Genomic DNA, 115,343 nt, shown 5'->3' with positions numbered 1-115,343 from the left:
TTGGAGCTTCAGGAGTTTTTGGTTCCTCTTCTTTCTTAGCCTCTACCGGCTCCTTAGGCGCCTCAGCTTTTGGAGTTTCTTTTGGCTGCTCAACCTCTGCAGGTTTTTCTTCAGGCTTCTTATCCAGGTCTATCTTACCAACCTGCTTAGGGCCTTCAAGTTTTGTTCTGGCACTTATGACATCCTGCTGCTTCTGCTCTGCTTTCTTCTTGTCTTCCAACTCCCTCTCACGGGCCATACGTAACTCCTCCTTCTCCTTACGCTTCTCCTCTCCAACTTCCTTGGAAGCCACCTTTTTGCTTTTATCTGTTTGAAATTCATCAAAAAGCACCTGGTAAACCTCTTCAGAAATTTTTGTGGTAGGACGCGCTTCAATATCGTGACCTTGAGAATTTAAAAATTCCACAGCACGATCTAGTGAAATATTGAATTCACGTAGTACCTTGTTTAATCGCATTGTTTTTGCTTCAGCCATAAATTGCCTCTAAATTACCTCTTAAATTATTATTCCTGTTTAAATAAATAAACAAATTTTATTCTTCAAATTCTTCACGCAATACCTGTATCACATCACGTATTGTTTCCTCCTCAAGATCTGTACGACGCACAAGGTCATCCACATCCTGTTCCAAAATACTCTTGGCGGTATCCAATCCTATTTTAGCAAACTCTGCAATTACCCAATCCTCGATCTCATCTGCAAATTCCCTAAGCTCTACATCTTCTTCTCCACCGTCTCTAAAGACATCTATCTCATATCCCGTAAGCTGGCCGGCAAGGCGTATGTTGTGCCCTCCACGTCCAATAGCCTTGGAAACCTCTTCAGGCTTAAGCATTACCTCTGCCCGCTTATTTTCTTCATCCAGCTTGATCGAAACGATCTTTGCCGGGCTCAAGGCACGGGTAATAAATAATTGATCATTATTGGTATAATTGATAACATCAATGTTCTCATTGCCCAATTCCCGCACAATACTGTGTATCCTTGACCCTTTCATCCCCACACAAGCCCCTACAGGATCTATCCTGTCATCATAAGAATCTACAGCCACCTTGGCTTTTTCACCCGGGATGCGCACAACTTTCTTCACAGTAATAAGGCCGTCAAAAACCTCCGGGATTTCCTGTTCAAATAATTTTTCCAGGAAAATTGGGGAGGTACGGGACATAAGTATTTGAGGTTTGCTTCCTTTAAGCTCCACACTCTCTATGATCCCTCTCACGTTCTCACCTTTCCTGAAAAAATCTGAAGGGATTTGCCTGTCTTTTGGCAGGATGATCTCATTCCCTTCATCATCAAGAAGTATGATTGCGCGGTGACGTATGTGATGAACCTCTGCTGTATATATCTCTCCTTCAAGATCCTTGAAGTGCTTGTAGATATTAGTATTATCGTGTTCATGTATCTTTGCGATAAGGTTTTGCCTTAAGGCAAGTATGGAACGCCTTCCAAGATCGATCAATTTCACTTCTTCAGATACATCTTCACCCACTTCAAAATCTGGCTCGATCTTTCTTGCTTCACTAAGTGATATCTCCTGGTTTGGATCTTCCACTTCCCCATCTGCCACAACAACCCTGTTTCTCCAAATCTCAAGATCCCCTTTATCAGGGTTTACAATGATGTCAAAATTATCATCTTCCCCATACTTCTTTTTCAAAGCGCTTCTAAACACATCCTCTAAGATCGCCATTAAGGTAACCCGATCTATTAATTTGTCGTCTTTAAATTCAGAAAAAGACTCAATCAAGGCGATATTTTCCATATCAATAAATTATTAAAATGTTATTACAACCACAGCCTTTTCAATATCCTGAAAAGCTATTTTTGCTTCTTTATCTACAGTTACTTTCCCTTTGCCAACGGGCTTGGGCTCTCTTGCCTGCCATTGAAGGGTGATACCCTCCTCATCTACAGCAATTAAATTTCCTTCAAATTTATTGGAATTTGTCCGGACTTCAAGTTTTCTACCAATATTTTTCCTGAATTGTCGTGGGAATTTTAATGGCTCTGATACTCCTGCCGATGTCACCTCCAGGGAAAAATCCAGTTCATCCCGGTCCAGGTCATTCTCGATCTTGCGGCTTACCGCTATACAATCGTTTACAGCCACTCCTTCATCCCCGTCTATCACTACAAGGATATGATTTTGATCACTGATATTAAGGGAAATTAAAAATAAGGAATCATTCTCTTCAAAGGCTTCCTTCAGCAAATTCTCTACTCGCTCCTGCAACATATATTTTATAAAAAGAGGGGACTTTCTGTCCCCTCGCTGTATTTTTTTCGTTTCAACGCTGCAAAGATAACAAAATTTTCCCAAATTTAAAACCGGCAGGAGAATGAAATTTTATTCGTAAATTTAATAAAGCAATCAATTCCAAGAAGTTATTAAGGAATGAGCATACGGGCAAATATGAACAGAGAAATGTGGAGATATGCAAATTGCATATGAGCTTTGAAAACAAAAAATATCTACATATGAAAAAGATCCTGGTTCCTACCGATTTTTCTGAGCAGGCAGAATATGCCTTAAAAGTAGCTGCCCAACTTGCCAGGAAATATGATGGCGAGATTTTTTTGCTGCACATGCTCGAGTTGCCAATGCATTTGGTTGGAGGCGCCGCCGCAAGCGGAAGTGGAGTTGGTGGAGGTGGAAGCCAAAATCTGCCTGAAGCTCTTTACTTTATGAAACTTGCAAAAAAGCGTTTTGGCGAAATAAGACAGGAACCTTATTTAAAGGACATTAAATTAACCGAAACAGTTGAGTTCCACCAGGCTTTTGACGGTATTATGGAAATAAGCGAAAAGCACAACTGTGACCTTATCGTTATGGGATCCCACGGAGCTACCGGTTTTAAGGAGATGTTCATTGGCTCTAATACAGAGAAAGTAGTAAGGAACTCCACTATTCCTGTGCTGGTCATTAAAAATGATCACGAGATATTTGATATAAAAGATTTTGTTTTTGCCACAGATTGTGATCTTGAGAACAAACACACCCTGCAACAGGCAAAACGCTTTGCAGGCAAACTTGGTGCCCGCCTGCACCTTGTTTACATAAATACAGCCAACAATTTCATGACACATAATGATGCACAACAATGCTTAGATGATTTTGTTGAAGGTGAGGATGACAAGGATTACACCCTGAATATTTACAATGATGTAACCGTGGAGAATGGGATACTTAATTTCGCCAGGAGCATTGACGCAGGACTTATTGGAATAAGCACCCATGGAAGAAAAGGCATAGCCCATTTCTTTAATGGTAGCATTAGCGAAGACCTTGTAAACCACGCACAGCAGCCTGTAGTTACTTTTAAGATATGACCTGCTTACAAAAAGGTCTTTATAGAACCTTCTCTAATTAATAACCAAAAGAAATTCCAGACAGATTTTGTCTTATCTCTTTCAACATTAATATCCTCCTGGGAAACATCTTCATTTACCACATCATTTTTAAGGATAAGATTTACCAGGCCAGAGAGAAATGATTTCTCCTCTTTTTCTCCATCCTTTAGCAGCGAAATTTTAAAATCCCTGTAAGAAAGTTTCATGTCTCCGCTGGCCTCATGTCTATTCCCATAGAAATTGTAGAACAATGATTCAATATGACCTTCGGTCTCTACATTCATCACTGGCCTCATAAAGGGATTTATTTCTTCAGCATCAATACCTGCAAAACTCCCGTTTATTTGAAATTCATCCTGGAGGTTTCTTATATCAAATTCCCAATTGAGCGTAACCCTGGATTGGCCCATAAAGTTTGCACGGGCTTCAATAGAAGTGAGAGGAAAATCATCTGAGTCCATATTAACGTTCACTATATTCTTTATAGTAGCTTCGACATTCCCAAAATTTATTGCGCCGGCAGGATTTTCTTCCCGGGTCCTTTCTTCATAAACGATATTAGATTCACGAATGTTAACGGAGTCAAGTTTAACTTTTATCCCCAGCTCCCGTATCATTTCGCTATACATAGGCTTGACCCGTGGATCGTCTGGCAGGAGCTTATTCCTATAGATTTGAGCATCGGCGCCACTTATTTCCACCCCGGGACTGGAAATATAAAGACTGTCATTTTTATGTTCCCATTCTGGTTGTTTGAATATGACCGAATTAATACTAACACTGGCCCGGTCCTTTTCATATGGTATGGCCCGGTCATGGTCTGCTTTAGAATATTTAGGGCGTATGTTAAGATCTTCAAGGCGCAATTGGCCATCATCAAGGAGGATATTCTTAATTCCCAGGCTGTGCTCACTATTGAGGTCGTAAAAAAGAGAATCTGCCTCCAACCTCAATTCTTCATGTTCAAAAGGTATCTTTGATTGAGTGGTCGATCTATTGATCTGGATCCCGGCAAGCTTCAAAGATAAGATGGAGAGATAAAGTTCATTATCTGCTTCCGGGTTATCCTTCATCTCCAGCCTCCCTTTGACGATTGTGAGTTTACCTATCCTAATGTCCTCCTGCATTTCTTTTCCATTCGACTCTTCTTCTTCTTCAATATTATCATATAAGACAATTCCTGGGTTAAGAAGGAAAAGCTCATCCACCTCGATAATATCATTGGAAAGATAGTTCCATATATTAAAATTCTTTAGCTGAATGTCTTCAGCCTCAAAGAGAAATTTTTCGCTTTCCCATACAGGACGGCTCAGGGAAGCGTTTTGAGTGAGGAGATTAACTGAAAGGTCTTCGTAACTAAAATTTTCTGAATACTCATTTTTGTCAAGTTCAGCTCTTATTTCTTTTTTGAGGTACCAGTTACCAAATAGAACTCCAAGAATTATAAGGAGCACCAGAATTCCCAGGCTTATTAAAATTATTTTTATTTTTTTCAAGTGATTTCAATTTCTGGCATAATTTACGATACACCACTGTTATATGGAGAAGGTTTAAGACCTTTTAACGTTCGCTGAACCTTTGAGAATCAGCATAAGTTAAATTATCGTCAATTTGTAAGGCATTATGAAATTTGTGCACTATTCAATATATCTTTACCACTTATAAACCTGTTATGTTATTTAAATTCGGCTTAAAAATAGCAATTCTTGCACTGGAGATCTTCCTTGCCATTTACAGTATTGTCCTATCAGACAGTTTACTGGTAAAATTCCTGTTTTTTGCTTTTTCTGCCGGGATCATAGCTTTTCTTGTCACCAGGTTGACGAGTAAGTTATTACCATCAGACAAAGATTATATTTCTGGTGAACAGGAACAGGATTTCCGTTAGGAAAAATTAATTGCAGCTTTACTGCTCCAAATTATTATCCGGTGACTAAGATTACCGGATTTTTAATTTAAATTGAGTTCATATGAAGGTCATTTGCATAGCCGATACTCATAACAAGCAAGAAGACATAATAGTTCCTCCCGGCGATGTGATCATTCATGCCGGAGATTTTTCAGAAGCCGGCACAAAAAAGGAAACCCAGGAGTTTCTTGAATGGTTCGCCTCCCTGCCGCATAAACATAAACTGTTGGTCCCGGGAAACCACGATTTTTATCTTGAAAAACATCTGACTTCCCTTGATAAAATAATCCCTGCGGGAATTCACTGCCTTATAAATACAGGATTGGTTATCAATAATGTGAAATTCTGGGGCTCCCCCTTTACCCCTGGAGATTCTAACTGGGCTTTTACCAAACCCCGGGGAAGGGAAATGAGAGAATGCTGGGATCTAATCCCTGAAGATGTAGAACTGTTAATTACCCACACTCCCCCATATGGCATTCTGGACCAGCTGGATAATAAAAAACATCTGGGATGTGAACAATTAACTTCCCGATTAAAGGAAGTCAAACCTTCATACCATATTTTTGGTCATATACATCATGAATACGGGATTGTAAAAATAAAGGAAACTGTCTTTGTTAATGCCGCATTACTGGACGACCGCTACCGGCTTATTAATTCCCCCCTCACAATTCACCATTTCCCATCTTAACAGAATCCTAATTTTTGTTTACCAAAGTTAATTTACTATTAATCCCCCTCTCCTTATGTTTTTATTAACACACTCGCATGTATCTTAGCATAGCGAAATAAAACGAGTAGAATAATAATGTAAATGAGATTGACCATGAGTAACTTTACCCCCGAATTAATTATAGACGACTTAAAAAATTTAATTTCCTATAGCATCGACAATCAGGAACAGGAAAAACAAAAGTTTGAGAACCTGCACTGTGCCATTTTGGAAAAGTATTTTGATGCCAGGGATATAAAGATCAATTACCTTGCTAAGACAATTGACCTTAAGTTACCTATGTCAAATAGTAATTATACTGCTATTACCTTTGAATGTCTTGATCTTAATAATTTTTTACAGGCCTGCTTAAAGAATGACAAGGAAAGCCTTCATTTCTACCAGGCATTGCTTAACAATTACAACACAGTTGTTGCTGCTTAATATAAATACTTTTGTTTCCAAAAACATATAAGAGCTCTATAGGGGCTCTTTTTTTTACTCCTAATTCTCTTTAAATTAATTTTATTTGAAGCCACGGGAACAAGCTTTTTTTCCATTCACTCCACCGCCTCTTAGAGTTGTTGATTGTTTTTGTAAATTAGCCATTGTAGATTTGTACGGTTAATACTTTCCTTATAGCTTTATTGAATGTTTGAAAAAAATGAAAACCTTTTTAATGTCCTTTTCGAAGCAGCATCAGAGGGCATAATTGTCGTGGATGAAAAACAAATAATTGTTGCCAGCAATACCGCTGCGGCTCATATGTTTGGATATAGCAAGGAAGAACTCCAGGACCAGCCTTTGAACATTTTAATTCCCAGCAGGTATAGGTCCAGTCACCCGCAACACTTCAAAGGTTTTCTTGATGACAGTGAAAAACGCCAGATGGGACACGGCAGGGATCTTTTTGGTGTTAAGAAGAATGGGGAGCAATTTCCTGTGGAAGCAGGCCTGAATCCCTTTGAAGTCGATGGAAAAAGATATGTAATGTCGCTCATAATTGATATTACCATTCGAAAGGAAACACAGCGTCAAATAAAGGAACTCAACAGTGAACTGGAAGGTAAGATCAAGGTTCGCACCAGGGAACTTGAGGAAAGTGTTGAGAAACTCCAAAATTTAAACCTTAGCCTGGAACAGGAGATCACAAAAAGAAAAGAGGCAGAGAATCGCATTAAAGTGGCTTTACAAAAAGAAAAGGAACTCAACGAATTAAAAACAAAGTTTCTTTCTCTGGTGTCCCACGAATTCAAGACTCCTTTAAGCGGCATACTAACTTCTGTGATGCTGGCCGGGAAATATAAACTCGAAGAACAACAGGATAAAAGGGAAAAACACCTTAACACTATTAAGAACAAGGTCCACTACCTTGATAACATTCTTAATGATTTTCTCTCTATTGAACGCCTGGAATCTGGAAAGGTAAATTATAAGTTCAACACCTTTAATCTTAGTAAACTTGTTAACGAGGTTGTATATAATGCCAATGTGACCTTAAAAAGCGGGCAGGAGATCGAATATCCCACCAATATTGAAAATATAACTTTACACCAGGATGAAAAGATTCTCGAATTGGTTTTATCCAATTTATTGGGTAATGCAATAAAATACTCTCCTGAAAATACCCTCATAAAATTTGAAATAAAGATACAGGGAGAGATGATTATCTTTATTGTGACAGATGAGGGCATGGGTATACCCGAGAAGGACCAGAAGCATATTTTTGAAAGATACTTCAGGGCAGAGAATGCACTGCTCAATCAGGGAACCGGGATAGGTCTCAACATAGCCAAGGTACACCTGGAAAACCTGGGTGGTTCTATTAATTTTACAAGCCGGGAAAACGTAGGAACAAAATTTATTGTAGAATTACCCATACTAAGGGAAAATAGTTAAATCATAAAATTATTTATTTTTGGCTTTAAATTCATTTAAAGAACAAGGCTAAAGAAAACCGAACAGAATGAAAAAGATCTTATTCATAGAAGATGATATCGTTGTACGTGAGAACACCGCAGAGCTTCTGGAACTGGCAGAGTATAATGTTGTGACCGCATCAAATGGCAGGATTGGAGTTGAACTTGCACGCCAGGAATTACCAGATATCATTGTGTGTGATATCATGATGCCTGAAATGGACGGCTACGGGGTACTGGAATCCCTATCCAAAGATGAAGCTACCAACCATATTCCATTCATCTTTCTTTCAGCAAAAACAGAACATAAAGATATAAGAAGAGGGATGGACCTGGGTGCAGATGATTATCTCACTAAGCCATTTGAGGAAGAAGAGTTGATAAGCGCTATTGAAAGCCGGCTTGCCAAGGTTGCGATCCTAAAGAAGATCAAAACCAATGAGGAAAATAAGAACGAAAAACCCCAGCTTAACAGTCTTAACGATCTTAGAGAGCTGGTAAAGAATTATGAGCTACAAACTTATAAGGCAGGAGAAACCATTTATGAAGAAGGGAAACAAGGGCTTTTCTTTTTCTTTGTAGACCGCGGTGTGGTAAAAAGCCATAAAATGGATCAATATGGCAAGGAATTGATCACCTCTTTATATAAAGAAGGCGATTTTTTTGGAAATACTTCCTTTGGGAAACTTGATTCCTACCAGGAGCACGCCACTGCTATGGAAGATACCCGGGTGTATGCGGTTTCCAAGGAGGAGTTAAAAGAGATCCTTTCTCAAAATAATAAAATAGCCTTTGATCTTATAGATGCCATGGGAGAAAATATCACCGGCATTAAAGAACAACTTTTAGAAATGGCCTATGGCTCTGTGCGTAAAAAAACGGCACGAACCATCTTGTTGTTCTCCCAAAAGATTCGCAGGCATCCTACCCAAAGCATAAGGATCTCCAGGAGTGACCTGGCCAGTGTGGCAGGGATGGCTTCTGAAACTCTTATAAGGACCCTTTCAGATTTTAAGAAAGAGGGGCTGCTGGAAATTGAAGGCCGTAATATCAAATTACTGGACGTTGAAGCCCTTAAAAAAATAGGCTAATCCTTAAAATATCCCTTTTTTTCAATAACTGATCATAATCATTTTTTGCACTTCAGTTCCACGCTATTTTTGCGTGGTATAAGAGATGTAAAAAATGATGAACATTCTATTGCCGACAGATTTCTCTGAAAACTCCAGGAATGCAGCAGCCTATGCTTTGCAATTCTTTGGAGCGATACCGTGCAACTTTCACTTGCTGCATGCGGTACCAGCTTCAGGCATGGCAATAGGAGCAAGCCCAAATATTATTCCTGCACATATTCAAGGCAAGTTTGAGGACATGCTTAACTGGCTGGAAGGGATCAAACAAAACCCTGAACATAAATTTCATATTTCCTTTAAAGTTAATTACCTTATCGAAGCAGTAAGGCAGCAGGTGGCTGAAAAGAATATCGATCTCATCCTTATGGGCACTAAAGGGGCCACTAATAAAAAGGGTGCCATTATTGGAAAGAATACATCAGATATTATGATGAAGGTGAAATGCCCTGCAATGGCCATTTCAGAAAAAGCAGTATACAAAACATATAAAGAAATCCTATTCCCAACAGATTATAAGATACATTACAATCCTAAAATGCTGGATACTTTAATGGTGCTTAAGAATTTTTCAAAAGCATCTGTCAAGATCCTTGAACTCTTCAATTCTGACACAGAACCTTCAGAAGAACAGGAGACCAACAAATCATATTTATATAAAAGCTTTTCACCCGAAATTCCGCAGGTGCAAACTTTTTATTCCTCACAGAGTTCAGACACTACCAGCCTATTTGAGACAAACCCCAATGTGGATATGATCGTAATGGCAGCAAAGAACCTCAACCTTTGCCAGCGGTTATTACGCAACAATTCCCAAACCCAGATCCCTTTTATTAAGCAATTGCCATTGCTTGTACTTCACGGGTAAAATAAAAAAACTTCTTATCTCCTTAACCTTGTAAGCACGTCCCCTTCGAGTTGTTTAAGAAAAAAAAATGCGGTCTTAAAAACCTATATGACCCAACTCATAAACAGAGATTTACCTTTTCCTCAATTTTGTTGAAGTTATAAATCAAAAATCTTTGCGTTATGAATAATCTTCAAACTAGAACGGTAGCCGAGCTGGTAACCGAAAATATCAAAGCCGCACATGTTTTCAAGAAATATGGAATTGACTTTTGTTGTGGTGGTGGTGTAACTATTGACAAAGCTTGTGAAAAAGCCAATGTGAATGTGGCAGAACTTGAAAGGGACCTCCTGGACCTCGATAAAATTGTAGACCGCGCTTCAAATTATAATAGCTGGAAACTGGATTTTCTAACAGATCATATTATAAATGTTCACCATACTTATGTTGCAGAAAATATCCCTTTACTTCTTCAATATTCTCAACGCGTTCTTCACGTCCACGGGCATCATTATACAGAATTGAAGGAAATACACGAATTGCTTACAACAGTAGCAGGAGAACTTAGTGCTCATATGAAGAAGGAGGAATTGATACTTTTCCCATTTGTAAAAAAACTTGTTAAGGCAGAGAGTGAAGGCACCCCTGTACCAGAGACTCATTTTGGACCGGTAGATAATCCCATTAAAATGATGGAGGCGGAACACGAGGAGGCTGGAGATCTTCTACGAGCAATTGCAAAATTAAGCAATAACTACACACCTCCCCCGGGAGCCTGTAACACCTATAGAGCCTTTTATGCCAAACTTGATGAATTTGAGCAGGACCTGCACCAGCATATCCACCTGGAAAATAATATCCTGTTCCCAAAAACCCTTAAACTTGAAAAAGAATTACGCAACAGGTAACTCTATTATCTACATTAAGTTTCACATACATATTTTTCAATAATTTATAAATCTATAAAGGGTAAGGCATATTTAGCCTTACCCTTTTTTTAATTTCTTTCACCCGGCCGCTTTTTATTACTTTTATTCCATGATCAATTTAAAAAAGCACTCCAACATTGCTCTTGGTTATTTTCTGCTGGTTGGCTTACTTGGACTCTTCCTTCGGCTATTCTTTGTAACTCCTGTTGCAGCCAATTTTAGATATGTGGTTCACGCACATTCGCATATAGCATTATTGGGCTGGGTTTATATTGGGCTCATAACCCTATTTTATAGAATGTATTTTAAAGATTCTCAGATTACCGGGACCTACAGAAAAATATTCTGGTTTACTAACATTACTTTGGTGGGGATGCTTCTCACATTTCCCTTTCAGGGTTATGCCCTGTTTTCTATCATCTTTTCAACTCTCTTTTTAATTGCATCTTATTGGCTGGCATGGTTCTTTATTAAAAAGGTTCCAAAAAAATACAGGGAAAGGTCTTCCTGGAAATGCGTTAAAGCTTCTCTTATATATATGATAATTTCAAGCATTGGTCCCTGGGCGATAGGAGGAGTCATGGCAACCCTGGGCAATACCTCCATTTGGTATAAACTTTCCATATATTTCTACCTTCACTTTCAATATAATGCCTGGTTTATCCTGGCACTTTTAGGCGTTTTATTTTTCCTCGTGGAACACCTAAACATTAGGATTGATAAAAAAGCCTTCAATAGTTTCTTCATCCTACTTAATGCAGCCTTAATTCTTAGTCTTTTTCTCTCTGCCCTGTGGGTGGAACCACCTGCTGTTTTCTTCATTCTTGCTGCGGCCGGAGCTATCTTCCAGGCATGGGCTTTTATACAATTTTTTAGGATCATACGGCCTGTGTGGAAAGAACTGGCTGCCCACATTTCTTTGTTCACTGCTACCCTCCTTAAGATAACCGCTCTTTTTCTGGCGGTAAAAATCCTGATGCAGCTGCTTACGGCATTTCCATATTTTGCCGGGCTCTCTTACCTATACCCTGATTTTGTAATCGGGTATTTGCACCTTGTATTCCTCGGGATAATAAGCATTGCCCTGTTTGCTTTTCTCAATTTCTTTAACCTGTTAAAAATATCCCGAAAGATCTTCTGGATCTATCTAGCCGGTTTTCTTCTTTCTGAAGCACTTATCTTCTATAAAGGCGCAGCTATTTGGCTGGGATTACCTTTTTTTACCGAATATTTTCTCATCCTGCTCATAATAAGTGCTTTGATGCCCCTGGCCATAGCCATCCTCCTAGCAAAGAATCTTAAATCCTCGATAGTAAATGACTCAGGGCGTTAAAGTCCTATAAAAATTTTCTTATTTATAATTGCCTTAACTGCTTATTTCAGGTACATCATCTACCTTAATTGTATGATCCTTAAAACATTTCTCAAAATCAGGAGGAAATTAGGTATTACAAACTGAATCCAAAAATTAAACCTTATAAGCGGCTATGTATAATTTTTGATGAAGGCAATTATGTAGAAAAACGGAATGATGTCTTAAAATGCTGCTTGTAAACAAAAATAATTACTATGAAAACCAATGGAATATTTTATTTAGTCGTTACTACTATCGTCCTGGTAGCCCTCACCTTTATGGTGTTTTACAATGTTCCCTTTAGTATAATATTTTATACCACTGTAGGCGGGCAACTCTTATTGATCTTTACCATCTATAAAATCCTTACAGATGATTACAGTACCAAAAAAACATTTGATGACTGGTATGAGGATTATCCCATCGGTAAAGAAGAGAAGTAGTTTGATGTATTTCCCGGAACCAGGTGTGGCAGGGTAAGATTTAAGAACCTGTTCCTTCCCGGGAACCACAGACCGATGTATCCTTTTCAGCAAATTTTTTTTATCGGACTGATCTTTATCATATTTTTTACTTCTTTCATTTTCAACCTTTGCGGCTTATAAAAGAGATAAATGAAGGACCTTACCTGCTATCATTGTGGAGATCCCATACTGGAAGATATAAATTTTGATGAAAGATCGTTTTGCTGCGAAGGCTGCAAAACCGTGTATGAGATATTTTCCAGCAATGACCTTTCCTCTTATTATGAAATGCAAACTGCTCCCGGGGCAACTCCAAAGGTTAGCGAAGGGAAGTATGACTACCTTTCCAATGATTCTATCATTGAGAAGCTCCTGGAATTTAAAGATGGCAAAACTTCTATAGTAAATCTCTACATCCCTCATATTCATTGCAGCTCCTGCATTTGGATTTTGGAGAACCTCAATAAATTACAGCCTGCAATAAATTCTTCCCAGGTAGATTTTCCCAAGAAGTCTGTTAGGATCACCTTTAATTCAGATAACATTAGCCTGCAGGAAATAGTGAAATTTTTAAGTATCATAGGCTATGAACCCTATATAAGCCTTAATGATACAGAAACAGGCAAGAAAAAGATAAACAGGAGCCTTACCTATAAGCTCGGGGTTTCGGGATTTGCGTTTGGAAATGTAATGTTCCTTTCCTTTCCTGAATATTTTGAGGTTTCAGAATTTTGGCTGGACCAATACAAGCATGTATTCCGCTGGTTGATGTTTACATTCTCCCTCCCGGTGGTATTTTATGTTTCCAGGGATTACTTTATTTCAGCCTATAAAGGAATTAAGGCCGGTTTACTGAATATAGATGTCCCTCTTGCCCTGGGGATATTTGTACTTTTTGTGAGAAGCACTATGGAGATAACTTTTGACTGGGGTACCGGTTTCTTCGACAGCTTAACGGGACTTGTTTTCTTCCTTACCCTTGGGAAACTTTTTCAGCAAAAAACATATAACTTCCTCTCCTTTGAAAGGGATTATAAATCCTATTTTCCCATTGGGGTAACCCGTATTTCTTCAGAAGGAAAGGAAGAAAGCGTACACGTAAATGACATTAAAAAAGGAGACCGCCTCCTTATAAGGAATGAGGAACTCATTCCCGTTGATTGTACCCTTGTAAAAGGAAAAGGCATGATTGACTATAGTTTTGTTACAGGTGAAGCAGAGGCTGTAGTAAAGGAGGAAGGTGAAAAATTATTTGCCGGGGGAAAACAGGTATCGGGAATAATTGAGATTGAAACCCTAAAGAGTGTATCCCAAAGCTATCTTACAAGATTGTGGAGCAATAACGTATTTCATACCAACAAGGAACTTGCCTTTACCAGGTTGATCGATCATATAAGCCAGTACTTCACTGTTGTACTGCTTCTTATAGCTACTACCGCTGCAGGTTACTGGATGTTCTATGATATGGCTATAGCAATAAATGTTTTTACTGCCGTATTGATCATCGCCTGCCCCTGTGCCCTGGCCATGTCCACACCTTTCACACTTGGAAATATCCTCAGGATCTTTGGCAATAAAAAATTCTATCTAAAAAATGCAGGTGTGATCGAGCAACTTGCGAAGGCCAATGCCGTAATATTTGACAAGACGGGGACTATCACCTCCAACAGGAAAAGCAGGATAAATTATGAGGGGATTATGTTAACTGTTGAAGAAGAAGCCCTTCTTAAAAACACGCTTCGCGCATCCAATCATCCTCTAAGCCGTACTTTGTACTCTATGCTGCAGGAGTATGACATCGTACCTCTTGATGAATACACCGAGACTGTGGGGAAAGGAATGGAAGCCAGGCATAGTGCCAACAGGTTAAAAGTTGGGTCGGCAGAGTTTGTTGGCAACACCGCAACTGCTACCACTATGAACACATCTGTTCATATAAGTTCAAATGACGAATATAGAGGTAGGTTTATTTTTCATAATGAATACAGGGAGGGGGTTGATAGGGTTTTCGATGACCTTGGGAAAGAATTTCATTTGACCATTCTCTCAGGCGACAATGAAGGTGAAAAGGAGCGTTTACAAGAAATTTTACCGGCAAAGACTCAATTTTACTTCAACCGCAAGCCTGAAGATAAATTAAACTACATAAAAAACCTGCAGGAACAGGGTTACAAAACGATCATGGTTGGAGATGGTTTGAATGATGCGGGTGCTCTTGCCCAAAGCGAAGTTGGGATCGCTGTTTCTGAAAATGTAAACGTATTCTCCCCGGCCTGCGATGCCATTCTTGATGCATCGGCTTTTGACAAACTTTACCAATTCATTAAAGCTGCCAGGGCTTCAGTAAATATTATTAAAGTAAGTATTACTCTATCCTTCCTTTACAATGTAGTAGGGTTGTATTTTGCGGTTACAGGACAACTTTCCCCTGTTATCGCAGCCATACTTATGCCCTTAAGTTCTATAAGTATTATTGTCTTCGCGACGGCCACGACGAATATTATAGGTAGAAGTATCAAATAAGGGACTAAAACTCTCTTTTATTCTCTGCTTTGCCTTTACGGTAGTTTCTTATCTTTCTTATAAGGAACCAGGATCCAAAAAGAACAACCAGGACCTGTAGCCCCATTAGAAGATATAATAAGATCATGGTCTTTGTTTAGTTATTTATAAGAGAATAATTTTTCAAAATTAACAAAAACATCACTTTTCGTTTAACGTTTTTCACATTATTAAGAAAATAAATAACACAATTTTAAAAGTAAAAGGAATCTAAGTTTATAACTTTCTAATTAAATTTTAAGAAAGTAATTTATCATGAAAATAGCTGTAAAGGCTTTACCTGTAGATGATATTATAAATGATCTTGCCAATCAATGGGATTTGCAGATCAAAAATGATAGTGAAGAATTAACAATCGAGCTCCCACCACGCCTGGGCGATGGATATATAAGAGGTAAGAGTTTTGATTCCGGAGTTGGGATTATCGAATATTTTTGCACTTTTAAATCAAATTATGATATAGTTTTTTCCATAAGGGATACACACCCGTTAAAATTTATCTTTTGTTCTGAAGGGATTGCGCACCACACTTTTGAGGAAGATGATGACACCCATATCATCAATCCTTACCAGAATGTAATTGTTTCCAGCAGTGGTGAAAATGGTCACGTTCTAAGTTTTAAAGCGGGGGAGAAAACCCGTGTGACCAGCATAGAAATTGACCGGGAACGATTTAGTAAACGCAATAATCATCATTATGAGGGTCTCGAACCTGTATTGAAAGAACTTTTTAAAGATTCTGTGGCCGAAAAGAAATTCTACTATCACGGAAACTACAGCCTAAAAGCTGCAGATATTGTAGAGGATATCGTCAATAAAGAATTTTCTGGTTTCCTAAGATCCATTTTCCTTGAGGGAAAAATACTGGATATGCTCGTCCTTCAAATTAACCAGTACCAGGATGATCAAAGTGATGAAAACCCACAGATCCTGCGAAAAAGTGATGCTGAAAAAGTAAAACACGCACAGGAGCTAATACAAAAGAATCTGGCAACCAATTACTCTGTAGAAGTTCTTGCCCGTGAAGTAGGTACCAATATCAATAAGTTGCAGGAAGGGTTTAAGACTATGTACGGGCTCACGGTAAATAAATATATGCAACAGATCAAGTTGGATAAAGCGAAGGAATTACTCACCACTTCTGAGCATAATATCTCAGAAATTGTCAACCTTATTGGACTTAATAACAGAAGTTATTTCTCCAAGGTATTCAAAGAAAAATATGGGGTGAGCCCTAATTATTTTTTAAGCGCGAGAAAAGAAAATAGTTCCGGGAGCAGGGATGATGAAAACTAGGCTTCACACCTCGCCAATTCCACAATAAACTCACTGCCTTTCCCTTTGCCTTCACTATTGGCATACACCTTTCCGCGATGGGCATCAACAAGTTGTTTTACTATGGAAAGTCCTAAACCCGTAGAAGTTTCACCTCCTGTAGGCTGGGCACTTAAAGATGTGAATTTCCTAAATAGATTTTTCATATCATCGACGGTTAGACCTGGCCCAAAATCTTTTACACAAATTGTTATTGTCTCGGGACCCTCCTCCAGCTTAACGTGGATTTCCTTCCCGGTTGGGGAATATTTTATGGCATTATTAACCAAATTATCCAAAACCTCTGTCAGCTTTAATGGATCTCCAAAGACCATCCCTTCATCTGGTAAAAATGTTTTTATTACCTGGTTTTTGCTTCTCGCCATAGTCTTATTTGAACGAATAACCTTTTTTACCACAGGCACCAGGTCCATTGGTTTAAGCCTTAATTGAACTCTTCCTGTTTCCTCCCTTGCGGTTTCAAGCAGCCCGTTAACAATACGGTTCATGCGCTTTCCTGCGCTCTTTAATTGCCTTGCTATTTCTTCGATCGCCTTTGGATTGGCTTTATTCATAAGGATCATATCTGCCAGCAAAGGCATAACAGATATAGGGTTTTTAAGGTCGTGAGCAGTTATATGAAGGATTTGATGCTGATGTTTTACAGCGTTTTTCATTTCTCTTTTAAGAGAAAAATGCTGCACTGCCAATTCTCCAAATTCTCTTAGAATAGTTTGTTGTTGCCTATTTAGGCTGCGGGGTTTTTTATCTATAATGCTTAAGGTGCCCAAATTGTGGCCATTCCTGTCCCTTAATGCTATTGCAGAATAAAATCTAAGACCAAAATCTCCTTTTACAAGGGGATGGTTCTTAGTGCGCATATCCAGGGCTGCATTCTCGACCTGGTAGAGGCTCTCGCCTAAAATTGCTGAAGGGAACCACCCGGGATTTTTTTCAATTTCCTGCACCTCAAGGCCATAAGTGCTTTCAAACCAAACCTTATCACCTTCAATTAAAGATATGATCGCTATGGGCACCTCTAGTATTTGAGCTGCCATACGAGTGATATTATCCAGGTTATTATCCTGCAAAACATCAGCTACTTCAGGGTTTTTTAAAGTTTTTAACTTTTTCACCCTTTGTGATGATTCTATTTTCCTGACTACCTGCATAATTTTAAGATAAATGCCTATTAAAGATAATAATTTCTTAAAATTATGCAAAAAAAGTACCAAAGCTATTTATGATTTTTTGTTATAAAAGCTTGATATAATATATTTTACAGACTTGCCGCCTTAAAACCAGGGAGTTTTAAACAGGTTTTATTAAAATTATTTCACCACCTCTTCCTTAATTGATGCGATGGTTTCTTCATTGTCCACCCCAGGCCTTCCTGTTGATGTACCATTACTCCCTGCTTATCAAACACACTTATAATATTAGAGTGGGAAAAATCAATGGGAGTGATCTTTTTATAACTTACCGCGAGTACGGCGGCAAATTCCCGGGTATCTTCAGGAGTGCCACGAAGGAACATCCAGTGAGGCTCTTCCATAAGATTCTCTGCTGCAAATTTCTTTAGGTTACCTGGCGTATCGGTTTCAGGGTCTATACTTACCATAATAAACTGGACCTTATCCAAATCCTTTTTAGGCATCTGTTTTTCGATATTTCGCATATCGGCCACCAGTCTGGGACAGGCTGCCTTACACGAGGTGTAGATCATCACCATTACCAAAACCTTCCCCTGGAGATCTTTCAATTCAATGTCCTTATTATCCTGGGTTGTCCAGGTTGCAGGCAAATTAAAAACAGACATTTCTGGTACTTCCTTGTTTATTTCTGCAGGTTCATTTTCAGCCAGTCGATCTACAAGGCCATCATCTGTTTTGTTACACCCAATGAGTAGTAAACTAAATATCGAAATGAATATGGTTCTTTTCATCGTACGTATTTTTATAAATTATTGGTATCTACATCCTGTACACACCTAAAACCGAGATTTTTTATTGAATATCTTGCTTTTACACTTCCCCGAAAGGCATAGCGCATAAATGCCGCATAGTTCATAAGATCTGTTGCTCCTACAGCCGCGGCCCCGCAAAACAAATTGTTATCACCGGTTGCACCTTTCCTGGATTCACCAGAGAGGAGTACAGAGTTGAAATCCAGTGTCCACTCCCAAACAAGGCCGTGAAGGTCATACACCCCGTAATAGTTCTTAAAGGTGGAGCCTATTTCTTTTTTAAAGGTATGGGGAGTTTCATACCAGCTAAGGATAAATTTGTTATAGCTTTCCTCTTCCCTGGCATCGGGTAATTTTTCATTTGCCATTGCAGCAAATTCCCATTCATCTACAGTGGGCAACCTTTTTCCCTGGCATTCACAATAATTTTTGGCAGCGTACCAGGAGATATGGGTAACCGGGGAATTTGGTTTCTGGTCCGGGGAGAGGGTTTCATCATCTACCCAGTCCAACAGGTAGCTCTCATCTGTAAACAACTTTTTTGCCTGGGATCTTTTCCATTGAGGATTCTTCTTTACAAATTCCAGGAATTGTGCATTTGTCACCGGGTGCACATCCATGAGGAAGTCATCTACTCTTACTTCCTCTTTTGTACCATATAGAGGCTTAAATTCCCCCCCGGTAATCTTCACCATGGATCCAGATTGGCAAAAAGCTGTGCCAGGGATCAAAATTGCAATGCCAATTACCAGTCTGAATAAAGTTTCCATGTTGATTTCTTTTAATTCTTATTTTACTTCTTTAACCATGTCTGGTGTCACTTCTGTCTTATTGTTGCCCCAGTTGTTATAGATATAGGTCATTACATTGGCAACATCTTCATCTGTAAGGTTTTGGGGTGGCATTACACTGTTATATTTTGTACCATTAACTGTAATTTCCCCGGTAAGTCCAAATTTTACAGCTCCAATCGCCCGGTGTACATCTTCATTAAGATAATCTGAATCTGCCAGGGGAGGGAAAACAGAAGGGATTCCAGATCCTGTAGCCTGGTGGCAGGCAAGACAGCTTTGGGCGTAAATTGCTTTTCCGCGTTCCATTTTATCTGATGTGGATGCAGTGGCTTCAACCGGGATTGCACCACCGGTAGTTTCACCGTCAATTGGGGCCTTAGCTCCCGGGTTATAAGGTTTTTCTTCAACTTTTCCACTAAAGATCCTCTTGTTCTCTTTCCCTTCTACTTTTAGGATACCCAAAGCTCCTTTATTAAATGCCCTGAAGATAGAGTGGTCTACCAGTACAAGTTCCCCGGGTACATCTACCTTAAATTCTACGATAGCCGATCCTCCTGCAGGGATAAGAGTTGTTTGCACATTTTCATTCACCTGGCTTCCACCTTCTACATAAACCTTATCAAAGATCTCCCCTATGACGTGGAAGGACGATACCAGATTTGGCCCTCCATTTCCTACGAAAAGGCGTACAGTTTCACCAACCTCGGCGTGAATTGCTTTATCCCCTGTAAGTGCTCCTACACTTCCGTTAAACACCACATAATCTGGCTTCTCGTCAATTGCCTTTTGCATATCAAAGGCCTGCAATCCTCTGTCCCCGTGATTACCTTCAGTATAGAAATCTCCCTGCATGATATAATATTCCTTATCTACAGGAGGAAGGCCACCTGCAGGCTCAATGAGAATAAGGCCATACATCCCGTTCGCAACGTGCATTCCCACAGGAGCTGTAGCACAGTGGTAGACATACAAACCGGGATTGAGCGCTTTGAAATTAAATACTGCTTCACGGCCGGGAGCTACAAAGGAAGACTCTGCCCCTCCCCCGGGCCCTGTTACAGCATGTAGATCAATGTTATGAGGAAGTTTACTGTCCGGGTGGTTCTTTAAATGGAATTCAATTTCATCTCCTTCTCTTGCCCTTATAAATGTACCTGGAACAGTTCCATCAAAGGTCCAGTAGACATAGCTTACGCCATTGGCCATTTCCATTTCCTTCTCTATCACTTCCATATTCACTATTAATTTTGTTGGAGCCCTGTTGCCAACCGGCCTTGGAACCATTGGAGGATGTGTAAGGGTAGCTTCCATCTCCCCAAATACTTTCATTTGTTCGGGATTTTCTTTTGCCGCAGCTACTTTTTCACATGAAGTAAAAAGTCCGGCCATTAAGGCGGCGATAAAGAAAAAAGTGACATACCAGCCAGTGTGTTTTCTATTATTGTTTTTCATAACCAGAAAGATTTAACGTTTAATTATTTCTCTTCAAATTTCTAAAACACTATTCGCTTAGAACATGAGGCTAATCATAAACCTGCTTTTTTTCAGGATTTTACGATTAATTCAAAACCTGATCAAAATCATATTTCAGGAGAGGCTGTCCTATTAGTTTTGTTGCCGAAACTGAAAAGCCATGAGCGTTATATACGTATTACTTACCATTAGCATTATAGTCGCGATCATATTCTTTATCGCATTTATAGTGGCCGTAAGAAGCGGGCAGTTTGATGATGATTATACGCCCTCTGTGCGCATATTGTTTGAAGACGAACTTGTAAAAGACAATAAATCCAAATCACTAAACAATTAATAATTAACAAATTAAATCAAGTATGGAATTGCAGCAGTTCTATTACGATAATAAGATCGTAAAAAACTTCATCTACGCCACGATCTTCTGGGGAGTCGTGGGGATGAGCGTGGGGCTTTTATTAGCTTTTTTGTTTTTGTTTCCTAACCTTACAGATGGGATCTCCTGGTTAAGCTTTGGAAGATTAAGGCCATTGCACACCAACGCCGTGATCTTCGCCTTTGTAGGAAACGCCATTTTTGCCGGGGTTTATTACTCAACTCAAAGGCTTTTAAAAGCCCGTATGTACAGTGATACACTTAGTAAAATTAACTTCTGGGGATGGCAGGCTATCATTGTGGCAGCAGCGATCACACTTCCTATGGGACTTACCAGTTCAAAGGAATATGCTGAACTTGAATGGCCTCTGGATATAGCTATTGCCGTGGTTTGGGTGGTATTTGGCTGGAACCTCATTGCGACAATCTTTAAACGAAGACAGCGCCACCTGTATGTTGCTATCTGGTTTTACCTGGCTACTTTCGTTACTGTTGCAGTGCTGCATATTTTTAACAGCCTTGCCTTACCGGTGGGACTTTTTAAAAGCTACTCTGCCTATGCCGGGGTGCAGGATGCTCTTGTACAATGGTGGTATGGCCATAACGCCGTGGCCTTTTTCCTTACTACACCATTCCTTGGGCTTATGTATTATTTCGTCCCAAAGGCAGCAAACAGGCCGGTATATTCATATAAATTATCCATAATCCACTTCTGGTCCCTTATATTTATTTACATATGGGCCGGGCCTCACCATTTATTGTATTCAGCCCTGCCAGACTGGGCACAAAATCTTGGGGTTGCATTCTCTGTAATGCTGCTTATGCCATCCTGGGGGGTATGATAAATGGATTATTGACCCTTCGCGGGGCGTGGGATAAAGTGAAAGCAGATCCTGTACTTAAGTTTTTCGTGGTTGCCATCACCGGTTATGGTATGGCGACATTTGAGGGGCCTATGCTGTCTCTTAAAAATGTGAATGCCATTGCGCATTTTAGCGACTGGGTTATTGCTCACGTTCACGTGGGAGCCCTTGCCTGGAACGGGTTCCTAACCTTCGGGATGATCTACTGGTTGATCCCAAGGATGTTTAAAACAAAATTATATTCTGTTAAGCTTGCCAATATGCATTTCTGGTCCGGTACCCTGGGTATCATTATCTACGCAATGCCAATGTACGTTGCAGGATTTGTACAGGCTTCTATGTGGAAGCAGTTCAACCCGGACGGAACGCTCACTTATGGAAATTTCCTTGAAACCGTAACCGAAATTATTCCAATGTACTGGATGAGGGCGATTGGAGGAAGTTTATTTATCCTGGGCATGTTCATCCTTGTTTATAACATATATAAGACGATAAGACAAGGGTCTGAGGTTAAAGATGAACTTGCAGAGGCGGCACCTCTTCAAAAATTAACAGGAAAAAGAATGGCTGGAGAAGCATTCCACACCTGGTTGGAGCGCAAGCCGGTGCAGTTGACTATTCTTGCTACAATAGCAATTCTCATTGGAGGGATCATTCAAATTGTACCCACGATCCTGGTGAAATCCAATATTCCCACTATTTCAAGTGTAAAACCATATACCCCACTGGAACTGGAAGGCCGGGATATTTATATAAGAGAGAGCTGTGTATCATGCCACTCCCAAATGGTACGTCCATTTAGAAGTGAGGTGGAGCGATACGGGGAATATTCCAAAGCAGGGGAATATGTTTATGACCACCCGTTCCTGTGGGGAAGTAAAAGAACCGGACCGGATCTTATGAGAATTGGAGGAAAATATTCAGATAACTGGCACTTCAACCATATGTATGATCCTCAAAGCACCTCAGCGGGATCCATTATGCCTGGTTATAAATGGTTGATCACAGATGAGCATGACCGTTCCAAAACCCGGCAAAAAATGGAAGTTATGGTAAAGCTTGGGGTACCATACACCCAGGAAGAAATTGAGAACGCTTATGCATCTATGGATGCCCAGGCTTTGCAAATAGAGAAAAACCTTTACAACGATCCAGATTTTGTAAAAACCTATGAAGCAGACAAGAAATATGCGGAGGAAAATGGTTTGGATTTCGTGGAAATGAGAAACAGGGAGATCATTGCTTTAATTGCATATATGCAAAGACTTGGTACAGACATCAAGGTGAAGGATCCTGAAGTAACAACTGTAAAATAACTAGCTATGTTCAAATTTGTAAAAGGCCATATGGAGACCATTGCGGGAGTTGAGATCTTCCCTATAATCTCCCTGCTCATCTTCTTTTTATTCTTTGTAGGACTTTTCTGGTGGGTTTTTACTGCCAAAAAAGATTACATAAAAAACATGGAGGAAATCCCTCTTGAATCTGAAAAAGACCAATTATTATGAGACATTTAATTCCTGCCTGGTTAAGAGTTACTGTGATCTTCCTGGCCATCGTCTGGCTGGCAGAATATTTTATCGAGACTGAAGGTGGATGGGCTATAGTGGAATATCCCCTCCTCCAACTGGCACTGCTGGTTGCCCTGCTATTCCTCATCTCTGCTGAAGTTATTTTAAGCGCTATTGAGAATACTCTATTTAAAACACTTAATGCTGAAGCTAAGGAGCGTTATATGCGCGCCAGGGAAGAGCGTATCAAAAAATATGACCCGGGAGCCTGGATGAAGAGAATGTTTGGATCCAGGCCTGCGAAGGAAGAACAGGCACTGGAGCTGGATCACAATTATGACGGCATTAAGGAACTGGACAATAAACTCCCTACCTGGTGGCTCTATTCTTTCTATGCCTCTATCATCTTTGGTGCCGGCTATATGGTTTATTATCATGTGCTGGACGGGGTGGATCAACAGGGGGAGTATGAAATGGAAATGGCAGAGGCACGTGCCCAGATAGAAGAATATAAAAGAACAGCTACAGACCTTATCGATGCAAACACCGTACAGCTCCTCACAGGAGAACAAGATGTTGATGCAGGAAAAAGCCTGTACGCTGCAAATTGTGCTGCCTGCCACAAGGTGGATGGCGGTGGGGGAATTGGCCCCAACCTTACAGATGATTACTGGATCCTGGGAGGAGGAATTAAAAATATCTTCAACACTATTTCTGAAGGTGGACGTTCCGGGAAAGGAATGATAGGCTGGAAAACAGATCTAAGTCCTCTTGAGATGGCACAGGTGGCCAGTTATATTATAAGCCTGCATGGTGCAAATCCCGTAGATGCCAAAGAACCTGAAGGAGAGATATGGCTTGATGAGGACGCAATGGTGGATGATGTGAATGTGAGAGTTATTGATTCAACAGAAATGGAGATCATTATTGAGGATGACCCGGTTGATATGGATCTAAGCACCCATTAGGGATTAATCAAAAATAATTTAAAAAGCATAATCAATTGCTTAAAAAGAGGAAAGCCAGGTGAAGCCCTTAGAGAAAGAAGATTTCAGAGACAGGATTGCCACGGCCAATGAGGAAGGGAAAAGGGCATGGGTATATCCAAAAAAACCGGAAGGCTGGTTTTATAAGCAACGCACCCGGTTAACATACCTGCTACTTATTTTTCTTATAGCCAGCCCGTTTATCCATATCAATGGAAACCAGTTCATGATGTTCAACTTTCTGGAAAGGGAGTTTACCATTTTTGGACTCCCTTTCTGGCCACAGGATTTTTACATCGGGGTGACTGCAATGATCATTGCAGTTATATTTGTAACCCTCTTTACAGTTGCCTTTGGCCGTATATTCTGTGGCTGGATTTGCCCACAAACCATTTTTATGGAAATGGTCTTCAGGAAGATCGAATATTGGATCGAAGGTGACCGGGGAGCCCAAATGAGATTGGATAAGCAGGAGTGGAATTCAGAAAAAATAAGAAAAAAGGGGTTTAAGTGGTTTTTATTTTTCCTTATCTCCTTTCTTATTGCCAATGTGTTCCTGGCCTACCTCATTGGCAGTAAAAAATTGCTGATGTATGTGGAGACAGGTCCCCTGGAAAACCTCAGCACATTTGTGGCACTGCTCATTTTCACAGGGGTTTTCTATTTTATTTTTGCCTGGTTCCGGGAACAGGTTTGTACCATAGCCTGCCCTTACGGTAGACTGCAAGGAGTACTGCTTGACAAGAGCTCTGTAGTAGTGGCATATAACAATAAGCGGGGGGAGCGCGAACTGGGAAGGTCCAGGTTCAGGAAAAATGAGAACCGGCTGGAACTGGGAAAAGGGGATTGTATTGACTGTTTCCAGTGCGTGAATGTATGTCCCACCGGGATCGATATACGCAATGGCACCCAACTGGAATGTATCAACTGTACGGCATGTATAGATGCCTGTGATGCGATTATGGAGAAGGTTGACCTTCCTAAGGGTCTTATTGGTTTTTATTCTGAAGAAAATATTGAAAAGCAGGAAAAATTCCGTTTTACTCCCAGGATGAAAGGCTTTGCTGCCATTTTAGTTGTGCTGGTAGGCCTGCTCTCAGGGATGTTATTCCTAAGGAATGATGTGGAAGCCACCATCCTGAGACTGCCGGGGAATTTATACGAGCAGCAGGAAAATAATATGATACGCAACGTGTACACCTTCAAAATAATTAACAAGACCACCGGTTCCTTTGAAGACGTTCATTTTAAATTATTATCCCATAAAGGAACAATAGAATCTGTTACCCACGGGAATATCCTGATCCCGGAAAAAGGCTTAGCTGAAGGATCTCTTTTCATTAACCTTGACCTGGCCTCTTTAAAAGGCGAAAAAGAACAAATAGAGATAGGGGTGTACAGCGGGGAGAAATTGATTGAGACTACAAAAACGAATTTTATGGGGCCCAGAAGCTTCAGATAATAACAAACTTATAAATAAAAAAATGAAAATTAACTGGGGTACATCTATCGTTATAGCCATTATGAGCTTTATGGCCTTTATTCTTTACCTGGTGATAACCATGACAACGAATCAGGAATTTAACCACGACCTGGTTACAGAGGAATATTACAAACAGGAATTGACCTTCCAGGACCAGCTGGACAGGGAAACAAATGCTAAGAATCTCACAACCAACATTGGGGTTGAAAACACAGATGAAGGTATAATCATAAATTTTCCTCAGGATCTGGATCTTAATGACATTAAAGGCAATATCAATTTATACCGGCCTTCCAATAAGGAACAGGATTTCACGATCCCTGTAGATCTCAAAGCACACAAGGTATTAATTCCAGCACGTCACCTCGAAACCGGTCGCTGGAATATTGAAATTAACTGGACCTACGGCAGTGAATCTTATTACTTCAAAAAAGAATTGACATTCTAATGTTTTACACCGCCCTCCTTTTAGGTTTACTTGGAAGTTTTCACTGCGTGGGCATGTGCGGGCCTATTGCTTTTATGTTACCTGTTTCCAGGGACAATAAGCTTAAAAAGATATTTCAAATTTCTTTATATCATGCCGGCAGGCTGCTGGCATACAGTATTATTGGACTCGCTTTTGGAATGGTGGGGAAAAGCCTTAACCTGTTTGGACTACAACAGCAGTTATCCATATTTATTGGCGCATTAATGATCCTTATAATCCTACTCCCTCTACTGGGAGTACATAAATTAAATTTTGCAGGTCCTCTTACGATGTTCATAGGAAGGATAAAGTCCTCTATGGGAGCTGCTTTCAAAAGAGAATCGGCCGACACTTTCCTTAGCATTGGCTTCCTGAATGGATTTCTACCCTGCGGCCTGGTGTATATGGCTGTTTTTGGTGCAATAGCATCGGGAGATATAATGCAGGGAAGTATTTACATGTTACTGTTTGGTATTGGAACTATTCCCTTAATGACAACCGCAGTATACTTCAGCAATCTACTTACTCCCTCTCTGCGCCTGCGCATTAGAAAATTAATTCCCGTCTTTGTGGTACTTATAGGAGTATTATTCATTCTGCGTGGCCTTGGCCTTGGAATTCCCTATGTCTCTCCTGCCCCGGCAGTGGATCTTGTTACTGCAGCTGCTTCCTGCCATTAACATCCTTTCCGTTTTCTCTTAATATTACTTGGAGTTAGATTTATTTATCAAAGTTGCCTCCGCAAATTATTCCTGAACCATTCCCATTGACGTTTTTTTTATATAATATATTTTGGAAGCGAGTTTGACTTTATCTAATAGAACCGTCTTTACTTTTTTGCTGGAATCCTCTCCCTCTGGTCGTTATTTGTAAGAAAAAGAAATGAAAAACCAAATCAAAACGTAAGGGTTCTGGCAAAGGATTGACCCAACCTGTTGCCTTATAATAGCTTATGCAGGAGAAGGACCACTATTTAACGTAATCCAGCTCTTTCAATTTATAATTGACTTTTTTCAGTATCAGGATAAAATTAAATACACATATATAAGAGTGAAATTCTAAAACCCTTTAATGAAAACGTTGTAGTTAGATTTTTCCCGGAAGCCGCAGTATTTACGGCTTTTCTTTTTACAGAAAATGTCCCAAAACCTGATAGCCGTCATAATTACTACCCTACTTCTACAGTAATTTTACTTCAAATTAAAAACGTAGATCATGAACACTTTAAAAAATTTAAAACTGGTACTCGGGAGCATATTGATGATGGTAGTTACTACTCAAATTTCTATAGCCCAAACTTATAATTTGAACAATAGCGCTTCCAATTTGAAAATAGAAGGAACATCCAATGTTCACGACTGGGAGATCGAAGCAAAAGACCAAAAAGGAAAATTGGTTGCCGAGCTTGATAATGGACAACTGGTAAAAATTAGTCAGCTTGAATTCACTGTGGTTGCAGAGAGTCTTAAGAGTGGTAAATCTGGAATGGATAAAAATACATATAAGGCTTTAAAGACAGACAAGAACAAGAACATCACTTACAAATTGAATAAAGTGAATAATATTGACTGTGTAAGTTCCGGAAGCTGCAAAGTTGTCACCAGCGGCACCTTAAACATCGCGGGATCTTCCAGGCCAATTGACATCACATTTGATGCTAAAGTTAGCGGTGATAAGATCACTTTGACAGGAAGCCAGGAGCTTAAAATGACCGACTATAAAGTAGATCCACCAACAGCAATGTTTGGTACCATCACCACAGGTGATAAAGTAAACGTAAAATTTCAAACAACTTTTTCAAAATAAATAATCCTCAACAATTAAATCAATCACAATGAAAAACTCAGTTAAATATTTCGGCATAGTACTCTTAGTACTGTTTGGCTTCCAGGTACAGGCGCAACAACGTGACCTTGATAACTTCAGGCCACTTGACCAACGCGGCATCCATATGTTTGAGGCCCCAAAAGATACCATAAGCACATTTGATGGTGTTAGGGTAAGAGTAGGTGGAGCATCTACTATCCAGTTCCAAAGCTTAAGCCATCAAACTACCGGTCAATGGACAGATGCAGATGGAAATCCTCAGGGACTTGCAGAAATAGGAAGCAACTTTAACCTTCCTACAGCCAACCTGGATCTTGATGTACAATTATTCAGCGGTGTGAGAATGCACTTAAGAACCTATCTTTCTTCACGTCACCACCCGGAGCCTTATGTAAAGGATGGTTATATTCAAATTGATGCTCTTGACTTTATTGCACCCGGCTTTATGCAGGATGTAATGAACCACGTAACAGTAAAGATTGGACATATGGAAAATAATTATGGTGATGCGCACTTTAGAAGAACAGACAATGCGCAGGCTATTTACAACCCATTTGTTGGTAACCTTATAATGGATTCTTTTACAACAGAGGTAGGAGCAGAAATTTATTACAGACACAGCGGATTCCTTTTAATGGGAGGTGCTACAAACGGTAAATTAAACCAAAGTGTTACAAATCCGTCTGCTGCAGGTGTATCCTGGTTAGGGAAAGTTGGATATGACAACTTTGACTTCGCAAGTCCGGATGATCTTAGATTTAGATTAACAGGTTCTGTATATCACACTAGCCAGGTGCCTACGACTTACTTATATAGTGCTGATCGTGCTGGATCAAGATATTATGAAGTAATGGAATTGCCGGGTGTACATGGTTTTAGATCTGGACGATACAACCCTAATTTTGGAAATGAGATGACAGCCTTTATGATAAACCCGTTCGTGAAATTCGGTGGCCTTGAGTTCTTTGGTACTTATGAAATCGCAAGTGGTAAACGTTCTAACGAGACTTCAGACCGCTCTTTCACTCAAATGTCTGGTGAATTGATCTACCGCTTCGGGATGGATGAGAACTTCTACGTGGGAGGACGTTATAACACTGTAAATGGTGATGACCCAAGTGGTGTAGAGATTGACATCAACAGAGTGCAGGTTTCCGCAGGTTGGTTTATGACTAAAAACATCCTTACTAAAATTGAATATGTGAACCAGCAGTATGATGGTTTCCGTCCAAACAGCAGATTCCACGGAGGTCAATTTGATGGAATAATGGTTGAAGCAGCGATAAGCTTCTAAGGTGGACCTTAAATAAATTGGAATGGGAGGACGAAGGTTCTCCCATTTTCAATTTAAATTAACCAGATGATCTTCATCAGGTTCAATGAAAATTAAAAATTATATGCATAATTTGGAACAGGTTATGCTATTATAACAGTAAAGAGATTGATTATGATTTCTCACCCAATATCCTAAAAAAGGCTGTTTCGGGAAACCAGATAAAAATGTTTGCTATGAGAACTTTACTACTTTATTCTTTTATGCTCCTCGCTTTCACAATGGGATTTGCGCAAAATACCAGCAGCAGGAACACTTCGGTTAATATCCTGCCCAACAGTAAACTTACTATTACAGGAGATACCAATATAAGCGATTTCACATGTGCTTTTGATCCTACTATGATCCCTTCAGCCAAAAAGGTAAAAGTGACCGAGAAGCAGGATGTACTTATCTTTGAAAATGCTATTCTTTCATTGGATAACACAGGTTTTGACTGCGGAAGCAAAGGGATAAACAGGGATTTTCACGCCCTTATCAAAACAGAGGAGTACCCTTCTATTTTCCTGGAGCTTAAGAAGCTTAAGATGATTACCGATAAAAGTGCCGTAGCCGATGTTCTTATCACCATTGCCGGCAAGAAAAAGAACTATAAACTTCCCGTAGAGATCATAGATGGGGAGATCCCGCAATATAAAGGAAATCTTTCCCTGAACATCAATGATTTCAACCTGGAACCTCCTAAAAAAATGTTTGGATTGATTGTCGTTAAAGAAGATATTGACATTAATTTCAATCTTAACGTAGAAAAATAAGATATGAGCACACTTAAAATAGTTACTGCACAGGAAGCTGTCTCCCATGTCAATTCTGGCCAGCGTATCTTTTTACAGGGTGCGGCAATGACCCCCAACACCCTGATCAACAGTTTATGCGACCGTTACCGGGAATTAAGTGATGTGGAAATGTTCCAGATCCATACAGAAGGTGATGCGCCCTATACTACTTCACCTTACAATGAAGCTTTTACCACCAACACCTGTTTTGTGGGAGGCAATGTTAGAAATTCTGTAAATTCAGGTTTTGGGGCTTATATACCAATATTCTTAAGTGAGATCCATTTACTGTTCAGAAAAAACATTCTTCCAATAGATGTGGCATTCATCCAGGTTTCCCCACCGGACCATCACGGCTATTGCTCTTTGGGAGTTTCTGTAGATATCACTTTACCTGCAATCCAAACTGCAAAAATGGTGATAGCCCAAATAAATCCCAACGTGCCGCGTACGCACGGGGACGGGATCATTCACAGCAGCAAAATAGATTTTGCCGTCGAAGTAAATGAGGCTATTCATAGTCATAGCCTCACCACGCCTACAGAGGTGGAACTTCAAATTGGCAAACATATAGCCGCACTGGTAGAAGATGGAGCAACTCTTCAAATGGGTATAGGTGGAATCCCAAATGTGGTTCTAAGCAACCTTATGAATCACAAAAGGCTGGGAATTCATACCGAAATGTTTTCAGACGGGATCCTGCCACTGGTAGAGGCGGGGGTGATAACGGGAGAGGACAAGGAAGTAAAGACAGGTAAGATCGTAACCACCTTCGCGCTGGGTTCACAAAAGCTCTATGATTTTGTAAATGACAATCCGCTGGTGCATTTTAAAGAAGCTGCTTATACAAACGACACTGCCATTATAAGGAGGAATCCAAAGGTGACCGCAATCAATTCAGCTATAGAAATAGATCTTACGGGACAGGTGTGTGCAGATACAATTGGAAAATACCAATATAGCGGCGTGGGAGGGCAAATGGATTTTATTAGAGGTGCCTCCTTATCTGAAGGTGGTAAAGCAATTATTGCCATGCCTTCTGTCACCAATAAAGGTATTTCAAAGATCGTCCCTTACCTCAAGGAAGGTGCAGGGGTAACCACCACCAGGGCCCATGTTCATTATATAGCAACAGAATATGGGATAGTGAATTTGTACGGCAAAAACCTGAAACAGCGGGCAAAGGCCCTAATCTCTATTGCTCATCCAGACCACCGGGAACAATTGGAAAAGGAAACTTTTGAAAGGCTATATAAACCTGTTTAGATGACACCTTAACTTAAGTATAAGTTATTAATTAAGGTCGTAAGCAGGATTTTAATTAGATTAGATCTTATTAAAACAACAGGATATGAAAAGTAATTTTAGCGAAATCATCAAGGAGGACAAGCCGGTGCTGGTAGATTTCTTTGCCGACTGGTGTGGACCGTGTAAGATGCTGGCCCCTATTCTTAAAGATGCCAAGGAAGAGCTGGGAGACGCTGTAAAGATCGTAAAAATTGATGTAGATAAAAACGAGGCTTTGGCTGCGAAATACCAGGTAAGAGGTGTGCCAACACTTATTCTTTTTAAGAATGGGGAACAACTATGGCGACAATCTGGGGTATTGCAAAAGGCCCAGATCGTAGATCTTATAAAATCCCACCAATAATAAAAGATGATCGCAGAAAACCTGTTACTGGATTTTGGTGCCAAAAAGATCGCTTATGCGAAAGGGGACCAACTATTCAGGGAAGGAGAAACAGCTCTAAATTATTACCAGGTAGCAACCGGAGAGGTTAAAATGAACAACTACAACCTGGATGGAAAGGAGTTCATACAAGGTATATTCAGGGAAGGACAAAGCTTTGGAGAGCCACCACTTTTTGCCGATGTAAAATATCCTGCCAATGCCGAGGCGATTATAGACAGTGAAGTTTTACAGCTTCATAAATCCCAATTCCTGGAACTGCTTACCTCTCATCCCGATGTGCATTTAAAAATGACCCAAACCCTGGCCAAGAGGCTATTCTACAAAGCCATTATGGTTTCTGAAATTTCTAGCCAGGAACCTGAACATCGCATACTTCGCATATTGGATTACCTTAAGAAACATGTGCATAGAATAGAAGGGGAATTTGAATTCAAAGTGGACCTTACCCGGCAGCAAATTGCCGATCTTACCGGTTTACGGGTAGAAACAGTCATAAGAGCTACCAAAGCCCTGGAAAAAAAGGGAGAACTAAAGATCAAGAGCCGTAAGGTATACCGGTAAAAACCTGATCATAATCACTTCATATTTAATATTTTGCCCTCAAAAGATCTTTCCCAATTTACCGTTTTATGATCCCGGTCATAATTCTTCTTTCCTTCTATAAGTAAGTTTACATCGTAATATAAATCTTATTGCTATGAAACTTTACAATTTATTATATCAGGATTTTGAGGAACTTTTTGTTGGATATTCTGCACTGGCGGTGATCCTTTCCAGTTGCATAGGATCTGCCGCAGCGCTGGTAATTCTTATGAATGGTCACGATGTTTTTCAAATGGCGCAACTTTTCCTTGTAGTGGTGGTATGTATGACCTACAATGCTACTGTCCTTGCTCAACTTAAAGCAAAAATTGTTTTTAATTCCCTTATTATAAGCCTTGTTGTAAGTACCCTGCTTATAATTTATAACGTCTACCTTAGATACCAGTTATAACAAAACAGCGAAAGAAGCTTCCTCAGGAAAATATGGTATTTTCGTGGAGGAGTTCTAGATGAGATAAGAAGCAATGAAAGAAGATATCCAAAACAGGGGTGATGTATTCGCCCTTGTTTCTGCATTTTATACAAAAGTGAGAGCCAATAAAGAGATTGGAGCCTTTTTCAATGAAACGATTCACGATTGGCCAGAGCACCTGGAGAAACTAACAGATTTTTGGGAATCCAACCTGTTTATGGTGAGCAAGTTCAAGGGTAACCCTATGCGCGCCCATAAGATGGTGGACCGCACTTTTGATCATACCATTGAACAGAAACATTTTGGGGAATGGCTAAATATGTGGTACCAAACCATAGATGAAATGTTTGAAGGGGAAAGAGCAAATATTGCTAAGAACCGTGCAAGGAATATGGCACATAATATTTTTATGAATATGTATATGAGCAGGGGGAGGTAGTAGTTAGTATTGAGTAGTTAGTATTGAGTATTGAGATATACCTCTTCTTGTATTCTTTTTAATTTAAATAAAATAGGCACCTGCCAACTATCTCCCCTTCCTGAATACATATGCGCACGATTTTCAATTCGGAATTTGGACTATCTTTACATATTAATTCTGCCGAAGCATTTCAGCTTTTAATATGAATAGATATGCCTTCCACAATTTCTACAGAAGAGAAACTACAGGAGAGGATTAAGGAATTAACCTGCCTATACGATATCTCGCATTGTCTCTCGTCACGCCGGGGTTCCTTTGAAGAAACCCTGGTGCAAATTGGGGAGATCGTAAGACAGGCCTGGAGATATTCGGCAGCAGCCATTGTCGAGATCAAGTTACTTGAAGCCTATATGGCCACTGCAAACCTCACCGTCAAAACTATCTTCCAGGAAGCAAAGATCTATTCGGCAGGTAGCATAGTTGGCTTTATAAAAGTTCATTATCCTAAAGCAGAATTTTCTGCCGCTCACTTTATGCAGGAAGAGCAAAAACTCCTGGACAAGGTATCTTTTGAGCTGGGTTCTTTTTATGAGAAAGAGTTGAACAAGGAAAGAGAGGAAGTATTGCAACGCAGTGCTCAGCGTACAGACAGGCTCGCGATCTTAGGAGAAATAACTGCTGGTATTGCACACGAATTGAACACCCCCCTGGGCAACATTCTTGGTTTTGCAGAGCTTATTTCCTCCAGGACAAGGGATAAGCAGGTAAAAGAAGATATTACCAAGATAATTAAATCGGCAATATTTTCCCGGGAAGTGGTGAAAAAGCTCATGTTCTTTGCCTGCGAAATGCCCCAAAATATGAGTCTCATAAAAATTGAGCCGGTGATTAGACAGGTTCTCTCCCTTCTGGGTCCAAATTTTAAAAAAGCAGGCATAGATCCAAAATTCATAATGGAGGATAAGAACCTCAAAGCCAGGCTTGATAACATACAGTTAAGTCAGGTCCTATTTAATATCCTTATAAACGCGATCTATGCTTCTCCCAAAAACTCGACAATTGAGATTAAGGTAACCAGTCTTGAAGATCACTTTTTTATCGAAATAAGTGACGAAGGTCCCGGGATTCCGGAGGGTCTAAGATCCAGGATATTTGAACCCTTTTTCACCACCAAACCCCTGGGTGAAGGTTCCGGTTTAGGGTTAAGTGTGGTCCATGGGATCATTAAAAGTCACAAAGGAAATATCAAAGCCATTAATAGGGAATCGGGAGGCACAATATTCCAAATCCAATTACCCTTAACAAACTAAGTATGCCACTTAAAAAGGAAAATATTCTAATAGTAGATGACAATTTTGATATGCTCGAGGTACTGCAACGCAACCTCAAAAGCTGGAATTTTCATACCTATAAGGCATCATCTGTTATTGAAGCAATGAATATCCTGAAGTATTCTCCCATAGACCTTTTGATCACAGATCTTCAAATGCCGGGAATTAACGGGATAGAATTGATAAAGTATGTAGAGGAACATTTCCCCCACATCCCGAAACTGGTAATTACGGGGTTTCCTTCTGTAGGCGGGGCAATAGACGCTGTTAAGTCTGGAGCCCTGGATTATCTTGTAAAACCATTCACTACTGCCGAGTTAAAAAAGGCCGTGGACAGATCACTGGAAAACAGGGAAATTAAAATTCATCCAAAGGAAAGTGCAGTAGAATCCAACAGTATTGTCTATGCCGGCATTGTAGGACAATCGAAGGAAATTGCACAACTTATAGATGTGATTGAAAGGGTAAGGAACAACAGGGCAACTGTATTGATACAGGGAGAAAGCGGTACGGGAAAGGAGCTTGTTGCCAGGGCAATCCATTACAAGGGAAGCTTTGCAGGTAATCCTTTTATCGCAGTAAACTGTGGAGCTATCCCCGAAAACTTACTGGAAGCAGAATTGTTTGGGTATGTGAAAGGTGCATTCACAGGTGCAAACGAAACCCGGGACGGATTTTTCCAGGCCGCCAACAGGGGCACTATATTTCTTGATGAAATAGGAACAGCTCCCGCGACTGTTCAAACAAGGTTGTTACGGGTATTACAGGAAAAAGAAGTGCGCAGGATTGGCTCTCAAACTTCACAAAAGTTAAACCTAAGGATAATCGCCGCAACCAACGCCAATTTATACGAAATGGTAGGAAAGGGAACTTTTCGGGAAGATCTTTTCTACAGGCTTAACGTCGTTAACATTGAAGTCCCTCCATTGAGGGACAGAAAAAAAGATATCATTCCTATTGCTGCCAACCTGCTTAAAAAATACTCCCGGGAATACAACAAACCCGAAATGAAGATAGACGGCAAGGCCCTGGAGATCCTTATGCGACATTCCTGGCCGGGAAACGTACGGGAACTGGAGAATATTATACAGCGTATGATAATCATGAGCGAAGATAGCATTACTGTAAAAGACCTTCCCGAATATTTAAAATATCCAGCTCCCAAAGAAAATATTCTGGAGCAATCCCTGAAAGATTTTGAAAAATCCCATATTCAAAAGGTCCTTGCAGCCGTAGATCATAACAAAACAAAAGCTGCTGAGATCCTTCAGATCGACAGGAAAACCCTGCGTCAAAAACTTAAATAATATTCCCTGTCCCAACCGGGTAGTTTTTTCTTTACCGGGTAATTCCTCCCCGCCTCTTTTCCATAGAAGAAAATAAAATCATCCTCAACTACCTGTATGACAATATCTTATGGCTACAAGCCGGTTTTTTCAATTCACAGGGCACACAGTTTGTCTAAATGATATCACCTGCAAATGTGGGTTTTAAACTTAATTAAAACATTATGATAAAGGACGTTCTCGTGCGCAATCCTTCCCGGGGGTGGCACCAACATTGTATCCTGTACCGAAGAAAGAAACAGTAGCGGAAGGAACATGCATTACCTGCGAAAACAAGTCGCATTGCGTATGGCTGGAAAATAAGAAAATTTACTGTGAACATTATCAATAAGAAATTATGACAACTTTAGTAGAAAAGAAAAAACAAGGAATGTATGAAACGGTGATGCAGCAATTTAATGCCACAGCCAATATCATTAATCTCAATCCCAATATCAGGAAGATCCTTGGAATTACAAATAATGAGATCATTGTACATTTCCCCGTAAAAATGGACAATGGCGAGGTGGAGGTTTTCACAGGATATCGTGTGCAGCATAACAATGCCCTGGGGCCTTATAAAGGAGGGCTAAGATATCATCCATCTGTAGACGTGGAGGATGCAAAGGCTTTGGCTATGTGGATGTCCTGGAAAGCTTCTCTTGCCGGGCTGCCTTACGGGGGAGCTAAAGGCGGAATTCAACTGGATCCCAGGAATTATTCGCTATCTGAACTGGAACGTATCACCCGGAGGTTCACCTATGCTCTTGGTGAAAATATTGGGCCGGAACATGACATTCCTGCGCCAGATGTGAATACCAATTCTCAAACGATGGCGTGGATAGCAGATACTTACATGTCCACCAAATCAACATCTGAACGGTCGCAGAATCAGCATGTAGTAACCGGTAAGCCGGTAGGTTCGGGTGGACTTGAAGGAAGGGACAGAGCTACAGGATATGGGGTATATCTCACGATCAAATTCCTATATGAAAGTCGCGGAAAAAGTTTAAACAAACAAACCTTTATCGTGCAGGGATTTGGCAATGTAGGTTACTGGACCTCTAAATTCCTTGTAGAAGACGGTGCCATATTACTTGCTGTGCAGGATGCACATGCTACTTTGTATAATGAAGAAGGAATCTCTGTAGATGATCTGTTCGTTCATTCCAGCCCAAGAAAAGGTTCTATCGAGGGCTTTACAGGAGCAAAGGAAATTGATCCTGAAGAGTTCTTTGGACTGGATTGCGACATTTTTGTTCCTGCAGCTTTAGGAAATCAAATCACTGCAGAAAACGCCTTTAAAATAAAAGCAAAGATAGTTGCTGAGGGTGCCAACGGGCCTACAGATAATGAGGGAGAAAGGATCCTGTTGGAAAAAGGTATTACTATAATCCCCGATATACTTTGTAACAGCGGTGGGGTGATAGGAAGTTATTTTGAATGGCTGCAAAACAGAAATGGAGAGTTATGGCAACTAGAGGAAGTGATGGCCAAGCTGGAGAAAAAACTTTTTGAAGCCTTCAAAAAAGTAGAAAGAGAAGTGAGAGAAAGGGATACAGACTGGAGAACCGCGGCCTATATCATAGCCATTTCAAGAATTGAAACAGCTTATGTACAGCGAGGAATTTTCCCATAGATAATTAACTGCTGCCCAAAGAAGTTTCCACAACAATATTAAGCGTAAACTACTTTGTTCCATGAAGGAAACTTTGATGGGCAGCTAAATTATTACTGCCTGAAGATCTCCGGTTTTCATTCGGGATTTATGAAAGCAGAATTAACAAATTAGTAAAAGATTTTATTATGAAATACGGCGTAGTAGTAATTGAAGAAAAAGAGCATGAATTGCTTAGAAGGTTTATTGGATTATCCCAGGAATACAAGGATCAAACCTATAAACTTTCTGTAGAAAAATTGAGAAATGAACTGCTTAATGCCAGGATAGTCAGGAATATGGACATGCCCGTTGATGTGGTGAGAATGAACAGCACGGTTACCATTAAGACACCCTTTAATGTAGAGAAGACCTATCAAATAGTAACACCTGATAAAAGTGACATAAGAAAGAATATGATATCTGTACTTGCGCCTATGGGCCTTGCACTTTTTGGTTATGCTGAAGGAGATGAGATCCAGTGGCAATTCCCGGCAGGAGAAAAGGCAATTGAAATAACAAAAGTAAGACAGCCCGCAATGAGTTTAAAAGCAAATGAATTATGAAGGAAATAGTAAAACCACATTACCAGGATGAGGATATCCAAAGAATAAATTTATGTACAGATGTTAATAACTGGAAATCTGAACTAAGCCTCATTGAGGTGGAAAACAGGTTCTATGCAATGCTGTTCAAATCGAAGCTTATTGATGTTACAGAGATAAACCAGCAGGATATAAATTTCCTTATTCAGGAACTAGAAAGCCTGGACAAATCCAATACAAGCTGCCTGGACAGGATCCTGGTATTTTACAATGAACTTGAGGGGATGATGGAATGTGATGATGTTCAATGTGACACCTATTACCTCAACAATTATCAACAATTTAAAGTTGATATGGAAAATCACTTTCATAAGAACAGGTATGTGAAGAACCTGATCTATTCCTATATGAAAACGGGTATAAAAAAATTCCTTTAAACTTAAAATCAAGAAAAATGTCAAGCAATAAGATCTTCCTGAATTTAAAAGCACCTGCGGGGGTGCTGGAAAATAATCCTATAGCTTTATCAAACAAAACCCGTTAAGCTTATTTCATTAGGATTATTCTGCAAAGAATGTTGAGAAATGTCGAATCCTAATTAAAATTAAAATGATCAATAAAAAAAGCCCCTCTGAAATTAAAAAGGAGCTAAAAGCCAGAAAACAGGAAAAAGCACTTAAGAAACAGGAAGAAAAAAGGATGAAGAAAAGAAAGCTTAAAAAAGTCTAAGAATATTTTAAATTGCCTTTCATTGTTTAACCAGCCACCCCAATTTTACCGGGGTGGCATTTTTTATATTGTCATTGAGAACAATTGCGTATCCGGCTGATTCCTTTGCAGGAGCAGGTCCAGAGCCATACATACATTCCTCACATAGGGGCGTCCTTCCTCAGTGATATCTATCCCTTTATCTTTAATGACTACCAGGCCATCTGCTTCCATTTCCTTCAGCTTAATAAGCACATCTGGTATTTCGGGGAATTTTAGTTTATCATCCTCCCAGGAAGTGGTAAGCCTGCACATAAGATTGAGGATATGTTGGCGTATTACCTCATCCTCTTCAGTTAAAATATGGCCACGGTAGAGCGGTAATTCATTTGCTTCCAGCCTGTCATAATAATCCTCTATCTTTTTCTCATTTTGTGCAAATCCTGTCCAGCTGTCACTAATTGCAGATACCCCAAGGCCTATCATAACTTTAGTTTTTGAAGTGGTATAGCCCATAAAATTGCGATGAAGTTTCTTTTCCTCTACCGCTTTATATAGCGAGTCCGATTTTAGGGCAAAGTGGTCCATTCCTATTTCCACATAACCGGCTTCTGCAAGGAGTTGCTTCCCTGTTTCGTACATTTCACGCTTTACATCTGCACTTGGAAGGTCGGTATCTTTAAAGCCACGTTGCCCGTTTCCTTTGATCCACGGCACGTGCGCATAGCTGTAAAAGGCGATCCTGTCCGGCATCAGCTCTTTAGTTTTGGCTATCGTGGTACGAATATGTTCCACCGTTTGAAAGGGTAAACCAAATATGATATCATGTCCTACAGAGGTATAGCCTGCTTTTCGGGCATTATCTGTAGCATCTTTTACATTTTTAAAAGGCTGAAACCTGTGAATTGCCAGCTGCACCTCCAGGTTATAATCCTGCACGCCATAGCTCACGCGGGTGAACCCAAGCTCATTCAGCACCTGCAGGTGCTCTATTTTGGTGTTATTGGGATGTCCTTCAAAACTGAAATCGTGATCTTTGGCCCTGTCGGCTTTTTTGAAGAGACCATCTATAAGCATTTTTAGATTTTCGGGAGAGAAAAATGTGGGGGTACCCCCGCCAAGATGTATCTCCCTTATTAATGGCCGTTCACTGAATATTGATGTATATAGATCCCACTCCTTTAAAACAGCGGTGATATATGGAGATTCCACCTCGTGCCTTTTGGTTATACGTTTATTACACCCACAGAAGGTGCAAAGGCTTTCGCAAAACGGCAGATGGATATAAAGGCTAATTCCTTCTTCGCTGTTACTGGCAGCAAAAGAATCCACCAGTCTTTCCTTATATTTTTCAACTGAAAAATGACCGGTATTCCAATATGGCACCGTAGGATAACTCGTGTATCTTGGACCTGCAACATTGTACTTCTGGATCAAATTTTCATTCATAGTATTTCAATTTATGAAGCAAAAATACTAATGCCCTCACCTCTATAATATGATATGGATCATTAAACAGGCTATAAAAACGTTAAAAGCACTTAGTATTAAGACACGGCTTAAATTTATATTAACCTAAAAATCAACCACTAAGAATTTTTATTTATCTTTAATTATAACTCCCCGGCCATCTCAAAACTCAAAATTATGGAAACTGGGTTTAGGTTATTCAAAGTCATATTTTGCGTACTTTGCCTGGGTCTTTTAAACCACAGCTGTACCGTTTACCGTTCAGCTGATATAAGTGTGGCGGAGGCTGTTGAATCGCAAAAAAAGGTGAGGATCAAAACCGCGACTCAAAAACAGTATTCCTTTAGGAGACTTGAAAAAGATGAAACCGGTATCTACGGGATCGCTTTTAAAAATTCAAGACCTGCACGGCATTTTGCAAATGATATCGTACCCGGAAATTTACCCGACAATCAGGTTAAAATAAAGCTGGAGGAGGGGTCAATTGATGAAATAAATCCGCATAACAAAACTCTCTCTGTCCTTATACCTGCAGGGATCGTGGTTGCCGGGGTGTTGATCTTTGCCCTCACCTACCAAATGGCAATTTCCCCCTGGTAAGTAAGGATCTTTTCAATATAAATTTCTTCCAGGTTACTGCACCCGGGTTCTTAAGGAGATCAAACTATCCAACTTGCATAAGCCGGCAGGCAATTAACTACGAGTTTGCCACCCCTTTTACACGCTCTGCGGTATCAAATTTGGACAATGTAAGCCTTACGGTACTATCGGCCTGGGCTTCCAGGTCGTGCGGCACATCGCCATCAAGCTGAACAAGATCGCCTTTAACAAGAAAATGGCTTTCTCCTTTGACTCCAAATTTTATTTCACCTTCAAAGATCTCTACCACAATTGGAAAAGGAGTCTTATGCTCTTTCATAACCTGCCCTTTTTTCATTGTAATTCGAATCTCCCTGCTGCTGTCTGTATCCATTAATACTTTTACTGCAGGTTTATTCTCGTTATATTCAAGGTCTTTAGTAAGCGATGCTAATTTCATATCCTATTATTTATGAGTTAATTATTAAGCCGGTTCTGGAATGGATAATTTACGAAAGGATTTCATGGTCTCCCCATAGCTCCGGGTTACAGATGCTTCTACTGCCTGTTCCACAATAAGCTGTGCAGCCTGCAGCATGTTCTTTAATTCAAAATAAGCCAAATTCCCGCTATGAGGGAACATATTCAATTTGGTTTGTAAAGCTTTTATATTATCCAGCGCCCTCTCTTTCTCGTTCACTCCTGATGCATGCAGCAGGCCGTATGTCATTAATTTATTAAGACTACTCCTTATTTCCTGCAGTGTAAACTTATCGGCTCCAAAGCCTTTTACAAGTACCTTTTCCTCCTCACCCGTTTTAGGCGAAGGAATAAAATTAAGCTCCCTTACCACCACCCCGGCAGCCTGGTGGGAGAATACCAGTGCCTCCAGAAGGGAGTTGGAAGCCAGCCGGTTTGAACCATGCAGGCCGGTTTGCGCACATTCCCCTGCAGCATAAAGATTGCCGATAGATGTCCTGGAAAATTCGTTTACCTCTATTCCTCCACATTGGTAGTGGGCGGCAGGAACAACAGGAATAAGATCGGTCATCACATCTAGCCCTACAGAGGTACAATGTTGTACTATGGTAGGAAAATGTTCTTTAAATGAACTCTCATCCAGGTGCCTGCAATCCAAAAAAACATACTCTTCCCCAGTCGCTTTTAACTCTTCAGCTATAGCTTCAGAAACTATATCCCGGGTTGCCAATTCTCCACGGGGATCATATTTGAATACAAATCGTTTTCCCTCGTGATTCACCAGATGGGCTCCATAACCTCTCACTGCTTCAGAAATAAGGAACAGCGCATGGGAATCTTTGGAGTATAGAGCAGTGGGATGAAATTGTATATAATTCATTCCGGAGACCTTCGCTCCTGCACGCATCGCCATCGCAACCCCGTCTCCCGTAGCAACGGAAGGATTGGTGGTATTGCTGAAGATCCTTCCGCTTCCTCCTGTTGCGAGATAGGTGATCCTGGAATTTATATCTATCAACTTACCGCTGTTGTTATCGAGTGCTTCTACCCCGACGCAGGTCGATTTTGTCCCGGTTTTATTCAGAAGCAGGTCTGTAACAAAATAATGATCGTAAAAAGTGATATTTTCCAGGGAAGCTGCTTTTTGAAGAAGTTTAGTAACCATTTCTTTTCCGGTAAGGTCCCGGTGGTGTACTATTCGCTTTTGGGAGTGGCCACCTTCCAGCCCGAGTTCAAGTTCTCCCAATTCATTTGCATCAAAACTGGTACCCCAGTCAATAAGCTCCTGCAGCCTTTCCGGCGCCTGCGAAATTACCATTTCAACTATATACGGATCATTCACCCCTCTGCCCGCCTTCATCGTGTCTTCTATGTGTTGTTCAAAACTGTCACGCACCCTGTCCAGTACCACTGCGATACCTCCCTGGGCGCGGGAAGAACTGCATACATCACTACTGCTTTTAGTGAGCACTACCACCGCAGCATCGGGCCGGGCGATGGCTGTTTTTATGGCAAAGGACAATCCGGCGATGCCAGATCCTATTACAAGAACATCTGTATTCATAGGTTATATTTTTTTGTGGAACGTATTATCCACCTCATCATCTCTTTTTAATTTTTAAACCTCCAGCATACGCTTTATAGGAACCAGTGCCTTTTCAATAAGTTCTTCCTCCAATCGTATCTCAGGCCCTTCCTTTTCCAGGCAATCGTAAAGTTTCTTTAAGGTATTCATCTTCATAAATGCACATTCACTGCAGGCACAGGAATTATCTTCTTTTGCCGGGGCAGGAATGAGGGTTTTGTGAGGAACGTCCAGCTGCATCTGGTGCAGGATCCCCGCTTCTGTTGCAACTATGAAGGTGTCATAATCACTTGTTTTTACATAATTAAGCATCCCCGAGGTAGAACCAATATAATTGGCGACCTGCAGGATATGACTTTCAGATTCCGGATGGGCAATGATCTTTGCCTTTGGGTATTCTATGGAAAGGTCTATAAGCTTATCAAGAGAAAATGCCTCGTGTACGATACATGCACCATCCCACAGCAGCATCTCCCTGCCGGTAACGTCAATAAGGTATTTTCCTAGATTCTTATCGGGTGCGAAAATGATCTTTCTATCTGCAGGAATCGAATTTATGATCTTCTCTGCGTTTGAGGAAGTACATACAAGATCGCTCATGGCCTTAATCTCTGCAGAGCAGTTGATATACGTGACCACCACGTGGTCGGGATATTGGTCCTTTAATTTCTGAAATGCTTCCGGCGGGCAGCTTTCTGCCAGGGAACACCCGGCTTTAAGGTCCGGCAAAAGTACTTTTTTTGTAGGATTCAGGATTTTTGCAGTCTCTGCCATAAAATGCACCCCGGCAAAAACTATGATATCGGCTGTAGTTGCAGCGGCTTTCTTCGCCAGCTCCAGGCTGTCACCAATAAAATCTGCCACCTCCTGTATTTCCGGTTCCTGGTAGTAATGTGCAAGGATCACCGCATTCTTTTCTTTTTTAAGCTGAAGGACCCGGTCTTTCAGGCTAAGCTCTTCCTGGACTACACTCATTCTACTTGATCTTTGAAAGATTAATTCTGAATTCAAAAAACATCAAACTGTACCGAAGGATCTTTCGGTGCATTAATTTTCAGAACAAAAGTAGAATGATAGCTTCCCTTATTTTATGACCCTGATCAGGAAAAAGCTTTTTTGATTTTTCCTAAAGGCTTATAAAGAAAATAGTTTCACTTGCGGTCTAATCATGTTTAAAAGCAGCCAGAACCCTGAAGATATGCATCACTGCAGGAAACACTGCATCCATGGATTCCCCTGCCCCTTTTGTAGATCCCGGCAGGGCAAGGACCAAAGTTTCCCCAATCAATCCGGAAACAGATCTAGATAGCATAGAATAAGGTGTTCTTTGCTGCCCGTAATTTCTTATTGCCTCTTCTATCCCCGGAATAGGGCGCTCGAGAAGCGGCAGGATAGCCTCTGGCGTGACATCTCTGGGAGAAAGGCCTGTACCCCCGGTTAGAATGATAAGGTTCACCCCGGCCTCACATTTAGTTTTCACCAGCTCCTGTATTCTCTCTTTTTCATCTGGAATAATAACATAATCCTCCACCCCAACCTGGTGCGCCTCCAGTTTCTCAATGATCACCTTCCCTGCGCGATCCTCCTTTTCCCCGGCCGAAATAGAATCTGAACACACGATCACAGTAGCTGATATTTGGTTCTCCTCTACCACCTTCCGGTAATCTGTTTTACCACCTTTTTTCTCAAGGAGTTTAATATTCTCAATGCTTATTCCCTTATCAATTGGCTTAAGCATATCATACATCGTGATAGCAACAACCGAAGCTGCATGCATAGCCTCTACTTCCACCCCGGTTTTATATATGGTATGAACCTCCACACTCACAAAAATATCCAGCCCCTTTATCCGGAATTTAATTTCGGTAAATTCAATAGGCAGGGGATGGCAATCGGGGATCATATCACTCGTCCTTTTTGCCGCAAACAGGCCTGCGGTTTTAGACATTTCAAACACATCGCCCTTGGGTACTTTTTTCTCCTCAACAGCTTTTATTGTTTCAGGACTGCTAACCCGCACCACCGCCTGTGCTGTTGCCTTACGAAGGGTATTACTTTTATGAGTGATATTTACCATTTATTTCTTTTTTTTATTTTAGTCCAGACTCTAGACTCCAGCAGCGTAGCGGTCCAGACTCCTAAGTATTAACCTTCCAGCTTTCCCCATTCTCCATTAATTCCTTTCCCCACACCGGCAGTTCCTTCTTAATTCGCTCCACCAGTTCTTCACAGGCATCTATCGCCATTTTGCGGTGTTTGGAGGAGGTGAAGACGAACAGGCAAATCTCTCCCACTTTCACCTCTCCCAGGCTGTGATAGATATGCATACAGGTGAGGTCATATTTTGCAAAGATGGCTTCTCTAATTTCGAAAGCCTTCTGCAGCGCCATTTCTTCGTAAGTGGTGTATTCAATCGCAGTTACAGTGCTGCCCTCCTTCTCATCTGCCCGCACCTGCCCAAGGAAAATGGAATGGGCACCTATATTGGTTTTCGTGCTGTGGTTTTGAATGGATTGGGCGATCTTCTCACTGGAGATTGGCCCCTGTACAAATATATTTTTTGGTTTACGATTCATTGTTTTGATTATTTAAAGGTGAGGAAGGATGTTGAAGTCCCCCTTCCACAGAGCGTATTTCCTTTTCAGGAAATCTTTGCCTTAGCTCTTTGGCTGCCTGCATACTTCGCTGGCCAGATTTACAGAATAGCATAACGGTGTCTACCTCCTCTAATATACCGGGATCTTTGAGCAAATCATTCATCGGAATTTTTAAAATTGTATGACTACTAAATTCTGGTTCTTCATTTGGCTCCCTGATATCGATGACTATTGAATTCTCTGCTTGACAGGTCCAGTGAAGGGCGTTTTCCCAGGTTATTTTTTCCACAACGCCACAGGTGATGTTGTAATCTGTATTTCTGAAAGCTACTTCATTTTCAGGAATATTCTTTCCAGATGATAAATTTGGCTTTAAGCTCACCTCATAAAACCCGGAATTTAAAAGATCATAAAAAAGAACCTTATTCGCCAGGACTTTACCCAATCCTGAAATTACCTTTATTGCTTCAGCTGCCATCAGGGTGCCAATTATTCCTGGCAATACTCCCAGCACTCCGGTTTCACTACAGTTAGGGATTTCGTCTGCAGAAGGTGGTACGGGATAGAGGTCCCTGTAATTCACCGGTTCCTCACCATAATTAAAAACCGTCACCTGGCCTTCATATTGGTAAATAGCCCCCATAATTAAAGGTTTACCGCGAAGGACACAGGCGTCATTGACCATATACCTGGTTCCAAAGTTATCAGACCCATCAAGCACCAGGTCATATTTTTCCATAATTTCCAGGATATTATCCGGAGTGAGATATTCGTTTATTGTTTCAATATTTATGTCGGGGTATTTTTGATTAAGCACTTCGCCTGCAGCTATCGCTTTCAATTTTTCAAGGTCCCCATAACCAAATAAAGTTTGCCTGTTTAAATTAGACAGGCTTACGGTGTCCCCGTCTGCAATACCAATAGTTCCCACCCCGGCAGCAGCCAGGTAAAGCAGGGCAGGACAACCAAGACCCCCGGCTCCAACTACAAGGATACGGGCCTTTTTTAGTTTTTTTTGTCCTGAGGTGCCAAATTCCGGCAAAATATGTTGTCTTTCAAATCTGCTCATCCTCCCGAAAATGGTGGTAATAAGGCGATCTCCTCATTACCGTTCAAAGCCTGTTTATCGTGTACAACCTGTTTATCCACGGCGAGGGTATATTTAGCGTCCTTAAGTTGAGGAAACTCCTGCTCCAGCCTATCCAAAAGTTCCCGGGTATCCCCATACACAGGGAATTCAAATTCGCCTGAGGGAAGCTTCTCGGCCAGCATTCCAAAAGCCTTTATCTTAAATCTTTCCATTTTTTCTCTGTCATTTTAAGTTCTTCCGGGGTATTGACATTTTGAAAAATTTCCGGAAATTTTTCTACGATGGAAGGTACTAAAGTGTGCTTGTTTTCTAAAATAAAATCGGTCATTTTTAAGTTCCCTTCCCTGATCCTTTTTTCCACTTCTTCCTTTAAGATCACGGGATATATAGCGAATAAAGGATTGATCCTACCCTGTACCGTGACGGCTACGATACGCTCTTTACCTGAAAATTCCAGGAGCTGTACAATAGCTTCAGCAGTAACCAATGGCATATCACAGCTTATCAAAAAAACCGCTTCAGCCTTTGTATGGGAGAGTGCGGTAAATAATCCGCCCATTGGTCCTTTTTCAGCAACTATATCAGAATACACAGGAATATTAAAATTCTCGTATTCCCTGTCATTTGCAATAATTTTGACCGGAATCTTTGTTTTACTCAAAGCCTTCAGCACATATGAAACCATTGGCCGGCCATTTAGAAGAGTAAGGCCTTTATCCCGGCCCATCCTGCTGCTCTTACCCCCGGCAAGAACAAACGCTTCCACCTCAACTGCCTTCTTCACGTCAAAATCAATTTAATCGCGGCGCCGGCAAGAACCAGGGTAAGCAGGTTCTTTACGATCGTTACATTGAATTTTCTCGCACCGTAATAACTCCCAAGCATCCCTGCTACAATCGTAGGTGGTATGAAGATCCAGAGGGTCTTGTTAAAGGAAAGATCCATTCCTACTGTCCCTATATATCCTGCAACAGAATTCACAAAAATAAAAAGGGCGCTAAGTGCTGCTGTTTGCCTAATGTTGGTCCAGCCAAGCATAAGAAGTAAGGGAGACAGGATAATTCCTCCACCTATTCCTATAAGCCCTGAGAGGAAGCCAATAAGGATCCCGATTACCGGCGGCAACCAGAAATTTTTTTGAATATAATGGAATTTATTCTTTGGGAATACTCCCAGGAACTGCAGAATTGGAAATAAAAGCAGTATTCCCAGGATATTCATATATATAGCCGTGTTCACAACGATCACCCCTCCTATAAAGGCTGCAGGTATCGAGAATATGGCAAGTTGCCAGAATAATTTATTGGGAAAATCACAGCTTTTCCTGTGATTTAAGAATGCAACAAAAGAAACGATTATATTAAGGGTAAGAGCGGTAGGCCTTATTTCCTCAGGAGCAAATCCTGTAAGCGCCAGGATCATTAAATAGCTGCTTGCCCCTCCATGTCCTACAGAGGCATAGAAGAATGCTGCCACCGGCAACAATAAAAGCGCATATAGAATTAAATCTCCAGGCATTCTTAAAGATAAAAAACATTCACAGGAGTCCTCGCTTTTATTTCCTCTTTATCTTCCTCCAGCTCCACCAGGCAATTTGCGGTGCTAAAGGCCAGTAAATTGAAAGATTGCTGTCCTCCAGGGATAATTACCTCATCTTGTTCCATTCTTCCCTTAAGAAAGAAAGTAAGCCCTTCTTTTTTCTTTTGGTCGGCAGCCAGGGAAAGGACCGCATCTGCCTCCCATACCTTTTCCTTTCCTGCAAGATATTTAAGGCTGGGTTTGACATATTGGTTAAAACAACTTAAAACCGAAGCCGGATTTCCCGGTAAAGCAAAAATATATTTATCTCCCTTTCTCCCGGCATACATAGGTTTGCCGGGGCGTTGCTTTATTTTATAAAATAGTTCTTTTACTCCTGCTTTTTCCAGGCATTCCTTCACAAAATCATAATCCCCCACAGAGATCCCCCACTAATTATTAGCACGTTTGACGCTGCCAGTGCCTTATTGATCTTTTCCTGCAGCTCCTCCTTATCATCTGTAGCTTTAAGACCAGAGATTTCTTTTATACCGGCGTTTTTTAGCAAAGCCTCCAGCATTGGCCCATTGGAGTTATAGATCTCGCCTTCCTTAAGGGCTGTACCTGCCTCTTTTAACTCATCGCCGGTGATAATATAGGTCACAGTAGCAGGAGTATATACCTCCACTTTATTCAATCCAACAGATGCCAATAGTCCTATAAGACCGGGAGTAACAGGGGTACCTTTTTCTGCGATCAATTCTTCTTTTTTACATTGGGAACCTTTTAAGCGAATATTGCTTCCGGTTTGTATCTTATCCTGATCATAGGATATTCGACCTGTAGCTTCATCCCGTTCAATGAGCTCCTGCGGAATAACTGTATCCACTCCCTGCGGAATTTTAGCTCCGGTAAATATTCGGGCGGCAGTACCTTCCTTCACCTTATATGCATTGGTATCCCCGGCCTGTATCACGCTGCCAGATTCCCAGCTATTCCTGCTGCTGTCAAATTTCATGGCATAACCATCCATGGCTGAATTATCGAAAGATGGTACATCAATGGGAGAATATACATCTACAGCCAGGATAAGTCCCAGGCTGTCATTCAGGGAAATATTTTTTGATTTGGCTCTTTCAAGGTTTTCTGAAAGAATACGGCGGGCATCATTAACTGAGATCATCCTCCAATTTTGATCATACTTCGATTTTTCAATTCACTGGCCTCTGCACCCTTATAGGATTTGGAAAACTGGCCTCCCATCACTTTATATTTCCTTATGACAGAAGTTCTTATTAACGGCTCAATATCCTCTCCTTTTCTCAGGGTGCCCAGCAGGTCCATTTCTTCACTTCCAAAAAGGCAATTCTTCATCTTCCCATCTGCTGTGATCCTCATCCTGTTACAGTCCCCACAAAAATGCTCGGTCATAGTGGTGATAAAAGCAAAGGTACCTTCGTGGCCTATCGCTTTATATTTCTTAGCGGTGGCATGTGGTTCATCCTTCAGCTTTACCATATCATACTCCTCCTCTACCCATTTAAGCATTTGTCCTGCCGTAACCACTTTCTTGCTATTCCAGTGATTCCCTTCAAAAGGCATGAATTCTATGATCCTCACATGTAGGGGAAGGTCCTTTGTTATGGCAACAAAATCCAGGATCTCTTTTTCAATAACCCCTTCAATCCCCACGCAATTGATCTTCACACGAAAACCTTCACTGAGCATAAGAAGGATATTATCCCAAACTCTTTGAAATTGATCCCTTTTAGTTATTCTTTTAAAAGTTTCAGGATTGAGGGTATCCAGGCTTATATTAAGTGATCGTACCCCGGCTGCTTTTAAGTTTTCTATGTATTTATGAGCGAGGACTGCATTGGTTGTAAGGCTTAATTCCACCGGTAATTTCGAGATCTTTTCCAGGATCTCGGGGAATTCCTTTCGAACCATAGGTTCCCCTCCCGTTAATCTTATTTTATTTACACCCAGCTCTACAAATTTTGCAGCAATTTGCTCAATTTCATCTACCTGCATAAGGTGTTTATTGGGCAGGCACTGGATATTCTCATCTGGCATACAGTACTGGCAACGAAAGTTGCAGCTATCTGTAAGGGAGATCCTTAGATAATCGTGAATTCTTTTATGGCTGTCTACTAACATTCACTCTTGGTCTTTTGTCTGGTTTCTTCTTCAATGGTTCCGGTAAATAGCGTAGCACCCAAAATGAGCCTATGGCCATGATAAGGGATCCTATAAAGGTAGTGATTGCAAAGAAGATATTACCCTCAAGCGCGTTATTTAAAGCACCGAATAAGAACCATACCTGTATACTTACAAAAAGTATTTGTAACAGGATGATCCCTGTCATGATAGTATTGGTTTTATTGGGATGTGCTTCGTTCTGGGATGTTCTAAAATCACTCATGATTATGCATTTTGATCCTTACTTTTTTCTTTCACATATACCTTGCCGTCTCTCACTACTACCTCCAGTTGAGGTAAAGGCCGTGGTGGTGGTCCCTGCAGTACCGCGCCGGTATCTGCACTAAACCATCCATTATGGCAGGGGCATTCGATCTTATTCTCATCCTTACGATATCTCACCGCACAAGTCAAATGAGTGCATTTTTGTTCAAAAGCGCGCCATTCATTTTCTTCCAGGTGAATTAAGATATACGGAATGTGCTTATCTCCATGTATCTCAAACTGAAACATTTCCCCCACTGCAACCTCATCTTCATTCACAACAAAGTGTTCTCCTTCCAGTTTTTCTGCAGGAAAAGCTATTGCTCTAATGACTATAAAGCCGTTGCTAAGGGCAAAAGCCCCTGATAATAAGCCCAGGAATTTGGCAAATTCCCTTCGGCTTACGTGCGTCCCGCGCCTGGTCTCTATTGGAAAATCACTTTTCCAGCTTGGTTCTCTTTCAGAATCTTCTTTTGCCATCGTATTTAAAAGTTATGGTATAATTAACTGGTGTGTGCCTTTAGGCATCATAATATTTACTTTGGTATTTACCTCTTGTTGTCCAAAAAGGAAAGAGTTTACCGGCTCACTATCTGGCCTCATCCTTTCAATTTCTTCCCGTGTCCCGTAATAAAGGGCCTGGCTTGGACAAACCGTTGCGCACATAGGCTTTTTCCCGGCACTTGTCCTGTCATAGCACATATTGCATTTCATCATCAACTCTGCCTCTTCCATTTTCTTTGGAACACCAAATGGACAGGCTAAAACACAGTTGGAACACCCAATGCACCTTGAGGTGTTGGCAGAGTGTACCACTCCAAATTCATCCTGGTGTATGGCATCTGCCGGACAAACATTTGCACAGGTAGGATCTTCGCAATGCATACATACCTGTACCGTAGTTTGAGGGCTTTTTTCCCTGTCTACATAATTTACGTGGATCATACTTTCCTGGCCATTCGTTTCGCATTCAGCACAGGCCATTTCACAGGCATGACAACCAATACAACGTTGCATGTCTACGAAAAAAGCCATTTCCTGATCATAATTTGTTTCCGGCATAATTTTAATTTTAAAGGTTAGGTTTTAAATTTCGTTCTCTGTTCTCTGTTCTCTGTTCTCCGTTCTCCGTTCTCTGTTTGAATTAAAAAAGTTAGCCACGAATGCACGAATATTTTATTGTTCTATCCGGGACTGCTGCTTCTGTATTTTTAAATTCCGCACTTCTCTCTTCTCTTGTTTCTTGTTTCTTGACTCTTGTTTCCTGGTTCTTATTCTAAAGCGAACTTTGATACGCAGTATCTGTTCTATGTTGTGATCCTTTTCTCCCGGTTTTCTCCAGCTGGCAGGCACAAACCTTAAATTCAGGAATCTTGGAAACAGGATCTAAATTATCTATTGTTAATTGGTTGGCTGAATGTTTTCCTCCCCAATGATAAGGAATGAACACCGTATCCTCTCGAATTGTTTCCACCACATGGGCCGGAAATTCTGCTTCTCCCCTTCTGGTTTTTACTTTAATAAGGTCATGATTTTCTATTCCATACTGGAAGGCCAGTTTTGGGTGTATTTCCAGTAAAGGTTCAGGATATTGATCCAGTAACTTTCCAATCCTTCGGGTAGAGGTTCCGCTTAGATATTGCGAGACGACCCTTCCTGTGGTCAACACTACCGGATATTCCTTATTCGGCATTTCTGAAGCTGCACGATATCTTACAGGATTAAAGTGCGCTTTCCCATCCGGTGTTTTAAATTTCCTATCTTCCCACAAACGCGGGGTTCCCGGGTGATCTTCAGAAGGACAGGGCCAGAAGATCCCCATATTATCTACGACTTTTTTATAGGTAATTCCGTAATAATCTGCCGTACCCCCTTTGGATGCAACCCTTAATTCATTGAAGATATCTTCACTGGTAGGGTAATCGAATTTTTCTTTTTCACCCAGGCGGGCAGCAAGTTCCATGAGGATCTGTCCATCCCTCCTTGTATTCTTAGGCGGAGTAATGGCTTCATTGATCTTCACCACCCTACCTTCAGCAGTAGTCACCGTACCTTCCTCCTCCTCGTGCAGGGAGCCCGCCATTATTATATCGGCATGGCGTGCAGTTTCACTAAGGAAGGTATCTATACAAATATAAAATTCAAGTTTTTCAAGGGCTTCCCGCACAAAATTATTATTGGGTAAGGATACCAGCGGATTAAAACAAATACTTATCATTCCTTTGATCTCCCCGCGGTGTATCGCCTCAATTTGCTCATAGGCTGAAAGTCCCTTACCGGGCATATCCTTTTCATCTATACCCCAAACCCCTGCAATATATTTCCTATGCTCGGGATTAGTGATATCACGGTTACCCGGCAATTGATCACATTTATGACCGTGCTCCCGGCCTCCCTGGCCGTTACCCTGTCCTGTGATCGTGCCATAGCCGCAATAAGGTTTTCCTAATCGTCCCGACGCCAAGACAATATTTATACAGCTAAGTACATTTTCCACCCCTTTTGTATGGTGCTCGATCCCACGGGCGTGCAGCAGGAAGCTTGTATTTGCTTTCCCCCACATTTCTGCAGCCTGGTAAATCAAATCCTTTGATATCCCGGTATGCTCCTCTGCCCAGTCAAGATCATAATCCTTTACGGCATCAATGGTTTCCTGGAATCCTGAAGTATGATTTTCAATGAATTCATGGTCTAGCCAATCATTATCTACCATTATTTTAAGGATGGCTCCAAATAACGCTGAATCTCCTCCCGGCCTAATTGGCAAATGAAGATCTGCCGTTCTGGCCAATGGGATCATCCTTGGGTCTACTACTATTAATTTAGCGCCGTTGTCCCTCGCCTGCCAGATATAATGTGTAAGGGTGGGGAAGGTTTCACTAACGTTGGCCCCGGCTATAAGGATGACCTCGGCATGTTTAAGATCGGCCCAACTGTTGGAGGTCCTGTCCAGTCCAAATGCTTTTTTGTTTCCTCCACCTGCACTAACCATGCACAACCGGCCATTATAATCAAGATTGGCTGTTTTAAGGGCTACCCTTGCAAACTTCCCTATCATATAGCTTTTCTCGTTGGTGAGTGAAACGCCCGATAGCATTGCAAAGGAATCTTTGCCATATTTCTCCTGGATTCTTTTTATCTCATTTACCGTCCTGCTCATGGCGTGGTCCCAGGATACGGGTTTAAAGCCTTTCCCTTCCACCCGCTCAATAGGATCCATAAGCCTGTCCGGATGGTTATTTTGCATATATCGCATAACCCCTTTTGGACAAAGCCGCCCCTCATTGAATGGGAATTCCTCCCAGGGCTCAAAACCTGCGATCTTATTATCCTTAACCTTCAGCTTAATACCGCATTGCATACCACAATAGCAACAATGGGTTTTCACCAGCTTGTCCGGCTCCTTATTCCCATGAAATCCTACCTGTGGAGCATATGCCTTATGAGGGCCATAGTTCTCTATGATCTTATCTACTGAAACTGGAAGTTTTGCCATTTTCTTTTTCTTTTTCTGTTTTTAACCGAATAATTTTCCGCCTTCCTTTCGTGCCTTCAAATGGGCCATGGCTAATGCAGAGCGCTTACCTTCAGGGCTTAGGTCCATATGATTGGTTCCATCCTGCTTGTCATAATTAAAACCGAGATCTTTAGATACAACCTTAAGATCATTGATATGAGTTTGGGTGGCAAATTCCTTTTTAGTGTGCGGACAGGTTGCCATCCCCCTTCGTTTCCCTTCGGTTTTATAAAGATTTGCACCCAACTGGGCGAGTCGCTGATAAATATGGAAGAACTTTCCAAAAGGCAACCACACCAGGAAAAGGATCACTGTAATTGCGTGGGTAACCGCCATAAACTGGTAAGTCTTACCTTCCAAAAAAGTATAATCATATGAAATACCCAGTCCGGTCACTGAAATTGCAATAAGCAGGATCAAAGGCAACCAGTCATTCTCAAAACTTTGGGTAGCGATCAATCCCCCGTCTGTAAACCTTCTATTCATCATCATAATGGCACCAATAGTCACCAGAACCGAACACCATACCAGGCCGTGGAAAGCTATAAAAGCAATAGGGGAACCCAAGCTAAAAGATCCGGCCTCAAATCCAAATAAGAGGGCATAATATGTAGTTTCATCTCCCGGCTTGAGCACAAAATGTATCCAGCCAAAAGTTAAAGGAACAGTGATAGCAAAGGCTATTAGACACCCCGTGGCAAGCAGGAAATGCCCTATCCAGCGGGTCCTGCTTCTATATGCTATGAACCTTTGAAAAAGAATATTCCTGAAAAATAATTTAATAGAGCGCCACAGGTATGGAAAGAAATACCTGCTAAATAGGAACTGCATACTCCTGCGCCAGTAAAGCTTGGTTGGTGGCCTTTGGATCCAAACCGAATAGCGGTAGGCGATCCCAAAAATGGCGAAAACTGTTCCTATCAAATAGGCGATAAGTGCGGGGTCAAAATTTTGCAAATTCCGGGAACCAATTAGCACGAGGATAATTGTGAGTACCGCTGCTATAGTTGCCTTGATTAGGGCCAGCCGATTTAAGGTTTTAAAGAGTCTGTACATAATAAGCAGGCATTAACAGTTCATAAATTTGAGTGAAACATAAATATAAGGATTTACAGAGGAGTGATAAAAGCTCCTCATCCTGATCTCTAGCAATTTAAAGTGAGTCTAAATAAGATATAATGGATCAATACCCCTAATCACATAGGTAAAAAACAGTCTTAAAATACTTTTTCAAACTTCACTGGAACGAGCTGCAAAAATGCTCCCTGAGGATCTGGGAAAATATGATTAAAATCAGTTTTCAGGTGTTGTAGCTAATTTAGAGCTGTGCTAAATAAGCAGACAAATTGTATAAAAAAGCCTTTGCAAAACTGCAAAGGCTTTTTTTGTTCAGTATATAATTAGATCAACATTCGATCCCGGAATTTGACCGGTCATAATACCACCAGTTAAGTCCCAGGCATATGACATAGTAAATGCCAAAGCCATATAAGGCATATTCTGGTGTACCCATCTGGATCTGTTCCCCAAATACCTGCGGAATAATAAAAGCTCCATATGCTGCAATTGCAGATGTCCAGCCCAGCACAGGACCTGCTTTTTCCTTGCTGAAGATGTATGGTATACTTCTAAAGGTAGAACCATTTCCAATTCCGGTAGTGACGAACAGGACCATAAAACCTGCAAAGAATGGCCACCAGTAGACCTCTGGAGTAGCACTATCCCTTGCCTGTACCACAAAATAAGCAACTGCCATTGTAGCTATTACAGTTACTATTGTACTATAAGTTGTTACCCTAGACCCGCTGTTTATTTTATCACTTAACCAGCCTCCCGCCGGTCTCACCAAAGCCCCAAGCATAGGGCCTATAAATACCCAGGTAAGGAAATCGGGGGCATTGGGGTTTACATATTGAGGGTTTGCAGGGTCTGTATACACGAATATATCCTGGCAAAGTTTTGGAAAGGCAGCCGAGAATCCTATGAATGAGCCAAAGGTCATGGTATATATTATAGTCATGATCCAGTTATGCTTATCATTAAGTATTGAAAATTGCTTATTAAGGCTTTGCTTTATGTCCTTAGGACTTAGGTATTTCATAAGAAGCAGGGTGAGAATCACCACCACCGGGAGAACTATCCACATATTGATCTCCAGTCCCACCAATAAATATGATCCCACTGCGGCAGTTATAATTCCAATCCCTACCATAAATAGTGTCTTGGAGATACCCTGAATGGTAGTAGGTAATTTTGGTGTTCCCGTTATCACGTTGTTCATTCCAAAAAAGGCACCCACAGCAGCAATTACAATAGGGATCCAGATCCAACCCGCATTTTGCAAGCCTGCCAGCGGCTGGTCCTCCACCACCTCTCCGCTGCTGCCAACAGCTGAAAAAAGGAAAATCCCTATTACAAACGGGATCATCTTTTGCATTATCCCCACTCCCAGGTTTCCTATACCGGCATTAAGCCCCAGTGAAGTTCCCTGCATCCTCTTAGGAAAGAAGTAACTTATATTACTCATAGAAGAGGCAAAATTCCCTCCTCCAAATCCCGACAAAAGCGCGAGGACCGCAAAGGTAAGATAGGACGTATTTTGATCTGCCAACGCAAAACCTACCCCAAAGGCCGGCACCAACAACAACACAGTAGTAGTGAAGACCACATTACGACCACCGCCAAGCGCTATAAGAAATGAATTGGGGATCCTAAGGGTAGCCCCTGCCAAACCTGCTATAGCTGGCAAAGTATAGTATAAATTATTGATGACCGCCAATTGTTCCTTCACCATTTCTTCACTCATATCCGGAGTGATCATTCCAAAATGGAAGTTGAATTCTTTCATTTTGGTGGTAATAATACTCCACATCATCCACACAGCAAAAGAAAGTAACAGGGCCGGGATGGAAAGCCAAAGGTTTCTGTAGGCTATCTTTTTACCTTTTTGTTCCCAAAAAACCGGATCTTCAACATTCCATTCTTCTAAGTTAGTCTTCATAATATTCAGGATTTGCTATGTTTAATTCTCTTTTTTCGATTCAATTTGGCGCATTAATTTGGGATGCTCCCGGTGCATCATTTTCTGTATTGTCCTGTGCATCCACCAAAGGCAAATAGCAGATATAATAAGAGTGAACATCCATGCACTGGTCCATAGCCCGGTGCCATTCAGGAGATAACCAAAGATGATAGGGCACACAAAACCTCCAAGACCACCAAGAACGCCTACCATTCCTCCTACCACTCCAACCTCATCTGGAAAATATTCTGGAATATGTTTATAGACGGCGGCTTTACCAATTCCCCAAATACTGCCCAGAATAATTACCAGGAAGGTAAACACCCATACATTGGCCTGAAAAAAGATCCGGGTTTCCCCGCTTGCAAGTAATTCCCGCTTCTCAACCATTTGTCCTTCCTGCACTACCGGCTCCTGCCAGGTTTCTTTTTTGGGAAAAACAAAATCCCCCTCTACAGTCTCTTCATGGCCGGCGTCCCTGGCGGCCACCGGATATTCTATACCTGCTGCCACGATCCTGGTTTCTGATACTTCTGTAACCTCCCCGGCTTGTTTTGCCATAATTCCGTTTCCGGGAGAGTAAATATCCATTTTTGGAAATATCAGTAAAAAACTAATAACTAAAGAGGTTCCTAAAACCCAGTACATCACTTTACGAGCTCCCCACTTGTCACTCATCCACCCTCCCAGGGCACGAATTACCCCTGACGGAAAACTAAATGCTGCTGCCAGGATCCCTGCCGTCACAAGGGGTAGGTAATAAACATTCACATAATAAGGAACCAGCCATTGGGAGAAGGCCACAAAACACCCAAATACCAGGAAGTAATAAAGACCAAATCTCCAAACCCTCAGGCTTTTGAGGGGAAGCATAAGTTTTTTAATAGTTCGTTGTGTTTCAGGTTTCCTGTTCTTTGCGAAGACCAGGAAAATCACAGCCATAAGAACAAGTACGGCAGCATAAATTACCGGCAGCACTCTCCAGTTCTCCATTTCTGTCCCGTCATTGGTGAGGTTTTGAAGTATCGTGGGCGCAAGTAAGGTGGTTAATGCAGCACCTGCATTACCGGCACCAAAGATCCCAAGAGCCCGGCCCTGCCAGTCTTTCTCATACCATACAGAAGTGTAGGCGATTCCTACCGCAAATCCTGCCCCGGTAAGGCCATAACCAAAACTGCATAAAGCAAACCCCAGGAAAGAATCTACATACTGTAACAGGAACATAGGAATTGCACTTATCAGTAATAATCCTCCAAAGACCCATTTCCCTCCAAACTTATCGGTCATGATCCCCACGGGCAGTCTAAAAATTGAGCCCGTAAGTACTGGTATTCCCAGGAGCCATCCAATTTGAACAGAATTCCAGTCATAAGCTCCATTATCCACAAGAAAAGTAACTGTAACCCCATTAAACATCCAGACTGCAAAACATATAGTAAAGGCTAGGGTATTTAAAAATAACATTTTGTGGGCCGTAGAAGATGGTTTGCTCATATTAAAGTAAGTTTATCAATTTTATACTTAAATCAATTAGATGTAACAATAGTTGCCTGGATTCTCAATTCTATTTTTTACGCTGCAAACTTCACATTTTCAACAAGCGGTAAAAATGATGATTATCAGGATATGGTAAATTTCTTTCCATTTTTGGAGAATATAAATTAAACCGGTAATGCGATTTTTATATTACCTCCTTACAAGATAGAAATTTTCTGAATCTGAGAAAAAACACCTTTTCCGGAATGAAAAAACAATAAAACTATTAGTTTAGCCGAAATTCTGAAGAATATATATAATTCTATAGTGGCCCCTATATATAACAAAACGGAACAAAAGCAGTGAAAATAAAGACTAAAAGAAAACTTATCACCTACCTTGATGTCCTGGATAAGCCATTAAGATTTAATCCATTTGTATTCAGCCGCAACTTTTTCCTGTGGGCTATTTTGGGAATTGCAGGTGGGTTAATTGCAGGGGTTTACTGGATCATTTTGGAAATGCTGATGCACGGGCTGGCTTTGTTTGATGGCTGGCAGGTGATCCCCACAATGGCTTTTGCAGGATTGCTGGCGGGGTTGATCATACATTTTATCGGGGATCCCGGGGAAATACAGCTTATTGTAAATAACATTAGGTTCAATAAGGGAAAACTGGATCCAAAGAATAACCTGTCCATGGTATTATCTTCCCTGCTTTGTGTGGGATCTGGGGGGAGCTTAGGCCCTGAAGCACCTCTTGTGCAGGTAACCGGTTCTACCGGGAGCTGGCTTGGAAAAATGTTAAGGTTAAAGGGGGAAGAATTGAGATCCTTAAGCATAGCCGGAATGGCTTCAGGATTTACCGCTCTCTTTGGTGCACCCCTGGGAGGCAGCCTTTTCTCACTTGAGATCCTGCACCATAAACATGCTGTGCAATATTATAAAGCTATTATTCCTGCTTTTGTAGCAAGTTCTTTCAGCTACATCATTTTTGCCCTTATTATTCACCTGGGACTGGGGCCTATATGGGATTTACCTTCCTATATTATGGAAGATAAATTTGATTTTGCCTATGCTGTCATATTTGGGGTGGCAGGCACCTTTCTTGGGTGGCTCTTTATTTTTTGCACCAGGTTTTTTAAGTCAGCTTTTTACAGGCTTAAATTCCCTATTTACTACAAAACTTTTCTGGGAGGGATCATCCTTGGCGTTATTGCTTTTTATTTTCCTATTACCAGGTATTTTGGCCACCACGAGATCAACGATCTTTTATTGAATGACCTTAGCCTGGAATTTCTAACAGCGGTTTTGATAATGAAGATCCTGGCAATTTCAATTACAGTTACCTCAGGCTGGCGAGGCGGTTTCATAATTCCTCTATTTTTTGTGGGTGCCACCCTTGGATTGATAATTCATCAGCTTTTTCCAACTACTAACCTTTCACTGGCAGTGATTACCTGCATGGCGGCTATTAATGCCTGCGTAACAAGGACCCCTATGAGTACCACTATATTACTAGCCACCTTGACCGGTTTTGGTTATTTTATTCCGATTCTTTTTGCCAGCCTAACCGGATATTTCCTGGCCCCGAGAATTCCTTTTATTTCCTCTCAAATGGGAGAGGACAACAAATAAAAAAATAAGTATGGATAGCTTTACAATTGCCAGGGTAATACACGTTGTCGCGGTGGTATTGTGGATTGGAGGAGTGGCTATGGTGACTACTGTGATCTTACCTGCAGTAAAAAGAATGATGTCAAGGGAGGACATGCTCAACACCTTCGAAACCATTGAAGGCAGGTTTGCTTTGCAGGCTAAAATAACGACGGTGTTAACCGGCCTTAGCGGATTTTATATGATAGATTATATGAATGGCTGGGAAAGGTTCCTTTACATTCAATTCTGGTGGCTGCACGCCATGGTGTTGGTTTGGTTCCTCTTTACTATTATACTATTTATTCTTGAGCCTTTTGTTCTTCACAAATTATTTCAAAAATATGCTTTAACGCACCCGGAGAAAACGTACAAATATATTCACACCGCTCACTGGATCCTTTTAATTTTAAGTATCATCACCATAATTGGAGCAGTTGCCGGCAGTCATGGTCTATATTTTATTTGAAAGTTTCATAATATTTTAAGCCTGCCAGAAACGGTCTTCCCATTCCTCATTAGGAGAAACTGCAGCCTGGTGTAGCTTTTTGATCTCTACAAGCTTTCCTGCTCTGGAGATTTCCCGGAATAGGACGTTTTCTTCAAACCTTATATGAGAGGCAAGTTCCTCCTCCAGCAGGTTCAGGACCTTTTCGTTTTCACAGCTACAGCTCAACAATTTTCTTATACGCCGATGGTTGGCCAGCGCCCGCTTAACCCTTGCATTACTTCCCAATATTGGAAAAATATACTTTTCCTCTATCTCAAAATGAGGTTCGAGATAGGTAGTAAGAAACCAATCTGTATAAGCTCTTATTCGAAGCAGGTCTACCTCATTCCTTAAACCCATACGTATACGCTCACATAATTGTAGCGCCTGCTCATGCTCTTGCATAACAGGCTTCAGGAAGGAGGAGGTCTTAGCTGTTATTTTGGAATTATAAGTCATTTGATAAACAATTTTAACCCTGGATCCTAAGCAGGTTGAAATATATTACTTCAGGTTTTTTCCGGATTTCAGTTTTGCCAGAAATGGTCCTTCCAGTCATCATCAGAAAATTGTATCCCATTGTGATGTTTTTCAATATCAGCGAGCTGCTCTTCGGTAGCAACCGCCTGGATCTCATTAAAAAGGACTCTTTCCTCAAATCTTATATGGCTATCCAGCTCTTCCTCAATACTATTCATTGCAATAGCAAGATCAGCTTCCTGGTTAAACAATCTTTTAAGTCGGCGATGTTCTGCAAGCGCCCTTTTCACCAGTTCATGATCATTTCCTAAAACAGGAAAAATATATTTCTCCTCTGCCTCAAAATGTGGGTCCAGGTAGTGTCTCCTAAACCAATCAGTATATGACTTAATTCTCGCCATATTCACATCCAGTTTTACACCCTGTCTAATTTTCCAGCATAACAGTAATCCATGATGATGCTCCCGGCTTAAAGGTTTTAATGCTTCGTGTCGTTTTATTGGTTTTTTCATTTTTGTTTTTTATCATTCCCCTTAAAGAATAAAGAAGGGATATTTCATCCCACAATACTAAATGCTTAATATAAGCTTTTAATTTTGAGCTCAATCCATATCATATTTATTTCTGGTCTAAACAGAAGTTAATTATATTATACTACGGCTCACATTTCAGGGAATAAGAATCTAAATAAAATTATCTATTCAATTTTTTTTCCAAAGCAATAGCTTTAGGAAAAAGAATATTATTTTCCAGATGCACATGAGTATGAAGGTCCTTTTCAAACTCTTCAAGCTTGGAATAAAAAGCCCTGTAAGTATGACACGCCCCTGGGGGAGGGACATAGTTATTACTTAGCTTTGCTATTCGTTTAAAAATTGCCCCCGCCTCTTCGTGGTCCTCTTCCATAATTTTAATGGGATTATAGATCTTATCAAAATCAGGTTTTGCAGGCGCAGTTCCTTCCTTGGCAGCTTCTACCAATTTTTTAATATATGGAAATACAATGTTTTCCTCCTTTTTAAGATGGCCGGAGAGTTCAATTGACAATTCAGAGAACAGGCGTTGAATTTGAATAAGCTCTGGATAATTCACCGAGTGAACCTGCACCACCCTTGAAGCATAAGCTATCACCAGGGGAATGTTCTCTATTACAAATGCGTGATGAATAATTATAATATGATCTACTAGAAAATCAAGAGACCATTTATTATAATCATAATTACCGGCGATAGAGGTGTTAAGGTTCTTCAACTCCGATTCCAGAACCTTATAATCTAATTTAGCTTTTTCAGCAGCTTTTTTTATAGTTACTCCTCCACCACAGCAAAAGTCTATCCCGTATTTTTTAAAAACATGGGCCGTCTTAATATTTTCTGTCACCAGGGACGCTACAGTCATTTTTTCTAATTCTTCCATTATTCCCGTTTTTATTAATAAGATCAAAAATGAAGATTTTTGCATGGAAATAATATGAGGCAAATCATATAGTCCTGAGCTCCTTTATTTTGCTTCAAAATAAAGGTTTCTTCTTCCTTCTTTGAACAGGAAAAGTTGTTGAAACATGTATGATTTAAAGCTCCGTTTTTGCGGGATATGAACCCGCCCTCGTTAGAGGAAAATTCTATAATCGCGAAGGAAGGAAGGAAGGAAGGAAGGAAGGAAGGAAGGAAGGAAGGAAGGGAAAAGAAAATCTTTAATATCCTAGTCGTTATCTTTCCTTGCCATGAAGAACCAGGATAGGAAGGGAATTTGTCACTTTGGAATAGATCCCATGCTTCGTATGCAGGAATTTGTCACAGATCCCGATATTCTTACCCAACATCACGATCATATCAAACCGGTTCTGGATCTTCTTTAAGTTAACATCGGTAAAAAGATACTTATTCTCCCCGGGCACTACATCTACCTTTCGATTACTAATACGGGAGATATGATTTATACCGGCTCCCGCCTCTGCGCCCTCCCTGGTTACCTGCATTTCAACAATGCTAAGTGCAGCTTCTGGAGCTACACCATGACGGGTAAAGAACTTAAAAATATTCTCGTCCAGCGATGCCGAATAATCTATGGGAAAAATAATCTTTTTTACAGGCCGGAACTGGCTTTTCTCTGCTACCGCAAGAATATTACAACGTATCTTCTTAATCACTTCATAGGTATGATTACCAATGATCGTAAATGGGGAATGCCCTCTATTGGCAGCACCCATCACTATAAGATCTATCTTAAGTTCCTGGGCATATTTTCTTGTAGCGCTTACAAGATCACTTTCAGAATAATGCGATATAAATGTATGTTTCTCGTTTTTGCTTATTGCCTTCAGCTCTTCCATTCTTTGCTTAAGCTTCTTGACGGCTAAATCTTTCTTTTCCTTTGCCAGGTTGGCCTCTGGGTTAAATAATTCAATATTAAGCATATGGAAATTAACCGGAATATCTCCCAGGAACTGCACAGCATAACTACCGGCATTCTTTGCGACCTCAGAAAGATCTGTCAAAATAAGTACGTTCATAGAAATGAAGTAATTGCCCTAATTTTTTACCTTGGCAAACCTAATCTAAGTACAAGCATTGAAAAATGATAATCATCACTTTTGTCCAACTTCCACACTGGCACATCAAGAGCAAGTATTCTTAGAAATATAAGATCAACATTGGAAGATTCGCAAAACATCTGGCCCCGGGAATACCTTAATTAAATGGTGATAAGGAAAAAATCCCGCGAGATTTCTGTACTATCTTCAGTCTTTATCCCGGGAAAGAATCCTATACCAATAAACCGCGGCCACACCCACCGTTATAATACCTCCAATGATAAAAAATTCAGATTTGAACCTGAACTCTTCGAAAAAACCAAAGATCGAATACCACCTTATCATAAGCTTACTCTTTAGATCTATAGGCTCGCATAAAAACACGCCTAAGATTTCTGCTTTTAGCAGGATAGAATGTCAATTATAACCCCCCGGAAATAACGTGCAGTTTTACAAAATTATAACGCGCCAAGGAGTAAATAGATGATAATAATCAGCAAATGAGGAAATTGCAAAAAAATTATAGATTAAAAAGAGGTTGTACAAGAGAGTTAGGGCTCAGGGATGGCTTCTCGCCTAAATCCCTTAAAACAAAAAACCAAACTGCTTTCACAATTCGGTTTTTAACATTCTTGTTGGCCTACTAGGGACTACCCTCGACTTCGCTCGGGACTCCCGATAGCTCCTAAAATCCGTAAGTCTTATAATAAAAAAGCTGCAAAACCTTATTTAATGGGGCTTTGCAGCTACGTAATATTCACTTAAATTAGTGTTGCACAATACTACAGCCGTGAAGATAATAAAATCCAATCCGATCTCCGCTTTCGGAGGAGCAAATTTTGTTTTTGACTATTTGAACAAGATGAACATCGATCAAATTTGTAATGACAGGCTTCCTCCAATGGTCAATCAAAGTAAATATTCCTGGAAAGACATTTTCTATTCTTTGAAATCAGTCTACCTCTGTGGAGGAGATTATATCGAAGATTTACAAGCACATTTGAAACCCCATTTCACTAATAATCCTTTTGTAAAACTAGCAAGTCCTGACACTGTTTTAAGAAGACTATCTCAACTTTCCGAGCAAACTCAATCTTGTAAAACCAAGCGAGGTGTTGTAACTCATCAATATTGTACAAACTCAAAATTAGAAAGTCTGAATATAGATATTCTTAAAAAGCTTGGAGTTTTTAAGTCTGACAAGCTTACTATTGATTACGACAACACGATTATTTTCAATGAAAAGGAAGATAGTAAGATGACGTATAAAAGGAATTATGGATATCAGCCCGGAGTATGTACCATAAATGAAGAGAACATCCTATATATTGAAAACCGGAACGGAAACTCGGATGCAAAATCTTTTCAGCTAGACACCCTTAAAAGAGTATTTGATTTATTGGATTCCCAAAAGATCAAAAAAGTCCATAATTTCAGAGCCGATGCGGCATCATACCAATATGATGTCATTTCCTTCTTACAAAGTAAGGTTGATAATTTTTACATAGGATGCAGGAACAGCTATGTTGAAAAATATTTTTCCCAAGTTGGCCAGTGGGAAGAAATGAAGTGTGAAGATGGGACCATGGAAGTAGGATCTATTGAGATAACCCCCTTTAAACGACAGTCCCCATCAAATAAGGCACAAACATATAGACTCGTTGTAAAAAGAAAACCAAAAAAAGATAGGCAGATAGACTTGATTACTCAAGATATTTATGATTATAGAGCCATAATAACAAATGATTTTGATCTGGATACCAAAGGTGTTGCAGCGTTTTACAACCAAAGAGGAAATATGGAGCGCCAGTTTGATATACTTAAAAATGATTTTGGTTGGAACAATATGCCTTTCTCATCCTTGAACAAAAATCTTGTCTTCTTATACTTTACGGCAATATGCCGGAATCTCTACAATAAGATAATCCAGCATTTTTCTAAAACGAACAGGTATCTAAAACCCACTTACAGGATGAAAAAATTCATTTTCAGATTTATCATATTACCTGCTAAATGGATCAAACAAAGCCGCCAACTCAAATTAAGGATTTATTCATACAACCATTATCAAACATAGTAACAACAACAGAAAGAGTAGAAAGGAAATCTAATATCTGCAAAAATAATCCTACACCAGGGATGAGCTATTATTGTCTTAATTCAAAAAAATTAGCTTTTCAAACCTCAAATAGTAAACATCTCAATAATAAAAAATAAAATGTGCCTGGATAATTCCTCGGAAACAAAATAATGGAAAACATTTTTATTATGAACCTATAAAAAAGATCAATTTTAAAGAGAGATGCGGATTTTAGGAGCTATCGGGATCTCGCCTACATCCCTTAAAACAAAAAACCGAACTGTTTTCACAATTCGGTTTTTAACATTCTTGTTGGCCTACTAGGGCTCGAACCTAGACTCTTCTGGACCAAAACCAGACGTGTTGCCAGTTACACCATAGGCCAGCGTTTCAATGCGGATGCAAATTTAAAACAAAGTTTATTCTACACAAATATTTTTTTGATTTTTTATCAGGTTATTTTCCTACCCGTTCAAATTCAGGTTTTCAGGAAAATATTTTCTTTATAAGCCCGTTTTAAAACCTATCCTTTAAATATTTCTTAAATTCGCCACCACTTATATACTTAAGAGCAAAATATGACCAATTTTAGCTTTGGTAAATGGAACCAAATACTGGGATGGCTGGTATTTGTTATCTCCCTTACCACTTATACGCTTACCCTGGAACCCACCGCCAGTTTTTGGGATGCAGGAGAATACATTGCAACATCTGCCAATCTCGAAGTAGGTCACCCGCCAGGGGCACCGCTCTATCAAATGATGGGGGCATTCTTTTCCACCTTTGCTGCAGATAGTAGCCAGGTAGCATTGATGGTGAACTTCATGTCTGGCCTGGCCAGTGCCTTTGCCATTTTATTTATGTTCTGGTCCATCGTGCTCCTGCTTTTAAAAGTTACCGGCCCCAGGGAAACCCTTACCCCCGGTAAGAAGATCGCTGTCCTGGGAAGCGCCTTGGTAGGCTCCCTTGCCTTTACTTTCACAGATAGCTTTTGGTTTAGTGCTGTGGAAGCTGAAGTTTACGCCATGGCTGCCTGCATAATGGCCTTGCTCTTCTATCTTGGGTTGCTATGGGAAAGAGACATGTTCAAACCCCGCGGAAACCGCTGGGTGATCTTGATATCTCTAATCGTTGGACTCTCCTTTGGAGTACATTTCATGGGACTACTTACCATCCCTGCAATAGGCTTTTTATATTTCTTCAAGAATTACCAAAAGGTCACAGTAAAGAACTTTATAATTGCAAACATCGCGGTGGTAGCCGTGCTTATGTTCATCTTCAAGTTCCTCCTTCCATACACCCTAACATTCTTTGGATACTCTGAGGTATTCTTTACTAACACTTTTGGTCTTCCATTCAACTCCGGAACCATCATAGCAGCCGTGCTTATCATAGCTGCCTTTTACTATGCTATCCAGTATACGCGCAAAAAACATTACTACCAGCTTAACACGCTGTTTCTGTGTATACTTTTTATACTTATAGGATTTTCCAGCTGGACGATGCTTCCTATAAGAGCAAATGCCAATACGGTGATCAATGAGAACAGCCCCGACAATGCACGGGAGTTGCTGGCTTATTACAACCGGGAACAGTATGGGGAAACACATCTTTTCTACGGCCCCCAGTTCACCGAAATGTATGCAGGGCTTGACCCCGATAATCCATATAGGGACGACAAACCTAATTACGAAAAGGACGAAGCCACCGGGAAATATATCATAGTTAATGACTATAAGAACGCCAGGCAAAACCTGGATGACAGGCATAAGGATTTCCTGCCAAGAATGTGGAGTACTCAACACGCAACCAATTATATGCAATTCACGGGGCCGCTGGACTTCACAGTAAAACCTGAATATCAAAATGAGGAGCAGCTACTGGCCGCGATTACAGAATTCAGGAGGAATTATGCCCAGGGAAGGCTGGATTACGAGGATTATCACAGTTTTCTCTCTCAATTCAGTCAGTATCTCGATGTGCAAAAACCCTCTTTTGGATCCAATCTGGGGTACTTGTTTGAATACCAGATGGGTTATATGTACTGGCGCTATTTTATGTGGAATTTTACCGGAAGGCAAAATGACAATCAGGGTCAAATGACAGATCTCAACGGGAACTGGCTTAGTGGGATTAAATTTATCGATGAGTGGAGGCTGGGATCACAGGACGACCTGCCTTCAGACATGAAAAATAATAAGGCACGCAACACTTATTTCTTCCTGCCTTTCATCCTGGGAATCATTGGTATCTTCTTCCATTACAACCGGGATATCAAAGGCTTCTGGATCCTTACAGTGTTTTTTCTTTTCACCGGGATTGCCTTAAAGATCTATTTAAATGAGAGGCCTTTTGAACCACGTGAAAGGGATTACGCCCTGGTTGGTTCCTTCTATGTCTTTGCTATATGGATAGGATTTGGCGTATATGCCATTTTTGATTATTTAAGACGGAAGATAAAACCAACAGTAGCAGCCCCCGTAGCAATAGTAGTTTCACTTCTGGCCGCTCCCGTGCTTATGGCATCAGAGAACTGGGATGACCACGACAGGTCCAACCGCTATACCGCCCTGGCAATGGCCAAGATGTACCTGGACTCTGTAGATGAAAATGCAATCCTGTTTACCATAGGGGACAATGATACTTTTGCGCTATGGTATGCACAGCAAATAGAGGGATACAGGAGGGATGTGCGCATCGTGAACACCAGCCTCTTTGCGACCGACTGGTATATCGATCAAATGAAAAGCAAGGCATGGACCAGTGACCCTATCCCCTCACAGCTGGAACATCATCAATACAGGGCTGGAACAAATGAATTTGTGATCCACCAGCAAGTGACCACAGACACAATGGCCATTAAAAACTGGATGAACTGGATAGCCAGTGATAATCCGGGCACTAAAGGCGAGCTTCAAAGCGGGCAGGTTGTAAATACCTTTCCGACAAAATCTATACGAGTACCTGTGAATAAGAACAATGTTCTTCAATATGGGATTGTAAAGCCCGAAGATGAAGATCTCATTGTAGATAATATCTTCCTGCAGCTTGAAGGAAATGTGATCTATAAGAACAGGCTGCTAATGCTCGATATCATTGCCAATAATGACTGGAAACGGCCAATTTATTTCACAGGCGGAAGTTTTGGAAATGATGATTACCTGTGGATGAAGGATTATTTGCAACTGGATGGGGTAACTTATAAACTTGTACCCGTTCAAACTCCTGTAAACCCAAGAAACCCATTTGATATGGGAAGGATAGATACAGATAAAATGTATGATATCGTCAAAGGCTGGGATTGGGGTAATATGGAAGATCCCAACATTTATCATGATCCGGAAACCCGTAAAAACTCCATCACCTACAGGAGCAATCTTGCCCGCCTTAGCGAGGCTTTGCTCAATGAAGGTGACAAAGAAAGGGCAGAAGAGATCATCGACCTGGCAATGGAAAAAATGCCGGTAGACTTCTACGGCTATTACACCTTGCTGGAACCTTTTATAAGTGGTTATTTCGAAGTAGGTGAGCCCGAAAAGGCGCGGGAATTATGGGAACAGGTTGCTTTTAAATATCAGGAAAACTTAAGGTATTACAGCGGCTGGGATGTGGACAGGCAATTTAATTATGCCGATAATATTATTACAGATATGGAACGATATCGCTCCCTGGTTGACCTGTTGTTCAGGCACGGGGAACAGGAGTATGCCAGGGCAAAAGCAGAAGAGTTCAACACGTATTTAAGCCTTTATCCAAGTTTTTATCAGGAGGAAGAGGAAATTATAGATGTCCCAGAGCCTACGAATGAGGCCATAGACAGGGAATTAAGAAATCCTGAACAGGTAGACTCCCTGGACAGCACCCTTATTCAATAAGAAATGGTTCTTCCATTAAAGCATATTACAGCAGCAGGGAAACTGTTATTTCCTTCGCTGCTGTGGAATATGCCGGGGGAGCAAAAGACACTTTATCTAACTTTTGATGACGGCCCAATTCCCGGGATCACTCCCTGGGTATTATCCCTGCTGAAGGATTACAATGCAAAAGCTACATTTTTCTGTATAGGAGAAAATGTGAAGAAATATCCTGAAATCTTTAAAGCGATTTTAGCTGAAGGTCACAGCATCGGGAATCACACTCATAACCATTTAAACGGCTGGAAAACCTCCACCGATATCTATATTGAAAACGTTCTTAGAGCCGGAAAAATAATTCAGCAAAACCTCCTAACAGGCTCCAGCGAACACCCCTCACATCCACCAAAAAAAAACCAAGAATCAACTGCCAGCCCCTATACCCAACCCACAACCCACAACCGACAACCGACAACTCACAACCGACAACCGACAACTGAAAATCGAAAACTCTTTCGCCCCCCTTTGGGAAGATCACTCCCGGTCAAATGAAAAAAGTAAAAAAATTAGGTTACGAGATAGTGATGTGGGAAATTGTAAGTGAGGATTATGACAACAATAAAAATTTTGAGTATTGTTATGACCAGGTGATTTCCCAGGCCGGTCCGGGCAGTATTATTGTATTCCATGACAGCATCAAAGCCTCCGGAAACTTAAAAAAGATCCTGCCGGGGATCCTGGAATACTTTAAGAATAAAGGATATAATTTTAAGGCGCTCTAGGTGTATTCCTTGAGCAAACCTATGAGGGTATTGGCATCCTGTTCCCCACTTTGCCTCCATTTCATTTCCCCATCCTTGTAGATCATAAGGGTTGGAAGCCCTTTTACGCGCAGGGCTTCTGCCAGCTGAGTGTTTTTATCCACGTCGATCTTGATGACCTTTGCTTTATCGCCAAGGGCAGCTGCAACATCCCTTAACACAGGATGCATAGCATTGGAAGCCTCATTCCATTCGGTATAAAAATCCAACAACACCGGAATGTTAAGATCAATTAATTCCCCAAATTTTGACATATGCTAAAAGCTAAATTTAGATTAGATTTTTATACCACTAAATATATGTATATCAAAGATAGTAATTTCTTTGAATTATGCGGGCTTTGGGCCTTTTCGTAATTCGATCACACTAATTTCCGGCCAAATACCCACCCTTCCCGGGTAAGCCAGGTAACCAAAGCCGCGGTTCACATTGATATATCTCCCAAATTCCTCGTAAATACCGGCCCAATTTTCATATCGGTATTGGACGGGGCTCCACTTGAACCAGCCCGGGATCTCAATCCCAAACTGCATCCCATGCGTATGTCCGCTTAAAGTTAATTGATAATTCTTTGGATCATTCTTGATCTTTTCCTGCCAGTATGAAGGGTCGTGACTTAGCAGGACTTTGAAATCTTTATCTGTAAGTCCCTGCCCTGCTTTGTCAAGGTCACCTTTCTTTTTAAAGCCGCCGGCGCCCCAGTTCTCAACCCCCACAAAGGCTATTCTTTCTCCATTCTTTTCAACAAGCTTGTGTTCATTGAGTAACAGGTTCCATCCCATTTGAGAATGAACCCCTTTCATAGCTTCCAGATTGGCTAGCTTCTCCCTGTCACTATCCCAGCTCACATAATCTCCATAATCATGATTTCCAAGAACAGAGTAAACCCCGTCACGAGCCTTTATTTTTGAAAAGGTCGAGGTCCAGGGAGTCATCTCGGCAGCAAGGTTATTCACCAGGTCACCGGTAAAAAATACGCTGTCGCTTTCCTGCTCATTGATGAGATCAATGGCATATTCTATCTTTTCCTTATTATCAAAACTCCCACTGTGTATATCACTAATTTGCGTGATCCTGTATCCATCAAAAGCGTCTGGCAGGTCATCAAAATGAAGTGTATATTTCAACACCTTGTAGTTATATTTTCCCTGGTACATACCATACAGCAACGAAGCAAATGGAATGGCAGCAATCCCCAGTGCCACCTGGCTCAGGAATTTTCTCCGGGAAGGCAGGTCAAATTGGCCAGAGGTGGTGAACAATTTATTATACCCGGCCATAAGGAGCCTCACAATATCTTCTCCAAACATAAACAGGGTAAGGATTAGGTTTGCTGCCATGATGGCGAGCACCAGGCCAAGAGAATATGCCCTGCCACCGGTAAAGCCTCCATCGGGATTTGGCTGATTCCATTCATAAAGAAAGAAAGCCAGAATTCCAAGTGAGATTAAAATATAAGGCGTAATAGCCCAGTAGGTTTTGCTTAGTGTTCGAACCGCCTGGAAGGCGTAGATATTAAGAAGCAGGTATAAAACAATAAATATGATCCAGCGCATTGGCGATTTTTTCTTTTTTTGGCGAAGTTACTGCTTGTAGCATCTATTACTTTAAAATTATCCCTAATTTAACGACTGTTAAAGCAGTAAAATGCACCTGGTAATGTCGATTGGATTTTACTTCAGGAATTGTGCCAGCTTAAAAATTTGTCAGGTTGATAGTATCCTTGGATACGGTATCCGGAAACCTTTATCTCCATTTCTAATGAAAAGAAGAAAATTCATATCGCAAAGCCTGTTTTCAGGGAGTGGGCTCCTCCTGTCGGCCGGGATACTCCCACTTAATTCCCTTGCAAATAAAACCACTCTTAATATGACGAATAAAGTAAGCAAACCTTTCCCTATAACCATCGCCACCTGGAACTTCCCAAATGCCAGCATCATGGCCGGCGAAATGCTTGAAAATGGAGCAACTGCATTGGATGCTGTGGAGCAGGGAGTAATGGTAGAAGAAGCCAATCTAAAAAACACAACCGTGGGAAAAGGCGGCGCGCCAGACAGGGATGGCAATGTCACTCTTGATGCCTGCATTATGGCGCCTACCGGGGATGCGGGAGCAGTAGTTTATTTAAAAAACAACACTCACGCAGTTTCTGTTGCCAGGAAAGTCATGGAAGAAACCCCGCACGTGATGCTGGCAGGAGAAGGAGCCGACCAATTTGCGCGGGAACAGGGATTTAAACAGGAAAACCTGCTCACTCCGGAATCTGAAAAAGCCTATAAGGAATGGCTGAAAAAGAAAGAATACAAGCCTATAATTAATATTGAGAACCACGACACCATCGGGATGTTATGTATTGATCAAAACGGGGATATTGCCGGGGCCTGTACCAGTAGTGGACTTTCCTATAAAATGAACGGCCGGGTGGGTGATTCGCCAATTATAGGTTCGGGTTTATTTCTGGATAATGAAGTTGGAGGTGCCGTTGCCACGGGTATGGGAGAGGCCATTATGAAAAGTGTGGGTAGTTTCCTTATTGTCGAACTTATGCGACAGGGAAAATCTCCCCAGGAAGCCTGTGAGGAAGCTATAAAAAGGATCATTGCCCGCAATCCTAATTACAGGGAATTCCAGGCAGCTTTTATCACGCTGAACAAAAAAGGAGAAATTGGATCTTATTGTATTCAGAAAGGGTTTTCCTATGTAAAATATCAGCAGGGTAAAAATGAGAATGTGGAGAGCGGATATTTTATGGAGAATTGAGTAGTGAGAATTGAGTAATGAGACGGTTTTAATAAGAAAGAAAAGGCGTAGAAAGCTTACTGAAATTATTAAAAAGGATCATTAGCATGAAAACCCCTGTAAGAATTCCTATTGTGGCGTAGAGGATCCTGATATTTTGAGATCTTATGCTATTGTTCCTGTACAAAGCATAAAGGCCCAGGGGAGGCAGCATAAACAACAAAATCTCAACAAGACTCCTGCTGTCATACCAATTTGACTTATTCCTTGTCCTAATTTTCATATATTCTTTGATTAAAGTTAAAATTTTTATTTGAAGAAAGAAATTTTTCTGTTTGAAAAATATTGATCCCCAGAGAATAAAGAACAGGGAGCAGAGAGGAAACCGCAGACTGGAGAACTCTGGTCTGGCTATCTCTCACATCTCAATATTCAAAACTCAAAACTCAATACTCAATACTCATATCTCAATACTAATGTCCCATATCTGCAAAAATCCATTTTAAACACAGCTATAAGTTTCGTAGTTTTATGCACTTTAAGAAACTTCAAATGGCTGAACAAAAACGCTTATTCCTTCTGGACGCATACGCATTGATCTTTAGAGGCTATTATGCCTTTATAAAAAATCCCAGGATCAACTCCAAAGGCCTGGACACCTCGGCAATCATGGGGTTTACCAACTCCCTTTTTGATGTGATTCGAAGGGAAAAGCCGGATCATCTTGCTGTTTGTTTTGATAAGGACGGGAGTACGGAGCGCACAGAAATGTTCAGCGAATACAAGGCTAACCGTGATGCCACCCCGGAACCAATCTTACAGGCAATCCCGTATATTCAGGATATTCTTAAAGCTATGCACATTCCGGTAGTAGTTCTTCCGGGCTGTGAGGCAGATGATGTGATTGGGACCCTTGCAAAACAGGCAGAAAAAGAAGATTATAAAGTATTCATGGTTACCCCGGACAAGGATTTTGCCCAGCTGGTCTCTGAAAATATATTTATGTACCGTCCCGCGAGAATGGGGAATGGGATTGAAATTTTAGGAATTCCGGAAGTAAAGAAAAAATTCGGGGTAGAAAGCCCCGACCAGGTCATTGACTTCCTTGGGATGATGGGGGACGCATCAGATAATATTCCCGGCTTACCGGGAGTAGGAGAAAAAACCGCAATGAAGTTTCTCAAGGAATTTGGAAGCATGGAAAACCTGCTCGCTAATACAGATAAGCTGAAAGGTAAAATGCGGGAAAAAGTGGAGGAGCATGCAGAGCAGGGCCTTATGTCCAAGAAGCTGGCAACCATAAAGTGTGACTGCGATGTAAAATTCGATGCAAAGGATTTTGAACTTTCACAACCCGATGCAGAAAAGGTACAGGAGATCTTCGAGGAGCTGGAGTTCCGTAGATTAAGGGATCAATTTATCAAACTCTGGTCTGGCGAGGACACTTCCACGCCAACGCAGGTTACCGGTACAGCCACTGCAAAGGCACAGGCCTCTACCGCAGGTGCCGGTCAATTCTCACTTTTTGGCGGGGATGCTGAAAAAATAGAAGTTACCTCCGGCCGTAAAACTTTAAAAGACACCTCTCACGTTTATCAAAGTGTGGCGCCGGGAATGGCTATGAGCCTTTTTCTTCAGAATTTAAAGAAACAGAAAAGCGTATGTTTTGATACTGAAACTACCAGTTTGAATCCGCTCGAGGCACAGCTGGTTGGGATCGCATTTTCCTGGGAAGCAGGGAAGGGATTTTATATCCCCTTTCCTGAAGATGAAAAGGAAGCCGGAAAATTAATTGCTGAACTGAAACCATTCTTTGAAGCTGAAGATGTTGAAAAGGTGGGCCAGAATTTAAAATATGACATCAAGGTATTAGCGAAATATGGGGTAGAACTGAAAGGCCCTTTATTTGACACAATGATCGCGCACTACCTGATAAATCCAGATATGCGCCATAATATGGACGTGCTGGCGGAGACATACCTTAATTATTCCCCACAACCAATAACCGAGCTTATCGGCAAAAAAGGGAAGAATCAGGGCAATATGCGGGACGTTCCGCTGGAACAACAAACCGAATATGCTGTGGAAGATGCAGATATCACCCTTCAGCTAAAAAAACATTTTGAACCCGAACTTAAAGAAGCTAATACAGAGAAACTTTTCAAAGAAATAGAAATTCCGCTGGTACAGGTGCTGGCAGATATGGAACTGGAAGGGATACGGCTGGATGAAAAATTCCTGCAATCACTTTCAGCAGCACTGGAAAATGACATCAAAGAACTTGAAGAGAATATCTATAAGGAAGCCGGAGAGGAATTCAATATAGGTTCTCCAAAACAACTGGGGATCATTCTTTTTGAAAAACTTCAGCTTGTAAAAAAACCGAAGAAGACCAAGACAGGGCAATATTCAACGGGTGAGGATGTACTTTCAGTCCTGGCGAATGAGCACGAAATAGTGAGGTGCGTTCTCGATTACCGCGGACTTGTAAAACTGAAGAACACCTATATAGATGCACTTCCTACCCAGGTAGAAAAAACCACAGGCAGGGTGCATACAGATTATATGCAAACCGTGGCAGCAACAGGGAGATTAAGCTCCAATAATCCCAACCTTCAGAATATACCTATAAGAACTGAAAGAGGACGCGAAGTAAGAAAGGCTTTTGTTCCCAGGGATGAGAATTACGTGCTTCTGGCGGCAGATTATTCGCAGATAGAGCTACGCATTATAGCAGCCCTTAGCAAGGAGGAGAATATGATCAAAGCCTTCCAAAGCGGGGAGGATATTCACGCCTCTACTGCCGCAAAAGTTTTTAATGTTCCTATTGATGAGGTTACCAGGGAGCAGCGAAGCAATGCGAAAACCGTGAACTTCGGGATCATTTACGGGGTTTCGGCCTTTGGATTGAGCAACCAGACCAATCTTTCCAGGTCTGAAGCTAAAGAACTTATTGACACTTATTATACTACCTACCCTCAACTTCGGGATTATATAAGTGAACAAATTGATTATGCCCGGGAGCATGGCTATGTGCAAACTGTCCTCGGAAGAAGACGCTATTTAAAAGACATTAACTCCCAGAACGCGGTAGTCCGTGGTGCTGCAGAAAGAAATGCGGTAAATGCTCCTATCCAGGGAAGTGCGGCAGATATTATCAAGATCGCGATGATCAACATTCATCGCAAACTCAAAGAAGGCAACTACAAAACCAAAATGCTCCTGCAGGTGCATGATGAACTTGTGTTCGATGCCCACAAAGATGAACTTGAAAAAGTTCAGAAAATGATCAAGAGCGAAATGGAGAATGCCTTTAAAATGGATGTTCCCCTGGATGTAGAACTGGGTGTAGGCGAGAACTGGCTGGAGGCACATTAAAAGGAGAGGCTGGAGGATGGAGGCTAGAGTCTGGAGGCTGGACAAATGAACCAAGAGGCAAGAATCAAGAGACAAGAAACAACAAACAGGAGACAAGACTTAGGTACAAGAGGAAAAAAGAATAGAGAGAAGAGAGAAGAGAAGGGTTTTTCGAAAAAGGATAATTCCTTCTTTTTTCTTTATCGCGATAGCCCACTCTTGTCATTCTGAGCGCAGTGAAGAATCCCAATCCCCGGTGCAGTGGGAAGGGTTAGTAGCCAAAAGTGAAGGAGTTGCCCTTCAACCTCAAAAACCCGCGAACTAGCTTCTCCATGCGCATAAAAATAATGTAAATCACAATGCCCATTCCCCGCCAGAGATCCTTCATCGCTCGAAAAAGCGCTCTTAAGAATGACAAGAAGGGTGGAAAAGTCCTGCAACGAAGCGGTCCAGATTCTGGACTCCAGCATCGCAGCGGACCTTCTTTAACACGCCCTAACTATCCACTCTCCAATTTCCACTTCTATGTTGTAAACCAAGTTCCAGAAGCTAAAAATTTCATAAATTTAAGTCATAAATCCGAAGAGGAATTGAGCTCTGCTGGAGAGCAACTCAACAGCAATAGGGTTTATGACGATGAAAAAAGTAGAGCCCCTTCTTGTTAAGGGGTTTTACAATTATTCAATGTCGGGTATGGCTAAGAAAACTCACGGTCTTCATAGCTTACCTGGGGTGCCCGGATGTTGTAATTCTATAAAACAGCCTTCTATGAGCAGTCGATTTATCGCTGCAGTGTCTTGTTCAGCATTAAAGAATAATGAGCCGTAGTCTCTCCGATAACAGTCGCAAAATCGCTGCAGTGGAAAGTGAACGGTCTCATTGGATTGAAATTTTATAGAGATTATACAACTTCTAATTTATATAGTTCTTTGTTCTTTAGAACAAATCGTATTCTTCTTAATAGCTTTTTTGCAATTCTAATGATTGCTTTATTTGGCATTAGACCTTTGTGACATAATTCGGCATATCTGCAAGCTAATGCAGGATCCTTTTGAACCGCTATCTAGGAAGCCTCTATTAAAAGTGGTCTTAAAATAACCTGAGCTCGTGAGGTAATTTCGCCAACACTTTCTTTTTCTCCAGAGGATTTTGTGGAAGGAACAAAGCCTATAAAACTGCAAAGTTGATCAAAAGTTTTAAACCGATTCATATTCTCTAATTCAGTTAAAAAGGCCATAGCTATTACCAGTCCGATTCCTGGTACACTCCGAAGCAGTTTCACATCTTGTTCATATCTGCTGGTTCTGGAGAGTTCAGTTATTTGTTTTGTAATGCATTTTTTTTTCTCAGCTAGTCGCTCATAATCCTCCAGCAATCCATTTAAAGTTAGCCGTAGAGACAAACTCAAGTCAATTTCTTTTAACCAATTTATCAATCTTTTCGGCCACCTCCCTTCTGGGATATCTTCTGGTACTTTGAGGCCATTTAAATTGATAAACGATCTTATTCTGTTTTTTGTTCTGGATAATTCCTTTACAACAGTATTTCTATACCTGCAGAGACTTCTGTCATCTAAACACTCCTGGGAGGGAACATAGATGGGAGTAAGATCTCTATTCTGCAAGGATTTTGCAATTTTTCTACTGTCCCTTACATCTGTCTTCTGAACCTTCTCTTTAATGGTCGTAGGGATATCAGCTGCATTGACCACAATAGAATTAATCCCTAATTTAAGAAGTTGATAATGAGGCCAAAATCCAGCAAATCCAGCTTCATAGGCACTAAAATAGTTTCCTCCGGGAAATTTCTTGTCCAAATAATGCCGGAGAGTCTCTGGACTTGCAGGTGCATTAAAGGTTTTGGAAAATAGCCCCATCATTGTCGTAATATTCCAGCTCTTTTTATGAGTGTCAATGCCCACAAAAATATCTTTGCCCGTATAGTCTAATTTTGTAACTTGCTTTTGCATAAGTTTCAGTTTTAGAGTTAGTTATCACTTTTAAATTACTCTACTTTTCTGAAACTTGTGCTTTTTTATACAAACATAGGACCTCTCCACTTTTTTAACTACAACTGACAACCGATAACTGACAACTGACAACAAAAAAGTCTTGCAGCGCAGCGGTCCTGACTCTTGATCCTAACAGCGCAGCGGGTCTTTTTTTATCACCTCCTTAAGAAACTCCGGGTAAAAACTTTAGTAACTTAAGCTTCCTAACCAATCACCTATGCCGGAAAAACCAGTAGACAGAGAATATACGTTTGTTCAAAAAGTTTGGATCGTTGGAGGAATTACTGCTTTAATAGTTATTTTACTTCTGCTATTTGAGGCTACCTTTAATGTGCTTATTCTCATTTTTGCAGGTATCCTCATCGCTTCATATTTTAGAGGGATAAGCCATTTTATAAGAAAAAAAACAGGCTGGCCCTCCTGGATCACATTGAGCATTTCCACTGTAGGCAGTTTTTTGCTGGTCATTGGTTTGTTTTGGCTTATTGGTGCCACGGTTGGCTCCCAGGCTGCTCAACTGGAGGAAACATTGCCGGCCATTGCCGAAGATGTAGAGGCATCTTTAAGGCAAACTGCTGTGGGGCAGGAATTGGTAGAGAAAATTGAGGAGGTTAGAAATTCGGGGGAAATGACCACATATATTTCCCGGTTCTTTGCCACGACCTTTGGTTTCCTTGGAGATTTTTATATCATCCTTATTATTGGGATCTTTTTTACCGCATCCCCGCAATTATATAAGAACGGCATCACTCAATTGGTACCACCCCGGGGAAGGCCTAAGGCTGAGGCAGTACAAAAAAGACTTGCAACGGGTCTTAAAAAATGGCTTGCAGGAAAATTTATCGCCATGTTTGCAGTTTTTATCCTCACCGCTATTGGCCTTGTCATCATTGGAATTCCAATGTGGCTCACCCTGGCATTGCTCGCAGGCCTTCTTAATTTTGTACCCAATTTTGGACCTTTGGCTGCAATGATCCCGGCTGTACTTGTAGGCCTTGCAGTAAATCCTACTACTGCTTTGATCATCGCCATTATGTATATAGCAATCCAGCTTTTGGAAAGCAGTATTATTAATCCGCAGGCTCAGAAGAAACTCATAAAGATCCCTCCTGCTCTTATCATCATTTCACAATTACTTATTGGGGCCCTTAGCGGGATATGGGGAGTGATCCTTGCCACACCTTTGGTTTTAATGGTCATAATCCTTGTGCAGGAGCTATATATAAAACGGATTAACCGGGAGGAATAAATAGAGAATTTTATCTGGGGCCTCCTGTTGCCAAATACTGGCAGAAGGAGATTTTCCAGGTAAATTATTATGCCGGAGTTTTCAAAAATAGAATAAAGCAAAAGCCGGTGAAGGATACCTTCACCGGCTTTTTCATGGCTAATTCAACTTTTAATTTAAATAGGATTTTACCATCCTGGATTTTGTTGCCCGGCCAGGGTAGGGTTGTTATTCACTTCCTGTTGCGGGATAGGCCATAAGAACCTGTAATCATCATAAGGAATTGGCTCAACTCCATAAGGGCCAGAGTATGGAGTTCCTAATTCGTAAGCCTCTGCCGGTGGTGCACCGTTGGCTACTTTTGCAGGAATCCCGTCATAGTTTATGAACTCATCATTTTGCAACCTGTGGATATCTGGCCAACGTCTTCCTTCCATAACAAATTCGATCCTTCTTTCAGCAATAATAGCTTCAACTAAAGCATCCTGGCTGGCGAAACCTGTATAGCTTTGAGCTGCAGGATTTGCCAGGGAACGATCTCTCACTTCATTAAGAAGGTCCAAAGCCTCATCTGTATTATCAAGGCGGGCGTGAGCTTCAGCCATATTCAGCAATACTTCAGCAAAACGCATTACCGGTGCAGGATCTGTATAGTTCACATCATCCTTATACTTTAATGTATATTTTATGCCTCCCCTGGTATCAACCATAACGTCTTCTTCACGTCTTTGGTCATCTGCCAGCCAGTACTCATTTCTCCATACGATTGGGCTAATTACTACCAGGCCTCTGCGGTTATATTGAGAAGCCAGTGCTGCGTTTACACCCGGGTTGTTGTTCTCTGTATTCTCAATTGAGAAAACAGACTCTGAATTTGAGTATCCATTTTCAAAAACATCATTTGGATTGGAAGTAAGCGAATAATCTCCAAGGATTTTTTCACCTTCCTGGATCACCATATCCCAACGGTTCATGTGAAGATAGGCTCTGGTCTTGAATGCAATTGCAGATTCCTTAGTAGCTCTAATGATCCCAAGGGTTCCTCCTCTTTCTGTTTTAGTTTGTAAAAGGTTCTCGGCATCAGTAAGGTCGGCAATAACTTTAGAGTAAGAATCAGCAACCGTGTTTCTTCCCTGCGCAAGACCAAGTTCTATATTACCTTCTGTAGTAAAAGGGATCTCCCTGTAAGGAATACCGGGGTGACCGGCATCTGCAGTATGGTCATATGGTCTGGCGAAGTGAAAAAGCAATTCAAGATGAGAAATTGCTCTAAGGAACTTTGCCTGTCCAATATAATCATCTGCCACTTCCTGGGTGATGATCCCATCTGCCACCGCACCTTCAACACCTTCAATAACCATGTTTGTACGGTTGATCAACCTGTAGGTATCACTCCAGTAATAAACGTTATTTGCGGTAGTTGGATCATAAGTTGCAGTATAGGTCAACTGGTAAAAGGTGGCCACATTCACTACATCCTCACCACGGTTATCCCCTTGCTGCACAAATGCAGCTCCAAAGGGATATCCTCTTAAGTTACCAACATAATCTCCTCTTTGTGCTGCCTGGTACATCCCTGTTACCGAAAGTTCGATAAGATCTGGGGTAGAGAATGCAGCATCTTCAGAGATCTGGTTGAACGGTTCCAGCTCCAGAACATTCTCCTCTGTACACGCTGTAAAGAGAGAAAGGCCCATTACAAACACAACGCCTTTAGCAATTGTATTCATTCTTTTTGTTTCTATTAATTTTATTTTCATATCCTTTTTAAATTATAGTCCGATGTTTAGTCCCAATGATACAATGGAAGATCTCGGGGTTAAGTTAAGATCTACACCACCTATTTCCATTTCCGGATCTAATCCTGAATAGTCTGTGATTATCCATAGGTTTTGACCCTGCACATACACTCTTAACTTGCTCATACCTATACGCTCTGCCACGTCTTTGGAAAGTGAATATCCAAGGGTCATGTTTTCAAGTTTAATAAAGTCTGCATCCTCAACGAAACGAGAAGTTGCACTTGAGGTTAGGTTAACAAAGGTATTACCAGCAGCCCATAGTCTTGGTGTCCAACCATCACCAGGGTTTGCCTCACTTTGCCATCTTCCAAGGATCTCTGTGCTGTTATTGGTAAAGTTTTGGTTCAATAGATCCCTTCTAGTTGCATTAAAGATCTTGTTGCCACCACTAAACCTGAAAAGGAATCCAAAGTCAAATCCTTTATAGTTCATACTTGAGCTTAAACCTCCAAAGTATTTTGGAAGGGTTTGTCCTAATATCACCCTGTCTGTTGCAGAACTTAATGAGGAAGCCTGCGAAACATCTGATGGGTTGGCAGGATCAAAAACCCTGTAGTTACTGGTAGCTATGTTACCCTGTACCAATGAACCATCGGCTTTGTAATAAACGGGGTTACCGTTTGCCGGGTTTGTTCCCCAATACCTGAATCCATAGATAGAGTTAATAGGCTCTCCCTCTCTTGAAATTGTGTAGTTGTTAGCATTGATCCTGTCCTGTCCCGCTACAAGCGAAACAACCTCATTGTCAATGAACGAAATGTTGGCATTTACTGTCCAGTTGAAGTTTGGACCTTGTATCAACCTACCTTCAGCAGCAAGTTCAATACCGGTGTTTTTTATGGCTCCAATGTTTGAGCTGTAGCTGTTTCCAGGAATACCCAATGACATAGGTGTTTCAAGATCCAGGATCAAGTCATCTGTATCATTGATAAAATAATCGGCATTGAAAGTAAACCTGTTATTGAACATCCTAAGATCAAAACCAATATCATACTTTGTAGAGGTTTCCCATCTTAACTGGTCGTTACCAAACTGGGCATATCCAATCCCGTTGGCATCCCCATATTTTGCAGCACCATAAAGACCAAGATAAGGATAATCTCCAATAGAAACGTTCCCTACTTTACCATATGAACCCCTTATTTTGAAGTCATTAATAGCTGTTACATCTCTCATGAAAGCTTCTTCAGAAATTGTCCATCCTGCAGATGCACCCGGGAAAGTTCCATATCTATTAGCCTCAGGAAGTGAAGAAAGACCATCACGTCGTAAAGTCCCCTGAAGGAAATAACGGTTCTTATAATTATAGTTCACCCTTCCTGCATAGGAAATAAACCCATTCTCTGTCAATCCACCACCAGACCCGGGTACTCCGTAAGAGTTACTTATAAGGTTCTTGTTGAAGAATTCGTTGGAAAGGTCTGTACCTGTGGCGAAGAAACTCTGGTTTCTTTGTTTTTGGTATTCACTAATTAGAGTTACACCAACGGTGTGAGCATCAGCAAATGTATCATTATAGCTAAGAATATTTTGCCAGTTCCAACGGGTAAGATCGGTGTTGTTGTTCTGCACACGACCGTTTGAACCCTGCCCGTCACCATGAACAGGACTCCAGTAAAGGAAACCTGTGGTGTTAGCCTGGTCCACACTTACCTGGGTTCTAAAGTTCACAGAATTGATAGGCTTCACGTCTGCATACACATTTGATATGATCCTGTTGATCTTTGAATAATAGTTATTATTCTCAATTGCATACATAAGGTTAGGAAGGTTATCCCCAATTAAACCAATGTTGCTGCCTCTACCTACCAGGTTGTCAAATTCAAAATCGATATTATACCCTGTTGGGTGCTCGGGATTGTAAATTGGCACGTTAGGATGTTGTCTTGTAGCATTAAAGATGTTACCAGACAGGGAGTTTGTACCGGTGTTAAGACCGTTATACTCTGTCCTGGTTAAACCAGCATTTACACCTACACTCAACCAGTCTTTTATCTTTTGATCAATATTGGACCTAAAGGAATATCTTGTCATATCATTAGGCCTTGCAACACTTTCCTGGTCTGTATACCCTAAAGAAAGATAATAATTAGTGCTTGCAGTTCCTCCACTAAAGGAAAGGTTGTGATCCTGCTGTAAAGCCCCGCTTTTTAGCACCGCATCCTGCCAGTCTGTATTAAACTGTGAACCTGCTGCCCAGTCTTCCTGGCCCCTGTTAGACCTTTTTTCATTGGAAATAGTAATGAAATCTGGCGTTTGTAAAAGGTCAAATGTTTCAATTGGAGAAGCCCAACCAACAGTAGTGTTTGCGTTAATTGTCATTCTACCTTCTTTACCAGATTTTGTAGTGATCAAAACCACCCCATTTGCAGCCCTGGAACCATAGATGGCAGTAGCAGAACCATCTTTAAGTATCTCAATGGACTCAATATCGGCTGGGTTAATATCACCCAGGGCATTGTTACTGGCATAACCACCAAGATCCCCTGTGTAAATTGGAATACCATCCACCACAATAAGGGGATAGGTCCCTGAAGTAATAGAGGCAATACCCCTAATCCTGAAACGAGGCGTTTCTCCAATAATACCACTTTGGGTAGTTACCTGCACCCCGGCAGCTCTACCTGCCAGCTGGGCCTCGAAGCTTGGAGTTACAAGGTTTGCAATTTCCTCTCCTTTTACCTGGGAGATAGCACCCGTAACTTCCCTCTTGGATTGAACACCATATCCAACAACAACCACCTCGTCAAGTGCCTGCGAATCTTCCTCCATTGTTACATTAATGACAGAAGCTGTTCCCACAGCACGTTCCACCCTGCTTAAACCAACGAAGGTAAAGACCAGGACTTCATTGGGAGCTGCATTAATGGTGTAATTCCCGTCAAAATCTGTTTGGGCACCTCTATTGGTGTTCCTTACAGTCACGTTTACCCCGGGAAGTGGTAAACCTGCGGCATCTGTTACCGTACCTGTGATTGTTCTCTCCTGCGAATACCCCGATTGGAATATAAACAGCAACAGGAAAAAGACCTGTAATGTTCTTTTCATAAAGTTAGTTTGATGTTAATGTTAATTACTTTCAAAACTAATTTTTTTATCAATAGAATGTTATAGAAAATTTAACTTTTTTAAGAATTTTTTATCATTTGTTAACTTTTATTAAAAATGAAATTTTCCCAGGTGGAAATTTCATTTTTTTAAATATTTCACCTGAAAAAAGGCATTTATTTGTTTTTTTAATATTTTTTACCCTGAAAAATTCTTGTGCAAGCATAATATTTCATTCTGGTGTTAACAAAAAAACCCAAAACGATTAAGTTTTGGGTTTTTGAAAATGCTGAAAAAGCTTTATTTTTTTATAATTCTTTCTTATAAACCATTTTTATGAGGCTTAAATGTGAAGCGTTGGTAGTGCCGGGATCATTTACATAAGCCGCAGCCTCCAGATCACTAAGGGTGACATGAAGATAATCCCCTGTCGCATCACTGGTTAAAGCAATTTGCTTCTCCTCGGTCATAGGAGAGCCATTAAGATTAAAATCCACCCTGAGGATATCCTGGCTAATTGAATAAGTAGCAGCATATTCCCCAGACAAACATGTAAAGTTTCCGCTACTGTCAAACCATAATCTTGCCTGCCCTGTTTCAACCACTCCATTATCAAAAAACTCATAATACATGATATTGAAGCAGGAAGTTTCAGAAAGCATATCAATGCTGCCAATCCCGTCGCCATTAAAGTCAACCTCCCGGTCGCCTTCCATACCTATTAGCTCCCATTTGCCAAGAAGGTCTGCGCTGGAAATATCAGCAGTAAGATTACTGCTTTTAAAAACGGGTTCGCCGGTATCATCCAGGTCTTCCCCACCACAGGAAAACAGCATCCCACACATGCACAAAGCAAGTAAAGCTTTTGTAATTTTGAATTCCATAGTTTTCTCTTTTATCATTTGCAGCAGCAAAGATACTTTATATTGAAGGAATTTTATGACATAATTAACATTTATAGTGCCGTTAATCAGTTTAAAACGCTTTTCGTCGATTACCTTGCGTTTTACACCCCGCCAGATATATAATTTTAATTATTTGCTCTAGACTAAAAGAGCGGTCCAATTTTAATCTTTATTAAATCTAGTTCACAGCATTTTAAAAGGCTTTGAAAACCAGACCATTTAGACTCCATAAATTAATGAAACTGCTATTTGCATTATGAATTTATAATTGTACATTTGCACCCCTGTTTTCACGATTTAAATTCGTGTCACAGGGAATGGAATGTTTAATAACAAGTAAATTTAATTAGTGTGGACACATTAAGCTACAAAACAGTATCTGCCAACAAGGCTACCGTGACTAAGGATTGGGTGCACGTAGATGCTGACGGAGAGACTTTAGGTCGTCTTGCTTCAGGAGTTGCAAAACTTCTTAGAGGTAAGTATAAGCCTAACTTCACCCCACACGTTGATTGCGGTGACAATGTAATTGTAACAAACGCCAGCAAGATCAACTTAACAGGAAAGAAATGGGATTCTAAAGAATACATTCGCCACACCGGCTATCCTGGGGGTCAACGCAGTTTAACTGCAAATGAATTATTCAGTAAAGCTCCAGAGAGACTTATTGAAAATGCGGTAAAGGGAATGCTTCCTAAAAATAAATTAGGAGCAGCAATTTTCCGTAACTTAAAGGTATATGCAGGATCTGAACACGATCAATCTGCTCAAAAGCCTAAAACTATTAACTTAAACGATCTTAAGTAATGGACGTTATTCACAAAATTGGCCGTAGAAAAACGGCTGTTGCAAGGGTATATGTTAACCAGGGAAGTGGTAACATTACTATCAACAAAAAAGATTTCAAAGATTACTTTACTACCGGGCCATTACTTTTTAAAGTGATGCAACCTCTTAACATGACCGGGAACGAAGAGAGCTTTGACATTAAAGTAAACGTTTACGGTGGTGGTATTACAGGACAGGCAGAGGCTATTCGTCTTGCACTTTCCAGAGCTATGGTAGAACTTGATCCAGAGAATCGTGCGATTCTTAAGCCGGAAGGTTTAATGACAAGAGATCCTAGAATGGTAGAGCGTAAGAAATTCGGTCAAAAGAAAGCCCGTAAGAAATTCCAGTTCTCTAAGCGTTAATATTTATTGGGCATTGCCCACAAGTTCATTTAAAAATTATATGTTGTTATTCATTGAAAACACTTCGACAAGCTTAGTGTGACAATGAAGTTAGTTTAGCATCTAAACGATCAAGGCCGTATTTTAATTAAAATAGCCACTTGGTTGTTGCTATCTCAACAGAACGTAAACTATTACAAAAATGGCAAACAAAGTAGAAGTAAAAGAATTACTTGATGCAGGTGTACATTTTGGACACCTTACAAGAAGATGGAACCCAAACATGGCCCCATATATCTATATGGAGCGCAACGGGATCCACATCATCAACCTATATAAAAGTGCTGCGAAAATGCAGGAGGCCGGTGAGGCCCTTAAAAAGATCGCAGCCAGTGGTAGAAAAATACTCTTCGTAGCTACCAAGAAACAGGCAAAAGAAATCGTAACCGAGCAGGCAGAGAGAGCAAACATGCCTTACATCACAGAAAGATGGCCGGGCGGGATGCTTACAAATTTTATCACCATTCGTAAAGCCGTTAAAAAAATGGCTTCTATTGACAGGATGAAAAAAGACGGAACTTTCAACACTCTTTCTAAAAAAGAGCGTTTGCAGGTTGACCGTTTAAGGGCTAAGTTGGAGAAAAACTTAGGTTCTATTGCAGATATGAGCCGTCTTCCGGCTGCATTATTTATTGTAGATATCACCCGTGAACACATTGCTGTTAAAGAAGCACAAAAATTAAACATTCCAATCTTTGCGATGGTAGATACCAACTCAGACCCGCGTGAAGTAGATTACGTGATCCCATCTAACGATGATGCATCAAAATCTATTAGCAAAGTGGTTTCTTATGTTGCCGATTCTATTATAGAAGGTCTTTCTGAAAGAAAGAATACTAAAGATTCTGACAAAGAAGACGATTCTAACGAAGGAAAAGAAACAAAGACAAGAGCTCCAAAAGCTAAGAAATCCAAAGAAGATGTAGAAGTTCCTTCTAAAGATCCTCAGGATGTAAAAGCTATGGAAGAGTCTAAAGAAGATGTGAAGTTGGAGTCTAAAAAAGAGACTTTGGCTAAAGCTTCAAAAGACAACCAGGAAGAAGAATAAAATATTTTGAATAATTATAATGAGTCGTTTAGTTCTTTTTCAATAAAAAACTAAACGACTTGTTTTTTACAAACCAAAAACATTTAACATCATGGCAAATATAACCGCCGCAGAAGTAAATAAATTAAGAAAGTCTACCGGTGCCGGTATGATGGATTGTAAAAAAGCTTTAGTGGAAGCTGAAGGTGATTACGATAAAGCAATTGAGATCCTTAGAAAAAAAGGACAAAAAGTTGCTGCCAACCGTGCCGACAGAGAGTCTAGTGAAGGTGCTGCAATCGCGAGAGTAAACGAAGATTCAACCCGTGGGGTGATCATCTCTCTTAACTGTGAAACAGACTTCGTTGCAAAAAATGATTCTTTCATCCAATTGGCTGAGGAACTTGCAGATCTTGCTCTAACTACTTCTTCAAAAGATGAATTACTTGCTGCAGATTATAAAGGGATCTCTGTTCAGGATAAATTGACTGAGCAAACAGGTGTTATTGGAGAAAAGATCGAGATTGGTGACTACCGTACTTTGGAAGCTCCTTTCGTAGGTTCTTACATCCACGCGGGTAATAAAATTGCCGTTCTAACAGGTCTTTCCAAGAAAGCAGACGGAGCTGAGGAAGTTGCAAAGAATGTTTCTATGCAGGCTGCCGCAATGAACCCGGTTGCACTTAATGAAGAAGGTGTAGACCAAACAGTGATCGACAAGGAGATCGAGATCGCTAAAGATCAATTAAGAGAAGAAGGTAAGCCTGAGGAAATGCTTGACAATATCGCAAAAGGTAAGATCAAGAGATTCTTCAAGGACAATACTCTTGTGAACCAGGATTACATCAAAGATAACAAAATGAGCGTTTCTGCTTATGTGAAGACTTTAGATAAAGATCTTGAGATCGTTGCTTTTGAAAGAGTAGCTCTTGGATAATAATTTTTTCTGAAAGATTTTCAGAATTTATGAAAAGCCGTTTCTTAGCTGAAGCGGCTTTTTTTGTGGAGTACTCTGATAGTATAGAAATATGTCAGTTTTTCTGATCCCTCATCTTAGATTTGCCAGAAGCTTAATAAGGAATCCACTTTCCCAGGAAACGAAAGCCGTCAGTTCAAGTGAATTTTTTCGACCGGTAGGGAGAAGAAATTTGTATCGAAAACTCTTGGGAATACTGAACTATCCGAGGGTTCTCGATACATTCTTTCTTCCGCTATCGCTACAGAAAAAACACTCGAACTTACGGTAGAGGTTAAATTAAAATAGCACTTCTATTCCTAAACGTAATCGTCAGTTCGAGATTTGAGATAAAAAAAATTTTATCTAGCGAAGAATATTGACGTAGGGGATTGTATTTTTATAAGGGAATTTAAACCACAATTTGGCCGATATACACATAGTGTTTTTTACCTGTGTTCGAGTATGGTTTTCGGAAAATAATGGTAGCGATTTTGGTGCTCAACTTCGTATTGATGCCCGCATGGTAGTCTTACTGCTTTAGAATTCTCCGATGTGGTTTTTAAACTTTTTCTATTATGAAGAAAATTCACAACCATGCTGCGGGCATTGATATTGGAGCCCGCAAAATTTTTGTAGGTCTTGAAGGGAGAGAAGTAAAAAGCTTCGAGACTTTTACTGAGGATTTGGAAATGGCAGCGGATTATTTGATCGATAATAATATCGAAACTGTTGCTTTGGAAGCCACTGGAGTTTATTGGGTTATTCTCTTTGATATTCTACAGGCCAGAGGAATCGATGTCTGGTTGGTAGATGGGAGAAGTACTAAACAAGTTCCCGGCAGAAAAACAGATGTAAAGGATTGCCAGTGGATACAACAGTTACATAGCCATGGTCTTCTTAGCAGATGTTTTGTAGCAGAAGATCTTGTCCAGGAACTTCGGGAATATCAACGCCTTCGGGAAGATCACATTCGCAGTGCGGCAATGCATATAAATCATATGCAAAAAGCCCTCACCATGATGAACATCCGCTTAAAAGAAGTTTTAAGTCAAGTACATGGAGCCAGTGGATTGAGGGTAATCAGAGCTATTCTCAAAGGAGAAAGAAACCCGAAAGTCCTGGTGGAGTTATGCGAAAAAAGCATTTTAAAAACAAAAAGGGAACTGGTAATAAAATCTCTAAAAGGGCACTACACTCAGGCAGGTCTATTCGCACTGGAGCAGGCAGTTGCTTGCTATGATTTTTATCAGGTACAAATAGTGCGGTGTGATGAAAAATTGGATGAAGTTCTTAAGAAGATGAGCGGAGAGAATGGTGATGCATCCCTAAAACCCGGCAAGAAAAAAACAAGGAAGCCTATAAGGCATCACAAACCCAAGATTAAAAACCTCGACCGCTATCTACTAAGTGTATTTAACCATAGGGATGCCACTGTTCTGCCTGGAATAACAGATTATACCTGGATGCAACTCCTTGCCGAGGTAGGTACAGATATGAAGAAATGGGCAACAGAAAAACATTTTACTTCCTGGCTTGGCCTTGCTCCAAAACAGCACCACTCCGGCAAAATGAGGAAAAACCATAAATCAAAAGGTCAGCCCAAAGCAGGATTAATCTTCAAACAAGTGGCCACAAGCCTTCTCAACAGCAAAAAAATTGCACTAGGTGCCTTCGGCAGAAAACTAAGAGCCAGAAAGGGACCGAGCCACGCTATAAAAGCAATGGCCAGAAAACTGGCAGAACTTTACTGGAAGTTATTTGTTAGAGGTTTAGATTATATAGAAAAAGGAATAAAAGATTATGAAGAGAAAATTAACCTCAACAAAGAAAGAAGTGTAAGAAAAATGGCGAAAGAGCTTGGGATGGTAATTAGCTATAATACAGCTAGTTAAAAAATACGTCAATGGTAGTGAATTTTTTCGACCGGTAGGGAGAAGAAATTTGTATCGAGAACTCTTCGGAGTACTGAACTATCCGAGGGTTCTCGATACATTTTTTCTTCCGCTATCGCTACAGAAAAAACACTACCATTGACGTATTCTATTTTTCTTACATCATCCAGGCGAGGTTATCTGCATTTCATAGGACCGTTTGTTCTTTTTTGCATCGCCCAAAAAAGAACCAAAAAAGTCTAGGCTTACGAAAGCTTATCTAAATTTATCATTCGGTGGCTAAATTTTAGGAACTCGCGGGTAAATCCATTCTCGCGAGTTTAATCCGTTTCGCTCAGACAGCCTAAAATTCTTAACGCCCCTCTCATTTCAAATTTTACGACAAACTTTCGTAGGCCGGAAAAGACCTTCTAACAAAAAGCTGACTCGAAGTGATAATTCTCCTACGTCATTACCTCACGCTAATAAAATATTTTATCGGGGTCTCGAACTGACGGTAGAGGTTTATAAAATGCTTCTTTCCTCAAGCGCCTTCGCAGTATTAATCCTACGTATAATAGAATTAAAAGCTCCATCCCTTTTTTCAAGGGAAGGTGGCTTGATTGGCTTAAACATTTGTTGTCGCACCTTAAACTCCCCAGCCAATCAAGACGGAAGGGTTCTGGCGGAGAAAAATTAAACTCGTAACCTGTACCAGCTTCGGGACCGGTTTAATCAGGAAACCACCTTCTTCTTTCCAATCTCACCCAAATGGGTAAACTTAAACCCACTGTCATACTTCAATCCATACCCTAGCAACCTGTCAAGAGAGGCATGCGAAAACAATATAATACCGGCTACCTGAAGATAAAGATCGTTCAGATAAAATCCGGATACCGAAAGTAAGATAGCCAGCCCTTTATGATGCCAAAGATTATAGATCATTGCACCGGTTTTATTTCCATACAAATAACCAAGCATCCCGATATCAGGTACAAAAAGGAGCAACGGGAACCACCACCATTCAAGCGGCAAAAAGCTAAAGGCAAAAATACCTACCAGGAACATGGCCAGTTCCTCCAGCTTTAAGATCTTGCTCATTATCGAAAAGATTAATATTTATTATTAGATCCATCTTTCAGGAATTTGTTACAAATAAATTGACAACGCTGCGTGAGGTCTCCCGACCTCGCGCTACCCTTCCCTTATAAAAGAATCCGTCAGTTCCCACATAAGAGATACAAACTACCTTTTAAGATTATCCTGAATATTTTAATTATACGAACCAAGGAACCCTTCCGTCTTGAGCGGTAGAATGATCCTGCTGAAAAAGAAAATTTTGTCCGCTCAATCCACCTTCCCTTGAAAAAAGGGAAGGTGCTGTCGTTTTTGGTTAAATTCATATAATGAACTCAAAATTTCATTTTCAGTAAAATCAAAAGCTCCCCTGCTTTTTTCAAGGAGGGGTGGCCGCTTCGCGGACGGGGAGGTTGCGTGTCTAACTTATTCTCCTTCCGCTGCGTGAGGTCTCATGACCTCGCGCCTCCTTCAAATACCAAAAACCCAGAAAGCTCCTCGAAGTCTCCAGACTTCTTATTCCAATTTGGTTAGAACCTGCGGGTTTCGTGGTATTTCATAATTCGTTTCAACGGCAGGAGACGTTGGGAAAGATCGAGGTTTTTAAACGTTTGGTTTAGCTCAAAATCTAAAGACTTCGCGCAGCGGAAGGGCATCGGAAGGACCGCGCGATGCGAAGCTGCTGCTCTATTCCAGCTTATACAACACCGGCCTCGAAGGCGCAGCATCATTCTCAAAAGAAGCAACCTGCAAATCCAAAATATAATCCCCATCCTCAACCTTATTGGGCACGTAGATCATTTCCGTAATGGTAGCATCCATCCTTGTATTTTTGGGGTGATCCCAAAAGGCCTTATGCGCTAGCAGCTTTCCTTCATCTTTTTCACGGTCTATAGAAGGCAGGTCGATGAGCAAGTGTTTCACTCCGCATACCCGCAGATATCTTGCTGCCGACTCTTCCAGATACGGCCAGTTGGTATGGGAATAATGCCGGGAGCGTTTTTCGATGTAGTTTGGAAGGGTTCTAATGACCACGGCCTCTACCTCCCCTTTTTGGATCTTGCTCCTCACCTGCTCTTCCGTGATCACCTGGTCTTCTCCTTTTTTTATCGGCTCTATGGAAATCAGTTTTGCCGTAAAGAAAAATGTTTTTAAAACTTCATTGATGCTGTGGAATTCCCGGGTGATATGCCCTACACACTCCGTATGGGTCCCATGGGCGTGCGGATTAAACTGAATATTATTGAAATTGGTAGAAGCACCTTCACTTACCTTACCGACAAAATCTCCCTGCCGTACCGGCTGTATCTTTGGTGCCTCCAGGTACCAGGCAACAGGGTTTTTATTGTCTCCACGCAGACTAATAGAAATGTCGAAAGGATGCGAGAGATCGATGTTATAAGTTTTATTATTGTGGTTTATTTGTGCTTTCATTAGCATTCCTGCTATAAATTTATATATTATTTGCTTCTACTCGTCTAGCATCTACCATACTCTTGTATACCAACCGATTAACCAGTTACATCGTTCTAAACCATTACAACCCGAAACTAAATTTCCTTAACGCATCTAATAAGCTAATTATATTTTCAAATATTGGTGGCGAGTCTAATTCCATTTCATAGGACCGTTTGTTCTTTTTTGCTGCAATCCTCTCCCTCTGGTCGTCGGTTGCAAGAAAAAGAACCAAAAAAGTCTAGGCTTACGAAAGCTTCTCTAAATTTTTCATTCGGTGGCTAAATTTTAGGAACTCGCGGGAATATTAATTTTAGCGAGTTTAATTCGTTTCGCTCAAACAGCCTAAAATTCTTAACGCCCCTCTCATTTCAAATTTTACGATAAGCTTTCGTAGGCCGGAAAAGACTTCCAAACAAAAAACTAACTTTTTTTGACGATCCTCCCATAATATAATATCCCCACTATCATAAAATTTATCAGGGTCTCAGGGTGACGGCAGGTAAAAGGCCCTCCTATTGATAAAAAAAATTTTTCCTTACTCCAAATTTACCAAAAACAACTCCGCCGCTATACCGTCGCTCAGAAATTTTCCTTTTGCCGTGACGTGCAGCCTGTTGTGGGTCAACTCCAACATATTATCCTGCAGCAAAGGCTTCGCCTGCTCCAGTAAATACTCCTTATAGCTGCTTCCAAATTCCTTTTCCACCTCTTCAAGGGAAATTCCCCACATGGTGCGTAAGCGGGTCATGACGTGTTCATTATATCTGTCGGTTGTGCTTAATTCCTCCTCCTCATAAGGCAGCTCCTCCTTTTGTATTGCCTTTATGTAAAGCGAATTATTACTCACATTCCACTTTCGTTTTTTCCCATCAAAGGAATGTGCAGAGGGGCCTATTCCCAGGTAAGGTTTTCCTGTCCAGTATGCCGTATTGTTTTTTGAAAAATAACCGGGCTTCCCGAAATTTGAGAATTCATAATGCACATACCCGGCTTCCTTTAAAGTCCTCACCAAAATCTCAAAATGGGCACTGGCGGCATCATCATCCACAGGCTTTATAACTCCTTTTTCAATAAATTTCTTAAGCGCGGTATTCGGCTCTACCGTAAGCGCATAACAGGAAAAATGCGGAAGTTCCAGCTGCAGTGCAATACTGATATTCTCCTTCCACCGCTCTTCGCTCATTCCCGGGATGCCGTAAATAAGGTCGAGGGAAATATTGTCAAAATATTCCTTTGCCATTTGAAGGCATTCCAGCGCCTCCACCTCATTGTGGGCCCTGTTCATCATGCGCAGGTCCTCTTCAAAAAAAGACTGCACCCCAATGCTTAACCTGTTGATGCCCGCAGCTTTCAGCACCTCCACCTTTTCGCGTGAGAGATCATCTGGATTGGCTTCGAGGGTTATTTCGGCATCTTCGGCAACAGTGAAATGCTCATAGATGGTGTCGAATATCAGTTTCAGTTCTTCCGAAGAAAGTAGTGAAGGGGTTCCTCCTCCAAAATAGATAGTCTGCAACTCCCCGGCCGGCAGTTCCCCCTTCCGCAGCACGATCTCCCTGCACAACATCGCTACCAACTCGTCCTTCTTCTTCATCGAAGTCGAAAAATGAAAATCACAGTAATGACAGGCCTGCTTGCAAAATGGGATGTGGATGTACAAAGCCCCAGCTCCCCTCCCCGCCTCCCCAAAGGGGAGGAGTTGGTTAGGATGTTGAGATTGATCTTTCATTTATTATTTTTTTAGTTCCCCCGTTGGGGGCTAGGGGGCTTTCCCCCTTTGGGGTTAGGGGGCTTATTTTATCTTGATTCTGTTTCACAAAGGAATCCCAGCCGGAATAGCTTTTTCCCACTTCCACCCTTCCCGAATTGTAAAAATGGCAAACCGCAGCCGCGAGCCCATCCGTGGAATCCAGGTTCTTCGGAAGGGTTTTAAGATTTAAAAGACTTTGAAGCATCTTCGCCACCTGTTCCTTGCTGGCATTTCCGTTGCCGGTAATGGCCATTTTTATTTTCTTCGGAAGGTATTCTGTGATGGGGATCTGGCGTGAAAGTCCGGCGGCCATGGCTACTCCCTGGGCGCGTCCCAGTTTGAGCATGGACTGCACATTCTTTCCGAAGAAAGGGGCCTCGATCGCGATCTCATCGGGATTATAAGTGTCAATGAGTTCAATGGTGCGTTCAAAAATAAGTTTCAGCTTAATATAAGGATCGCTGTATTTGCTAAGCTGCAACTCGTTAAGCTGCAGGAAATGCATTTTTTTATTTTCCACCTTGATAAGCCCAAAGCCCATAATCGTGGTCCCCGGGTCTATTCCTAAAATGATCCTTTCCTTGTTCAATGGCTTAACTGTAGGTTTTACGGGACCTGCTGAAAAAATTGGTAACTTGGCCCTTACATTACAAAGCTAAGCATTTCTGCGCAGCCGGGAATGCTTTACAAACTTTTGAAAAATGATAATCCTCCTCATAATTGTAAGCCTGGCCTACGTCTTTCTCACCGGCACTTTAATTTTTGGGTGGAGAAAAATTCCTGAATATGTTTTAAGCGGAAAGCCTCCCGAAATTCGATTTTCCATCGTAGTTCCTTACCGCAATGAAGCTGAAAATCTGCCGGACCTTTTGAACTCTCTTTCCCTGCTGAAGTATCCTGCTTCACATTTCGAGATCCTGTTGGTCAACGATGCTTCTGAAGATGCTTCCCGGGAGATATGTTCACAATACAAGGATGCAAATCCCGATCTAAATATCCACCTGCTCGAAAATGAGCGGATCACCTCCTCCCCAAAAAAAGATGCGATTTTAACCGCTCTCAAAAACGCCCAATTTGAATATCTCCTTACCACAGATGCCGACTGTATCGTACCCGAAACCTGGCTACAGGCTTATAACGAAAAAATAGCCGAAACTAGCGCACAACTGGTCGCAGGACCCGTGGCTTTTTTTCCTGTACGGGAAAAAACCGGAAGGAAATATTTCCGGCATTTCCAGGAGATGGATTTCCTGAGCCTGCAGGCAGCCGGTGCAGGCGGCTTCGGACTCGATCAGCCCTTTATGTGCAACGGCGCCAATCTTTGTTATTCCAAACAAGCTTTTTATGAGGTAGGAGGTTTTGAGGGAAATGATCATATCTCCAGCGGTGACGATGTTTTCCTCCTGCAGAAATTCGCGGCAGCCGGGCTCCAATTAGAATTCTTAAAAGCCAAAGAAGCCATAATTCTTACCAAACCCCAGCCCGATTTTTACGCTCTTATTTCCCAACGTATTCGCTGGGCAGCGAAAACATCGGCCTACAAGAGCAGTTTCGCGAAGCTCCTGGGTATTACAGTGCTTCTTATGAACCTTCTGCTCATCATTGGCGCTTTCCTCGCGCTCTTCAGCATAATCCCTTATCAGCCGCTGCTCATCGTTTTCCTTTTCAAATTCAACCTGGATTTCTTGCTCATATACCAGTCGGCTAAATTCTTTGACCGGCAGGAGGTGTTGCGAAATTATTTTTGGAGCAGCATAGTGTATCCTTTTTTTTCAACCTATGTGGCGGTGTTGTCACTGTTTAGAGGGTTTGAGTGGAAGGGGAGAAAATTTAACAAATAGGCCCCTAGCCCCCAAAGGGGGAACTTTTGTGGTAGCGAAAAAAAGATTCAGGAGACAAAAGACAAGAAACAAGAGGAGAGAAAAAAGAGAAGAGAGAAGAGACGGGGATTGTAGTCTTTAGCCTTTAGTTGTTAGTTGTTAGAATGAGCAGGGTGAAATTGGCCAATTTTCCTCGACCCCTTGGGTCCCCTAAAGGGGGAGGACGCTTGTGCTCTCGAGGGAGACGAGTTTTCTATATTGCATAATTCAAAACTCCCACTCCCTTCCTCACCCGTCAGATCGAGATTTGAGATAAAAAAAATTTTATCTAGCGAAGAATATTGACGTAGGGGATTGTATTTTTATAAGGGAATTTAAACCACAATTTGGCCGATATACACATAGTGTTTTTTACCTGTGTTCGAGTATGGTTTTCGGAAAATAATGGTAGCGATTTTGGTGCTCAACTTCGTATTGATGCCCGCATGGTAGTCTTACTGCTTTAGAATTCTCCGATGTGGTTTTTAAACTTTTTCTATTATGAAGAAAATTCACAACCATGCTGCGGGCATTGATATTGGAGCCCGCAAAATTTTTGTAGGTCTTGAAGGGAGAGAAGTAAAAAGCTTCGAGACTTTTACTGAGGATTTGGAAATGGCAGCGGATTATTTGATCGATAATAATATCGAAACTGTTGCTTTGGAAGCCACTGGAGTTTATTGGGTTATTCTCTTTGATATTCTACAGGCCAGAGGAATCGATGTCTGGTTGGTAGATGGGAGAAGTACTAAACAAGTTCCCGGCAGAAAAACAGATGTAAAGGATTGCCAGTGGATACAACAGTTACATAGCCATGGTCTTCTTAGCAGATGTTTTGTAGCAGAAGATCTTGTCCAGGAACTTCGGGAATATCAACGCCTTCGGGAAGATCACATTCGCAGTGCGGCAATGCATATAAATCATATGCAAAAAGCCCTCACCATGATGAACATCCGCTTAAAAGAAGTTTTAAGTCAAGTACATGGAGCCAGTGGATTGAGGGTAATCAGAGCTATTCTCAAAGGAGAAAGAAACCCGAAAGTCCTGGTGGAGTTATGCGAAAAAAGCATTTTAAAAACAAAAAGGGAACTGGTAATAAAATCTCTAAAAGGGCACTACACTCAGGCAGGTCTATTCGCACTGGAGCAGGCAGTTGCTTGCTATGATTTTTATCAGGTACAAATAGTGCGGTGTGATGAAAAATTGGATGAAGTTCTTAAGAAGATGAGCGGAGAGAATGGTGATGCATCCCTAAAACCCGGCAAGAAAAAAACAAGGAAGCCTATAAGGCATCACAAACCCAAGATTAAAAACCTCGACCGCTATCTACTAAGTGTATTTAACCATAGGGATGCCACTGTTCTGCCTGGAATAACAGATTATACCTGGATGCAACTCCTTGCCGAGGTAGGTACAGATATGAAGAAATGGGCAACAGAAAAACATTTTACTTCCTGGCTTGGCCTTGCTCCAAAACAGCACCACTCCGGCAAAATGAGGAAAAACCATAAATCAAAAGGTCAGCCCAAAGCAGGATTAATCTTCAAACAAGTGGCCACAAGCCTTCTCAACAGCAAAAAAATTGCACTAGGTGCCTTCGGCAGAAAACTAAGAGCCAGAAAGGGACCGAGCCACGCTATAAAAGCAATGGCCAGAAAACTGGCAGAACTTTACTGGAAGTTATTTGTTAGAGGTTTAGATTATATAGAAAAAGGAATAAAAGATTATGAAGAGAAAATTAACCTCAACAAAGAAAGAAGTGTAAGAAAAATGGCGAAAGAGCTTGGGATGGTAATTAGCTATAATACAGCTAGTTAAAAAATACGTCAATGGTAGTGATTTTTTCCGTAGCGGCAGCGGAGGAAAAAATTGTATCGAGATCCTTTAGAAATTCGAACTCCATAGCACTTCTCGATACATTTTTTCTATCCCTGGCGGTCAGAAAAAACACTCGAAGTGACGACAGTGCTGCTGAGAAACAAATCCACTCTCACTATCCCTCATCGTCAGATCGAGTGATTTTTGCCGTAGCGAAAGCGGAGGTGAAAATTGTATCGAGATCCTTTTGAAGTTCCAACTACAAAGCCCTTCTCGATACATTTTTTCTTTCCCTGGCGGTCAGAAAAAACACTCGAAGTGACGACAGTGCTGCTGAGAAACAAATCCACTCTCACTATCCCTCATCGTCAGATCGAGTGATTTTTGCCGTAGCGAAAGCGGAGGTGAAAATTGTATCGAGATCCTTTTGAAGTTCCAACTACAAAGCCCTTCTCGATACATTTTTTCTTTCTCTATCGGTCAAGAAAAAACACTCGAAGTGACGATAAAATCAAGAATCAAAAGACAGGAACCAAGGCACCTTTATCAATTTCTAAATGTCCTTATGAGTACTAAAATGACACCGGCTATATAAATTGTCGTGAAGATGATCTTGTTATATTTTGCCAGCCAGTTCGGAAGAAATATGTCAAAATTATCTTTTTGAGAATCGGAGTATTTTCTTGCTATAAGGGTTAGCGGACAAAACATTTTAAAAACAAGCAGCACCAGGCCCTCTGCCACCACGAGTCCTATGGCTATCCAGGTAAAGAGGGTAATTTTATTTGTGAGGCCGGAATAAACAATATAAAAGATAATAAAAACGAAGAACGACCACACCAGGGTATGAAGCAGTTTAATAGCCAGGAGTTTTTTGTGCATCTCCATTTCGATATGGGTATGGTAGTTTCTTCTATAAAGACTCTGATTATAGTCGTTAGTCTTTAGTCTTTAGAGGAGCAGGTTGAGATTGACCACTTTTCCTGGACCCGCCGGCTTCCCTAAAGGGGGCGAACGTTTGGTTTTATATCCAGAAGTGAGATTACTCTCATACATATTAACCTCTGCACTTTGTCCTCCATCCTCTGCCTCTTCAGAAAATAGACAAGGTACATCACAGCGACTTTATCTTCGCCAGCATCTCTTTCCCGTTTGTATTATTGGGATTCATTTCTATGGATTTTTCAAAGTTCTCAATTGCCTTTTCCTTTTGGCGGTCATGCATATAAGCTTCTCCCAGGCTATCATAGGTGTTCCAGGAATCAGGGAAGACTTCGGTGTTTATCTTAAAGATCTCTATAGCTTCCTTCACCTTTCCGTTTTGCAGCAGGACATAGCCTACCTGGTTCATTTCTCCTTCATCCAGGGCATAGGTCTCATCAGCTTTTAATTCTTTATATCTTTTCATTCCGGCATCGATCCCCTGCTTTTCAAAGACTGGCAGGATCTCCTTTGCGATAGATCGTTTGGGCATAGGGGCTTCTTCTCCATGCATTATGCTAAGGATACCCTCAGCGATACTGTTCAGGTTGGTACCACCTGTATTGTTGAGCAGCACGATAAGATCCTCCTCTTCAGGAAATCTCACCATAATCGTATTAAACCCGTTAATGCCTCCCCCATGGCCTACCATCTGTATACTATCGCCGGCCTTGCCAACCGGCATCTTACCTGTCATCCAGCCATAGCCATAATGTGCATTCCCCATCTTAATATGCGGGGAGAACATGAGTTCTTTGGAACTTTCAGAGAGGAGCTTATTTTCGTAGAGTGCCCGGTCCCATTTATAAAGGTCTTCTGCCTTGGAATAAAGGGATCCCGCCGCATACGGCAGGGACATATCCAGGTATGGTGCATTTATATATTCGGTCCCGCGGCGTTCGTAGCCTGTGGCCCTGTTCTTAAGAATGGTCTCGTGAAGATCATATCCTGTATCCCCCATATCTAAAGGTTCCAGGATCCTTTCCCGCAGAACCTCTGCATAGCTTTTACCTTCAATTTCCTCAATAATATGTCCCAGCAGAAAGTAAGCGGAGTTGTTATAGGAAAATTTCTCCCCCGGACTGAATTGCAGGGTGGAGTCGGCAAAGGTCTTTACGAATTCTTCCGGGGTGTATGGGTCCCGGCTTTGATCCTTAAAGAAATTAGGGAAGGAAGTATAACTGGGAATACCCGAGCTGTGGGTAAGCAGGTGGTGAATGGTCACAACCTCTGCCGCCGGTCCTTTATATTCGGGCAGGTATTTGGAAATGGGTTGATCCAGTTCCAGTTTTCCCTCTTCCACCAGTTGCAGGATAAGGGCTGCGGTGAATTGCTTTGTGATGGATCCAATCCGGTGTTTGGTTTGCGGCCTGTTAGGAATATCATATTCCATATTGGCCATGCCAAACCCATCAGAAAAAATAACTTCCCCATCATTGGCCACCAGCACCGAGCCGTTGAACTGGTCATATTCGTGATATTTGTCCAGGAGGTTTTTTATCTGCTCCCTGTTATCCTGGGCATAAAAAATCCCGGAGCTGAACAGGAAAAACAAAGTAAGCAGCCCCGTTTTCTGAAGGTTCAAAACTTCTTTTTTCATCTTTTAAAGATTGATTGGTTAGAATAATCTATTTGTTTTCAGGGCATTAAAAGTTAATCATTTAATTTAAATAATCATCAATTAAAATTTGGGGGTGGGACTATGAAAAGGACCAGTCGTATATTTTTAATAAATTTAAAGGAAAGGAATTCAAGGGTCATAACCGGGTTCATCTTTTCTGGTCATCACTTACGACCAGGACAGCTATTGCCCCGGACTGTTTCAGGTGAGAATTCATTCTTTAATAACAATGACAATGGTTATACTGGTAATAGGTTTGCCGGGTTCCGGAAAAAGCTTTTTTGCTGAAAGACTCGCACAAAAAATAGGCGCAGATTACTATAATAGTGACCGGCTTCGGAAAGAGATATTTTTTGAAAGAACCTATTCAGATTCAGAAAAAGAAAAGGTTTATAACGCACTTTTAAAAAAAATGAAGGAGGCGACTAATAAGGGAAAAGACGTTGTTGTGGACGCGACATTTTATAAGGATAAATTCAGGAAACTATTTACAACTAACGGTGGCGAAAGAATAGCGTTTATTAAGGTTTGGGCAAATGAGAAACTCACAAAGGACAGAATTCAGAAAAAAAGAAAATTCAGTGAAGCCGATTTTGATGTATATAAATTACTGAAGCGACAATGGGAGCCTGTGAAACAACCACATTTGATTCTTGAGTCTACTAATGAGAATATTGACGCTATGCTGCAAAAGGCTGAAGACTATCTAAAAGATGACAAAAGAACAAATTGAAAAGCTGCTTTCTGATGGCCGGTTTCCCGAGCTAACCCATCAGAAGAAATTGGTGGAAACCCATATTTCCTGGGTGATCCTATGCGATGAATTCGTCTATAAGATCAAAAAGCCTATTTTGTATTCTTTTTTAGATTTTTCTACGCTTCCTCTAAGAAAACACTATTGCAAACGGGAGATCGAGCTAAACCGGCGGCTGTCCAAGGATGTTTATCTTGAAGTATTGCCGGTATCTTCATTGAATGGAAAATACGGCATAGGAGAGGATGAAGGCGAGGTGATCGATTATGCCGTCAGGATGCGAAAACTTGACCCTGAAAAGCAAATGGATGTTCTTCTTTCAAAAGACAAGGTACGCCCGGCAGATATTAAAAAACTGGCCAAATATATAGCTGTCTTTCATAAAAAGACAGAGGTCATTTATAAAAAAGATCTTCAGGATGACAAGAATAAATTCAATGAACTTAAGGCAGAGAAGGAGTTTCTCTCAGAAAACCTTGGACAGGAAATAGGTAATCTCATTGATCGTGCGATAGAAAGATCAAACATTTTCCTTAATCAAAACAGCGAGTTACTAGAGAGCCGCTTAAGCTCCGGATTCTTCAGGGATTGTCACGGTGATCTACATACCCGGAATATTTTTCTCCTGCCGGCACCACAGCCCTTTGATTGTATAGAATTTAATGATGATTATCGGCAAATTGATGTCTTAAATGAAGTAGCTTTTCTTTGTATGGATCTTGATGCATTACAAAGAGAAGATCTTTCCAGGCTTTTTATTGAACATTATAACCTTCACTTTCCTGCGATGAGGAACAATACGGAAAGGCAACTATTTATTAATTATAAGAGTTATCGCGCCAATGTGCGTGCAAAAGTAAATAGCCTTCGGGCTTCAGGTTCCTCTGAAAATTCCTCTAAAAAAAATGCCCTCCAGGAGGCAGAAAAATACCTCAAGCTTATGGGATCTTACCTGGATCGATTGGAGATCGATTAAATGAACATAGTTCAATAGGGCTTCGAGAACTGTTGCATTTACCTATCCCGGAGTCCATAAGATCCTGAAACAAGCCTGCCTGCCGGACAGGCAGGTTACCATTGACATAATAGTAAAAGGTATTTTGTCCCGTTAGGGACTCCGTATGGGTAGAACCGGGATGATAATGGATTCTCCGTGCCTTTAGGTACGGTAGGCCGGGGAAAAACGCCATCACCTCACGCTAATAAAAAAAATATCAAAGTCTGAGGATGGCGGTGGGCGGAGGAGCAGAAAACAAAAAACATTCGTGCATTCGTGGCTAAATGATAAGAATCGAGATCCTTTAGAAATTCGAACTCCGAAGACTTCTCGATACATTTTTTCTTTCCCTATCGGTCAAGAAAAAACACTCGAAGTGACGACAGAACAACTAACAGAGGGTCTTACATTCGACCAGACTTTCCACTCTCCACTTTACACTCTCCACTTTTTTCCTGCAGGTGAGATGAGCTACACCCAAGCCCATTAGATCCTGAAACAAGTTCAGGATGACGGTGACTTGAAGAGCAGAAAACAAAAAAACATTCGTGCATTCGTGGCTAACTGAAAAGACTCGAAAATCCTTTAGAAATTCGAACTCCGAAGACTTCTCGATACATTTTTTCTTTCCCTATCGGTCAAAAAAACACGAAGTGACGACCGTACTGTTTAGAAATAGATTCACTCTGAATATTAGAACGTAAAAAACCTGCGTCCAGACTTTCCTCTCTCCACTTTCCACTCTCTACTTTTTCAACCTACAACTTACAACCTACAACCTACAACTTTAGTTTTCCTCCGCCCTAATAACTATCGGCATCATGTAGGTGCTGGAGACGGGGATCCCGCGTTTGCTGGCGGGGTAGATCTTTGGGAGGGAATCCACACTTTGCTGCAGCCAGAGGCGGATGTCGGGTAACTGGTTTGTAACTGTGGTGTCTACCAAAATGGAATCTATGGCGGGACGGCCGGTCTTTTCTACTTTGAGGTAAAGAACTACCGTATCATCTATAGCCTCTGTTACCACGGGTTCCTGTTTTTCCAGGTAGGCATAAACAGATTTAGTAATCGTGGTCTCAAAACAATTCCTGGCCTTTTGGAGTTCGGTAATATTCTTACAATTTTCGAAAGCGGGATATTCGTCTACTTCCTTCCAGTTAAGGCTTCTTGTTTCCTGGTCCAGAACTTCTTCCGAGGAGATCTTTTTTGTCTCGAAATTTTCGCAGCCAACCAGGAACGGGATCAGTAACAGGAGTAAAGATATTCTCATGAAGGATTTTTCTGGTCAATTACAGCTCAAAAATAAGTAAAACAAATCAATCTTTAACAGATTCCGGGTAGGTATAATCACTGAATTTGAAGTGCTTAATTATATGATCCATTGAAGCAGGTATGGTGCCAGCAGCGCGGTGATTATTCCGTTTACGCACATCGCGAGGCCGCTGTAAACCCCGGCCAGGTGCCCTTCTTCAAAAGCTCTTGCTGTCCCAATCCCGTGAGCCGCTGTTCCCAGGGCAGCACCTATGGCGGCTTTATTTTTTATTTTCAGAAGCCTTAGGATTGCAGGCCCAAAGGCATTCCCAAAGATCCCCACGGCGATCACTATCCCTGCGGTTATTTCCGGTACCCCGCCCGTTAGTCTCGAGATCTCTATAGCGATAGGAGTGGTAACCGATTTCGCCGCTAAGGAGTTAATGATTAGATCCGGAACGCGGAACAACATTAAAAGAAGGATTATACTAATAATCCCGCTGACTCCTCCAGCGGCAACAGCCACTAAAAAGGGTTTTATATTCTGTTTTATCTCCTCATATTTTTCATAGAAGAATACACCAAGAGCAACAACCGCCGGGCCCAGGAAGAAACTCAGGTACTGACCTCCCCGGTTATAATCTTCAAAGTCTATATTGAATATCAGAAGAAAAAGAATAATGAAAGTTATAGAAAGCAGCACCGGATTAAGCAGCACATAGTCCCATTTTCTCTTTATTTTTCCGGCCACAAAGAATGCCAGCAACGTGATGAAGATCCCAAATACCGGAAGCTGAAAAAAGTCTCTCATTTCCCGAATTTTTCCATTATTATCCCGGTAATGTAGAAGCTTATGATCGTGCTTATTACCACTGCTATGCTTATCGGGATCAGGTGTCCCTGGATGATGTCGTAATAAACCATAAGTCCGACGCCATAGGGAATGAAAAACAGGATAAGATATTTTATAAGCTTATCTGAAGCAGGTTTCACATCTTCCAGTTTTATCCATTTAAACCGGAGGGCAAGGAAAATAAGCAGCATTCCAATGATATTTCCGGCGACGGGAATATTGAAGATATACCTGATCAATTCCCCCGCCAGGAGAAATCCGAAAATATAGAACAGGGCTTTTATCATTTCGAATTATTCATACATATCCTCCACATCTGCAGCGTGCAGTTCGTCAAAGAAGCCGGCGATGATATCTGTGGTCATTTCAAAATATTTCAGGCCTTTTTCAGGAGTGGCGGCTTTCGGGTTCCCTACCCCGGTATCTTCAGTGACATTGTTCCACTCCCGCTGTGCAGTCACCCAGCCTTCTTTTAGGGCTTTTATCTTAAAAGTCTTTGCCCTTCCGTCCCCGGCTTCTTCCAGAGGCAGGACCAGCTGCGGAGCCAGGTGCATTACGGCAGCGGTCTCCAGTTCCCCGGCGTGGTCTCCCGGAACGTCAAAAACAGAGGCTGCATCCCCAACCTGCCACCAGTTGATGGAGCAGACAAAAACCTTCGGAAATTCCAGGCTCAATTCACGAATTATCTGCTTAAAATTATTCCCGCCGTGTGCATTCAGGATCACCAGCTTTCTCATCCCGTGCCTGTCCAGCACCTGCACAATATCCCGGAGGACTGCCAGCTGAGTGGAGGGATTCATATTCATACAGAACTTCACATCCATCTGCCCCGTATTCACCCCAAATGGAATGGTGGGCAAGACCAGTGGCTTTCCATTGTTTTCCCAGCACTTGCGGGCAGCTTCCGCGGCTACCTCTTCTGCCAGAATATTATCTGTCGCGTATGGAAGATGATAATTATGTGCCTCGGTAGCTCCCCAGGGAAGCACCGCAAAGCTGTAGTTCTCATCTTTTACCTGCTTCCAGTTGGTTTCGGCTAATATGTATGGGCGAATTTCATTTTTCATTTGTCGGGAAGGTATGACAACAGCTTTTTTTGCTGAAGTGAGGGTCTTTTATTAATTATCTTTCTTAAATCGTTAATTAATAAAAGTACAAAAACCTGCTTCTCTTACAAAGGAGCTTTTGACCGGAAAATTTTTTAGCCACGAATGCACGAATGTTTTTTTTTAAAATCGTTTCGGGAAGAAACTTATAGAGCATTCTTGGATTAGTGGCGCTCTTTTAGGAGGGACAGGGATTTCTTTGCCACGAATGCACGAATGTTTTTCTTCTTTCTCGCGGGATACAGCCTATAAATTATTAGTGCCTTAGTGGCTCTATTCCAAAACTGACAGGGTTTTTTTAGCCACGAATGCACGAATGTTTTTCTTTTCTATGCGGGGATTCACCCCATAAATTATTCGTGTATTAGTGGCTCTTTTTAGTTTTCTCTCTCCAGGAATTCCCATTAAAATTATTCGTGCATTCGTGGCTTTCTTTTAAACAGGAAATAATTCTACACAAATCCTATTTTGCGATAAGCCAACCTAATTGAATACCTACAAACGGAGAAAAATACGAATCGCCAATGTCGTTAAAACCATAACCGGCACCAAGGTTTAGATTTAGTTTGAATCCGCTGTTGTATACTCTTTGCATTCCCCAGGCGGGGCCTATGAGAACTGAATAATCGTGATTTAGATCGTAATCCCCAATAATGGGATTGCCGCTTTGAATGGTGCCGATAGCCGCTATGTAATTACCGCTGTTTTCAGAAACTTTTTTGCCTTTTCCCAGTCTCTTATTAAGATTGTAGTAATACCTGTATGCTGACTGAAATGCAGGGAGAACACCAAAATCGCTTTGTGAACCAGATTCGTGATATCCAAAACCGGCTCCTAGAATCAAATCTATAGTAGAGGATTGGCCTGTTTTCACTTCCCATTCTAAAGATGGTATTAGCAGATTCAGTGAAAATTGACTGTTTGTTTCAGAAGAGTTCTGTCCAAAACTGTTTGCAGAAAATAATATAAGGCTTAGAAGTAATAATGCTTTTTTCATTTTGATTTGGGATAATTCAAATTAAATTGTTGAGAAGATTTCTTCGTCTCTGGTTAAGAATATTTTTTTTTTAAAAAAATGGATGTTGATTTTTAGAAGCTATAACCCAGTCCAAACTGGATCCCGAATTCCGTTAATTTTTGATGAAATTGTTCCTTTTCGAATGGGATTACAGCGTGTCTTTTGAAATTTGGATTTAAAAAAATGCTGAAGTTGTTGAAATTATATTTACCGCCAAAACCCAGCCCATATCCAATTCCCGATTGAGAATCTGTAGTGGTCTCAGAAAGCTGAAAATCCACCATTGGGCCTCCATTAATAAAGAAATATTTCCATAAAGTATAATTGGCATATATTGGAATAGAAATAAGTTCAAATTCTTCCCCTCTCGTTTGAACAGGTTCTCCCATATAATGCGGAGTTATTTTTAAATCGGCAGTTGTATAATTAACGCCCGTCTCTATCGCTAGATGATCATTGATCTTTCTCAGGTACCTGAATCCGAACTCAGTTAAATTCTCGATCTCTTCACTGCCGGCTCCAATAAGGTCATCAGTCCTCAGTAATTTAGAATCAGAAATCCCATAATAAACCAGGATCTTATTGTTTTCCTGGGAGAAGGAAGTATTGGAAATGAAAAAGAATGAAAATACAACAAAGAACCTGAGGGTAGTTTTAAACATTGGTTTGATTTAAATTAAAAGAAGTTTAATTATTGGTAAGGTTTTATAGGTTATTGTTACAATTTGCAGCTGCACAGGAAAGATAAGAATAGCATAAATAATGTGGACTATTTTTCAAACTATTTGGGTCCCTGTTCATTTCATCAATAATCCTGAATTAAAACCTCTGTTGGAATGTGTAGCGTTGTATTCAGCTTCCTTATCATATCCAGGGTTAGTTTTCGTTTTTTATTTAAGACCTCACTTACCCTGCTTTTAAAACCAACAATCTCTGCCAGATCCTTTTGTTTCATCCCCATTTGTTCCATTCTGAATTTTATAGCTTCGATTGGATCTGGCATTTCAATTGGGAAATTCTCATTTTCGTAGCGGTCAATCAATATGGAAAGAATTTCCAATTCATCTCCTTCTTCAGTTCCCTTTTTTGCATCAAAAATCACTTCAAGCCGGTCGAGTGCATTTTGATAATCCTGTTCATTTCTTATAGGTTTGATATCCATAACTAAATATTATTTGCGTCTATTTTATCATAATCTGCATGTGTTCCTATAAACCTTATCCAGCATATGTTGAACTCGAAATTGAATTTTACGATCAATCTATATTTATTTCCTTTGATGTTATATACTATTCGATTATCTCTTAAGATACTTGCACTTGGATATTCCTTTTTCAACTCATTAATTGTGCTCCATTCAGATTTTTCTGTTTCTCTAAACCAGGATTTTAATTGATCTTCACAGTCGGCATGTTTCTCCCAAAAATCCCGTAATGTTCGTCTTGCAATTATCCTCACATTATAAATCTTTGAGGCAAAGATAGAAATAAGTTACCACTTTGGGAATATAATTCTTGTTTGGCAGTTTTGTTAATTAAAATTGTTCCGGGTTTTTCACCACTACTCCCCAGCCAAATGTCGTTGCCTTACAAGATCGCTTAACCGATTTTCCGCCAGCTGCAGCATTCTTTCATCCCCAATAGTTTCATATTTTTCCAGGTAATCCCGGTAGTATTTGATCCTCACGCTTAGGTCTGCAAAATAGTTATCTGCAGCGATGGCTCTTTCATACATAGCGCGTTCGTTATCCCTGTTTTCATCCAGGGCTTTGTTCAGATAATCCAGCGCATCCTTGTATTGCTCCTTCAGCTTATAGGTGAGGCCAAGGCTAAGATATTCTGCATCCACGGGTTGCTTCTTTATGAGGATGGACATTAATAAATGAGTTTCAGATTTGTCCAGCTCATTTTTAAGGGCATACAATTTTCCAAGGATGTAATGAGTGGCAGAGTTGCCGTTTTCCAGGATCAAAGCCCGGTTATAAGCCTCTATCGCGGCAGTGATATCCCCCTCCCGGTAATAGGCGAAGCCAAGCCTGGTGAAAATAAATTCACTCTCCTGTCCAAGGGCGACAAGTTTTTTATAGACCGGAATGGCTTTTTTGTACTGCGCCCTGGCAGAATAGGTTTGCCCAAGTACAGATAGCAGGGAAGCGTTATCGGGATGATGTTCAAGGCCCATTAGACAGTAATTCTTTGCCATATCATAACTGCTTTTACCCAGTTCGTGTCTTGCGAGTTTATAAAGCGCCGCCTGGTGGCGGGGATCAAATTCTATGGTTTGCTTATAGAAATCTAAAGCCCCCTCCTCTTTTTGATGCTCTTTTATAAGCCCACGCTGATAATAGAAATTGGCATTTTCCGGATATCTCTGGCTTAGATTACTATACAAACTATCTGCCTCTCTGAACAGTCCTGCTTTTGCCAATGCCTTTGCATAATTTATCGTAGTCAGGACCCTCTCAGGATTTTCCTTTAGAACAATTTGATAATTCTCCATTGCAGCAGCATTCCTTCCGGTTGCCGACTGGTATTTGGCGAGCTTTAAATAAACTGCTTCGGTTTTGGGATCGATTTCTTCGAGGTGCTCCAGTGCAGCAGTGGTTTCGCCTACGGCGAAGAGGCTGTCTGCAACAGCCAAAGCCGGAGCCTGAGCTCCGGCCTTTGCCGCTAACAAAATAATGAAAGTTAGTATTAGCTTATTCACCAACCTGGAATACTATAGGTAAAGAATAGGAAACGGCTACCGCTTTTCCATTATGTTTACCAGGTTCCATTTGCGGAAGCTGCTCAATTACTCGTTTTGCCTCTACTTCCAAATCCGGATGTGCCGCGCGAGCCCGTACATCTGTAATTTCTCCCCCGGGACTAATCTTGAAAACTACAATTACACGGTTCACTCCTGTTAATCCTAGCTTTTCACCCAGACTGGAATCAAATTTTTCTGAAACAAATTCTGCGATCTTTCCAGTCATACATTTCTTTTGCTCCTCGTTGGAACCAAGGTTCTCACAACCGGGGAAGACAGGTACCTGTTCAATTACGGCAAAGGGAACATCTGCACCTTCAGCATACTCTCTTTTGGGAGCTTTTTTATTTTCTTCACCATTTTTATCAACTGTAATTACATCGACCTTACCGGTTTCAGCATTGCCAGACATGGTGATCGTTTTATTTCCATCGGTGATCTTTATTGAAGAAACCCCACTTGTGCTATGTAATTCCTCTGCCGCGGCCTGAATTGCTGCGTTTTCTTCCTCCGTAAAGGAACTGAAGTTTTCTACTTCAATTAATATCTCCTGTGTCGATGATTCCTCCACTACATTGTGATTAGGATTGGCATCATCACTACAAGCCACATAAGAAAGCATCACCAGCATAAGCGGCAAGAGTACCAGGAACTTGAATTTTGAAATTGTTTTTGATTTTGATTTTTGTAACATAACGATTCGTTTTTTGATTAATGAATGATTGAAAAATTGATTGATGAATGAAATATTTGCGGTGTTAAAAGCTGAATTTAAAAGTTGTTCGTAATAAGTTTTTTTCTCTGTTGTCTGCACCACCTCGGCATCTGCGATGAACTCGTGCAAAGTTGCGATCCTGCTTTGGTAGATGTATATAAGCGGATTAAACCAAAAAAGTATCTTATAAAGCTCAAAGAATAACAGGTCCAGGCTGTGCTTCTGCTTTACGTGTACCAGTTCGTGGGACAGGATCTGGTGCCTTTCAGCTTCTGCTAATTTGTCTCCCAGGAAGATGGTCTTGTAAAAGGTGCAGGCAATTGTGGAATTTGGAACTTCAATGATGCGCAGGTCGCTTTCCGCAGCAATGGCCCTGAACCTGAACAATCTGCTCAAATCCTGATATTTTTTAAAGAACAGGAACAGACTGGCTGTTACACCCGTGCCGTAAGCTACCAGCCACCAGTTGATGCTGAAGCCGGAAGAAGCGGTGGATACTTCCGTGACTGAATTTGCTGCTGCAGGGGCTTCTCCAATAATGACTTCGGGTAAAAAAATTGTTGATATCCCTTGAAAAGATTCTGCCGGAAGTAAAAAGGCCAGGGCTTCGATCTTTATGAGCGGTAACAGCAGGGAAATGATTGAAGTGGCCAACAGGTACCAGCGGTTATAGGTGAAAAAAGTTTCCTTTTTCAGCAATACTTCATACACCAGTAAAAACAGGAGCTGAAATAATACGACTTGTAAGATAAATGCTAACATCACTTCTGGTTTTAAATTTCTGAAACTTTGATGGGTTTATAATCCTTATACCCGGGGTCTACTTTCTACTCAACCTCGCCGGTATTGAAAATCTCTATTGGAAGGGAATAGGAAACCCCCACTGCCTTTCCGTCTTGCATTCCCGGCTTCATCTTTGGAATTGTTTGCGCCACCCGGTTTGCTTCTTTCTCTATTTCGGCTTTATCCTCTACCGGGATTCCCGGGGTCACCATACGGGATTTCACTCCTGTAACCTCCCCGTCTGCTCCTATGGTGAATACCAGGACGATCCTGTTTGATCCCTCCTTTAAATAAGGCTTTACTGTTGCCGTGTTGAAATTACTGTTGATGTAATTTTTAAGACGGGAATCAAAACAGTCCCGGCCGGCGTCCCCAGTTACTTCATCACAACCGGGATATAGCGGAATTTGGTCCACTATGGCATATGGCATATCCAGTTGTTGTGCAACAGCAATCTCTTCTGCCGCAATAGTATCGGTTTCTGCTCCTGCAATAACTTCTTTTCCTGTTCCTGAATAGGCTACAAAGGATAACATAAGCAGCGTAATTGGCAATAAGGCCAGGTATTTAATTCTTGCGGTGGTCTTTGATCTTGATCTCTGTAACATAATAATTCGTTTTTTGACCTCTGCGCCGGTACTTCCAAAGCTGATGCTCTTCCCAAAGGCGCTAAGGCGGGTTAATGACTGACTAAAAAATTGATTGATGAATGAAATATCTTTTGTACTGAAGGCGCTGTTGAGCAGCTGCTCGTAATAGCTGCGCTTGGCCGTTACCTTTATAACCTCAGCATCGGCAATATATTCGTGCAGGGTGGTGATCCTGTTCTGGTAGATGTAAATGAGCGGATTGAACCAGAAAATGATCTTCAGCAGTTCGAAAAAAACCAGGTCCAGGCTATGTTTCTGATTCACGTGAACGAGTTCGTGGGTGAGAATTTGTTGTTTTTCTGCTTCTGAAAGTTGGTCGCCCAAAAAGATCGTTCTGCTAAAAGTGCACGCGATCGTGGAATTGGGAATTTCAATGATGTGGTAGTCACCTTCCGAAGCAATGGTCCTGAACCTGAACATTCGGCTTAATTCATTGTATTTTTTCAGAAAAAAATGAAGGCTCATCAGTGCTCCGGCCGCATATATAATGAACCACCAGTTAATATTAAAACCTGAAGCAGTTGAAGCGGAGGAGGCAGCAATTTCTGTCGTCGCCGCGGCTTCTGCACCTTCTATTGTAAACCAGTTGAGGGGGAGCTGCGAGATATTTTCCGCAGGCAGCCAAATAGAGAGCATTTCTATTTCTATAAAAGGCAGCAACAGAGAAGCTACAGCGGTCGCCAGGAGATACCAGCGGTTCAAGGTGAAGAAGGTCTCATTCTTTAAAAGGAGCTCGTACACCAGCAAAAACAGGAGTTGGAACAGGACGACATGTAGGATATAGGCGCTCATTTTATTTCTCTTCTTTGTTGATCTCTTTCAAAATAGCCTCCAGTTCCTTGGTATCCAGGTCATTCTTCTTCATAAAGAAAGACACCATACTTTTAAAAGAACCGTTGAAATAGCTGTCCATAAGCTTGTTCATGCTCTGGTTGCTGTAGGTTTCCTTATCTACCACGGGAAAATAATTATAGCCCTTCCCCTGCTTTTTGTGGTCTACAAAGCCCTTGCTTTCCAGGATGCGAACAATAGTGGAAACCGTGTTATATGCAGGTTTAGGCTCCGGCATCTCCTCAATAATTGCGGCAACATTGGCTTCCTTAAGTTGCCACAGGATGTGCATGATCTCTTCTTCGGCTTTGGTGAGTTGTTTCATGATATCTTGATTTTCCTTGCTGAAATATTCAGCTCCTTTGGTGATTAGTGGTTAAAATATTGAGCAGATTGTAAATTCCTGATCTGCCAACAATTCAAATATAAAACTAATTATTTAGTTTCACCTAATAAATTAGTTAAAAGTTTTAGTCGGCTATTTTTTGAACTTATCATTGACTGAAAAATTTGTAATTTTGAGTTAATGGGCGTGAATTATATAGAGAGGATTTTTATAAAATTTTTCTTAGACCCTTATAAAAAATATTAGCGCAAGGTTATGACGTAGGAGAATCGTCAATGGTAGTCAACCTTTTTGATTTTAAGGACTTTTCCGGCCTACGAAAGCTTATCGTAAAATTTGAAATGAGAGGGGCGTTAAGAATTTTAGGCTGTTTGAGCGAAACGGATTAATCTCGCATGAATTTATCTGCCCGCGAGTTCCTAAAATTTAGCCACCGAATGAAAAATTTAGAGAAGCTTTCGTAGGCCTGGACTTTTTTGGTTCTTTTCTTGCAACCGACGACCAACGGGAGAGGATTGCAGCAAAAAAGAACAAGCGGTCCTATGAAATGCCAATAAACTCGCCTGGAAAATGTAAGAAAAATAGAATACGTCCAATGGTAGTCAACTTTCTTGATTTGAAGGACTTTTCCGGCCTACGAAAGCTTATCGTAAAATTTGAAATGAGAGGGGCGTTAAGAATTTTAGGCTGTTTGAGCGAAACGGATTAATCTCGCCAGGATTTACTTTCACGGGAGTTCCAAAAATCTAGTCACCGAATAAAAAATTTAGAGAAGCTTTCGTAAGCCTGGGCTTTTTTGCTTCTTTCTTGCAACCGACGACCAACGGGAGAGGGTTGCAGCAAAAAAGAAGGAGTGGTCTTATGAAATGAGGATAAACCCGACAGCGTTTCTTCGAGAAGGAGAAAAATACACTATAATAAATACGTTATGCAGCAGTTAAAAACTTTGGAACAAAGAAAATTATTTAAGTTCTAAATTGTAAATTTGAGATATGGACCTAGATCTTCAAAATAAAAAAATAGAATTAATTCAGTGGTTATTCACTTTGAATGATAAAACCATTGTTGAAAAAATAATGAAGCTGCGCGAGAGTGAGAAAACTGACTGGTGGAAAGAAATCTCCAAGGAGGAAAAGAAGTCTATAGATCAAGGAATTAAAGATGCTGATTCCGGAAAATTAAAATCTCATTCAGAAGCAAGAAAATTATATGAAAAGTGGTTATAAAATTCGATGGACTGACCACGCACTTTCTGGAAATAGAAGATACTATTGAGTATTTAGAAAAAAACTGGACGGAGAGAGAACTGAAAAAATTCTCTCAGGAACTTGACCATACAATTGAATTAATTTCTAAAAATCCAGCACCCTTCCCAACTTCAAAACAGAAGAAAACTGCTAGAAGAGCGGTGGTTGCAAAATTTAATAATCTCTACTACCGACAAAATAACGAAACCATTGAAATTTTATCTCTTTTCTCCAACAGGCAAAACCCGAACAAGATAAGAATCTAAAAACAGCTGTGCGTTATTCGGGAGGTCAATGGAAATAAATTAAGGGATTGACTATTCTGATTTTTGTGGTTTTTAACCTGAAATAGTTTAGGAACCTTCCAAGATTATATAGCAGGAGTTAAAAGGCAAGTTCTCAAACACTCAAATTTAGTCTAGATTCTAGACTCTAGCCTCTAGACTCCGGAGCATAGAAGATATAGCGATCTTAACTCAATTATCCGGACAAGAAAATTTTAAAAAAACCTATGGACAAGAAGAAAATAAAGAAGGAGTT

At 41.0% G+C, this 115,343-nt stretch carries 110 protein-coding genes, 1 tRNA gene and 3 pseudogenes (2 of these 114 running past the window's edge); 55 read left to right on the top strand and 59 right to left on the bottom strand.

Annotated features, from left to right (window positions below; genetic code table 11):
- The 3 genes in view from infB to rimP are tightly spaced (at most 58 nt apart) and all read right to left on the bottom strand, a layout consistent with a single transcriptional unit that may run on beyond the window.
- On the bottom strand, positions 1-475 hold the start of the coding sequence (gene infB / locus FHG64_RS12220; RefSeq protein ID WP_139066667.1) for a translation initiation factor IF-2. The gene continues 2,330 nt to the left of window position 1, outside the view; the window shows 475 of its 2,805 coding nt (coding positions 1-475); its start codon is at positions 473-475; its stop codon lies beyond the left edge, outside the window.
- Between the two features lie 58 nt (positions 476-533).
- Complete coding sequence (gene nusA / locus FHG64_RS12215) at positions 534-1,766, bottom strand: transcription termination factor NusA (RefSeq protein WP_139066666.1); 1,233 nt, start codon at positions 1,764-1,766, stop codon at positions 534-536.
- Between the two features lie 12 nt (positions 1,767-1,778).
- Positions 1,779-2,240 (bottom strand): ribosome assembly cofactor RimP, encoded by a 462-nt coding sequence (gene rimP / locus FHG64_RS12210; protein ID WP_139066665.1) that lies wholly within the window; start codon positions 2,238-2,240, stop codon positions 1,779-1,781.
- Positions 2,241-2,482: 242 nt separating this feature from the next.
- Here rimP and FHG64_RS12205 point away from each other — a divergent pair, with 242 nt between their 5' ends.
- Complete coding sequence (locus FHG64_RS12205) at positions 2,483-3,334, top strand: universal stress protein (RefSeq protein WP_139066664.1); 852 nt, start codon at positions 2,483-2,485, stop codon at positions 3,332-3,334.
- 5 nt (positions 3,335-3,339) lie between these two features.
- Here FHG64_RS12205 and FHG64_RS12200 read toward each other — a convergent pair whose 3' ends face one another.
- Complete coding sequence (locus FHG64_RS12200) at positions 3,340-4,851, bottom strand: hypothetical protein (protein WP_139066663.1); 1,512 nt, start codon at positions 4,849-4,851, stop codon at positions 3,340-3,342.
- 176 nt (positions 4,852-5,027) lie between these two features.
- Here FHG64_RS12200 and FHG64_RS12195 point away from each other — a divergent pair, with 176 nt between their 5' ends.
- The 10 genes from FHG64_RS12195 to FHG64_RS12150 all read left to right on the top strand — a co-directional run bounded on the left by FHG64_RS12195 (position 5,028) and on the right by FHG64_RS12150 (position 15,145).
- The gene (locus tag FHG64_RS12195; protein WP_139066662.1) at positions 5,028-5,243 is read left to right on the top strand and encodes a hypothetical protein; all 216 of its coding nucleotides are present in this window, start codon (positions 5,028-5,030) and stop codon (positions 5,241-5,243) included.
- A gap of 82 nt (positions 5,244-5,325) precedes the next feature.
- Positions 5,326-5,958 (top strand): metallophosphatase domain-containing protein, encoded by a 633-nt coding sequence (locus FHG64_RS12190; RefSeq protein ID WP_139066661.1) that lies wholly within the window; start codon positions 5,326-5,328, stop codon positions 5,956-5,958.
- 135 nt (positions 5,959-6,093) lie between these two features.
- Positions 6,094-6,423 (top strand): hypothetical protein, encoded by a 330-nt coding sequence (locus FHG64_RS12185; RefSeq protein WP_139066660.1) that lies wholly within the window; start codon positions 6,094-6,096, stop codon positions 6,421-6,423.
- Positions 6,424-6,630: 207 nt separating this feature from the next.
- Positions 6,631-7,878, top strand: coding sequence for a PAS domain-containing sensor histidine kinase (locus FHG64_RS12180; protein ID WP_139066659.1), 1,248 nt, complete (start codon positions 6,631-6,633; stop codon positions 7,876-7,878).
- 67 nt (positions 7,879-7,945) lie between these two features.
- Positions 7,946-8,989 carry a response regulator gene (locus FHG64_RS12175; protein ID WP_139066658.1) on the top strand — a complete coding sequence of 348 codons (1,044 nt, stop codon included), beginning with the start codon at positions 7,946-7,948 and terminating at the stop codon, positions 8,987-8,989.
- A gap of 94 nt (positions 8,990-9,083) precedes the next feature.
- The gene (locus FHG64_RS12170) at positions 9,084-9,896 is read left to right on the top strand and encodes a universal stress protein (protein ID WP_139066657.1); all 813 of its coding nucleotides are present in this window, start codon (positions 9,084-9,086) and stop codon (positions 9,894-9,896) included.
- Positions 9,897-10,057: 161 nt separating this feature from the next.
- Positions 10,058-10,783 carry an iron-sulfur cluster repair di-iron protein gene (gene ric, locus FHG64_RS12165; RefSeq protein ID WP_139066656.1) on the top strand — a complete coding sequence of 242 codons (726 nt, stop codon included), beginning with the start codon at positions 10,058-10,060 and terminating at the stop codon, positions 10,781-10,783.
- A 130-nt stretch (positions 10,784-10,913) separates the two neighbouring features.
- Positions 10,914-12,137, top strand: coding sequence for a hypothetical protein (locus FHG64_RS12160; RefSeq protein ID WP_139066655.1), 1,224 nt, complete (start codon positions 10,914-10,916; stop codon positions 12,135-12,137).
- A 236-nt stretch (positions 12,138-12,373) separates the two neighbouring features.
- The gene (locus tag FHG64_RS12155) at positions 12,374-12,601 is read left to right on the top strand and encodes a hypothetical protein (RefSeq protein ID WP_139066654.1); all 228 of its coding nucleotides are present in this window, start codon (positions 12,374-12,376) and stop codon (positions 12,599-12,601) included.
- Between the two features lie 171 nt (positions 12,602-12,772).
- The gene (locus FHG64_RS12150) at positions 12,773-15,145 is read left to right on the top strand and encodes a heavy metal translocating P-type ATPase (RefSeq protein WP_139066653.1); all 2,373 of its coding nucleotides are present in this window, start codon (positions 12,773-12,775) and stop codon (positions 15,143-15,145) included.
- Positions 15,146-15,149: 4 nt separating this feature from the next.
- On the opposite strand, the gene FHG64_RS19825 is transcribed toward FHG64_RS12150, so the two are convergent.
- Positions 15,150-15,272, bottom strand: coding sequence for a hypothetical protein (locus FHG64_RS19825; RefSeq protein WP_262710265.1), 123 nt, complete (start codon positions 15,270-15,272; stop codon positions 15,150-15,152).
- Between the two features lie 167 nt (positions 15,273-15,439).
- Between FHG64_RS19825 and FHG64_RS12145 the strand changes: the two genes are divergently transcribed.
- On the top strand, positions 15,440-16,480 hold the full coding sequence (locus tag FHG64_RS12145; protein ID WP_139066652.1) for a helix-turn-helix domain-containing protein: 1,041 nt from the start codon (positions 15,440-15,442) through the stop codon (positions 16,478-16,480).
- On the opposite strand, the gene FHG64_RS12140 is transcribed toward FHG64_RS12145, so the two are convergent.
- The 4 genes and pseudogenes from FHG64_RS12140 to nirK form a co-directional block, all read right to left on the bottom strand.
- Positions 16,477-17,670: a GAF domain-containing sensor histidine kinase gene (locus FHG64_RS12140; RefSeq protein WP_139066651.1), complete on the bottom strand. Its 1,194-nt coding sequence runs from the start codon at positions 17,668-17,670 to the stop codon at positions 16,477-16,479. The genes FHG64_RS12145 and FHG64_RS12140 overlap by 4 nt on opposite strands.
- A 159-nt stretch (positions 17,671-17,829) precedes the next feature.
- A pseudogene (locus FHG64_RS12135) lies at positions 17,830-18,443 on the bottom strand (SCO family protein).
- 11 nt (positions 18,444-18,454) lie between these two features.
- Entirely contained in the window at positions 18,455-19,234 is a 780-nt protein-coding gene (locus FHG64_RS12130) for a formylglycine-generating enzyme family protein (protein WP_168191354.1), read from the bottom strand.
- An 18-nt stretch (positions 19,235-19,252) separates the two neighbouring features.
- Positions 19,253-20,710: a copper-containing nitrite reductase gene (gene nirK, locus FHG64_RS12125; protein ID WP_139066649.1), complete on the bottom strand. Its 1,458-nt coding sequence runs from the start codon at positions 20,708-20,710 to the stop codon at positions 19,253-19,255.
- Between the two features lie 181 nt (positions 20,711-20,891).
- Here nirK and ccoS point away from each other — a divergent pair, with 181 nt between their 5' ends.
- The 20 genes and pseudogenes from ccoS (at position 20,892) to FHG64_RS12025 (ending at position 38,778) form a co-directional block, all read left to right on the top strand.
- Positions 20,892-21,068, top strand: a complete 177-nt coding sequence (gene ccoS / locus FHG64_RS12120; protein WP_139066648.1) for a cbb3-type cytochrome oxidase assembly protein CcoS — start codon at positions 20,892-20,894, stop codon at positions 21,066-21,068.
- Between the two features lie 22 nt (positions 21,069-21,090).
- A pseudogene (gene ccoN, locus FHG64_RS12115) lies at positions 21,091-23,285 on the top strand (cytochrome-c oxidase, cbb3-type subunit I).
- Positions 23,286-23,291: 6 nt separating this feature from the next.
- A complete protein-coding gene (locus FHG64_RS12110; RefSeq protein WP_139066647.1) occupies positions 23,292-23,477 on the top strand; it encodes a CcoQ/FixQ family Cbb3-type cytochrome c oxidase assembly chaperone in 186 nt (61 codons plus the stop codon).
- A complete protein-coding gene (locus tag FHG64_RS12105) occupies positions 23,474-24,448 on the top strand; it encodes a cbb3-type cytochrome c oxidase N-terminal domain-containing protein (RefSeq protein WP_139066646.1) in 975 nt (324 codons plus the stop codon). Before FHG64_RS12110 ends, FHG64_RS12105 begins: the two co-directional genes overlap by 4 nt.
- Before the next feature lie 58 nt (positions 24,449-24,506).
- The gene (ccoG, locus tag FHG64_RS12100) at positions 24,507-25,928 is read left to right on the top strand and encodes a cytochrome c oxidase accessory protein CcoG (protein ID WP_139066645.1); all 1,422 of its coding nucleotides are present in this window, start codon (positions 24,507-24,509) and stop codon (positions 25,926-25,928) included.
- Positions 25,929-25,950: 22 nt separating this feature from the next.
- Positions 25,951-26,397 (top strand): FixH family protein, encoded by a 447-nt coding sequence (locus FHG64_RS12095; protein WP_139066644.1) that lies wholly within the window; start codon positions 25,951-25,953, stop codon positions 26,395-26,397.
- Positions 26,397-27,098: a sulfite exporter TauE/SafE family protein gene (locus FHG64_RS12090; RefSeq protein WP_139066643.1), complete on the top strand. Its 702-nt coding sequence runs from the start codon at positions 26,397-26,399 to the stop codon at positions 27,096-27,098. The genes FHG64_RS12095 and FHG64_RS12090 overlap by 1 nt, the downstream gene beginning before the upstream one ends.
- Before the next feature lie 535 nt (positions 27,099-27,633).
- Entirely contained in the window at positions 27,634-28,224 is a 591-nt protein-coding gene (locus FHG64_RS12085) for a YceI family protein (protein WP_139066642.1), read from the top strand.
- 28 nt (positions 28,225-28,252) lie between these two features.
- Positions 28,253-29,539, top strand: coding sequence for a hypothetical protein (locus tag FHG64_RS12080; RefSeq protein ID WP_139066641.1), 1,287 nt, complete (start codon positions 28,253-28,255; stop codon positions 29,537-29,539).
- Between the two features lie 215 nt (positions 29,540-29,754).
- Positions 29,755-30,333, top strand: coding sequence for a YceI family protein (locus FHG64_RS12075; protein WP_168191353.1), 579 nt, complete (start codon positions 29,755-29,757; stop codon positions 30,331-30,333).
- A gap of 3 nt (positions 30,334-30,336) precedes the next feature.
- Positions 30,337-31,620, top strand: a complete 1,284-nt coding sequence (locus FHG64_RS12070) for an acetyl-CoA hydrolase/transferase family protein (protein ID WP_139066639.1) — start codon at positions 30,337-30,339, stop codon at positions 31,618-31,620.
- An 85-nt stretch (positions 31,621-31,705) separates the two neighbouring features.
- Entirely contained in the window at positions 31,706-32,005 is a 300-nt protein-coding gene (gene trxA / locus FHG64_RS12065; protein WP_139066638.1) for a thioredoxin, read from the top strand.
- A 6-nt stretch (positions 32,006-32,011) separates the two neighbouring features.
- The gene (locus FHG64_RS12060) at positions 32,012-32,608 is read left to right on the top strand and encodes a Crp/Fnr family transcriptional regulator (RefSeq protein WP_139066637.1); all 597 of its coding nucleotides are present in this window, start codon (positions 32,012-32,014) and stop codon (positions 32,606-32,608) included.
- 136 nt (positions 32,609-32,744) lie between these two features.
- On the top strand, positions 32,745-33,041 hold the full coding sequence (locus FHG64_RS12055) for a hypothetical protein (protein ID WP_139066636.1): 297 nt from the start codon (positions 32,745-32,747) through the stop codon (positions 33,039-33,041).
- A 73-nt stretch (positions 33,042-33,114) separates the two neighbouring features.
- The gene (locus FHG64_RS12050) at positions 33,115-33,501 is read left to right on the top strand and encodes a group III truncated hemoglobin (protein ID WP_139066635.1); all 387 of its coding nucleotides are present in this window, start codon (positions 33,115-33,117) and stop codon (positions 33,499-33,501) included.
- A 194-nt stretch (positions 33,502-33,695) separates the two neighbouring features.
- On the top strand, positions 33,696-34,793 hold the full coding sequence (locus tag FHG64_RS12045) for a sensor histidine kinase (protein ID WP_139066634.1): 1,098 nt from the start codon (positions 33,696-33,698) through the stop codon (positions 34,791-34,793).
- 2 nt (positions 34,794-34,795) lie between these two features.
- Positions 34,796-36,121 (top strand): sigma-54-dependent transcriptional regulator, encoded by a 1,326-nt coding sequence (locus FHG64_RS12040; RefSeq protein WP_139066633.1) that lies wholly within the window; start codon positions 34,796-34,798, stop codon positions 36,119-36,121.
- Between the two features lie 376 nt (positions 36,122-36,497).
- Positions 36,498-37,778 carry a Glu/Leu/Phe/Val family dehydrogenase gene (locus FHG64_RS12035; protein ID WP_139066632.1) on the top strand — a complete coding sequence of 427 codons (1,281 nt, stop codon included), beginning with the start codon at positions 36,498-36,500 and terminating at the stop codon, positions 37,776-37,778.
- Between the two features lie 167 nt (positions 37,779-37,945).
- The gene (locus tag FHG64_RS12030; protein WP_139066631.1) at positions 37,946-38,362 is read left to right on the top strand and encodes a GreA/GreB family elongation factor; all 417 of its coding nucleotides are present in this window, start codon (positions 37,946-37,948) and stop codon (positions 38,360-38,362) included.
- Positions 38,359-38,778 (top strand): hypothetical protein, encoded by a 420-nt coding sequence (locus FHG64_RS12025; protein ID WP_139066630.1) that lies wholly within the window; start codon positions 38,359-38,361, stop codon positions 38,776-38,778. The genes FHG64_RS12030 and FHG64_RS12025 overlap by 4 nt, the downstream gene beginning before the upstream one ends.
- Before the next feature lie 355 nt (positions 38,779-39,133).
- On the opposite strand, the gene hemN is transcribed toward FHG64_RS12025, so the two are convergent.
- Positions 39,134-40,498, bottom strand: a complete 1,365-nt coding sequence (hemN, locus tag FHG64_RS12020) for an oxygen-independent coproporphyrinogen III oxidase (protein ID WP_139066629.1) — start codon at positions 40,496-40,498, stop codon at positions 39,134-39,136.
- Positions 40,499-40,696: 198 nt separating this feature from the next.
- On the opposite strand from hemN, the gene FHG64_RS12015 reads away from it, so the two are divergent.
- A complete protein-coding gene (locus tag FHG64_RS12015; RefSeq protein ID WP_139066628.1) occupies positions 40,697-41,119 on the top strand; it encodes a hypothetical protein in 423 nt (140 codons plus the stop codon).
- 97 nt (positions 41,120-41,216) lie between these two features.
- On the opposite strand, the gene FHG64_RS12010 is transcribed toward FHG64_RS12015, so the two are convergent.
- The 19 genes and pseudogenes from FHG64_RS12010 to FHG64_RS11925 all read right to left on the bottom strand — a co-directional run bounded on the left by FHG64_RS12010 (position 41,217) and on the right by FHG64_RS11925 (position 58,867).
- Entirely contained in the window at positions 41,217-41,558 is a 342-nt protein-coding gene (locus tag FHG64_RS12010; RefSeq protein ID WP_139066627.1) for a cupin domain-containing protein, read from the bottom strand.
- Positions 41,559-41,582: 24 nt separating this feature from the next.
- Positions 41,583-43,142: an L-aspartate oxidase gene (gene nadB, locus FHG64_RS12005; RefSeq protein WP_139066626.1), complete on the bottom strand. Its 1,560-nt coding sequence runs from the start codon at positions 43,140-43,142 to the stop codon at positions 41,583-41,585.
- Between the two features lie 54 nt (positions 43,143-43,196).
- Positions 43,197-44,138, bottom strand: coding sequence for a quinolinate synthase NadA (gene nadA, locus FHG64_RS12000; protein ID WP_139066625.1), 942 nt, complete (start codon positions 44,136-44,138; stop codon positions 43,197-43,199).
- Between the two features lie 187 nt (positions 44,139-44,325).
- A complete protein-coding gene (moaCB, locus tag FHG64_RS11995) occupies positions 44,326-45,240 on the bottom strand; it encodes a bifunctional molybdenum cofactor biosynthesis protein MoaC/MoaB (RefSeq protein ID WP_139066624.1) in 915 nt (304 codons plus the stop codon).
- A gap of 61 nt (positions 45,241-45,301) precedes the next feature.
- Positions 45,302-45,739 (bottom strand): molybdenum cofactor biosynthesis protein MoaE, encoded by a 438-nt coding sequence (locus FHG64_RS11990; RefSeq protein WP_139066623.1) that lies wholly within the window; start codon positions 45,737-45,739, stop codon positions 45,302-45,304.
- Positions 45,729-46,829: a HesA/MoeB/ThiF family protein gene (locus FHG64_RS11985; protein WP_139066622.1), complete on the bottom strand. Its 1,101-nt coding sequence runs from the start codon at positions 46,827-46,829 to the stop codon at positions 45,729-45,731. Before FHG64_RS11985 ends, FHG64_RS11990 begins: the two co-directional genes overlap by 11 nt.
- Positions 46,826-47,062, bottom strand: a complete 237-nt coding sequence (locus FHG64_RS11980) for a MoaD/ThiS family protein (RefSeq protein WP_139066621.1) — start codon at positions 47,060-47,062, stop codon at positions 46,826-46,828. The genes FHG64_RS11985 and FHG64_RS11980 overlap by 4 nt, the downstream gene beginning before the upstream one ends.
- Positions 47,044-47,634, bottom strand: coding sequence for a molybdenum cofactor guanylyltransferase (gene mobA, locus FHG64_RS11975; protein WP_139066620.1), 591 nt, complete (start codon positions 47,632-47,634; stop codon positions 47,044-47,046). The genes FHG64_RS11980 and mobA overlap by 19 nt, the downstream gene beginning before the upstream one ends.
- Entirely contained in the window at positions 47,631-48,368 is a 738-nt protein-coding gene (locus FHG64_RS11970; protein WP_139066619.1) for a sulfite exporter TauE/SafE family protein, read from the bottom strand. Before FHG64_RS11970 ends, mobA begins: the two co-directional genes overlap by 4 nt.
- Positions 48,369-48,370: 2 nt before the next feature.
- Positions 48,371-48,568, bottom strand: coding sequence for a hypothetical protein (locus tag FHG64_RS19610; protein WP_394344221.1), 198 nt, complete (start codon positions 48,566-48,568; stop codon positions 48,371-48,373).
- Positions 48,569-48,676: 108 nt separating this feature from the next.
- Positions 48,677-49,551 (bottom strand): annotated as a pseudogene (locus tag FHG64_RS19425) (molybdopterin molybdotransferase MoeA); the annotation flags it as partial.
- Positions 49,548-50,528 (bottom strand): GTP 3',8-cyclase MoaA, encoded by a 981-nt coding sequence (gene moaA / locus FHG64_RS11960; RefSeq protein ID WP_139066618.1) that lies wholly within the window; start codon positions 50,526-50,528, stop codon positions 49,548-49,550. The pseudogene FHG64_RS19425 and the gene moaA, both read right to left, overlap by 4 nt.
- Positions 50,509-50,793, bottom strand: coding sequence for a DUF6755 family protein (locus FHG64_RS11955; RefSeq protein WP_139066617.1), 285 nt, complete (start codon positions 50,791-50,793; stop codon positions 50,509-50,511). The genes moaA and FHG64_RS11955 overlap by 20 nt, the downstream gene beginning before the upstream one ends.
- A 2-nt stretch (positions 50,794-50,795) precedes the next feature.
- Entirely contained in the window at positions 50,796-51,314 is a 519-nt protein-coding gene (locus FHG64_RS11950) for a QcrA and Rieske domain-containing protein (protein WP_139066616.1), read from the bottom strand.
- A 12-nt stretch (positions 51,315-51,326) separates the two neighbouring features.
- Positions 51,327-51,896: a 4Fe-4S dicluster domain-containing protein gene (locus tag FHG64_RS11945; RefSeq protein ID WP_139066615.1), complete on the bottom strand. Its 570-nt coding sequence runs from the start codon at positions 51,894-51,896 to the stop codon at positions 51,327-51,329.
- Positions 51,897-52,110: 214 nt separating this feature from the next.
- The gene (locus tag FHG64_RS11940) at positions 52,111-54,330 is read right to left on the bottom strand and encodes a molybdopterin oxidoreductase family protein (protein WP_139066614.1); all 2,220 of its coding nucleotides are present in this window, start codon (positions 54,328-54,330) and stop codon (positions 52,111-52,113) included.
- 21 nt (positions 54,331-54,351) lie between these two features.
- A complete protein-coding gene (locus tag FHG64_RS11935; RefSeq protein ID WP_139066613.1) occupies positions 54,352-55,407 on the bottom strand; it encodes an MFS transporter in 1,056 nt (351 codons plus the stop codon).
- Between the two features lie 349 nt (positions 55,408-55,756).
- Positions 55,757-57,352 (bottom strand): MFS transporter, encoded by a 1,596-nt coding sequence (locus tag FHG64_RS11930; RefSeq protein WP_139066612.1) that lies wholly within the window; start codon positions 57,350-57,352, stop codon positions 55,757-55,759.
- 21 nt (positions 57,353-57,373) lie between these two features.
- Positions 57,374-58,867 carry an MFS transporter gene (locus FHG64_RS11925; RefSeq protein ID WP_139066611.1) on the bottom strand — a complete coding sequence of 498 codons (1,494 nt, stop codon included), beginning with the start codon at positions 58,865-58,867 and terminating at the stop codon, positions 57,374-57,376.
- 344 nt (positions 58,868-59,211) lie between these two features.
- Here FHG64_RS11925 and FHG64_RS11920 point away from each other — a divergent pair, with 344 nt between their 5' ends.
- Both FHG64_RS11920 and FHG64_RS11915 read left to right on the top strand, forming a co-directional pair.
- Positions 59,212-60,486, top strand: a complete 1,275-nt coding sequence (locus tag FHG64_RS11920) for a chloride channel protein (protein ID WP_139066610.1) — start codon at positions 59,212-59,214, stop codon at positions 60,484-60,486.
- A gap of 10 nt (positions 60,487-60,496) precedes the next feature.
- Positions 60,497-60,973 (top strand): hypothetical protein, encoded by a 477-nt coding sequence (locus FHG64_RS11915; protein WP_139066609.1) that lies wholly within the window; start codon positions 60,497-60,499, stop codon positions 60,971-60,973.
- Positions 60,974-60,988: 15 nt separating this feature from the next.
- Here the strand turns inward: FHG64_RS11915 and FHG64_RS11910 are convergent, their stop codons facing one another.
- From FHG64_RS11910 to FHG64_RS11895, 4 genes are all read right to left on the bottom strand, one after another.
- A complete protein-coding gene (locus tag FHG64_RS11910) occupies positions 60,989-61,453 on the bottom strand; it encodes a hemerythrin domain-containing protein (RefSeq protein ID WP_139066608.1) in 465 nt (154 codons plus the stop codon).
- A gap of 68 nt (positions 61,454-61,521) precedes the next feature.
- Entirely contained in the window at positions 61,522-61,986 is a 465-nt protein-coding gene (locus FHG64_RS11905) for a hemerythrin domain-containing protein (RefSeq protein ID WP_139066607.1), read from the bottom strand.
- 181 nt (positions 61,987-62,167) lie between these two features.
- Positions 62,168-62,890, bottom strand: coding sequence for an iron-sulfur cluster repair di-iron protein (ric, locus tag FHG64_RS11900; RefSeq protein ID WP_139066606.1), 723 nt, complete (start codon positions 62,888-62,890; stop codon positions 62,168-62,170).
- Positions 62,891-63,182: 292 nt separating this feature from the next.
- Complete coding sequence (locus tag FHG64_RS11895) at positions 63,183-63,986, bottom strand: universal stress protein (protein ID WP_139066605.1); 804 nt, start codon at positions 63,984-63,986, stop codon at positions 63,183-63,185.
- 186 nt (positions 63,987-64,172) lie between these two features.
- On the opposite strand from FHG64_RS11895, the gene FHG64_RS11890 reads away from it, so the two are divergent.
- Positions 64,173-64,367, top strand: coding sequence for a hypothetical protein (locus FHG64_RS11890; RefSeq protein WP_139066604.1), 195 nt, complete (start codon positions 64,173-64,175; stop codon positions 64,365-64,367).
- 409 nt (positions 64,368-64,776) lie between these two features.
- Complete coding sequence (locus FHG64_RS11885) at positions 64,777-66,084, top strand: IS1380 family transposase (protein ID WP_139066296.1); 1,308 nt, start codon at positions 64,777-64,779, stop codon at positions 66,082-66,084.
- Positions 66,085-66,399: 315 nt separating this feature from the next.
- On the opposite strand, the gene FHG64_RS11880 is transcribed toward FHG64_RS11885, so the two are convergent.
- Positions 66,400-66,472: transfer RNA gene (locus tag FHG64_RS11880), tRNA-Gln, on the bottom strand.
- A gap of 193 nt (positions 66,473-66,665) precedes the next feature.
- Between FHG64_RS11880 and FHG64_RS11875 the strand changes: the two genes are divergently transcribed.
- From FHG64_RS11875 to FHG64_RS11865, 3 genes are read left to right on the top strand one after another with little or no spacing between them, the layout of a single operon-like run.
- Entirely contained in the window at positions 66,666-69,962 is a 3,297-nt protein-coding gene (locus tag FHG64_RS11875) for a glycosyltransferase family 117 protein (protein WP_139066603.1), read from the top strand.
- 3 nt (positions 69,963-69,965) lie between these two features.
- A complete protein-coding gene (locus FHG64_RS11870) occupies positions 69,966-70,493 on the top strand; it encodes a polysaccharide deacetylase family protein (protein WP_394344179.1) in 528 nt (175 codons plus the stop codon).
- A complete protein-coding gene (locus FHG64_RS11865; RefSeq protein WP_139066602.1) occupies positions 70,490-70,723 on the top strand; it encodes a polysaccharide deacetylase family protein in 234 nt (77 codons plus the stop codon). Before FHG64_RS11870 ends, FHG64_RS11865 begins: the two co-directional genes overlap by 4 nt.
- On the opposite strand, the gene FHG64_RS11860 is transcribed toward FHG64_RS11865, so the two are convergent.
- Together FHG64_RS11860 and FHG64_RS11855 are read right to left on the bottom strand one after the other, a co-directional pair.
- Complete coding sequence (locus tag FHG64_RS11860; protein WP_139066601.1) at positions 70,720-71,016, bottom strand: thioredoxin family protein; 297 nt, start codon at positions 71,014-71,016, stop codon at positions 70,720-70,722. The two genes, FHG64_RS11865 and FHG64_RS11860, sit on opposite strands and share 4 nt — an antisense overlap.
- Before the next feature lie 75 nt (positions 71,017-71,091).
- On the bottom strand, positions 71,092-72,318 hold the full coding sequence (locus FHG64_RS11855) for a metallophosphoesterase (protein ID WP_139066600.1): 1,227 nt from the start codon (positions 72,316-72,318) through the stop codon (positions 71,092-71,094).
- Positions 72,319-72,523: 205 nt separating this feature from the next.
- Between FHG64_RS11855 and FHG64_RS11850 the strand changes: the two genes are divergently transcribed.
- Positions 72,524-73,522 (top strand): N(4)-(beta-N-acetylglucosaminyl)-L-asparaginase, encoded by a 999-nt coding sequence (locus FHG64_RS11850; protein WP_139066599.1) that lies wholly within the window; start codon positions 72,524-72,526, stop codon positions 73,520-73,522.
- 28 nt (positions 73,523-73,550) lie between these two features.
- Here FHG64_RS11850 and FHG64_RS11845 read toward each other — a convergent pair whose 3' ends face one another.
- Entirely contained in the window at positions 73,551-73,784 is a 234-nt protein-coding gene (locus FHG64_RS11845; protein ID WP_139066598.1) for a hypothetical protein, read from the bottom strand.
- A gap of 269 nt (positions 73,785-74,053) precedes the next feature.
- Here FHG64_RS11845 and polA point away from each other — a divergent pair, with 269 nt between their 5' ends.
- On the top strand, positions 74,054-76,879 hold the full coding sequence (gene polA / locus FHG64_RS11840; RefSeq protein WP_139066597.1) for a DNA polymerase I: 2,826 nt from the start codon (positions 74,054-74,056) through the stop codon (positions 76,877-76,879).
- A 1,042-nt stretch (positions 76,880-77,921) separates the two neighbouring features.
- Here polA and FHG64_RS11835 read toward each other — a convergent pair.
- Positions 77,922-78,827, bottom strand: coding sequence for an IS110 family RNA-guided transposase (locus tag FHG64_RS11835; RefSeq protein ID WP_139066596.1), 906 nt, complete (start codon positions 78,825-78,827; stop codon positions 77,922-77,924).
- A gap of 259 nt (positions 78,828-79,086) precedes the next feature.
- Between FHG64_RS11835 and FHG64_RS11830 the strand changes: the two genes are divergently transcribed.
- A complete protein-coding gene (locus tag FHG64_RS11830) occupies positions 79,087-80,118 on the top strand; it encodes an AI-2E family transporter (RefSeq protein WP_139066595.1) in 1,032 nt (343 codons plus the stop codon).
- Positions 80,119-80,285: 167 nt separating this feature from the next.
- Here the strand turns inward: FHG64_RS11830 and FHG64_RS11825 are convergent, their stop codons facing one another.
- The 3 genes from FHG64_RS11825 to FHG64_RS11815 all read right to left on the bottom strand — a co-directional run bounded on the left by FHG64_RS11825 (position 80,286) and on the right by FHG64_RS11815 (position 85,831).
- Entirely contained in the window at positions 80,286-81,857 is a 1,572-nt protein-coding gene (locus FHG64_RS11825; protein ID WP_246054087.1) for a RagB/SusD family nutrient uptake outer membrane protein, read from the bottom strand.
- Positions 81,858-81,869: 12 nt separating this feature from the next.
- On the bottom strand, positions 81,870-84,947 hold the full coding sequence (locus tag FHG64_RS11820) for a SusC/RagA family TonB-linked outer membrane protein (RefSeq protein WP_139066594.1): 3,078 nt from the start codon (positions 84,945-84,947) through the stop codon (positions 81,870-81,872).
- Positions 84,948-85,255: 308 nt separating this feature from the next.
- Positions 85,256-85,831 (bottom strand): lipocalin family protein, encoded by a 576-nt coding sequence (locus tag FHG64_RS11815; protein WP_168191352.1) that lies wholly within the window; start codon positions 85,829-85,831, stop codon positions 85,256-85,258.
- Between the two features lie 372 nt (positions 85,832-86,203).
- On the opposite strand from FHG64_RS11815, the gene rplM reads away from it, so the two are divergent.
- The 5 genes from rplM to FHG64_RS11790 all read left to right on the top strand — a co-directional run bounded on the left by rplM (position 86,204) and on the right by FHG64_RS11790 (position 90,961).
- Positions 86,204-86,659: a 50S ribosomal protein L13 gene (gene rplM, locus FHG64_RS11810; RefSeq protein ID WP_139066592.1), complete on the top strand. Its 456-nt coding sequence runs from the start codon at positions 86,204-86,206 to the stop codon at positions 86,657-86,659.
- Positions 86,659-87,045 (top strand): 30S ribosomal protein S9, encoded by a 387-nt coding sequence (rpsI, locus tag FHG64_RS11805; protein WP_139066591.1) that lies wholly within the window; start codon positions 86,659-86,661, stop codon positions 87,043-87,045. Before rplM ends, rpsI begins: the two co-directional genes overlap by 1 nt.
- A 181-nt stretch (positions 87,046-87,226) precedes the next feature.
- Entirely contained in the window at positions 87,227-88,132 is a 906-nt protein-coding gene (gene rpsB / locus FHG64_RS11800; RefSeq protein WP_139066590.1) for a 30S ribosomal protein S2, read from the top strand.
- Between the two features lie 91 nt (positions 88,133-88,223).
- On the top strand, positions 88,224-89,048 hold the full coding sequence (gene tsf, locus FHG64_RS11795) for a translation elongation factor Ts (protein WP_139066589.1): 825 nt from the start codon (positions 88,224-88,226) through the stop codon (positions 89,046-89,048).
- 596 nt (positions 89,049-89,644) lie between these two features.
- Positions 89,645-90,961 (top strand): IS110 family RNA-guided transposase, encoded by a 1,317-nt coding sequence (locus FHG64_RS11790; RefSeq protein WP_139066584.1) that lies wholly within the window; start codon positions 89,645-89,647, stop codon positions 90,959-90,961.
- 714 nt (positions 90,962-91,675) lie between these two features.
- On the opposite strand, the gene FHG64_RS11785 is transcribed toward FHG64_RS11790, so the two are convergent.
- From FHG64_RS11785 to ruvC, 4 genes are all read right to left on the bottom strand, one after another.
- A complete protein-coding gene (locus FHG64_RS11785; protein WP_139066588.1) occupies positions 91,676-92,041 on the bottom strand; it encodes a DUF4260 domain-containing protein in 366 nt (121 codons plus the stop codon).
- 663 nt (positions 92,042-92,704) lie between these two features.
- Positions 92,705-93,451, bottom strand: coding sequence for a cyclase family protein (locus tag FHG64_RS11780; protein WP_139066587.1), 747 nt, complete (start codon positions 93,449-93,451; stop codon positions 92,705-92,707).
- Between the two features lie 559 nt (positions 93,452-94,010).
- On the bottom strand, positions 94,011-95,204 hold the full coding sequence (gene hemW, locus FHG64_RS11775; RefSeq protein WP_139066586.1) for a radical SAM family heme chaperone HemW: 1,194 nt from the start codon (positions 95,202-95,204) through the stop codon (positions 94,011-94,013).
- Entirely contained in the window at positions 95,179-95,814 is a 636-nt protein-coding gene (gene ruvC, locus FHG64_RS11770) for a crossover junction endodeoxyribonuclease RuvC (protein WP_246054086.1), read from the bottom strand. Before ruvC ends, hemW begins: the two co-directional genes overlap by 26 nt.
- A gap of 112 nt (positions 95,815-95,926) precedes the next feature.
- On the opposite strand from ruvC, the gene FHG64_RS11765 reads away from it, so the two are divergent.
- On the top strand, positions 95,927-97,066 hold the full coding sequence (locus tag FHG64_RS11765) for a glycosyltransferase family 2 protein (protein WP_139066585.1): 1,140 nt from the start codon (positions 95,927-95,929) through the stop codon (positions 97,064-97,066).
- 519 nt (positions 97,067-97,585) lie between these two features.
- The gene (locus FHG64_RS11760; protein ID WP_139066584.1) at positions 97,586-98,902 is read left to right on the top strand and encodes an IS110 family RNA-guided transposase; all 1,317 of its coding nucleotides are present in this window, start codon (positions 97,586-97,588) and stop codon (positions 98,900-98,902) included.
- 546 nt (positions 98,903-99,448) lie between these two features.
- Here the strand turns inward: FHG64_RS11760 and FHG64_RS11755 are convergent.
- Both FHG64_RS11755 and FHG64_RS11750 read right to left on the bottom strand, forming a co-directional pair.
- Positions 99,449-99,790 carry a hypothetical protein gene (locus FHG64_RS11755; RefSeq protein ID WP_139066583.1) on the bottom strand — a complete coding sequence of 114 codons (342 nt, stop codon included), beginning with the start codon at positions 99,788-99,790 and terminating at the stop codon, positions 99,449-99,451.
- A gap of 226 nt (positions 99,791-100,016) precedes the next feature.
- Positions 100,017-101,483, bottom strand: a complete 1,467-nt coding sequence (locus FHG64_RS11750) for a serine hydrolase domain-containing protein (protein ID WP_139066582.1) — start codon at positions 101,481-101,483, stop codon at positions 100,017-100,019.
- 256 nt (positions 101,484-101,739) lie between these two features.
- Between FHG64_RS11750 and FHG64_RS11745 the strand changes: the two genes are divergently transcribed.
- Together FHG64_RS11745 and FHG64_RS11740 are read left to right on the top strand one after the other, a co-directional pair.
- Entirely contained in the window at positions 101,740-102,237 is a 498-nt protein-coding gene (locus tag FHG64_RS11745; RefSeq protein WP_139066581.1) for an AAA family ATPase, read from the top strand.
- Complete coding sequence (locus FHG64_RS11740) at positions 102,218-103,234, top strand: hypothetical protein (protein WP_139066580.1); 1,017 nt, start codon at positions 102,218-102,220, stop codon at positions 103,232-103,234. The genes FHG64_RS11745 and FHG64_RS11740 overlap by 20 nt, the downstream gene beginning before the upstream one ends.
- A gap of 808 nt (positions 103,235-104,042) precedes the next feature.
- Here FHG64_RS11740 and FHG64_RS11735 read toward each other — a convergent pair.
- From FHG64_RS11735 to FHG64_RS11680, 12 genes are all read right to left on the bottom strand, one after another.
- Positions 104,043-104,525 carry a hypothetical protein gene (locus tag FHG64_RS11735; protein ID WP_139066579.1) on the bottom strand — a complete coding sequence of 161 codons (483 nt, stop codon included), beginning with the start codon at positions 104,523-104,525 and terminating at the stop codon, positions 104,043-104,045.
- A 99-nt stretch (positions 104,526-104,624) separates the two neighbouring features.
- A complete protein-coding gene (locus tag FHG64_RS11730) occupies positions 104,625-105,317 on the bottom strand; it encodes an LrgB family protein (protein ID WP_139066578.1) in 693 nt (230 codons plus the stop codon).
- Complete coding sequence (locus tag FHG64_RS11725) at positions 105,314-105,646, bottom strand: CidA/LrgA family protein (RefSeq protein WP_139066577.1); 333 nt, start codon at positions 105,644-105,646, stop codon at positions 105,314-105,316. Before FHG64_RS11725 ends, FHG64_RS11730 begins: the two co-directional genes overlap by 4 nt.
- A 6-nt stretch (positions 105,647-105,652) precedes the next feature.
- Positions 105,653-106,426: a creatininase family protein gene (locus tag FHG64_RS11720; protein ID WP_139066576.1), complete on the bottom strand. Its 774-nt coding sequence runs from the start codon at positions 106,424-106,426 to the stop codon at positions 105,653-105,655.
- A gap of 502 nt (positions 106,427-106,928) precedes the next feature.
- Positions 106,929-107,462: a hypothetical protein gene (locus tag FHG64_RS11715; RefSeq protein WP_139066575.1), complete on the bottom strand. Its 534-nt coding sequence runs from the start codon at positions 107,460-107,462 to the stop codon at positions 106,929-106,931.
- A 92-nt stretch (positions 107,463-107,554) separates the two neighbouring features.
- Complete coding sequence (locus tag FHG64_RS11710) at positions 107,555-108,145, bottom strand: outer membrane beta-barrel protein (protein WP_139066574.1); 591 nt, start codon at positions 108,143-108,145, stop codon at positions 107,555-107,557.
- Between the two features lie 143 nt (positions 108,146-108,288).
- Positions 108,289-108,645 (bottom strand): helix-turn-helix domain-containing protein, encoded by a 357-nt coding sequence (locus tag FHG64_RS11705; RefSeq protein WP_139066573.1) that lies wholly within the window; start codon positions 108,643-108,645, stop codon positions 108,289-108,291.
- 2 nt (positions 108,646-108,647) lie between these two features.
- The gene (locus FHG64_RS11700) at positions 108,648-108,941 is read right to left on the bottom strand and encodes a type II toxin-antitoxin system HigB family toxin (RefSeq protein ID WP_139066572.1); all 294 of its coding nucleotides are present in this window, start codon (positions 108,939-108,941) and stop codon (positions 108,648-108,650) included.
- Between the two features lie 102 nt (positions 108,942-109,043).
- Complete coding sequence (locus tag FHG64_RS11695; RefSeq protein ID WP_246054084.1) at positions 109,044-110,159, bottom strand: tetratricopeptide repeat protein; 1,116 nt, start codon at positions 110,157-110,159, stop codon at positions 109,044-109,046.
- A gap of 22 nt (positions 110,160-110,181) precedes the next feature.
- On the bottom strand, positions 110,182-111,708 hold the full coding sequence (locus FHG64_RS11690) for a M56 family metallopeptidase (protein ID WP_139066571.1): 1,527 nt from the start codon (positions 111,706-111,708) through the stop codon (positions 110,182-110,184).
- Between the two features lie 65 nt (positions 111,709-111,773).
- Positions 111,774-113,171, bottom strand: coding sequence for a M56 family metallopeptidase (locus tag FHG64_RS11685; protein ID WP_139066570.1), 1,398 nt, complete (start codon positions 113,169-113,171; stop codon positions 111,774-111,776).
- A gap of 1 nt (position 113,172) precedes the next feature.
- Complete coding sequence (locus tag FHG64_RS11680; RefSeq protein ID WP_139066569.1) at positions 113,173-113,535, bottom strand: BlaI/MecI/CopY family transcriptional regulator; 363 nt, start codon at positions 113,533-113,535, stop codon at positions 113,173-113,175.
- Positions 113,536-114,548: 1,013 nt separating this feature from the next.
- Here FHG64_RS11680 and FHG64_RS11675 point away from each other — a divergent pair.
- The 3 genes from FHG64_RS11675 to FHG64_RS19200 all read left to right on the top strand — a co-directional run.
- Positions 114,549-114,782 (top strand): hypothetical protein, encoded by a 234-nt coding sequence (locus FHG64_RS11675; RefSeq protein WP_139066568.1) that lies wholly within the window; start codon positions 114,549-114,551, stop codon positions 114,780-114,782.
- Entirely contained in the window at positions 114,773-115,069 is a 297-nt protein-coding gene (locus FHG64_RS11670) for a type II toxin-antitoxin system RelE/ParE family toxin (protein WP_246054082.1), read from the top strand. The genes FHG64_RS11675 and FHG64_RS11670 overlap by 10 nt, the downstream gene beginning before the upstream one ends.
- Positions 115,070-115,314: 245 nt before the next feature.
- Positions 115,315-115,343, top strand: partial view of a hypothetical protein gene (locus FHG64_RS19200; RefSeq protein WP_168191351.1) — the start only. 136 nt of this gene lie beyond the right edge of the window; 29 of the gene's 165 nt are visible here — the first part of the coding sequence; it begins with the start codon at positions 115,315-115,317; the stop codon falls past the right edge of the window.

It is taken from the genome of Antarcticibacterium flavum, assembly GCF_006159205.1.
Classification (GTDB): domain Bacteria; phylum Bacteroidota; class Bacteroidia; order Flavobacteriales; family Flavobacteriaceae; genus Gillisia; species Gillisia flava.
The sequence above is the reverse complement of the archived record's forward strand: the minus strand, read 5'-3'. Positions and strand labels throughout refer to the sequence as shown.

Coding starts and splice junctions, on each gene's coding strand:
- nusA (WP_139066666.1), bottom strand. CDS start 1,766: ATGGAAAATATCGCCTTGATTGAGTCTTTTTCTGAATTTAAAGACGAC.
- rimP (WP_139066665.1), bottom strand. CDS start 2,240: ATGTTGCAGGAGCGAGTAGAGAATTTGCTGAAGGAAGCCTTTGAAGAG.
- FHG64_RS12205 (WP_139066664.1), top strand. CDS start 2,483: ATGAAAAAGATCCTGGTTCCTACCGATTTTTCTGAGCAGGCAGAATAT.
- FHG64_RS12195 (WP_139066662.1), top strand. CDS start 5,028: ATGTTATTTAAATTCGGCTTAAAAATAGCAATTCTTGCACTGGAGATC.
- FHG64_RS12190 (WP_139066661.1), top strand. CDS start 5,326: ATGAAGGTCATTTGCATAGCCGATACTCATAACAAGCAAGAAGACATA.
- FHG64_RS12185 (WP_139066660.1), top strand. CDS start 6,094: ATGAGTAACTTTACCCCCGAATTAATTATAGACGACTTAAAAAATTTA.
- FHG64_RS12180 (WP_139066659.1), top strand. CDS start 6,631: ATGTTTGAAAAAAATGAAAACCTTTTTAATGTCCTTTTCGAAGCAGCA.
- FHG64_RS12175 (WP_139066658.1), top strand. CDS start 7,946: ATGAAAAAGATCTTATTCATAGAAGATGATATCGTTGTACGTGAGAAC.
- FHG64_RS12170 (WP_139066657.1), top strand. CDS start 9,084: ATGATGAACATTCTATTGCCGACAGATTTCTCTGAAAACTCCAGGAAT.
- ric (WP_139066656.1), top strand. CDS start 10,058: ATGAATAATCTTCAAACTAGAACGGTAGCCGAGCTGGTAACCGAAAAT.
- FHG64_RS12160 (WP_139066655.1), top strand. CDS start 10,914: ATGATCAATTTAAAAAAGCACTCCAACATTGCTCTTGGTTATTTTCTG.
- FHG64_RS12155 (WP_139066654.1), top strand. CDS start 12,374: ATGAAAACCAATGGAATATTTTATTTAGTCGTTACTACTATCGTCCTG.
- FHG64_RS12150 (WP_139066653.1), top strand. CDS start 12,773: ATGAAGGACCTTACCTGCTATCATTGTGGAGATCCCATACTGGAAGAT.
- FHG64_RS19825 (WP_262710265.1), bottom strand. CDS start 15,272: ATGATCTTATTATATCTTCTAATGGGGCTACAGGTCCTGGTTGTTCTT.
- FHG64_RS12145 (WP_139066652.1), top strand. CDS start 15,440: ATGAAAATAGCTGTAAAGGCTTTACCTGTAGATGATATTATAAATGAT.
- FHG64_RS12140 (WP_139066651.1), bottom strand. CDS start 17,670: ATGCAGGTAGTCAGGAAAATAGAATCATCACAAAGGGTGAAAAAGTTA.
- FHG64_RS12130 (WP_168191354.1), bottom strand. CDS start 19,234: ATGGAAACTTTATTCAGACTGGTAATTGGCATTGCAATTTTGATCCCT.
- nirK (WP_139066649.1), bottom strand. CDS start 20,710: ATGAAAAACAATAATAGAAAACACACTGGCTGGTATGTCACTTTTTTC.
- ccoS (WP_139066648.1), top strand. CDS start 20,892: ATGAGCGTTATATACGTATTACTTACCATTAGCATTATAGTCGCGATC.
- FHG64_RS12110 (WP_139066647.1), top strand. CDS start 23,292: ATGTTCAAATTTGTAAAAGGCCATATGGAGACCATTGCGGGAGTTGAG.
- FHG64_RS12105 (WP_139066646.1), top strand. CDS start 23,474: ATGAGACATTTAATTCCTGCCTGGTTAAGAGTTACTGTGATCTTCCTG.
- FHG64_RS12095 (WP_139066644.1), top strand. CDS start 25,951: ATGAAAATTAACTGGGGTACATCTATCGTTATAGCCATTATGAGCTTT.
- FHG64_RS12090 (WP_139066643.1), top strand. CDS start 26,397: ATGTTTTACACCGCCCTCCTTTTAGGTTTACTTGGAAGTTTTCACTGC.
- FHG64_RS12085 (WP_139066642.1), top strand. CDS start 27,634: ATGAACACTTTAAAAAATTTAAAACTGGTACTCGGGAGCATATTGATG.
- FHG64_RS12080 (WP_139066641.1), top strand. CDS start 28,253: ATGAAAAACTCAGTTAAATATTTCGGCATAGTACTCTTAGTACTGTTT.
- FHG64_RS12075 (WP_168191353.1), top strand. CDS start 29,755: ATGAGAACTTTACTACTTTATTCTTTTATGCTCCTCGCTTTCACAATG.
- FHG64_RS12070 (WP_139066639.1), top strand. CDS start 30,337: ATGAGCACACTTAAAATAGTTACTGCACAGGAAGCTGTCTCCCATGTC.
- trxA (WP_139066638.1), top strand. CDS start 31,706: ATGAAAAGTAATTTTAGCGAAATCATCAAGGAGGACAAGCCGGTGCTG.
- FHG64_RS12060 (WP_139066637.1), top strand. CDS start 32,012: ATGATCGCAGAAAACCTGTTACTGGATTTTGGTGCCAAAAAGATCGCT.
- FHG64_RS12055 (WP_139066636.1), top strand. CDS start 32,745: ATGAAACTTTACAATTTATTATATCAGGATTTTGAGGAACTTTTTGTT.
- FHG64_RS12050 (WP_139066635.1), top strand. CDS start 33,115: ATGAAAGAAGATATCCAAAACAGGGGTGATGTATTCGCCCTTGTTTCT.
- FHG64_RS12045 (WP_139066634.1), top strand. CDS start 33,696: ATGCCTTCCACAATTTCTACAGAAGAGAAACTACAGGAGAGGATTAAG.
- FHG64_RS12040 (WP_139066633.1), top strand. CDS start 34,796: ATGCCACTTAAAAAGGAAAATATTCTAATAGTAGATGACAATTTTGAT.
- FHG64_RS12035 (WP_139066632.1), top strand. CDS start 36,498: ATGACAACTTTAGTAGAAAAGAAAAAACAAGGAATGTATGAAACGGTG.
- FHG64_RS12030 (WP_139066631.1), top strand. CDS start 37,946: ATGAAATACGGCGTAGTAGTAATTGAAGAAAAAGAGCATGAATTGCTT.
- FHG64_RS12025 (WP_139066630.1), top strand. CDS start 38,359: ATGAAGGAAATAGTAAAACCACATTACCAGGATGAGGATATCCAAAGA.
- hemN (WP_139066629.1), bottom strand. CDS start 40,498: ATGAATGAAAATTTGATCCAGAAGTACAATGTTGCAGGTCCAAGATAC.
- FHG64_RS12015 (WP_139066628.1), top strand. CDS start 40,697: ATGGAAACTGGGTTTAGGTTATTCAAAGTCATATTTTGCGTACTTTGC.
- FHG64_RS12010 (WP_139066627.1), bottom strand. CDS start 41,558: ATGAAATTAGCATCGCTTACTAAAGACCTTGAATATAACGAGAATAAA.
- nadB (WP_139066626.1), bottom strand. CDS start 43,142: ATGAATACAGATGTTCTTGTAATAGGATCTGGCATCGCCGGATTGTCC.
- nadA (WP_139066625.1), bottom strand. CDS start 44,138: ATGAGTGTAGTCCAGGAAGAGCTTAGCCTGAAAGACCGGGTCCTTCAG.
- moaCB (WP_139066624.1), bottom strand. CDS start 45,240: ATGGTAAATATCACTCATAAAAGTAATACCCTTCGTAAGGCAACAGCA.
- FHG64_RS11990 (WP_139066623.1), bottom strand. CDS start 45,739: ATGAATCGTAAACCAAAAAATATATTTGTACAGGGGCCAATCTCCAGT.
- FHG64_RS11985 (WP_139066622.1), bottom strand. CDS start 46,829: ATGAGCAGATTTGAAAGACAACATATTTTGCCGGAATTTGGCACCTCA.
- FHG64_RS11980 (WP_139066621.1), bottom strand. CDS start 47,062: ATGGAAAGATTTAAGATAAAGGCTTTTGGAATGCTGGCCGAGAAGCTT.
- FHG64_RS11970 (WP_139066619.1), bottom strand. CDS start 48,368: ATGCCTGGAGATTTAATTCTATATGCGCTTTTATTGTTGCCGGTGGCA.
- moaA (WP_139066618.1), bottom strand. CDS start 50,528: ATGTTAGTAGACAGCCATAAAAGAATTCACGATTATCTAAGGATCTCC.
- FHG64_RS11955 (WP_139066617.1), bottom strand. CDS start 50,793: ATGAGTGATTTTAGAACATCCCAGAACGAAGCACATCCCAATAAAACC.
- FHG64_RS11950 (WP_139066616.1), bottom strand. CDS start 51,314: ATGGCAAAAGAAGATTCTGAAAGAGAACCAAGCTGGAAAAGTGATTTT.
- FHG64_RS11945 (WP_139066615.1), bottom strand. CDS start 51,896: ATGCCGGAAACAAATTATGATCAGGAAATGGCTTTTTTCGTAGACATG.
- FHG64_RS11940 (WP_139066614.1), bottom strand. CDS start 54,330: ATGGCAAAACTTCCAGTTTCAGTAGATAAGATCATAGAGAACTATGGC.
- FHG64_RS11935 (WP_139066613.1), bottom strand. CDS start 55,407: ATGTACAGACTCTTTAAAACCTTAAATCGGCTGGCCCTAATCAAGGCA.
- FHG64_RS11930 (WP_139066612.1), bottom strand. CDS start 57,352: ATGAAGACTAACTTAGAAGAATGGAATGTTGAAGATCCGGTTTTTTGG.
- FHG64_RS11925 (WP_139066611.1), bottom strand. CDS start 58,867: ATGAGCAAACCATCTTCTACGGCCCACAAAATGTTATTTTTAAATACC.
- FHG64_RS11915 (WP_139066609.1), top strand. CDS start 60,497: ATGGATAGCTTTACAATTGCCAGGGTAATACACGTTGTCGCGGTGGTA.
- FHG64_RS11910 (WP_139066608.1), bottom strand. CDS start 61,453: ATGACTTATAATTCCAAAATAACAGCTAAGACCTCCTCCTTCCTGAAG.
- FHG64_RS11905 (WP_139066607.1), bottom strand. CDS start 61,986: ATGAAAAAACCAATAAAACGACACGAAGCATTAAAACCTTTAAGCCGG.
- ric (WP_139066606.1), bottom strand. CDS start 62,890: ATGGAAGAATTAGAAAAAATGACTGTAGCGTCCCTGGTGACAGAAAAT.
- FHG64_RS11895 (WP_139066605.1), bottom strand. CDS start 63,986: ATGAACGTACTTATTTTGACAGATCTTTCTGAGGTCGCAAAGAATGCC.
- FHG64_RS11890 (WP_139066604.1), top strand. CDS start 64,173: ATGGTGATAAGGAAAAAATCCCGCGAGATTTCTGTACTATCTTCAGTC.
- FHG64_RS11875 (WP_139066603.1), top strand. CDS start 66,666: ATGACCAATTTTAGCTTTGGTAAATGGAACCAAATACTGGGATGGCTG.
- FHG64_RS11870 (WP_394344179.1), top strand. CDS start 69,966: ATGGTTCTTCCATTAAAGCATATTACAGCAGCAGGGAAACTGTTATTT.
- FHG64_RS11865 (WP_139066602.1), top strand. CDS start 70,490: ATGAAAAAAGTAAAAAAATTAGGTTACGAGATAGTGATGTGGGAAATT.
- FHG64_RS11860 (WP_139066601.1), bottom strand. CDS start 71,016: ATGTCAAAATTTGGGGAATTAATTGATCTTAACATTCCGGTGTTGTTG.
- FHG64_RS11855 (WP_139066600.1), bottom strand. CDS start 72,318: ATGCGCTGGATCATATTTATTGTTTTATACCTGCTTCTTAATATCTAC.
- FHG64_RS11850 (WP_139066599.1), top strand. CDS start 72,524: ATGAAAAGAAGAAAATTCATATCGCAAAGCCTGTTTTCAGGGAGTGGG.
- FHG64_RS11845 (WP_139066598.1), bottom strand. CDS start 73,784: ATGAAAATTAGGACAAGGAATAAGTCAAATTGGTATGACAGCAGGAGT.
- polA (WP_139066597.1), top strand. CDS start 74,054: ATGGCTGAACAAAAACGCTTATTCCTTCTGGACGCATACGCATTGATC.
- FHG64_RS11835 (WP_139066596.1), bottom strand. CDS start 78,827: ATGCAAAAGCAAGTTACAAAATTAGACTATACGGGCAAAGATATTTTT.
- FHG64_RS11830 (WP_139066595.1), top strand. CDS start 79,087: ATGCCGGAAAAACCAGTAGACAGAGAATATACGTTTGTTCAAAAAGTT.
- FHG64_RS11825 (WP_246054087.1), bottom strand. CDS start 81,857: ATGAAAATAAAATTAATAGAAACAAAAAGAATGAATACAATTGCTAAA.
- FHG64_RS11820 (WP_139066594.1), bottom strand. CDS start 84,947: ATGAAAAGAACATTACAGGTCTTTTTCCTGTTGCTGTTTATATTCCAA.
- FHG64_RS11815 (WP_168191352.1), bottom strand. CDS start 85,831: ATGGAATTCAAAATTACAAAAGCTTTACTTGCTTTGTGCATGTGTGGG.
- rpsI (WP_139066591.1), top strand. CDS start 86,659: ATGGACGTTATTCACAAAATTGGCCGTAGAAAAACGGCTGTTGCAAGG.
- rpsB (WP_139066590.1), top strand. CDS start 87,227: ATGGCAAACAAAGTAGAAGTAAAAGAATTACTTGATGCAGGTGTACAT.
- tsf (WP_139066589.1), top strand. CDS start 88,224: ATGGCAAATATAACCGCCGCAGAAGTAAATAAATTAAGAAAGTCTACC.
- FHG64_RS11790 (WP_139066584.1), top strand. CDS start 89,645: ATGAAGAAAATTCACAACCATGCTGCGGGCATTGATATTGGAGCCCGC.
- FHG64_RS11785 (WP_139066588.1), bottom strand. CDS start 92,041: ATGAGCAAGATCTTAAAGCTGGAGGAACTGGCCATGTTCCTGGTAGGT.
- FHG64_RS11780 (WP_139066587.1), bottom strand. CDS start 93,451: ATGAAAGCACAAATAAACCACAATAATAAAACTTATAACATCGATCTC.
- hemW (WP_139066586.1), bottom strand. CDS start 95,204: ATGAAAGATCAATCTCAACATCCTAACCAACTCCTCCCCTTTGGGGAG.
- FHG64_RS11765 (WP_139066585.1), top strand. CDS start 95,927: ATGATAATCCTCCTCATAATTGTAAGCCTGGCCTACGTCTTTCTCACC.
- FHG64_RS11760 (WP_139066584.1), top strand. CDS start 97,586: ATGAAGAAAATTCACAACCATGCTGCGGGCATTGATATTGGAGCCCGC.
- FHG64_RS11755 (WP_139066583.1), bottom strand. CDS start 99,790: ATGGAGATGCACAAAAAACTCCTGGCTATTAAACTGCTTCATACCCTG.
- FHG64_RS11750 (WP_139066582.1), bottom strand. CDS start 101,483: ATGAAAAAAGAAGTTTTGAACCTTCAGAAAACGGGGCTGCTTACTTTG.
- FHG64_RS11745 (WP_139066581.1), top strand. CDS start 101,740: ATGGTTATACTGGTAATAGGTTTGCCGGGTTCCGGAAAAAGCTTTTTT.
- FHG64_RS11740 (WP_139066580.1), top strand. CDS start 102,218: ATGACAAAAGAACAAATTGAAAAGCTGCTTTCTGATGGCCGGTTTCCC.
- FHG64_RS11735 (WP_139066579.1), bottom strand. CDS start 104,525: ATGAGAATATCTTTACTCCTGTTACTGATCCCGTTCCTGGTTGGCTGC.
- FHG64_RS11730 (WP_139066578.1), bottom strand. CDS start 105,317: ATGAGAGACTTTTTTCAGCTTCCGGTATTTGGGATCTTCATCACGTTG.
- FHG64_RS11725 (WP_139066577.1), bottom strand. CDS start 105,646: ATGATAAAAGCCCTGTTCTATATTTTCGGATTTCTCCTGGCGGGGGAA.
- FHG64_RS11720 (WP_139066576.1), bottom strand. CDS start 106,426: ATGAAAAATGAAATTCGCCCATACATATTAGCCGAAACCAACTGGAAG.
- FHG64_RS11715 (WP_139066575.1), bottom strand. CDS start 107,462: ATGAAAAAAGCATTATTACTTCTAAGCCTTATATTATTTTCTGCAAAC.
- FHG64_RS11710 (WP_139066574.1), bottom strand. CDS start 108,145: ATGTTTAAAACTACCCTCAGGTTCTTTGTTGTATTTTCATTCTTTTTC.
- FHG64_RS11705 (WP_139066573.1), bottom strand. CDS start 108,645: ATGGATATCAAACCTATAAGAAATGAACAGGATTATCAAAATGCACTC.
- FHG64_RS11690 (WP_139066571.1), bottom strand. CDS start 111,708: ATGTTAGCATTTATCTTACAAGTCGTATTATTTCAGCTCCTGTTTTTA.
- FHG64_RS11685 (WP_139066570.1), bottom strand. CDS start 113,171: ATGAGCGCCTATATCCTACATGTCGTCCTGTTCCAACTCCTGTTTTTG.
- FHG64_RS11680 (WP_139066569.1), bottom strand. CDS start 113,535: ATGAAACAACTCACCAAAGCCGAAGAAGAGATCATGCACATCCTGTGG.
- FHG64_RS11675 (WP_139066568.1), top strand. CDS start 114,549: ATGGACCTAGATCTTCAAAATAAAAAAATAGAATTAATTCAGTGGTTA.